The organism is uncultured Gilvimarinus sp., assembly GCF_963975215.1.
Taxonomy (GTDB): Bacteria; Pseudomonadota; Gammaproteobacteria; order Pseudomonadales; family Cellvibrionaceae; genus Gilvimarinus.
The window spans coordinates 1-115,343 of sequence record NZ_CAXBFW010000003.1 but is presented as its reverse complement, the minus strand read 5'-3'; the positions used below and the strand labels follow the sequence as shown (position 1 = coordinate 115,343).

General features: G+C 54.2%; 105 protein-coding genes (1 of these 105 running past the window's edge). 34 read left to right on the top strand and 71 right to left on the bottom strand.

The genetic code is table 11. From position 1 onward, the window contains the following. The 10 genes from AAC019_RS03705 to AAC019_RS03660 all read right to left on the bottom strand — a co-directional run. Nucleotides 1-1,019, bottom strand: the 5' portion of a protein-coding gene (locus tag AAC019_RS03705) for an alginate export family protein (protein ID WP_339897218.1). The gene continues 343 nt to the left of window position 1, outside the view; the window shows 1,019 of its 1,362 coding nt (coding positions 1-1,019); the start codon lies at nt 1,017-1,019; the stop codon falls past the left edge of the window. Continuing rightward, nucleotides 1,016-2,350 (bottom strand): hypothetical protein, encoded by a 1,335-nt coding sequence (locus tag AAC019_RS03700; protein ID WP_339897217.1) that lies wholly within the window; start codon nt 2,348-2,350, stop codon nt 1,016-1,018. The genes AAC019_RS03705 and AAC019_RS03700 overlap by 4 nt, the downstream gene beginning before the upstream one ends. Nucleotides 2,351-2,369: 19 nt before the next feature. Continuing rightward, on the bottom strand, nt 2,370-3,524 hold the full coding sequence (locus tag AAC019_RS03695; protein ID WP_339897216.1) for a PilZ domain-containing protein: 1,155 nt from the start codon (nt 3,522-3,524) through the stop codon (nt 2,370-2,372). A 10-nt stretch (nt 3,525-3,534) separates the two neighbouring features. Continuing rightward, complete coding sequence (locus AAC019_RS03690; RefSeq protein WP_339897325.1) at nt 3,535-5,058, bottom strand: glycosyltransferase; 1,524 nt, start codon at nt 5,056-5,058, stop codon at nt 3,535-3,537. 5 nt (nt 5,059-5,063) lie between these two features. After that, complete coding sequence (locus AAC019_RS03685; RefSeq protein ID WP_339897215.1) at nt 5,064-6,551, bottom strand: mannose-1-phosphate guanylyltransferase/mannose-6-phosphate isomerase; 1,488 nt, start codon at nt 6,549-6,551, stop codon at nt 5,064-5,066. A gap of 99 nt (nt 6,552-6,650) precedes the next feature. After that, nucleotides 6,651-7,961 carry a UDP-glucose/GDP-mannose dehydrogenase family protein gene (locus AAC019_RS03680; protein WP_339897214.1) on the bottom strand — a complete coding sequence of 437 codons (1,311 nt, stop codon included), beginning with the start codon at nt 7,959-7,961 and terminating at the stop codon, nt 6,651-6,653. A gap of 610 nt (nt 7,962-8,571) precedes the next feature. Further along, complete coding sequence (gene trpC, locus AAC019_RS03675) at nt 8,572-9,384, bottom strand: indole-3-glycerol phosphate synthase TrpC (protein ID WP_339897213.1); 813 nt, start codon at nt 9,382-9,384, stop codon at nt 8,572-8,574. Between the two features lie 23 nt (nt 9,385-9,407). Further along, nucleotides 9,408-10,439 carry an anthranilate phosphoribosyltransferase gene (gene trpD / locus AAC019_RS03670; protein ID WP_339897212.1) on the bottom strand — a complete coding sequence of 344 codons (1,032 nt, stop codon included), beginning with the start codon at nt 10,437-10,439 and terminating at the stop codon, nt 9,408-9,410. Nucleotides 10,440-10,452: 13 nt separating this feature from the next. Further along, a complete protein-coding gene (locus tag AAC019_RS03665; protein WP_339897211.1) occupies nt 10,453-11,064 on the bottom strand; it encodes an aminodeoxychorismate/anthranilate synthase component II in 612 nt (203 codons plus the stop codon). A gap of 115 nt (nt 11,065-11,179) precedes the next feature. Continuing rightward, on the bottom strand, nt 11,180-12,193 hold the full coding sequence (locus AAC019_RS03660) for a hypothetical protein (RefSeq protein WP_339897210.1): 1,014 nt from the start codon (nt 12,191-12,193) through the stop codon (nt 11,180-11,182). 202 nt (nt 12,194-12,395) lie between these two features. Between AAC019_RS03660 and rfbB the strand changes: the two genes are divergently transcribed. From rfbB to AAC019_RS03635, 5 genes are read left to right on the top strand one after another with little or no spacing between them, the layout of a single operon-like run. Further along, nucleotides 12,396-13,463: a dTDP-glucose 4,6-dehydratase gene (gene rfbB, locus AAC019_RS03655; RefSeq protein ID WP_339897209.1), complete on the top strand. Its 1,068-nt coding sequence runs from the start codon at nt 12,396-12,398 to the stop codon at nt 13,461-13,463. Further along, a complete protein-coding gene (rfbA, locus tag AAC019_RS03650; protein ID WP_339897208.1) occupies nt 13,460-14,341 on the top strand; it encodes a glucose-1-phosphate thymidylyltransferase RfbA in 882 nt (293 codons plus the stop codon). The genes rfbB and rfbA overlap by 4 nt, the downstream gene beginning before the upstream one ends. Next, the gene (gene rfbC / locus AAC019_RS03645; protein ID WP_339897207.1) at nt 14,341-14,937 is read left to right on the top strand and encodes a dTDP-4-dehydrorhamnose 3,5-epimerase; all 597 of its coding nucleotides are present in this window, start codon (nt 14,341-14,343) and stop codon (nt 14,935-14,937) included. The genes rfbA and rfbC overlap by 1 nt, the downstream gene beginning before the upstream one ends. Beyond that, nucleotides 14,924-15,805 carry a dTDP-4-dehydrorhamnose reductase gene (gene rfbD, locus AAC019_RS03640; protein ID WP_339897206.1) on the top strand — a complete coding sequence of 294 codons (882 nt, stop codon included), beginning with the start codon at nt 14,924-14,926 and terminating at the stop codon, nt 15,803-15,805. The genes rfbC and rfbD overlap by 14 nt, the downstream gene beginning before the upstream one ends. A gap of 4 nt (nt 15,806-15,809) precedes the next feature. Further along, entirely contained in the window at nt 15,810-16,553 is a 744-nt protein-coding gene (locus tag AAC019_RS03635) for a glycosyltransferase (RefSeq protein ID WP_339897205.1), read from the top strand. On the opposite strand, the gene AAC019_RS03630 is transcribed toward AAC019_RS03635, so the two are convergent. The 20 genes from AAC019_RS03630 to rpe form a co-directional block, all read right to left on the bottom strand. After that, nucleotides 16,534-17,313, bottom strand: a complete 780-nt coding sequence (locus AAC019_RS03630; RefSeq protein ID WP_339897204.1) for a glycosyltransferase family 2 protein — start codon at nt 17,311-17,313, stop codon at nt 16,534-16,536. The genes AAC019_RS03635 and AAC019_RS03630 overlap by 20 nt on opposite strands. Nucleotides 17,314-17,331: 18 nt before the next feature. Further along, the gene (locus tag AAC019_RS03625) at nt 17,332-22,002 is read right to left on the bottom strand and encodes a glycosyltransferase (protein WP_339897203.1); all 4,671 of its coding nucleotides are present in this window, start codon (nt 22,000-22,002) and stop codon (nt 17,332-17,334) included. Between the two features lie 22 nt (nt 22,003-22,024). Beyond that, the gene (locus AAC019_RS03620; RefSeq protein ID WP_339897202.1) at nt 22,025-22,825 is read right to left on the bottom strand and encodes an ABC transporter permease; all 801 of its coding nucleotides are present in this window, start codon (nt 22,823-22,825) and stop codon (nt 22,025-22,027) included. Continuing rightward, nucleotides 22,822-24,153 (bottom strand): ABC transporter ATP-binding protein, encoded by a 1,332-nt coding sequence (locus tag AAC019_RS03615; protein WP_339897201.1) that lies wholly within the window; start codon nt 24,151-24,153, stop codon nt 22,822-22,824. Before AAC019_RS03615 ends, AAC019_RS03620 begins: the two co-directional genes overlap by 4 nt. A gap of 27 nt (nt 24,154-24,180) precedes the next feature. Beyond that, the gene (locus tag AAC019_RS03610) at nt 24,181-24,582 is read right to left on the bottom strand and encodes a hypothetical protein (protein ID WP_339897200.1); all 402 of its coding nucleotides are present in this window, start codon (nt 24,580-24,582) and stop codon (nt 24,181-24,183) included. Nucleotides 24,583-24,657: 75 nt separating this feature from the next. Then, a complete protein-coding gene (gspD, locus tag AAC019_RS03605; protein ID WP_339897199.1) occupies nt 24,658-26,832 on the bottom strand; it encodes a type II secretion system secretin GspD in 2,175 nt (724 codons plus the stop codon). Nucleotides 26,833-26,852: 20 nt separating this feature from the next. Then, entirely contained in the window at nt 26,853-27,437 is a 585-nt protein-coding gene (locus tag AAC019_RS03600) for a hypothetical protein (RefSeq protein WP_339897198.1), read from the bottom strand. Next, entirely contained in the window at nt 27,415-27,999 is a 585-nt protein-coding gene (gene gspM / locus AAC019_RS03595; protein ID WP_339897197.1) for a type II secretion system protein GspM, read from the bottom strand. Before gspM ends, AAC019_RS03600 begins: the two co-directional genes overlap by 23 nt. Then, nucleotides 27,999-29,006, bottom strand: a complete 1,008-nt coding sequence (locus AAC019_RS03590; RefSeq protein ID WP_339897196.1) for a PilN domain-containing protein — start codon at nt 29,004-29,006, stop codon at nt 27,999-28,001. Before AAC019_RS03590 ends, gspM begins: the two co-directional genes overlap by 1 nt. Before the next feature lie 3 nt (nt 29,007-29,009). Beyond that, nucleotides 29,010-29,900 (bottom strand): hypothetical protein, encoded by an 891-nt coding sequence (locus AAC019_RS03585; protein ID WP_339897195.1) that lies wholly within the window; start codon nt 29,898-29,900, stop codon nt 29,010-29,012. A gap of 12 nt (nt 29,901-29,912) precedes the next feature. Further along, nucleotides 29,913-30,506, bottom strand: coding sequence for a prepilin-type N-terminal cleavage/methylation domain-containing protein (locus AAC019_RS03580; RefSeq protein WP_339897194.1), 594 nt, complete (start codon nt 30,504-30,506; stop codon nt 29,913-29,915). After that, nucleotides 30,503-30,895 (bottom strand): prepilin-type N-terminal cleavage/methylation domain-containing protein, encoded by a 393-nt coding sequence (locus tag AAC019_RS03575; protein WP_339897193.1) that lies wholly within the window; start codon nt 30,893-30,895, stop codon nt 30,503-30,505. The genes AAC019_RS03580 and AAC019_RS03575 overlap by 4 nt, the downstream gene beginning before the upstream one ends. Further along, nucleotides 30,892-31,368 carry a GspH/FimT family pseudopilin gene (locus AAC019_RS03570; RefSeq protein WP_339897192.1) on the bottom strand — a complete coding sequence of 159 codons (477 nt, stop codon included), beginning with the start codon at nt 31,366-31,368 and terminating at the stop codon, nt 30,892-30,894. The genes AAC019_RS03575 and AAC019_RS03570 overlap by 4 nt, the downstream gene beginning before the upstream one ends. A gap of 11 nt (nt 31,369-31,379) precedes the next feature. Beyond that, nucleotides 31,380-31,802 (bottom strand): type II secretion system major pseudopilin GspG, encoded by a 423-nt coding sequence (gene gspG / locus AAC019_RS03565; RefSeq protein ID WP_339897191.1) that lies wholly within the window; start codon nt 31,800-31,802, stop codon nt 31,380-31,382. A gap of 35 nt (nt 31,803-31,837) precedes the next feature. Then, nucleotides 31,838-33,040, bottom strand: a complete 1,203-nt coding sequence (locus tag AAC019_RS03560) for a type II secretion system F family protein (protein WP_339897190.1) — start codon at nt 33,038-33,040, stop codon at nt 31,838-31,840. A 115-nt stretch (nt 33,041-33,155) separates the two neighbouring features. Beyond that, nucleotides 33,156-34,862, bottom strand: coding sequence for an ATPase, T2SS/T4P/T4SS family (locus AAC019_RS03555; protein ID WP_339897189.1), 1,707 nt, complete (start codon nt 34,860-34,862; stop codon nt 33,156-33,158). 70 nt (nt 34,863-34,932) lie between these two features. Further along, nucleotides 34,933-35,853 carry a peptidylprolyl isomerase gene (locus tag AAC019_RS03550; RefSeq protein WP_339897188.1) on the bottom strand — a complete coding sequence of 307 codons (921 nt, stop codon included), beginning with the start codon at nt 35,851-35,853 and terminating at the stop codon, nt 34,933-34,935. A 335-nt stretch (nt 35,854-36,188) separates the two neighbouring features. Next, a complete protein-coding gene (locus AAC019_RS03545) occupies nt 36,189-36,866 on the bottom strand; it encodes a hypothetical protein (RefSeq protein WP_339897187.1) in 678 nt (225 codons plus the stop codon). 285 nt (nt 36,867-37,151) lie between these two features. Next, nucleotides 37,152-38,756, bottom strand: coding sequence for a hypothetical protein (locus tag AAC019_RS03540; RefSeq protein WP_339897186.1), 1,605 nt, complete (start codon nt 38,754-38,756; stop codon nt 37,152-37,154). Between the two features lie 424 nt (nt 38,757-39,180). Beyond that, the gene (rpe, locus tag AAC019_RS03535) at nt 39,181-39,864 is read right to left on the bottom strand and encodes a ribulose-phosphate 3-epimerase (RefSeq protein ID WP_339897324.1); all 684 of its coding nucleotides are present in this window, start codon (nt 39,862-39,864) and stop codon (nt 39,181-39,183) included. Nucleotides 39,865-40,025: 161 nt separating this feature from the next. On the opposite strand from rpe, the gene AAC019_RS03530 reads away from it, so the two are divergent. Then, nucleotides 40,026-41,132: an acyltransferase gene (locus AAC019_RS03530; protein WP_339897185.1), complete on the top strand. Its 1,107-nt coding sequence runs from the start codon at nt 40,026-40,028 to the stop codon at nt 41,130-41,132. A 14-nt stretch (nt 41,133-41,146) separates the two neighbouring features. Here AAC019_RS03530 and AAC019_RS03525 read toward each other — a convergent pair whose 3' ends face one another. Next, a complete protein-coding gene (locus AAC019_RS03525) occupies nt 41,147-41,806 on the bottom strand; it encodes a nucleotidyltransferase family protein (RefSeq protein WP_339897323.1) in 660 nt (219 codons plus the stop codon). Nucleotides 41,807-41,811: 5 nt separating this feature from the next. Next, complete coding sequence (locus tag AAC019_RS03520; protein WP_339897184.1) at nt 41,812-42,858, bottom strand: phosphotransferase; 1,047 nt, start codon at nt 42,856-42,858, stop codon at nt 41,812-41,814. Between the two features lie 308 nt (nt 42,859-43,166). On the opposite strand from AAC019_RS03520, the gene AAC019_RS03515 reads away from it, so the two are divergent. The 6 genes from AAC019_RS03515 to AAC019_RS03490 are packed head-to-tail and all read left to right on the top strand — an operon-like array spanning nt 43,167 to nt 50,196. Continuing rightward, a complete protein-coding gene (locus AAC019_RS03515) occupies nt 43,167-45,761 on the top strand; it encodes an LPS-assembly protein LptD (protein ID WP_339897183.1) in 2,595 nt (864 codons plus the stop codon). A gap of 16 nt (nt 45,762-45,777) precedes the next feature. Then, nucleotides 45,778-47,124, top strand: coding sequence for a peptidylprolyl isomerase (locus AAC019_RS03510; RefSeq protein WP_339897182.1), 1,347 nt, complete (start codon nt 45,778-45,780; stop codon nt 47,122-47,124). Then, entirely contained in the window at nt 47,124-48,128 is a 1,005-nt protein-coding gene (gene pdxA / locus AAC019_RS03505) for a 4-hydroxythreonine-4-phosphate dehydrogenase PdxA (protein WP_339897181.1), read from the top strand. The genes AAC019_RS03510 and pdxA overlap by 1 nt, the downstream gene beginning before the upstream one ends. Beyond that, nucleotides 48,125-48,964 (top strand): 16S rRNA (adenine(1518)-N(6)/adenine(1519)-N(6))-dimethyltransferase RsmA, encoded by an 840-nt coding sequence (gene rsmA, locus AAC019_RS03500; protein ID WP_339897180.1) that lies wholly within the window; start codon nt 48,125-48,127, stop codon nt 48,962-48,964. The genes pdxA and rsmA overlap by 4 nt, the downstream gene beginning before the upstream one ends. Nucleotides 48,965-48,974: 10 nt before the next feature. Then, complete coding sequence (gene apaG, locus AAC019_RS03495) at nt 48,975-49,346, top strand: Co2+/Mg2+ efflux protein ApaG (RefSeq protein ID WP_339897322.1); 372 nt, start codon at nt 48,975-48,977, stop codon at nt 49,344-49,346. Between the two features lie 40 nt (nt 49,347-49,386). Continuing rightward, nucleotides 49,387-50,196, top strand: a complete 810-nt coding sequence (locus AAC019_RS03490; RefSeq protein WP_339897179.1) for a symmetrical bis(5'-nucleosyl)-tetraphosphatase — start codon at nt 49,387-49,389, stop codon at nt 50,194-50,196. Nucleotides 50,197-50,289: 93 nt separating this feature from the next. Here the strand turns inward: AAC019_RS03490 and AAC019_RS03485 are convergent, their stop codons facing one another. Beyond that, nucleotides 50,290-51,594 carry a GGDEF domain-containing protein gene (locus tag AAC019_RS03485; protein ID WP_339897178.1) on the bottom strand — a complete coding sequence of 435 codons (1,305 nt, stop codon included), beginning with the start codon at nt 51,592-51,594 and terminating at the stop codon, nt 50,290-50,292. 369 nt (nt 51,595-51,963) lie between these two features. Beyond that, on the bottom strand, nt 51,964-52,155 hold the full coding sequence (locus tag AAC019_RS03480) for a hypothetical protein (RefSeq protein WP_339897177.1): 192 nt from the start codon (nt 52,153-52,155) through the stop codon (nt 51,964-51,966). Between the two features lie 254 nt (nt 52,156-52,409). On the opposite strand from AAC019_RS03480, the gene AAC019_RS03475 reads away from it, so the two are divergent. From AAC019_RS03475 to AAC019_RS03465, 3 genes are read left to right on the top strand one after another with little or no spacing between them, the layout of a single operon-like run. After that, on the top strand, nt 52,410-52,862 hold the full coding sequence (locus AAC019_RS03475; protein WP_339897176.1) for an ATP-dependent zinc protease: 453 nt from the start codon (nt 52,410-52,412) through the stop codon (nt 52,860-52,862). Nucleotides 52,863-52,921: 59 nt separating this feature from the next. Beyond that, complete coding sequence (gene rimK / locus AAC019_RS03470) at nt 52,922-53,827, top strand: 30S ribosomal protein S6--L-glutamate ligase (RefSeq protein WP_339897175.1); 906 nt, start codon at nt 52,922-52,924, stop codon at nt 53,825-53,827. Nucleotides 53,828-53,833: 6 nt separating this feature from the next. Beyond that, nucleotides 53,834-54,904: a succinylglutamate desuccinylase/aspartoacylase family protein gene (locus AAC019_RS03465; protein ID WP_339897174.1), complete on the top strand. Its 1,071-nt coding sequence runs from the start codon at nt 53,834-53,836 to the stop codon at nt 54,902-54,904. Nucleotides 54,905-54,912: 8 nt separating this feature from the next. On the opposite strand, the gene AAC019_RS03460 is transcribed toward AAC019_RS03465, so the two are convergent. The 4 genes from AAC019_RS03460 to rluD form a co-directional block, all read right to left on the bottom strand. Then, nucleotides 54,913-57,168, bottom strand: coding sequence for an EAL domain-containing protein (locus AAC019_RS03460; RefSeq protein WP_339897173.1), 2,256 nt, complete (start codon nt 57,166-57,168; stop codon nt 54,913-54,915). A 279-nt stretch (nt 57,169-57,447) separates the two neighbouring features. Then, nucleotides 57,448-58,506, bottom strand: a complete 1,059-nt coding sequence (gene hisC / locus AAC019_RS03455) for a histidinol-phosphate transaminase (RefSeq protein WP_339897172.1) — start codon at nt 58,504-58,506, stop codon at nt 57,448-57,450. Between the two features lie 89 nt (nt 58,507-58,595). Further along, nucleotides 58,596-59,357: a peptidoglycan editing factor PgeF gene (pgeF, locus tag AAC019_RS03450; RefSeq protein WP_339897171.1), complete on the bottom strand. Its 762-nt coding sequence runs from the start codon at nt 59,355-59,357 to the stop codon at nt 58,596-58,598. A 1-nt stretch (nt 59,358) separates the two neighbouring features. Beyond that, nucleotides 59,359-60,312, bottom strand: a complete 954-nt coding sequence (rluD, locus tag AAC019_RS03445; protein WP_339897170.1) for a 23S rRNA pseudouridine(1911/1915/1917) synthase RluD — start codon at nt 60,310-60,312, stop codon at nt 59,359-59,361. A gap of 273 nt (nt 60,313-60,585) precedes the next feature. On the opposite strand from rluD, the gene AAC019_RS03440 reads away from it, so the two are divergent. Next, the gene (locus AAC019_RS03440) at nt 60,586-61,488 is read left to right on the top strand and encodes an outer membrane protein assembly factor BamD (protein WP_339897169.1); all 903 of its coding nucleotides are present in this window, start codon (nt 60,586-60,588) and stop codon (nt 61,486-61,488) included. Nucleotides 61,489-61,575: 87 nt separating this feature from the next. On the opposite strand, the gene AAC019_RS03435 is transcribed toward AAC019_RS03440, so the two are convergent. After that, the gene (locus AAC019_RS03435) at nt 61,576-63,204 is read right to left on the bottom strand and encodes an NAD+ synthase (protein WP_339897168.1); all 1,629 of its coding nucleotides are present in this window, start codon (nt 63,202-63,204) and stop codon (nt 61,576-61,578) included. Nucleotides 63,205-63,352: 148 nt separating this feature from the next. Here AAC019_RS03435 and AAC019_RS03430 point away from each other — a divergent pair, with 148 nt between their 5' ends. Then, nucleotides 63,353-64,957 carry an ATP-binding protein gene (locus tag AAC019_RS03430; RefSeq protein WP_339897167.1) on the top strand — a complete coding sequence of 535 codons (1,605 nt, stop codon included), beginning with the start codon at nt 63,353-63,355 and terminating at the stop codon, nt 64,955-64,957. Then, nucleotides 64,954-66,339: a sigma-54 dependent transcriptional regulator gene (locus tag AAC019_RS03425; RefSeq protein ID WP_339897166.1), complete on the top strand. Its 1,386-nt coding sequence runs from the start codon at nt 64,954-64,956 to the stop codon at nt 66,337-66,339. The genes AAC019_RS03430 and AAC019_RS03425 overlap by 4 nt, the downstream gene beginning before the upstream one ends. A 21-nt stretch (nt 66,340-66,360) precedes the next feature. Here the strand turns inward: AAC019_RS03425 and AAC019_RS03420 are convergent, their stop codons facing one another. From AAC019_RS03420 to AAC019_RS03395, 6 genes are read right to left on the bottom strand one after another with little or no spacing between them, the layout of a single operon-like run. Continuing rightward, the gene (locus tag AAC019_RS03420) at nt 66,361-66,756 is read right to left on the bottom strand and encodes a type IV pilin protein (protein WP_339897165.1); all 396 of its coding nucleotides are present in this window, start codon (nt 66,754-66,756) and stop codon (nt 66,361-66,363) included. Between the two features lie 18 nt (nt 66,757-66,774). Continuing rightward, nucleotides 66,775-70,995 carry a PilC/PilY family type IV pilus protein gene (locus AAC019_RS03415; protein WP_339897164.1) on the bottom strand — a complete coding sequence of 1,407 codons (4,221 nt, stop codon included), beginning with the start codon at nt 70,993-70,995 and terminating at the stop codon, nt 66,775-66,777. A gap of 37 nt (nt 70,996-71,032) precedes the next feature. Further along, on the bottom strand, nt 71,033-71,554 hold the full coding sequence (locus AAC019_RS03410) for a PilX N-terminal domain-containing pilus assembly protein (protein WP_339897163.1): 522 nt from the start codon (nt 71,552-71,554) through the stop codon (nt 71,033-71,035). 24 nt (nt 71,555-71,578) lie between these two features. Next, complete coding sequence (locus tag AAC019_RS03405) at nt 71,579-72,640, bottom strand: PilW family protein (RefSeq protein ID WP_339897162.1); 1,062 nt, start codon at nt 72,638-72,640, stop codon at nt 71,579-71,581. Beyond that, nucleotides 72,618-73,007 (bottom strand): type IV pilus modification protein PilV, encoded by a 390-nt coding sequence (gene pilV, locus AAC019_RS03400; RefSeq protein ID WP_339897161.1) that lies wholly within the window; start codon nt 73,005-73,007, stop codon nt 72,618-72,620. The genes AAC019_RS03405 and pilV overlap by 23 nt, the downstream gene beginning before the upstream one ends. Nucleotides 73,008-73,011: 4 nt before the next feature. Further along, nucleotides 73,012-73,575, bottom strand: a complete 564-nt coding sequence (locus tag AAC019_RS03395) for a GspH/FimT family pseudopilin (protein WP_339897160.1) — start codon at nt 73,573-73,575, stop codon at nt 73,012-73,014. A 213-nt stretch (nt 73,576-73,788) separates the two neighbouring features. Here AAC019_RS03395 and AAC019_RS03390 point away from each other — a divergent pair, with 213 nt between their 5' ends. Then, the gene (locus AAC019_RS03390) at nt 73,789-74,310 is read left to right on the top strand and encodes a GspH/FimT family protein (RefSeq protein WP_339897159.1); all 522 of its coding nucleotides are present in this window, start codon (nt 73,789-73,791) and stop codon (nt 74,308-74,310) included. On the opposite strand, the gene ispH is transcribed toward AAC019_RS03390, so the two are convergent. From ispH to murJ, 6 genes are all read right to left on the bottom strand, one after another. Next, nucleotides 74,302-75,234 carry a 4-hydroxy-3-methylbut-2-enyl diphosphate reductase gene (gene ispH / locus AAC019_RS03385; protein WP_339897158.1) on the bottom strand — a complete coding sequence of 311 codons (933 nt, stop codon included), beginning with the start codon at nt 75,232-75,234 and terminating at the stop codon, nt 74,302-74,304. The two genes, AAC019_RS03390 and ispH, sit on opposite strands and share 9 nt — an antisense overlap. 61 nt (nt 75,235-75,295) lie before the next feature. Beyond that, complete coding sequence (locus tag AAC019_RS03380; RefSeq protein ID WP_339897157.1) at nt 75,296-75,745, bottom strand: peptidylprolyl isomerase; 450 nt, start codon at nt 75,743-75,745, stop codon at nt 75,296-75,298. Next, nucleotides 75,738-76,259, bottom strand: a complete 522-nt coding sequence (lspA, locus tag AAC019_RS03375) for a signal peptidase II (RefSeq protein ID WP_339897156.1) — start codon at nt 76,257-76,259, stop codon at nt 75,738-75,740. The genes AAC019_RS03380 and lspA overlap by 8 nt, the downstream gene beginning before the upstream one ends. A 9-nt stretch (nt 76,260-76,268) precedes the next feature. Beyond that, complete coding sequence (gene ileS / locus AAC019_RS03370; protein ID WP_339897155.1) at nt 76,269-79,070, bottom strand: isoleucine--tRNA ligase; 2,802 nt, start codon at nt 79,068-79,070, stop codon at nt 76,269-76,271. 15 nt (nt 79,071-79,085) lie between these two features. Continuing rightward, entirely contained in the window at nt 79,086-80,060 is a 975-nt protein-coding gene (gene ribF, locus AAC019_RS03365; protein ID WP_339897154.1) for a bifunctional riboflavin kinase/FAD synthetase, read from the bottom strand. Between the two features lie 52 nt (nt 80,061-80,112). After that, nucleotides 80,113-81,720 (bottom strand): murein biosynthesis integral membrane protein MurJ, encoded by a 1,608-nt coding sequence (gene murJ, locus AAC019_RS03360; protein WP_339897153.1) that lies wholly within the window; start codon nt 81,718-81,720, stop codon nt 80,113-80,115. A 129-nt stretch (nt 81,721-81,849) separates the two neighbouring features. Here murJ and AAC019_RS03355 point away from each other — a divergent pair, with 129 nt between their 5' ends. The 4 genes from AAC019_RS03355 to AAC019_RS03340 all read left to right on the top strand — a co-directional run bounded on the left by AAC019_RS03355 (nt 81,850) and on the right by AAC019_RS03340 (nt 86,930). Further along, entirely contained in the window at nt 81,850-83,964 is a 2,115-nt protein-coding gene (locus AAC019_RS03355; protein ID WP_339897152.1) for a TonB-dependent siderophore receptor, read from the top strand. 5 nt (nt 83,965-83,969) lie between these two features. Continuing rightward, entirely contained in the window at nt 83,970-85,154 is a 1,185-nt protein-coding gene (locus tag AAC019_RS03350) for a PepSY-associated TM helix domain-containing protein (protein ID WP_339897151.1), read from the top strand. Between the two features lie 57 nt (nt 85,155-85,211). Continuing rightward, complete coding sequence (locus tag AAC019_RS03345; protein WP_339897150.1) at nt 85,212-85,490, top strand: YebG family protein; 279 nt, start codon at nt 85,212-85,214, stop codon at nt 85,488-85,490. Between the two features lie 246 nt (nt 85,491-85,736). Beyond that, a complete protein-coding gene (locus AAC019_RS03340; RefSeq protein WP_339897149.1) occupies nt 85,737-86,930 on the top strand; it encodes an amino acid aminotransferase in 1,194 nt (397 codons plus the stop codon). A gap of 10 nt (nt 86,931-86,940) precedes the next feature. On the opposite strand, the gene AAC019_RS03335 is transcribed toward AAC019_RS03340, so the two are convergent. Further along, a complete protein-coding gene (locus AAC019_RS03335) occupies nt 86,941-87,453 on the bottom strand; it encodes a mechanosensitive ion channel domain-containing protein (protein ID WP_339897148.1) in 513 nt (170 codons plus the stop codon). A gap of 35 nt (nt 87,454-87,488) precedes the next feature. Between AAC019_RS03335 and AAC019_RS03330 the strand changes: the two genes are divergently transcribed. Then, the gene (locus tag AAC019_RS03330; RefSeq protein WP_339897147.1) at nt 87,489-88,247 is read left to right on the top strand and encodes a glycerophosphodiester phosphodiesterase; all 759 of its coding nucleotides are present in this window, start codon (nt 87,489-87,491) and stop codon (nt 88,245-88,247) included. Here the strand turns inward: AAC019_RS03330 and AAC019_RS03325 are convergent. The 13 genes from AAC019_RS03325 to AAC019_RS03265 all read right to left on the bottom strand — a co-directional run bounded on the left by AAC019_RS03325 (nt 88,244) and on the right by AAC019_RS03265 (nt 99,843). Continuing rightward, nucleotides 88,244-88,753: a GNAT family N-acetyltransferase gene (locus tag AAC019_RS03325; RefSeq protein WP_339897146.1), complete on the bottom strand. Its 510-nt coding sequence runs from the start codon at nt 88,751-88,753 to the stop codon at nt 88,244-88,246. The genes AAC019_RS03330 and AAC019_RS03325 overlap by 4 nt on opposite strands. 12 nt (nt 88,754-88,765) lie before the next feature. Then, nucleotides 88,766-89,779 carry a lipoyl synthase gene (lipA, locus tag AAC019_RS03320; RefSeq protein ID WP_339897145.1) on the bottom strand — a complete coding sequence of 338 codons (1,014 nt, stop codon included), beginning with the start codon at nt 89,777-89,779 and terminating at the stop codon, nt 88,766-88,768. Nucleotides 89,780-89,842: 63 nt separating this feature from the next. Next, nucleotides 89,843-90,505 carry a lipoyl(octanoyl) transferase LipB gene (lipB, locus tag AAC019_RS03315; RefSeq protein WP_339897144.1) on the bottom strand — a complete coding sequence of 221 codons (663 nt, stop codon included), beginning with the start codon at nt 90,503-90,505 and terminating at the stop codon, nt 89,843-89,845. Continuing rightward, a complete protein-coding gene (locus AAC019_RS03310; RefSeq protein ID WP_339897143.1) occupies nt 90,505-90,777 on the bottom strand; it encodes a DUF493 domain-containing protein in 273 nt (90 codons plus the stop codon). Before AAC019_RS03310 ends, lipB begins: the two co-directional genes overlap by 1 nt. Nucleotides 90,778-90,854: 77 nt before the next feature. Then, entirely contained in the window at nt 90,855-92,003 is a 1,149-nt protein-coding gene (locus AAC019_RS03305; RefSeq protein ID WP_339897142.1) for a D-alanyl-D-alanine carboxypeptidase family protein, read from the bottom strand. 84 nt (nt 92,004-92,087) lie between these two features. Next, complete coding sequence (locus AAC019_RS03300) at nt 92,088-92,906, bottom strand: septal ring lytic transglycosylase RlpA family protein (RefSeq protein ID WP_339897141.1); 819 nt, start codon at nt 92,904-92,906, stop codon at nt 92,088-92,090. After that, complete coding sequence (gene mltB / locus AAC019_RS03295) at nt 92,899-93,846, bottom strand: lytic murein transglycosylase B (protein ID WP_339897321.1); 948 nt, start codon at nt 93,844-93,846, stop codon at nt 92,899-92,901. The genes AAC019_RS03300 and mltB overlap by 8 nt, the downstream gene beginning before the upstream one ends. A gap of 128 nt (nt 93,847-93,974) precedes the next feature. Beyond that, entirely contained in the window at nt 93,975-95,120 is a 1,146-nt protein-coding gene (rodA, locus tag AAC019_RS03290; RefSeq protein ID WP_339897140.1) for a rod shape-determining protein RodA, read from the bottom strand. Nucleotides 95,121-95,128: 8 nt separating this feature from the next. Next, entirely contained in the window at nt 95,129-96,985 is a 1,857-nt protein-coding gene (gene mrdA / locus AAC019_RS03285; RefSeq protein WP_339897139.1) for a penicillin-binding protein 2, read from the bottom strand. 41 nt (nt 96,986-97,026) lie between these two features. Then, nucleotides 97,027-97,497, bottom strand: coding sequence for a 23S rRNA (pseudouridine(1915)-N(3))-methyltransferase RlmH (gene rlmH / locus AAC019_RS03280; protein ID WP_339897138.1), 471 nt, complete (start codon nt 97,495-97,497; stop codon nt 97,027-97,029). A gap of 3 nt (nt 97,498-97,500) precedes the next feature. After that, nucleotides 97,501-97,842 (bottom strand): ribosome silencing factor, encoded by a 342-nt coding sequence (gene rsfS / locus AAC019_RS03275; protein ID WP_339897137.1) that lies wholly within the window; start codon nt 97,840-97,842, stop codon nt 97,501-97,503. Between the two features lie 27 nt (nt 97,843-97,869). After that, the gene (nadD, locus tag AAC019_RS03270) at nt 97,870-98,535 is read right to left on the bottom strand and encodes a nicotinate-nucleotide adenylyltransferase (RefSeq protein ID WP_339897136.1); all 666 of its coding nucleotides are present in this window, start codon (nt 98,533-98,535) and stop codon (nt 97,870-97,872) included. Between the two features lie 42 nt (nt 98,536-98,577). Further along, nucleotides 98,578-99,843, bottom strand: a complete 1,266-nt coding sequence (locus AAC019_RS03265; protein WP_339897135.1) for a glutamate-5-semialdehyde dehydrogenase — start codon at nt 99,841-99,843, stop codon at nt 98,578-98,580. 287 nt (nt 99,844-100,130) lie between these two features. On the opposite strand from AAC019_RS03265, the gene AAC019_RS03260 reads away from it, so the two are divergent. From AAC019_RS03260 to AAC019_RS03250, 3 genes are read left to right on the top strand one after another with little or no spacing between them, the layout of a single operon-like run. Beyond that, nucleotides 100,131-100,427 (top strand): PepSY domain-containing protein, encoded by a 297-nt coding sequence (locus AAC019_RS03260; RefSeq protein ID WP_339897134.1) that lies wholly within the window; start codon nt 100,131-100,133, stop codon nt 100,425-100,427. 13 nt (nt 100,428-100,440) lie between these two features. Next, nucleotides 100,441-101,121: a response regulator transcription factor gene (locus tag AAC019_RS03255; RefSeq protein ID WP_339897133.1), complete on the top strand. Its 681-nt coding sequence runs from the start codon at nt 100,441-100,443 to the stop codon at nt 101,119-101,121. A 1-nt stretch (nt 101,122) separates the two neighbouring features. Next, the gene (locus AAC019_RS03250; protein WP_339897132.1) at nt 101,123-102,496 is read left to right on the top strand and encodes an ATP-binding protein; all 1,374 of its coding nucleotides are present in this window, start codon (nt 101,123-101,125) and stop codon (nt 102,494-102,496) included. A 27-nt stretch (nt 102,497-102,523) separates the two neighbouring features. Here AAC019_RS03250 and galE read toward each other — a convergent pair whose 3' ends face one another. The 3 genes from galE to AAC019_RS03235 form a co-directional block, all read right to left on the bottom strand. Continuing rightward, nucleotides 102,524-103,555 carry a UDP-glucose 4-epimerase GalE gene (gene galE, locus AAC019_RS03245; protein ID WP_339897131.1) on the bottom strand — a complete coding sequence of 344 codons (1,032 nt, stop codon included), beginning with the start codon at nt 103,553-103,555 and terminating at the stop codon, nt 102,524-102,526. A gap of 177 nt (nt 103,556-103,732) precedes the next feature. Continuing rightward, a complete protein-coding gene (locus AAC019_RS03240; protein WP_339897130.1) occupies nt 103,733-104,392 on the bottom strand; it encodes a TorF family putative porin in 660 nt (219 codons plus the stop codon). Between the two features lie 265 nt (nt 104,393-104,657). Then, on the bottom strand, nt 104,658-105,539 hold the full coding sequence (locus AAC019_RS03235; RefSeq protein WP_339897129.1) for a DMT family transporter: 882 nt from the start codon (nt 105,537-105,539) through the stop codon (nt 104,658-104,660). Nucleotides 105,540-105,900: 361 nt separating this feature from the next. On the opposite strand from AAC019_RS03235, the gene AAC019_RS03230 reads away from it, so the two are divergent. The 3 genes from AAC019_RS03230 to AAC019_RS03220 are packed head-to-tail and all read left to right on the top strand — an operon-like array spanning nt 105,901 to nt 108,880. Further along, nucleotides 105,901-107,148 (top strand): multifunctional CCA addition/repair protein, encoded by a 1,248-nt coding sequence (locus AAC019_RS03230; protein WP_339897128.1) that lies wholly within the window; start codon nt 105,901-105,903, stop codon nt 107,146-107,148. After that, nucleotides 107,145-107,885, top strand: a complete 741-nt coding sequence (locus AAC019_RS03225) for a pteridine reductase (protein ID WP_339897127.1) — start codon at nt 107,145-107,147, stop codon at nt 107,883-107,885. Before AAC019_RS03230 ends, AAC019_RS03225 begins: the two co-directional genes overlap by 4 nt. Before the next feature lie 29 nt (nt 107,886-107,914). Further along, entirely contained in the window at nt 107,915-108,880 is a 966-nt protein-coding gene (locus AAC019_RS03220; RefSeq protein WP_339897126.1) for a magnesium transporter CorA family protein, read from the top strand. 2 nt (nt 108,881-108,882) lie between these two features. Here the strand turns inward: AAC019_RS03220 and folK are convergent, their stop codons facing one another. Genes folK through tsaD form a run of 3 tightly spaced genes read right to left on the bottom strand, consistent with a single transcriptional unit; the run spans nt 108,883 to nt 110,844 of the window. After that, nucleotides 108,883-109,398 carry a 2-amino-4-hydroxy-6-hydroxymethyldihydropteridine diphosphokinase gene (gene folK, locus AAC019_RS03215; RefSeq protein ID WP_339897125.1) on the bottom strand — a complete coding sequence of 172 codons (516 nt, stop codon included), beginning with the start codon at nt 109,396-109,398 and terminating at the stop codon, nt 108,883-108,885. Further along, nucleotides 109,395-109,754 carry a dihydroneopterin aldolase gene (gene folB / locus AAC019_RS03210; RefSeq protein ID WP_339897124.1) on the bottom strand — a complete coding sequence of 120 codons (360 nt, stop codon included), beginning with the start codon at nt 109,752-109,754 and terminating at the stop codon, nt 109,395-109,397. The genes folK and folB overlap by 4 nt, the downstream gene beginning before the upstream one ends. Before the next feature lie 49 nt (nt 109,755-109,803). Beyond that, nucleotides 109,804-110,844, bottom strand: a complete 1,041-nt coding sequence (gene tsaD / locus AAC019_RS03205; protein WP_339897320.1) for a tRNA (adenosine(37)-N6)-threonylcarbamoyltransferase complex transferase subunit TsaD — start codon at nt 110,842-110,844, stop codon at nt 109,804-109,806. Nucleotides 110,845-111,064: 220 nt separating this feature from the next. On the opposite strand from tsaD, the gene rpsU reads away from it, so the two are divergent. The 4 genes from rpsU to AAC019_RS03185 all read left to right on the top strand — a co-directional run. Further along, a complete protein-coding gene (gene rpsU, locus AAC019_RS03200) occupies nt 111,065-111,280 on the top strand; it encodes a 30S ribosomal protein S21 (protein ID WP_041524939.1) in 216 nt (71 codons plus the stop codon). A gap of 65 nt (nt 111,281-111,345) precedes the next feature. After that, complete coding sequence (locus AAC019_RS03195) at nt 111,346-111,798, top strand: GatB/YqeY domain-containing protein (RefSeq protein WP_339897123.1); 453 nt, start codon at nt 111,346-111,348, stop codon at nt 111,796-111,798. 47 nt (nt 111,799-111,845) lie between these two features. After that, a complete protein-coding gene (gene dnaG, locus AAC019_RS03190; protein ID WP_339897122.1) occupies nt 111,846-113,915 on the top strand; it encodes a DNA primase in 2,070 nt (689 codons plus the stop codon). 158 nt (nt 113,916-114,073) lie between these two features. Then, the coding region (locus AAC019_RS03185) for a sigma-70 family RNA polymerase sigma factor (protein WP_339897121.1) at nt 114,074-115,343 on the top strand (1,270 nt) is incomplete at its 3' end.

The following is a 115,343-nucleotide window of genomic DNA, read 5'->3' as shown; positions in this document are numbered from 1 at the left end:
AACGAGCCCGTCATTGCGGAGCTGTAGGTTCCCTCAATATTAATACGATCAGTTTGAATAGGATTAAGGTAGAAGCCATCACCTTCGCCCGATGACTTGTCGGTTACACCTACACGCAAAGCAATACGGGGGCTCCACGCGGCAGAGCGAAAATCTCTACCTACCTCCCCCGCGAATGCCCAGCCATCAATATCGTAACCTTCCTGGCTTCCGTCACGACCCAGCTCACTAACATCGCCGGCAAGCCCAACAAACTCTAAGTGATAGTCGCTAATCACTTTATTTAGCAAATCTCGCCCACTCAGAAAAAGCCCTGCGCGGTAGGCATCGATATCAAAACGGTCCTCCACTTCCCACGGATCTGACTCGTCATTTTCGACCATAAATCTAACGCCAACCTTCTGCAAAGCCGCAAACTCGTAAGCGTACTCACTAAGTAGATAAACTATCGACTCCTCACGAGGATCGAGCTCTTTTAGTTCTGTGTTGTAGGTATCAAACCGCGAGCCTATTGCGACAAACCCCTGGTTCTTTTCGCCTTTCCAGCTCAGGTTTATCGACTCAATACTGGTGTCCCACCAAAGTCCCAGCTCGTTCGAGAAGCGCTGGCGACCAAGCGTTAGCGCGAGCCCTTGCTGACCAAATAAACGGTTGCGGCGTACGTAAAAATCGCGCCACTCAGCACTTTCACCCTCAGGGGTTGACTGCTCTCCCTCAAACACCGGATTGGATGCACCGTTACTGCTATAACTAAGCCAGATACGAGTGTAAATCTCCCATTCAGGCCAGGTTTGATCAGAGCCAAACCAACTTACTGCAGGCGCGTAGCGCAACACACTAAAATCAGTCTCGTCACCACCAATAGGGTTAATGCCTGGGCCGTAACCCACTTGCGCCGTTAGCTTGTGATGCAACCCCAAGCCGCTACCTTGCTCGCTTTGCCAAAGTTCGTCCTCTTGCGCGCTTGCGAACAAAGGCGTAACCAACGTAAGTGCCATTAGCACACGCCCACAAATCATAGGGTTAACTCCATGTCAGCCATCAGTTTATTACGCAACTGCATCGCTTTTGCTCGTTCGCTGTCAGTAAGTTCTTGATCTAAACGCTGCACCATATAACTCGCCTGTTTATCGCCCAACTCACTGGCTACACTTGCGTAACCAAATGCGTGAGCCTTATCGGGGACAACCGCAGGCGCGCCATTGTATAAAGTCGCAAGACGGTAAAATGCCTGAATATTTCGCTGTGTAATTAACTGCTGGTAGATCGCGATAGCACGATCGGGGTTTGGCTCATCTAACCCCCCCATGGCATAAAGCTGAGCTTTAGCGAACTGCGCTTGCACAGGTTTGGTGGCGGCCAGAAAATCCAGCTTTTGCTCGGCAAGGGCCGGGTTTAATATTCGCCATTGGTAGATCAATCGGGCTTGGGAATCCAGGTAGAGCGCATCGCTTTCATTCTCGAACTGGATCTTCTCTATAATCGCAAGGGCGGGCTGATAATCATACGCTTGCGGGCGGTCCATCATGTATTCAGCTTTTGCCAGTAAGCTATAGTAGGAGCCTTTGTCAATTGCCGCATCAATCCAGCGTAAAATAACAACATCCTGGTCGGTGCTGGAACTGCTAATCTCGAGTGCTAGCGCCTCCACTGAATCCGCAGAGTAATCGTCAATTCGCTCTACGTTTTTGACAGCTAGCTCTACTAATTGATCACGCCCGGATTCGCCCCACAGCGACGCAAGTATAGCCACGACGCGAGGATCCGATTCCATCGCTCTTTCGAACAATAAAATTGCATCGTCGCGCTCTCCGGCGACCAATAATTGCTGCGCCCTGTAGGTTTCAAAAAAGCAATTTTCGAGGCAACCGCGTCGGTGTAACGACAGCAAACGATCAACGTCTGAAGGTGAAAAAAGTTCGGGATACATTAAATATACATCCAGCGTCGCCCTAACTGTTTTCGGTGATAGATCAACAGCGTATTGAGTCTGTGCATCACGCAGGATGCTCGCCACACGACCGCGAAAGTAAGGGATCTGATTGCCCACCTGAGCGAGCCCCGCCAAGGCCGCGACATCACCTCTTCCGGCGCCAAATGCCTTTACATACCAATCTACCGAATCGGCCACCTGAGAAAAATTTGACGACCGTGACCAGCGCTGCGCTAACAAAAAAGCAGCCGAACGACTTCCGCCCTGCGCCAATACCTGTAGCTCGTCATCCACCTCGGCATCGGGATCGAGGTACAGCTGGTAAAGCACATTCTCCACACCCTGCTCATAGGCTACGTTCGCAATGCTGCTCATGGATAGCAACAACAATATTGCCCAGCTAATCCCTTTGTACATCCCTATTGTCCCCAAGCAATTACCGCCTAAAAGGCAAGTCGCGATAGATATCTACAGTAGCCGGCTTCATGTAATCCGTCATGGCTATAGCGCGCTCAGTTTTTAAAACCAAATCAAGTGACTTATCTTCCGTATTGTAGCGAGTAGAGACAATCTCACCCTGATAAGGGTCAGGCTCACCGTATACGCGAATCGAAACATGCGATGACTTCTCAACACTTTGTGCGGACTGGTACGGAACGCTAGCGCGAACAAAGAGGGGTTCTGAACGTGGAATTAGGTGTACCAGCTCCTCCCCCTCATAGGCATAGCGGTCATCTACACCACCTTGATAGACAACATCGCAATCGCAAGGGCTGCTAACCACGGTTTCGATTAAACTGCGCCCCAGCAAGGTAGAGACCTCTGCTTCGCTCAGGTTAGAAAGAGCCTGAATATCGGCCGGAGTTGTAAAGCTCGCCGCTAACTGAGATGAAACCGTCGCGATTGGATCACCCTTGGCAACGCTCGTCGTTCCCGCTGGCAACATGTAAGTCACATAACCATTTTCGGGCATACTGATGCGATAGGAATTTGAGTCAACAAACGCCTGCGAGGTCTGAACCTGAAAGAAGTACAAATATAACTTGTATACTAAAAACGCCATAATCGCTAAGCCAACCAAAAAATAGACAGAGGTTCCTATGATGGCTTTCGTACGCGCTTTCCAATTTCGAGTGTTATCCACTTTAGCTTTACGCTTTTTAATATAGTTTTCACGCTGCATTACCGTCAGAAGACCGTCTACTTCGACGATATCACCCGCCAAATATGACACCATCACGTGACGGATAATGTCGCGCTTGGTCGGCGACAAATCGAGAAAAGACAAACCGATGATTTCTCCACGCTTTTTCACAACCTTTATGTCAGCGTCCAGGTTGAGCGTGGCGTTTGCCATACCAATAATTAGCTGCGCCTTAAACAGCTGCCCCTCAAATACCGGCTCATCACTGAGAACACCTATTCCACCAAGGGATAGGTCATGTACCTGGCACTCGATAACGCTTCCACTACCGATCAGAATGACCTTCGCCGGAAAACGTGCACGTACGTTCTGACGTTCATCAATTGCCTCATGAACGATTTTAGGCGAGACCTGAGGCTTCTGACTTGGATGAGCTATGGTGTTCATAAGGGTTTCCTCAATACGCTCCCTGTGAAAGATATAACAACACCGATACGGCGCCGAAGAATATGGATGCCGAAGAGAAGAGCATGATTTTGGATGAAATCATGTTGATCTTCGCATCGATGTTACTGCCCGACTTTTCTAATGTCGTTTTTTGACGTGTCCAGCTCTGTTGATTCATATGAAACAGAGCATATGTCTTCATGACTGAACCAGCCACTTGGTTGTAATACAAGACCATGGGGTACATAGGGTTAATCGCGTGGCCCGAGAAGCCATACGCTAACGTTGCGATCGTACGAGAAATAAGAACCCATAAAACATACAACAACAGATATTGCACACCAAACAAAATCGACGCGACCACTGATGCAACCAAGCCAAGAAGGCATGTCCACATCGAGACGCGTTGATCGTATAGCACGTAGGAGGTAAATAACCCAAGTCGACGAACCCCTAATAACTTAGTAGTGCGTAGGTTTTGCCGCAGTGAATTTCCGTACCAGCGGAACATTAGCTGACGGGTCGCCTTAAAAAAGTTCTTTTCAGGAGGGTGCTCTACTGTCAACGTATTACTGTCGGGAACATAAAAAGTATCCCAACCCGAGCGCATAAGGCTAAACCAGGAGGACTTATCATCCCCGGTCAAAAACTGAAACCGTCCCAAACGCCAGTGATCAAGGTAATCGGACTCAACGTCCCGAATAAACTCAGGATCAATCAATACCTTACAGCGAAAAAACGATAACCGACCGGTCATAGTAAGCACGCGCTTTGACAGCGCCATTGAGCACATATTGACATGGCGCTGGGCGAATCTCAGCGCGTGCCACTGACGCATGGTCTCACTACCTTCAACGACGCAGTACTCGTTGGTTGTGATACCACCGACCGAAGGAAGGTACGGGAAGAACTTAATAGCATTGGCGACGCAGCCAGGCAATAACTGTGTATCGCCATCTACAACGCCAACCACAGCATCGTCATTTGGCATCTGCCGCGACAATGCGCGAAACGCGTGAGCCAAACCATCTCGTTTACCCGTACCTCGGGCACGAACAATAATCAGCTTTACTCGCTCGGGATTACGCGTTTCCCGGCGAAGAATTTTTTTAATAAAAGTCTCATCTGACTTTTCGACGATTGATACAATTATCGTAACCGGAACACCAACCCGCTCCGCCTCTTGAAACACTGAACGGTACACTTGGTAGGTCGTATGCGTCGGAATACGAAAGCTGGTAACAACCATAAACAGCTCACTGGGCAAGGAGGATTCTGCGGTTTTATCGGCCGCCGCACGCATGCGAGGAAACCGCCAGTACAAAAAGTACATTCCCCGGCCAAAGTGCATCAAAGCGTTGCTGTAACGCCACACGCCAATTACCCCTAACAGAAAGATAAACTGCTTGTGATGAGGGTCAATGTACTTAGGGTCAACGGTGCTGCTTACCAGGGCAATAGCACCAAGCAGCAACATCCAACCCATAAACTCAGAAGCAGTTATTGGGTTTTTATGCTGATATTCGCGAATCATGTCACTCACGAGGCAACCCGATCTGCTTTATCTGCAACCATCCGTCTTACCTGACGGCGCTCCTGCTCAACACCTACCGCTATATCAAAGACGGCTTCCTCAAGACGGTGGATATCATCGTCACCCAAATAACTACCCGAACGAATCTCAATGACTACCAAAGGAATCAAGCCAGGGTTGGCCAGTTGGTGGACAGCACCGATCGGGATATAGGTTGATTCGTTTTCAGTAAGCACGAAGACCCTATCATTACAAGTAACCTCGGCGGTGCCTGACACGACCACCCAATGCTCCGCTCTGTGGTTGTGCCGCTGCCTGGATATCTTCTCACCCGGTTTAACCACCACATTTTTAACCTGATAACGCTCACCTGAGTCGATCGAATCAAAACTCCCCCACGGACGAAACACCTCCCGGTGGTTGAGTGTTTCTGGACGCAACTGTTGCTTTAACTGAGTGACGATTTTTTTAACGTCTTGCGCCTGATCTCGTTTCATAACCAAGACCGCATCGAGAGTGTCAACGACGATTAAGTCTTCTAAGCCAACCGTGGCCACCAATCGAGAGTGACTATAAACGAGGCTGTTTTTGGTGTTATGCAAAACTGCATCGCCACTGACAACATTGCAGTTACTATCCTGCTCACCAGCCTCCCACAGCGCGGACCAAGAGCCTATGTCATTCCAGTCGCTGGCAAGCGTCACAACCTTAGCCAAGCGGGTTTTTTCCATAACCGCGTGATCGATCGATATGGATGGTGACTTAATAAAACTTTCTGGCGCTATGCGGACAAATTCAAAATCGTACTCGGCGTTTTCGAGCGATTTTGCACAAGCCTCATACACCTCGGGTACAAAATGACGAATCTGTTCAAGATAAACACTTGCGCGAAACACAAACACACCGGCATTCCACAGGTATTCACCCGAAGCCAGCCAACGCTCGGCGGTTTCAGCATCGGGCTTTTCTTTAAAGGATTTAACCGAGTAGGCGGCAGGCGACTGCAGCGCTCGATCTCCGCGTTCAGCCTGAATATAACCAAAACCTGTTTCGGGGTGAGTAGGCTCCACCCCCAGTAAAACAATATTCCCTTGCTCTGCCTGTGTTTTAGCAACCGCAATAGTGCGATCAAACGCATCACGATCACGCACCAAGTGGTCTGCTGGGGAGACAAGCATTACGTCATCACGGCCGCGCGCAATCACCTGCATAGCCGCCAAGGTAATCGCCGGTGCAGTGTTGCGGGCACAAGGTTCAAGCAAAATAGCGTCGGCCGCCATGGCCATACCGGCAAGTTGCTCGCGAATAATAAAACGATGACTTTCATTGCAGACAACAATCGGCCGACTGTACTGCTCTGCACTAAGGCGCAGTAAGGTATCTTGAAACATCGAATTTTCAGACGCCAAGCGATGAAATTGCTTGGGAAACCCTTCGCGAGATAATGGCCACAAACGCTGGCCGCTGCCACCAGAGATAATTACGGGGATCATCCTTAAACTCCTACTGATTCACGACATCTGTCGCAATTTCATCCACTGTTTTGCGCACTACTAACCCGCCCGTGCGCACCACTTACGTAACGCCGTGAGCTACCAGCAAACGCCCTCTTGTGACTCACGCGTGCCGTGCTTCATAAAGCCCACCAGGTCAAACACCTGCTTGCCCGCTACAGGATTGTCAATCAAATCGCTAAAACTTGGCTCGCCGTTACCCAGGATGACGACGTCACCGTGCGCAATTACACTGTCGCGGCAGTCTTCTAACAGAGACGATAAGTGTGGAATACGCGCCTCGATATACTCACGGTTTGAGCCATGAATACTTGCGTACTTTACGTTTTCATCAAAAATTTTAAGCTCGTAGCCCTTACCAATAAGTCGCTCGGCAAGCTCTACCAGTGGGCTCTCGCGCAAATCATCGGTACCAGATTTGAAGCTGAGGCCCAGGATAGAAATTTTGCGTTTACCGTATCCGGCGATGCGCTCGTAGGCATAGTGAATCTGTTGAGCATTACTGCTCATGAGGGAGCTCAACAAAGGCTGATCTAAGTCCAACTGACGAGCACGATAATTCAGTGCGCGAACATCCTTAGGCAGACACGAGCCACCAAACGCAAAACCCGGGCGCATGTAATAGCGCGAGATATTCAGAGTCGTGTCCTGGCAAATGACGTCCATCACCTCACGGCCATCGATACCAACGGCTTTCGAGATGTTTCCAATCTCGTTAGCAAAGGCCACTTTGGTAGCGTGCCAGACGTTACAGGTGTACTTGATCATCTCAGCAACAGCGATAGGTTTACGAATAATGGGGGCGCTTAGCTCAGCGTAGATTTCCGCCAGCGGATCACCAGACGCTTCGTCCAGCTCACCAATTACGGTCATAGGAGGGTGGTCATAATCAGCAATGGCGGTGGATTCACGTAAAAACTCCGGGTTCATTGCAACGCCAAAGTCTTTACCTGCTTTTAGGCCAGAGGCTTCTTCCAGCGCCGGAATAACCACCGTGGTTAGGGTGCCCGGCAGTACGGTACTGCGCACAACAACGGTATGGCGAGTCGTTTTACCTTTAATCGCCTCGCCTACATCGCGACATACCGCTTGTACGTAGGTGAGGTCCAGGTCACCGTTTCTTTTGCTCGGAGTACCCACACAAATCATGGTCAGATCCGTAGATTGAACTGCCATCTCGGTGTCGGTGGTTGCACTGATAAGGCCTCTCGCGACACCCTCAGCAATAAGCTCATCCAGCCCCGGCTCGACAATAGGAGACTTACCACGGTTAATTAAATCAACCTTCAGCTGTGACACGTCACCACCGACGACTTGGTGACCGCGCTTTGACAAACACGCCGCGCAAACTGCCCCAACATAGCCCAAACCCAAAATACTGATTTTCATAACATGTCCTTTCGTTGCGTATAGCGGTACAGCGCGAATCAGCAGGCAATCCTCGCCTCCCCCGTTTACCGGGCGATTTAAACAATCCAGTGGAGCCACAGCAGAGCGAGCAACGTCATCAGCCCAAAGGAGCCTTATCCGTCACAGCACTGTAGGAGCTGCAAATGTAGAAATTATTGGGAGGGTGATAGTCTTTTCCAGACTATTCCATCCTAATTTTGCACATAATCCGCACAACATCAACATTTTTTTGTCAGTGTCGCACTTAACACCTTGGATTTAACTTAAAGCGTCATTATTACGTCATTATTACAATAATTTATGTATAGATAAACAAATAATTATACTTTTATGGAATAACGAAACAAAACAAGAAGATTTTGGCGACATAAGGCCCGAATTTGCCAGCCTCTAAGATCATTGCAACAAACAATAACCTGTCAAAAAAACATCACTGTACATGTGCGCGAAGCACTACAACGTTAAAAGCTTGGATGCGGCGTCACTCATTTTCTGCAATCGAGGCAATAAGACATACATACGAGAACCGCCAGCGGAGCGCTGGCAGCTTAGTAAAAAAATACAAGAGGGGGGGGGGAATTGGCTGGTGCTAGCCTGCCTCGACTGGGGCAAAGAATTCAGCGAGCGCCGCACCTGGGTCTGGTTGCCGCATAAAAGCTTCACCCACCAAAAATGCATTGACGTTACGCTTACGCATCGCAGCAACATCGGCAGGTGCCAAAATACCGCTTTCGGTCACCACCAAACGGTCATCACTGATACGCGACAAAAGCTCGTACGTTGTCTGCAAACTTACGTCAAATGTATGCAAATTACGGTTATTAATACCAATCAAGCGATTGGGCAGCGCCATGGCCTGCTCCAGCTCGGCCGCGTCGTGCACCTCAACCAAAACATCTAAACCAAGCCCTAAAGCAAACTCGTTTAGCTGCTGTAACCGATCAAAACTCAGTGCGGAGACAATTAACAGCACGCAATCGGCACCCATGGCACGCGCCTCGAGTACCTGATACTCATCGACGATAAAGTCTTTGCGAATCACCGGCAGCGATACCGCCGCGCGGGCCTGACGCAAATACTCATCACAGCCCTGAAAAAAATCCACGTCGGTCAACACCGACAAGCAGGCCGCGCCGCCTTGCTCATAGCTACGCGCCAATTCAGCGGGCACAAAATGTTCGCGAATCACCCCTTTACTGGGTGAGGCTTTTTTAATTTCGGCAATCACGCCAGACTCGCCCGCGGCGACTTTACGCTCGAGCGCCTGAACAAACCCCCGGGGGGATTCGGCCTGTTGTGCTTGCTGCTCAAGCTGCGCAACGCTTACCTGTGCCTTGCGCTCGGCAATCTCCTCCCACTTGCGGGAGATAATCTTTTTTAATACGGTGGGCGTATCACTCATCGCCAAAATTCCTGTCGTTTCTCTTACTTAAAGCACTCGGTAAAGGCCGCCAATTCACGCACTTTCTCGCCCGCAAGGCCTGAGCCCAGTGCGTCTTGCGCGCGCGCCACACCTTCTTTTAAGGTGTCGGCAATACCGCTCACATAAATAGCCGCACCGGCGTTTAAGGCAATAATATCGGATGCTTTATGGGCAAGCTCGCTGTGTTCATTGCCAAGCGCCGCTTTAATCAGCGCCAATGATTGGGCCGCATCGTCAACGGTTAGGCCAATCAAGCTTTGGCTCGCAATACCAAAATCTTCCGGCTTAATGCGGTACTCGGTAATAGCGCCATCTTTTAGCTCGGCCACATGGGTTTCGCGAGCCAGGCTAATCTCATCCAAGCCGTCAGCGGCGTGTACCACCATAACGTGCTCGCTACCCAGGCGCTGCAACACCTCGGCCATGGGGCGGCACAGCTTATCACTAAAAACCCCAATCACCTGACGCTTCACCCCGGCGGGGTTGGTCATGGGCCCGAGCATGTTAAAGATGGTTCTCAGGCCCAGCTCTTTACGCGGGCCAATGGCGTGTTTCATGGCGCTGTGATGCGCCGGGGCAAACATAAAGCCCACCCCCAGCTCAGTCACACACAACGCGACCTGCTCGGGGGTTATGTTCAGGTTAATACCTGCCGCCTCAAGCACATCGGCACTGCCCGTGGAGCTGGAAACAGAACGATTGCCGTGTTTGGCCACCTGCCCACCGGCCGCAGCTACCACAAAAGCACTGGCCGTCGAAACGTTAAACAGATTCGCGCCGTCACCACCGGTACCACAGGTATCCACCAAATACTCGGCGTCAATCTCAACGCCCGATGCCAACTCGCGCATCACCGACGCGGCGCCGGTAATTTCATCGATGGTTTCACCCTTCATCCGCAAGCCAAGCAGCAACGCACCTATTTGAGCGTCGGTCGCCGCCCCCGTCATCACCTCGCGCATAACGACGATCATCTCATCGGTGTTCAGATCAATTTGATCCACCACTCGCGCCAACGCGGTTTTAATATTCACTTGTATCTCCTCATTATTGATGCGCAGCGCCCGTCTTGATCGAGCTGTTAATAAACGCCTGCAGCAACTGGTGTCCCTGCTGAGTCTTTACCGACTCGGGATGAAACTGCACCCCTTGCAAAGTACCACTGCGGTCTTGCAACCCCATAATTTCGAGGGTTTTATCGGGTGCATCGGTGCCCTCCGTCCAGGCGGTCACTTGCAGCTCGGCGGGCAGATCTTGTGGGTCTACCACCAACGAGTGGTAGCGGGTTACCTCCAGGGGATTGGCCAGACTCGCAAACACTCCCGCTCCGGCATGAGCCACCATGGCGGTTTTACCGTGCATAACACGCTCGGCGTGTAACACACGTGCACCCAGCGTACGGGCGATGCATTGATGCCCCAAACACACACCAAGAATCGGGATTTTACCAGAAAACGCCGCGATAACGGACATAGAGATGCCGGCTTCCTCCGGGCGGCCCGGCCCCGGCGATATAACAATATGCGAAGGCATCAGGGCTTCTATCTCGGCCAGCGAAATCGCGTCATTGCGCACCACCTGCACATCACAGCCTAGATCCTCAAAATAATGCACAAGGTTGTAGGTAAATGAGTCGTAATTATCGATCATCAACAACATAACGCAGTTATACCGCCGGCAAATAACTCTAAAAGTGCGCTGAATGCTAGGCTGATGGCCTGAGAATATCAATAGGCTCGGGCGGCGGGTTCTCGCACGCCCGAACCTTGCGCCATTACGAAGGGCTGTTAGGCGGGGTGGTTACATCAGGTGTGGCACTCGGTGTGGTACCGGCGGTGCTAAAGCTGTCGCTCACATAGCTGGTCGCTTTTTGTGACAGTTCGCGAAACTTATCCGAGGCACTACTGAGCTTCTCGTCCCATTCCGGGTTGGGCGTCTGCCCCTCGATGGTCTTAAAGTAAACATCCATCATGGCGGTAACGGCGAGCGGTTCCAGCAGTGCCGCTTTTAAGCTCCAGGCCAGCAAGGCCGCACTCACAAACGTCCAAACGCCCACAGAGCCTGGCAATAACGCCGCGATAGCCGCCACCGGCAACAAAATCAGCAAAAAAATCACAAACGCCGCGGCGTACATAAACACCATTAAAAACACGGCGTTCTTCAATAGAGCCTGATAGTTTTGTGCGTACAAAATCAGTGCATCTTTGCTCGATTGCCAGGGGTTATCGCTGCTGGTTTTGATGTTATAGGCCAACATGACTTCATCGACGTAGGTTAAAGAGGTGTTAATCACCGCGTTCACGGCGCCGGCCACCTTGTCGAGCCCGGGAATGGGGATAATGCGTGAAATTGACATCACCAGACGATTAAGCATACGCAAAATGCCCTTAATCAGCTGATCGACTCCAAATAGGATAGATGCTTCTTTAAAGCGCGCTTTCACCACCTGTTGACCGTGCTCGATTTGGCTGCGCCCAGCCGGCAACTCTTGCCCCTGTAACAGCTCCACCAATACCGCGATATGGCCGGCTTTAATCAAATACAGCAAGTACTCGCGGGCCCAGTACAGCACCCCACTGACTAGCCCAAAACCCAATAAGCCACCGATAGCGGCGCCCCCACCATCTCCGTCACCTATTGAGGTAACGCCGTAACCGATTCCGGCGCCAATACCCGTCACCAGAATGTAACCCAGTGCGATACCCACATACACCAGCAAGCGCAGCAGGATAAAAGGTGACGTGCGACCCATTAGCTTTATCGCACGGGTTAAATCAAAATCCCACATAAGACTCTCCCTTTGATTCCCTGTCTATAAAACACCAACGAGCACCATAGCCAGCCCGGCACAAACACGCAACCTCGATAGCGTTTTTTGCGCCATAGCGCAAGCTTTTTAACTACTACCGCCCAAGAGCATGCGTTATCATAGCGCTCGGCCAGCAGGAACTGACCGTAAATCCACCCGCAGCGAGCGACCTACTACACGCATGAAGATTATAGTTACCGGAGGGGCCGGCTTTATTGGCTCCGCAGTGATTCGCCACCTCATTAACGATACCTCTCACGAGGTGATCAACCTAGACAAACTGACCTACGCCGGCAACCTCGCCTCGCTGGCTGAGGTAGAGAGCAACAGCCGCTACCAGTTTGTCCAGCAAGATATTTGCGATGCCAGCGCTATTGCCGACGTGCTTCGCAAATACCAGCCCGACGCCATTATGCATTTGGCGGCCGAGAGCCATGTGGATCGCTCTATCGATCACGCCGGCGAATTCATGCAAACCAATATTATGGGCACCTTTAACCTGCTGGAGCAGGCGCGCCGCTATTGGAGTGATTTAGCTGAAGATAAAAAGGCGAACTTTCGCTTTCATCACGTCTCTACCGATGAAGTGTACGGTGACCTTGAGGGCACCACTGACCTTTTTACCGAGACGACCTCCTATGCGCCCAGCTCGCCCTACTCGGCCAGTAAAGCCAGCTCGGACCACTTAGCCCGCGCCTGGCAGCGCACCTACGGCCTACCGGTACTGGTCACTAACTGTTCAAACAACTATGGCCCCTGCCACTTCCCCGAAAAGCTGATCCCCCACATGATTCTCAATGCCTTAGCGGGCAAGCCTTTACCGGTATACGGCGACGGCAACCAAATTCGCGACTGGCTGTATGTAGAAGACCACGCCCGGGCGTTGGTGCGGGTTATTACTCAAGGTTCCGTGGGCGAAACTTACAATATCGGCGGCCACAACGAGGTGCGCAATATTGAGGTGGTTAAGCTTTTGTGTGAGCTATTAGAAGAGCTGGCCGCGGACAAAAAACCGAGCGACGTGAAGCGCTTTGAAGATTTAATTACCTTTGTTAAAGACCGCCCGGGCCACGATGTGCGCTACGCCATCGACGCCAGCAAAATCGCCCGCGAGCTCGACTGGACCCCGGAAGAAACCTTTAGCACGGGCCTGCGCAAAACCGTACTCTGGTACCTGAATAACGAAGCCTGGTGGCAAAACGTGTTAAGTGGCGCCTACCAACTAGAACGCATAGGAGTAGAACAATGAAAGGGATAGTCTTAGCAGGCGGTAGCGGCACGCGTTTATACCCCATCACCCAAGGGGTATCGAAACAGCTGATCCCGGTGTACGACAAGCCGATGATCTATTACCCGCTGTCGATCTTAATGCTGGCGGGCATCCGCGAGATTTTGATCATTACCACCCCGGAAGATCAATCCAGCTTTCAGCGCTTACTGGGTGATGGCTCCAACCTTGGCCTGACCTTTGAGTATGTGGCGCAGCCCTCTCCCGACGGTTTAGCCCAGGCGTTTATTTTGGGTGAAGAGTTTATCGGCGACGACTCGGTGTGTCTGGTATTGGGCGATAACATTTATTACGGCCACCACCTGAGCGAAACCTTAACCCACGCCGTGGCCAACGCCGATAACGACCGCGCCACCGTGTTTGGCTACCACGTGCACGACCCGGAGCGTTACGGGGTGGTGGATTTTGATGCAAATGGCAATGCCGTAAGCATCGAAGAGAAGCCCGCCAAACCTAAATCCAACTTTGCGGTTACCGGCCTGTATTTTTACCCCAACGACGTTATCGCCAAAGCCAAAGCGGTAGAGCCCTCCGAGCGCGGTGAGCTGGAAATCACCAGCATCAACCAAATGTATCTGGACGAGAGCCGCCTGAAAGTCGAGCTGATGGGCCGTGGTTACGCCTGGCTGGACACCGGCACTCACGAGAGCCTGTTGGAGGCAGCGCAGTTTATCGAGACTATCGAAAAGCGCCAGGGCTTGAAAGTAGCGTGTATCGAAGAGATCGCCTACGAACTGGGCTACATTAGCCAGCAAGATTTGCGCGATTTAGCCGCACCGTTAGCCAAAAACCAATACGGACAATACTTACTGACCCGTATCGCCGAGGAGACCCCTTAATGAAGCTCACACGCCAAGCGATTGCAGATGTGGTTTTAATCGAGCCATCGGTACACGGGGATGAGCGCGGCTATTTTTTTGAATCCTTCCGCCAAGACCGTTTAGAAGAAACCCTCGGGCACGCCATCAATTTCACTCAGGATAACGAGTCGCTGTCTTCGCGCGGCGTACTTCGTGGTTTGCACTACCAATTGCCACCCTACGCGCAAAGCAAATTAGTGCGGGTGATCAGCGGTGAAGTCATCGACGTCGCGGTCGACATTCGCCTGGGTAGCCCCACCTTTGGCCAGCATGTAAAAGCCCATTTAAGTGGCGACAACAAACACCAGCTGTTTGTACCCCGTGGCTTTGCCCACGGCTTTATCGTGTTGAGTGAACAGGCTATTTTTGCCTACAAGGTAGACAATGGTTACGCCCCCGAGCACGACTGCGGCATCCACTATAACGATGCCGCCCTCGGTATAGATTGGCAACTCGATGCCTCGGCCATCAGCACCTCGGGTAAAGATGCCGAGTTGCCAACGCTGCTTACACGCCAACAAACCGCCCCCGATACACTGTTCGAGTACGGTAAAAACTATTATGCCCAGCAGTAACGCCTTAACCGTTTTAGTAACCGGCGCCAACGGCCAGCTCGGGCGCGAGCTGGCGTTTCTGGCGGCGCAAACCGACGCCATTCACTGGCAGTTTGCCGATCGCACCGCGCTGGACTTAACCAATCTGGAGGCCATCGAGCCCTTCGTAGCCAAGCAGCGCCCCGACATTATCATTAACTGCGCCGCCTACACGGCCGTTGATAAAGCCGAGTCTGAGGCAACGCTTGCGGACGTTATCAACCACCAAGCCGTTGCCCGGCTCGCGCAAAGCGCCAAACAGTGTGGCGCCCGCCTCATTCACGTCTCCACCGACTATGTGTTTAACGGCGAGCAGTGCCGCCCCTACAACGAAACCGACGCTACCGACCCGCAAAGCGTTTACGGCAGCAGCAAACTCGCCGGCGAGCAGGCGTTTATAGCCAGTGGCGCTGCGGGTATTATTGTGCGCACCAGCTGGGTGTACTCGGTGTTTGGTAATAATTTTGTCAGCACCATGAGCCGCTTAGGGCGCGAACGCGACAGTTTAAATGTGGTCAGCGATCAGATCGGTAGCCCCACCTGGGCGCGGGATCTGGCGCAAGCGCTAATTAACATCTGCCTTAGCAACAAACTCGCCGACAAGCACGGTGAGGTGTATCACTACAGCAATGATGGCGTATGCAGTTGGTACGACTTTGCTTACAGCATTATGCAGCTGCGCTCACTTGAATGTGCGCTCAGCCCCATACTAACCGAGCAGTACCCAACCCCCGCGCGCCGCCCTCACATGAGCCTGCTGTGGAAAGACAAAATCAAAAACGATTTTGGCCTCGCCATACCGCACTGGTTTACCTCGCTACAACAAGCACTGCCGGAGTTTGCCGAGTAGCGCCATGACTGTCAGTGTTTGTATGGCCAGCCACAATGGCGCGCCGTTTATTGCCGCGCAACTTGCCAGCATACTGGCAGAGCTGGCATTGGAAGACGAGTTGATTGTGGTTGACGATCACTCGAGTGACGCAACCGTAAGTATCATTCGTGCACAACAAGACAGCCGTATTAAGCTGCACCAAAACATTAATCAGGTCGGCCACGTTGCCAGTTTTGCCAAAGCGGTGTCGCTTGCCAACGGCGATATTATCGCGCTGGCCGACCAAGATGATGTGTGGCCAGAAAACCGTCTCGCAATATTAAAAGCGGCACTCAAACCACCCGGTTGCCTGGTGGCCGCCGGCAACTTCACTGATATTGATGCGCAGGGAAAAACCCTTAGCCTTGCCAATAAGCGCCAGCTAAAAAGCGCCGACAGCCAACACTGGCTGACTAACCTCTGGGGAATACTGCAAGGCCAAAGACCCTATTACGGCTGCGCTATGGCTTTTAAACGCACACTATGCGATCAGGTTTTGCCAATACCTGGCTATGTTGAATCGCACGATCTATGGATCGCCATGGCGGGAAATATTAATAAAGGTATGGTTCACCTAGACGCTAGTGTACTGGCCAAACGACAACACGGCACCAATGTATCCAGCCAAAAGCGTCGCCCATGGCAAAAGATCGTTATCAGCCGGTTGGGGATGCTCGCCGCGTTAATCACCCTCAGTATACGCAAACTTAGGCGCGGGCATGCTTAATGGCTCGCCGGCGCGCCAACCAGGCGTAACGCGCGGTTAAATAAGCGGCGCGCCACCGAGAGAACCCCTCACGCTCGCGATAGATACGCCAAAAATACGGTAGCACTTTAACTTTATTGGCCGAGAGTGAATTAGCCCGCACGTAGTAGCGCGCTAGGTTCTCGGCAATGCCCAATACGCTGTGGCCGCCTCGGGCAAGCGCTAACCACAAGGCGTAATCCTCATGCCCCATGGCTGGAAACACGCACCTCCCTAACTTAGCGGTATCGAGCATAACGCTTGAACACACCAGTGTGTTTTGTGCCAATAAGCTTTGATAGGTAGCCTCGACCGGTGGGCAACGAACATCGATTAATTCGCCGCTCTCGCGCACAAGCTCGGCACCGGTACAGCTAATGGCAACGTCTGCTTGGCGCATAGCAGCTAACTGTGTATCTAGCTTGCCAGGCAACCAGGCGTCATCGGCATCGAGAAAGGCTATATATCGCCCCTTCGCACAGGCCATTGCCTCATTGCGTGGCCCCGCCGGGGAGCCACTATTGTGCGATAGGCGCAGCAGGTTAATACGCTCATCACTCTGCGCCCGCATCGCGACATAGTCGGCGGTTGCATCACGCGAGGCGTCATCGACAACCCACAGCTCCCAGCAGGTGTGGGTTTGCGCCAACACAGAATCAATGGCCCGCGCAATGGTATCGCCGGCATTAAACGCCGGCATAATCACACTTACCAGCGGTGCTTTGGTCAACGAGTCTGTCACACCGGGCGCGCTCATCGGTTAGTTTAAAATACGTCGCACCGCAGGAACGGCCGCCTGAGGCGAGAAGTGTGCGTCAAGATTATCGATACCACCTTGAGATAAGCGCTGCCAAAGTGATGCATCCTGATACACTTTAGCAATTGCCTCGGCAAACTCGCGGGGATCTTCGGCGACCATCACGTCATCACCGGGTACAGTATGCATGCCCTCTACCGCGCAATGGGTAGCCACGACGGGAATACCGTAATTCATCGCCTCGTTCACTTTGCCTTTTACCCCCGCGCCGTAGCGCAGCGGAGCAATAGATATGCGCGCCCCTTGCAGGTGCGGTTCTATATCCTCGACAAAGCCGTGCATTATTAAATGCTCTGAACCCAGCGCTTTAATGTCATCGGGCATATGGCTGCCAATCACCGATGTGGTTACGCCAGGTAATAACTCGGCCACAAAGGGCAATACCTCTTTGGCGTACCACCGCACCGCGTCAATATTAGGGGGGTGACGAAAGCCGCCGACAAACAAAATACCCTCGCGCTGCTCGTAACCCGGGCGCTCGGGGCAGTGCGAGTGAATATTTGAGACGATATCCACAGTCGCCTCGGGGGCGATCTCGGCCAGCAGTGTTTTTTCAAACTCCGAGACCACTAAGGTCACATCACACTTATTAATCAGATCAAGCTCTTTGCGCTTGGTAATAGCCGCCTGTGTTTTTAGGGCGGTATCACCCGAGACTTCAAACTCGCGCTCTTCTCGCACAAAGTGCAAATCGACCGTATCAAAAATAAGCCGCGCCTCAGCCGCACACGCACGGGCCAAAGTAACGTACTGCGATGCAATATAGTGCCGACTAATTAGTATGGCCGTTAAATCAGCGCCGCGCTTGCGCAGTACTTTACGCACCGAGCCCGCCCACTGATTATGCAACACCTCAATGCCCGCGGCCTGCATATCGTCCACCGGCTTTTTGCGGTACTCAAGATTATCGGCCACAAAAGTCACGTGGTAGCCTTCGGCTTTCATCAGCTTGAGCAGGTTAAGCATGCGAATAGAACCGGAATCCTGATCCGGGGTTATCATGCAGGCCTCAATCACCAGCACGTTACCACGGGTATTGCGATGGGCCTGGTTATCCGGGTCAATACCATTGTCGGCGTGGTTTTGCAGTACGCCATGCCAACGCTCAAAAAACTTTTTGCCGTTGGTGACCTGATACGCCTTTACGCCGCTGGATTCATCGCGCCCGTGGCTGATGCCCTCGAGGTGATAAATGGCCGCCGCCGGTTGATACAACACCCGCAAGCCTTTATCCCGTACCCGAAAGGCTAAATCGGTATCTTCGTAATAGGCCGGTGCATAATAGGTATCAAAACCACCCAGACTTAAAAACAGCTCGCGCTTAATCGCCAGCGCCGCGCCCGAGCAATAGTCCACATCGCGCACGTAATTAAAACGCGGGTCGTCCGCATCTTGATCCCGGCCGTAATTCCAGCCGCTACCATCGCGCCAAATAATGCCGCCGGCTTCCTGTAAAGTGCCGTCCCGGTTGAGCAGCTTTGCTCCCACCAGGCCAACGTTATCCTGCTGCGAAAAAGTTGCGATTAATGCATCTAATGCGCCGGGGGATACGACGGTATCATTGTTCAGAAGTACTAAATACTTACCCGCTGCAAACTCGGCACCCGAGTTCATATTACCGACAAAACCCTGATTCTGCTCTGCCGTCCAAATACGCAAGCCCTGCACCATGGCCAGTGCCTCAGCGGCCGGCTCCGGTGAGCAGTCATCGGCAATAACCACTTCAAATGGCACGGAGGGCGGGTTATCGGCAATACTTTTTAAGCAGCCATAAGTTGTTTCGTGCTGACCGTAAACCGGAATCACGATCGATAACACCGGCTGCGCACTGCATGTTAGCGTCAAAGGCGCGCGGGCGATGGGCTGCTCACTCAAAAGCTCTGGGTTTACGTTAATCAACGGTGTACGGTTATGAGCTTCAGCTTGTGCCACGGCGGTATTGGCCTCGTAGCTGACACGCCCAAATAACTCTTGCCACTGGCCCCGACGCACCATACTAAATAAACGAGCATACGACGCCGGCCGGACAATATGGCGGGAGAGTTTGCCCAGCACGTAGGGCGCTTTAGCCACACCGCGTTTTAATACACGTAATGGACGGGTAACACGCCACGAGAAACTCGCAAGCAGCGCATCGCGCTCACCTATTAATTCATTAACGTGGTTGTTTAAATTCGCAATCACTTCATCACTGTGATCAATGTGCCGCTGGGCATCGCGGGCCTGCTCTTGCAGCTCAGCGATATTATCTTTGGCGAGCGAGAGGTTATCTTCACTCAAAGCCAGACTTTGTTCGGCGGCGCCAAGCTCGACCTGGGTGCGTCGCTCGTAGGCCAGATACTCTTCATTCACTTCCCGTAAATCTTCGCTCAGCTGCCGTAGCTCACGCATGCTCGCCACTTCGGTTTCATCATCGGGCAAATGCGACAAGCGCCTTTCCACCTCTCGCAATACAGGGCGATGATGGGTGCGACTCGCAAAATACAACAACGATTTGATGGGTCTATCAATCGGTAGCGGGGCCTCTGGCAGCACACGTACAGCGTCAAGTAACGCGAGCGTATCGACTTCTCGACCAGTCGCGATTTTACTCACGCCGGTCATATACCAGCGGCAGTATTCCTGCAGGTTATCAGAAACCAACGTCGGCGTGGCTGCCGTAGCCGCCGTGGCCTTTTCTAACGCCTGCAACCACTCCTGCACACTAGCGTCAGCACTCATAAGACTGGCATTGGCCACGGTTGCCAGGCGCTCAGATAAAGCACCGATATCGGAGGCAACAATCGGCGCCCCGTAGGCCATCGCATGAGACAAGGTAAAACAGAAAGTTTCCGGGACCTGAGCCGGCAACCAAATGGCATCGGGCTTTTGCTCGGCAATTAAACGCGGCAGATCTTCTGCGTTATAGTCACCGGTCATGGACAAGGGCGCCACCACCGGATCGGTAGTGAAACCCACCAAATGAAAACTCAGGGCGGGCATTGCTGTGGCGGCCAGAGTTGCGACCTGCTCGACAACCCGAAGCCCTTTTTCAGGTGAGAGTGAACCCAGCAATAATACTTTCTTAACAGCGGGTGAGGTTTCTACACGTTGCGGGTGAGCTTGATAACAATAAACTCCGTCGGGGAACACCGCGGCAACGGCGTTTTTAACACTCAATGATGGCGCAATAATACGCTCTGCGGTGTTAACCAGCGGCGCCATTAATACCTGCCACGGCTCATCCTCCGCGGGCCAGCCAGGGCCGTCGCATACGGCGCCCCCGTCAATTTGATGGTAGCGCGGCGAGATTAAAAAATAATCATGTAGCGTAATATCGAGAGGAAGCGCTAAAGACTTTATTAGCGTAAGGACATCCACACTCCAGCCATGGACATGGTGCAGGTGTATCCGGTCAAACTGAAACTGCGACAACAACTCAAGCCATAAGCCACTGCGATCAGAATCGAACCCTCCGGCCTTAATCGTGACCTCATCGTCCGGCTCAGCCCCGGACAAGCTCATCTCTACACCGCCGTCACCACAGCCACGTAAAATCATAATGCGAGCGGGCACGATATCCCGCAGCTGAGATATGTGCTGCTCCACGCCGCCGCCCCAGGCGTGAGTAATAAAAAGGAGTTTTTCGCTAGTGTCTCTGGCAAAGTCGTCCAGCACCTGCGCCTCTTTAGGGCTCAGCACCACCGAGCTGTTAAGTGCCAATTCTTCGTTCATTACATTCTCTATCGTCGATGACGGATGTTCCGTAGTTCTAATGTCTTGCAGCGCTTGCGATGCAGGTCCACCGCTCGCGATGATGACCCGGTCAATCCGCTCGCGCAGTGCTTTAACGGGGTCACACGCTACAAATTCGCGTACTTGGTTAAAAAACTCTGGGTAGCGCTCATTGATAACGGCTTCGGCGACTTGAGTAAGCTGTGCTTTATCGCCGGCAAAACTAACGCTGCCCTGATGGTAGACAAAACAGTCAGCCGCCAGTAAATGTACCCAGCCGGCTTGAGCTGCCTTAATACAGAAATCATTTTCTTCGCCGTAACCTCGGCCAAAGGCTTGCTCGTCAAACAAACCAATATCGTCTAAACAGGCACGACGAATATACATACAAAACCCCACCGCGGTGGGGAGCTCAACCGTCAGTCCGGCATTTGCTCTATGACAATAACGCTGCATCTGAGCCACATCACAGTCGGGCAACAATGGGTTATCGTGGCAAAACTGCGGGTATGAGCAAATAGTGGCGTTATTAGAAAAAGGGGTGACCGTAGCCGCTTTTGGATTCGCCTCTGCCGCCGCCACCATAGTGGCGAGCCAACCGGGCGCAACTAAGGTGTCGCTGTTTAACAAAACAACGTCTCGGGTCGCCGAGAGCGCCATAGCTTTATTAACGCTGGCGACAAAACCGGCATTAACCGCGTTGTGCAGAACCTGTACGCGATCATCTCGAGCCCACTGCTCAAAGCAATCGGCTAACGCTTGCTCCGGCGATGCGTCATTGACGATAACAACGCGGGCATAATCGGGCAGCGAGCTCAGCGCAGCGACCACACAGGCCTTCGTTTGCACAACGCCTCGATATACCGGGATTATAATATCCAACTGATAGGCAGTACTCATTTAGCACCACCTACCGTGCAAATTACACCACATCGGCGAAGCTACTCTTAGTTTTGCGAAAGAACCAAAAGCCAAACACGAAGGTCGCCAAAGCCACGACCGACGCACAAGTAAAAACCGCTAACGTCGGCAGCGTGTGATAAACCACGATGCCGCGAATGGCCTCGACATAATAGGTAAGCGGATTAACACTTAAAATAATCTGGTACTGCTCGGGCACATAACTTGTAGGGAAAAATATCGGACAGGTAAACAGAAATACGGTCGAGATAAACCCAATAATGTGCGTCAGATCTTTGAAAAACACCCCTAACACACTCACAAACCACGCGACCCCGGTGCATAGCAACAAAAACTGCAGCAACAGCAGAGGCAAAAATATAACGTGCCAACTCACATAGCCACCCATAACCCACGACACCAGCAGCAGCACCACAAACGACACCAAAAAATGAAATAGCGCCGAGAAAGACACCACGCCACCAAATATCGTTAACGGAAACACCACTTTTTTCACGTAGTTAGCATTGTCGCGAATAACAGAGGCAGAGCGACCTAAAACATCAGAGAACATTAAGTGTGCAATCAAGCCGCAAAACAATAGCACCACAAAACTGACAGGCTCATCGCCTTGTGCCGGCCAGCGCGCCTGAAAAATAACGCCAAACACAAAGCCGTACACAACCATTAATAAAAACGGATTAATTGCCGCCCAAAAAAAGCCCAGTAGTGAGCCTTTGTAGCGCGCAGTAATATCTCTCCCAACCATCATAGAAAACAAACTGGAGTAACGACGTAATGCCGATAAAATCCCGGTATTCATACTGTTTTATCCACCGCCTCTAACGTAAAGCCCACAACCGGCGTACCAAATAGGCCGTGAATAATATGGCTTGATTGACAGCTAAACACCAAAGCATCATGAATCCAGCAGTGCTGCACATGGTCGGCCTGTGTGCCCGATGCGATACCCAAGGACACGACGTACTCACCCTGCGCCAGATAGGGCATCAAAAACTTTAACCGAGCAACATAGCGCCCATTGGCGGAAACCCGGTAACCCTCGGGCTTAAATAATAAACTGTTGTCACCGAACAATACCTGACCACGCTTATCTTTGAGCAAAAAGCCCACAATAAAATTGTTCAGCTCGGACTGAGTGTCCATCACCACTTCAAGCTCGACCATGCTGCCGCCAAAGACAACCGACATTTTACGGCCCCGCTCGTCACGCAAGCAGCAATCAGTCACGTGCACCAAACCCGTTCCGAATGAGCTTACTTCTGTGTCGAAAGGCAAAATCTCAATATCGTTGCGGTACTTGGAGCTTAACAACAACTCTTCGCGCGGATCATGCCAAGAGTCGGCGGCTTTTTCGTAATCGACAGCATCAGCCGAACCAACATGTATATCGCCCTGAAGCTCGCTGTACAGAAATTCCAGATAAGCCTCAGTCACCCGCTTAGCGTCGCCCTCGAGCATGACCTTACCCCGGTGCAGCCACAACGCTTTATCGCACAGCTGCGATACGGCACCAGAATCGTGACTAACAAAGATAATCGAGCCAGTCTTTTTAAACTCATCTAAAAAGCGCATGCACTTTTGCGAAAACAGAGCATCACCCACCGCCAACGCCTCATCAATTACCAGAACGTCAGCGTCAACGTGGGCAATAATAGAAAACGCCAGGCGTACAAACATACCGCTCGAGTAAACACGAACCGGGCGATCAATAAATTCACCAATTTCGGCGAACTCGATAATCTCGTTTATTCGGGCATCTACCTCACGGCGCTTTAAACCATAAATGGCGGCATTGAGATAGATATTCTCGCGTCCGGTAAAATCCTCGTTAAAACCGGCACCTAACTCCAAAAGCGCAGCAACCCGCCCCTGAATTGAGATACTCCCGGACGAAGGCTTTAACGTGCCGCAAATAAGCTGCAGCAAAGTGGATTTACCCGCACCATTACGCCCAACAATACCCAGAGTTTGACCAGCCTCAAGGCTTACCGACACATCATCAAGCGCCCGAAACTCTTCGGTTTTTTGTTTATATCCGGGCACCAACAACGAAAAGAGCCGCTTAAGCGGCTCGTCGTTAACAGCAAAATTTTTGCTGACAGAGTTTACAAACAGTGTTTCAACCAATTTGAATATCTCGTTTTCTTAGCACCATCATTTTGTGTGGTACAGCCACCACTGGCCGTCGACCTTCAACCAATTTTCTTTCATAGGCAGACTCGCAATAATGCCTGAGCTTTTCATCTTGTAGTGAATCTTTACCGTGACATTGCATGAGTCTACTTCACAAACAACTTTCTCTACCGCGCCTTTCGTCCACATCCCGGAACCGGCGTAACGCTTCGAGTACTTACGAGCACTCTCACGAGTCTTAAAGCCTGGTGAGGTAAACTCATAAGCCGCCGTGTAATCTTGCTCTAACAGAGCGTCCACCCAGCCCTGCGCCCGTTGCGCAACAGCCTCTTCATCCGACTTGGGCTCAAACAGAGCACAACCGGACAATCCGGCAAACAATGTAGCCAGCAAAACAGACAGACTGATAGATCTGCGTAGCATTCTTAAATCCCCTTACATTACTTAAAAAACTGCCATATGGCAGAGCCTTACACTATAAGCACTATCCGGCAGGCATTAATCATCAGCGTCTACGCCCGATCCATACATACCGTTAAAAATGTCCAGCCCTTTCATACGCTTACGCATCTCGCTGGTAACGTCGCGCAACTGCTGATCGCTTTTAATAACATGCGGCGTAATAATCACTAACAACTCGGTTCTATTTTCAACAATCGACGTTGTGCCAAATAAACTGCCAATGATGGGCAGGTCTTGAAAAAACGGTACGCCGGACTTCCCGGTGGTTTTGTTATCTTTGATCAAACCACCCAACACTACCGACTCACCCGAACGCACGGCTACTTGGCTGTTGATATTGCGCTCGTAAAAACTTGTCTGACTAGTGGCGTCATCTACCGGACCAATATCAGTCACTGATTGCATCAAGGACATAGAAACCAGGCCGCCCGAATTGACCGAGGGCACCACCTCAAGTTTTACACCGGTATCGCGGTAGTTAATCGAGTTAGACACTGTGCCACCATCCGTCACCGTCGAAGAAGATCGCACCGGTTGCTGATTACCAACATGTATTGATGCCGAGTGATTATCCAGCACCATAATCGACGGAGTAGAGATCACATTGACTAACTCTTTGTCGGCCAAGCTGTTAATAACGGCACGTAAGTCGCCAATAGGGTTATTAAACGTGTACGAAAAGCCTGACTGGCGGCCGATACCGCCCTCCCCCAAGTCCAGTTGGCCACTACCGCTCCAGCCGTCACCCAGGCTGTTATCAAAATACCATTCAAGGCCATAGCGCAGCTCGTCCCGCAGAGTGACCTCAAGAATACTGGCCTCAATTAGCACCTGCAATGGCACGATATCCAAACGTTTTAAGGCAGGCTCGATTTTTCGGTAATCAGAGGTGGTTGCATAAATCAGCAAAGAATTGTTGATGTCGTCTGCGACGATTTTAGCGGAATCACCAAACGAGAAACTCGCACTGGAGCTATTTGAATTACGCCGCGAATTCTGATTGGAGTTTTGGTTGTTCGAGTTACTGCCGCCACTGCCAATTCCGCCACCGTTAGAGGTCGAAGTTGCCGTTAACCCGGGCGCCACGCCATCGTTATAATTCCCACTACCGCCAGCACTGCCGCCACCAAATACACTACTCAACAGTTGAGCCAAATGTACCGCATCACCGTTTTCCACCTCATACACATACAGTTGCGGCTCCGTGGAAGCATCCGGCGCCTTATCGAGGCGCGAAACCCACGTTTTGACCTTCTCTAAATAACTGTTTTTAGGTGTCACCACTAAAATACTGCCCAAACTATCGAGCGGGACAATACGTATCAAGCCTTCAAGTTCGCTGCCCTCGCCACCCGGCCCCGACGACAGTACTGTGGTCAGGGCATTGGCAACCTCTTCGGCCGTTGAAAACTCAATAGGGAATATACCAACGGCCATACCCGCTAAAAAGTCGACGTCAAAAGTGCGTACAATTTCTAACCAGCCATCAATCTGCGTTCTGGTGCCGCCTAAAATCAGCAAGTTGCGCAAAGTGTCTACGCGAACAAATGCGCTTTCAGGGGCAACTGGCTGGAGTATCTCAACCATTTGCGAGGCGCCGATATACTCCAGCGGTACGATAACATTGCTAAACCCGGCACCAGTGGATTTGGGGTTGGAGTAACCTGGGGCGAGCTTCTGCAAATTTGGATTTGAACTAACAATATAGCGGCCGCTGTTGGTTTTAATGATCGAAGCACCATTGATCTCAAGCATGGATTCAAGAATGACCAACAACTGCTCAACCGGAATCGCCGAGCGGGTACGTAAAGACACCTGACCGGCGAGCTTGCCTTCGACAATATAATCGAGCCCCAAAATATCGCCCATAATGCCGTTTACAACATCGATCAAGGGAGTATTTTGAAAGTTAAGCGTCGCGTCCTCGCCTTGCAGCGCAACCGGGTTACTGGCCGAAGGCATGTTAACCACGCTCCCGGTGGCGGGATACAACTGCGCAGCCAGTTGCTCCGGCTCGTCTTGTTTATCCTGCTCGGCCGTCCAGGCATCGCTCTCATCGGTCGCCTCACCGACTTTTAGTGGCGGCTCCTCTACTACCGGCTCGGCTTCCGGGATGTTGTTTTGCTGAAAGAAATCCGTCGTAGTACACCCAGAGAGTAAAAAAGTTGCCAATACAAAACAGAGTGGCTTTGTTATGTGTCGTGTCGTCATGAAATTCCCGTTGCGAAAAATCAATTTCGTTCCCCTTCAAAAGGGTGCCCACCCCGCCACTGCGTTGGCAAAGAGGGCCCGTGATCTAGTTCAATTTGGGTGCTTACAAGCTCACCGTCCAGCGTGTCCGTTCGCCCAAAAATGGCGCCCTGTCCTGCCACAGTTAACAGCGTCCAGCCCGCCAGCTCATCGTCTATGCGCAAGTGATGGGTCTCTTTTTTGTAGCGCAGAGTAACGCTAGACTCAGAGCCTGCGGCAAAAACACCTATAAGCTGCATCTCATCGATACTGGCATTTTCTTTGGGCGCCACCGCAACCTCTGCGTTTTCTTCCGGCGGCGCATAGGGAGTACGCTCCTGCCAAAATACTGGCCGCTCTAAAAGCGCGGTGTAATTAGCGCCCCCCTCGCGAGCCTCGTAACTGGAGACCGACAACACTCCTGCAGCCGGAACAATAGGCGAAGGCAAACTCTTTGCGCCATAGGTAATAACCGCAATCACCACCAATCCAGCAAACAGACAGGCCAGTACTATCACTAGCATCATTAAACGGTTTAAAAAGGGCGTTTCAGCGGCGATTAGACTAATAGGATTGTTCTTCAGCACCTTGCCCCCCCGCTTGCAAACTTCTCAGCTGCGCTCGCACCTCGACAAACTGTGGCTCGTTGGTATTGCGCCGACGCTTTGGTTGCACGATGATTTTGCTTACAAAAATTTTAGGCCTGGCCCGCTCCATCTCTGAAAAAGCCTGAGTCAGTGCATCTAGTGAGCCATCGGCATTCAGCGCAATGTTAATTTGCACAAATCCGTCCCGCTGCTTCGAGCGAGATATCTGGCTCGCACTAACATCAAGACCGGCTGTCGAGAAAATATTTCGCGCCTGCTGCTGCAACTTAGTTGCAACCGCATTGGTATTTTCAGAGGCGCCATATACTAGCGACTCTAATGACTCACGGCCCTCTCGCTCTAATGCCCGTAACTGAGACTCTGACTGAACGAGCCCAGCCAGTCTGGCATACTTCGGCTCAATATCATCGATTTGAGCATCGTACTGTTGCCACTTAAGCAGCAAAACTATCATGAGATACAGTACAGCGATAACGATTATACCGAGAGTCGCCCCGACAACCATATACTCTGGCTTACGCCAAGTTGCTTTGTTCAGCATTAGGGGGTTCCTTCCGCAACCGTAAACGCAAAGCTGTATCGCTCTTTTTCATCGTTTTTACCGACTTTGCGAATACCACTTACGGCACGTACATTTTGCACACCTTGGTACTGTGATATCTCCTGCATTAGCGCTGCACCATTGTCAGCCACACCATCAATCGTAACTGAGTCACCCTCTTGCTCAAAGCTTGTCAGCCAAGCATCATCGGGCAACTTGTCACTCAACAAGTTCAATACAAACATCGGGTTTGAGACGTTCTTCTCTGCGCTATTTAGCTCATCGATATATTGGTTAGCGCTGGCCAGCCCGGTGCGCAGTTGTACGATATCTTTAGCTTGTTCTTGAATATCGCTATAGGCCGCTTGAGTTGCAGTAAGGTCGTAATATTTATACGCCACAGGCACCGCTACCGACATAACCAGTAATAGCGCCGCGCACGATACCAACAAAGCCGCCTTTTGTAACCGACGACGATAACGGGTATTGCGCTCATATTCGCCAAAGCCCGACAAAACAATATACTGCGAGTCGACCATCGCCCAAATTTCGATGGCTTTTGCGGCAGCGGTCGGGCGCGACTGATGCACGTAGCTCATAACACTCGACTTACTGGCAATGGCAACACCCACCACCAGCTTTGCGGCATCACTGTCCAACACTCGCCACCCATAAGCGGTATCATCGGCACCAAAAGGGCTCGCGGCGACCACCTCATTAGCGACAACCTCTGAGGGAGCCACTCCGGCCATCCTGGGCACGTTTAAACTTTTACTCAGGACCATATCGTCAGGAAGCAATATAGCGGTAGCAGCAATCTCAGCACGACCATGCCCCAAAAGCTCGGCAGCACCATCTGGTGACTGCAGTGCTACAGGCTCGTCAATAAGCTCTCGCACCGGCGCGCCCTGGGCCCAGAACACCTCTCGCCAGGCGCCGCGGAATGATTGCCAAATACCGCGTAAATCATAGCCAAACAGAACCCACTGACTCGTTTGTACACTCATAGATTACCCATTAAACTCTACGCTGCCCACACCGTGCACAGAAAACCTGCGGTAGATATACCAGCCGCCGCCCTCGATCACACCTGGCTTGACCCAAACCGAGCGCTGGTAGGCTCTGGAGCCGCTAATGGCGCGCGCATCTACCCGCATAATGCCACCGCCGGCAGCGCCTTTTTGTTGTCGCTGCGAGGCTAAAAAATCTTGATACAACGAAGCGTTGCCTCCGGCCAATACCCTTAGTACTTCCGAGGGGGCAACTGCTATATTAACGTCACCACTACCCGCCATCGAGGCGTAACTCAGGTAGCGAATACGCTCAAATACATCCCGCGTTATCCCTTCTGCCGACATAACGTCTTCTAATACTTGCACCCGTGTAAAGCTATCAGAGGCGTGCATCATCTGACGCTTTTCCAGCTTACGCTGGCGCCACTCTACCACAGATGCCGTCAATCGTTGAGCGCGCCCATCAGGTACGCCGGCGCCATAGCGAAACAGCTGTAGCAAGACATCCTCTGGCGCTTTAAGCAGATTTATCAAACCGCCAACTGGTACAGCTCGCACGTGCACCTGTAACTCACCTACCTGAAACACATCCTGCAGGGGGTTGGCGTCCTCATCTTCAATACTGGCTTGTCGCACAGCTCTGGTTTCCATGTAGAGCAATACTGCGCCATCGCCTGCCGCAGCCACTTTAGCCATCGCCATCTGTGCTTTAGCAGTACGGCTTTCAACTTTTGCGACAACCACAACGCCACTGACTAAGATAGTTAGTGCCGCAATAAACCACAGCAATATAGCCAGCGCCATGCCCTGCTGCGCCCGCCCCGAATTACGGCAACAACGCCCCCCAAGAGACGACCGATTACCGAGGCACTCTCTAGCTAAATTCATGAAGCCACCATGTTAAAGCTTCGCCACGGCGACAATTATAGTGGGCCAAAAGCGCTCCCCTTGGCGTATTTTAATACGCACATGATCCGGCGGGCTGTGAGTTTGCCCACCAAGCCCCCAAAACTCCAGCCAAGGCGCCGCTCTGTTTTCACGGTAACTAATTTCAAACGCCGTTATATTCGAGGCAAGCACGTAGGCTTTGCCCTCACTGGCCGACCGCACATCGGTTATAGGCCGCTCCTGCAATTGCACAACCAGCTGGCCGTTATCGTCAACATGCAGCCGCAATGATGTTATTCCGCCGCTGTGCCCCGGAATCGGTAAGGGAGCAGCAAACAGCAGCTGGCTGTTATTGCCATAAAAATATTGCCCCAAAGGGCGGCCCGTTTCGTACACATAAACTGGTTTTGCCTGCTCCAGAGTGCGCCGAATAAACCGGGTAACAGCTCGCATCTCGGCAACGCCTTGCGCGTGTTCTTGCACACGCTGACGGCTAACACTCAGGGTTTGCATGGCTGTTACGGTTGCCAGCACAATTAACGACAGTACTGTAATGGCAACCACCACCTCGACGAGCGTGAAGCCTTTAGACTTTGAGCGCCTCATTCAAGCACATCCACCGGAACAACCGAGTCCAATCTATATTGCCTGGGGGTGCGCCCCAACCCCCAAGCCACAGATACGCTGACATTATATAAACGTGGCTCGTTTGCCTGATCGATTACCACAGGGTTACTGCTAATCTGCCAACGAAATCCGTCTTCGGTAACGCCGCTCTCACTGCCCCCCTCCGGAGCCACAGAGCTATGATCCGCCAGCACAGTTTGCGCGACCATCACAGCGTAGGCATATTCTTCACTCACGTTAACCGTGCGGGCGGCGCTACCGGTTGCCTGGTAGAGCATACCCAAAGAAATGCCCAATATAGAGACCGCCACCATCATTTCAAGTAGCGAAAAACCTGACTGACAAGGCCTCATTAGGCGACGACTCATATGCCGTCCTCATCCGCGGACAGCTGCTTGACCTCGCCAAGTAACCACCCAACATTTAGGGTTACCGTCTGGCCGGTGTCGCGCGTTAGCGTTATTGCACCACCCGAGGAGCTGCCATCGGGGTAAAACTGAATTGCCGCCGTGTCAGCATCAGGACGAAGCTCGGCGGCTGACCTCACATCAATGGCAATATGTTCCGGCAACACCTCAACGCGATCTCCCACACTCACCTGCCGCGCTTTTGGCTTAATCAGTACCACCATTGTGGCACCTGTAGTGCTGGCTTGGTAACGCCCGGTTTCTAGCAGAGACTTAACATCGGCCACAGCGCCACGGTACTGCATGCTGGCATACATTTTACTGGCCGCGGGAACCGCTGCCGCCATCAAAACGGCGGCAATAGCCAAAGCCACCATCATCTCCAGCAAAGTAAAGCCGTAAACGGTGCGTGGATTGACGAGCCGAGTGTTCATTGCGGGCTTAATTACAGCTGCCAGTTGCCAATGTCTTCGTTATCACCTTCACCACCGGCTTTGCCGTCGGCCCCAAATGAGTAGATATCAAATTCAGCCTGCTCACCGGGAAAGCGGTAATGATAGTTGTTGTTCCAGGGATCTTGCGGTAGCTCGTTACGCTTTAAATAAGGGCCATTCCAGCCGGTGACATTACCGGGGTTAGCCACAAGTGCCTCCAACCCCTGCTCGGACGTAGGAAAACGTCCCGTGTCCAGACTGTAAATCTCCAGGGCCGATTCAAAGTCACGAATCTGCACTTTCGCGGTTTTCGCCTTTGCCCCACCTAACTGGTTTAAAACCCGGGGGCCAACCAAGCCCGCCAACAAACCGATAATGGCCAACACCACTAACAGCTCAACCAAAGTAAAACCGCGCTGATTTCTGTTGCTCATACCTAATACCTATTTCACTTAAACGTATTTGTTTGTTACGCCGCCAAATCGTTAACGGATAATATCCCCATTAAAATCGCCACAATAATAAACCCAATCATGCCGCCCATGCCCAAAATTAAAATGGGCTCTAATAAGGTAAGGCTGCGCTTAACACCGCTTGAGACTTCATCGTCATAAACTCGCGCAAGCTCCAGCAGCATTTCATCTAAGCGTCCGGACTCTTCACCTACACGAACCATTTGAATCATCATCGGTGAGAACATCTTCGCATCTGCCAGTGCCTGCGACATACGCCCGCCACGCTTTACCTCGGGCGAGAGAGACTCCAGCGCACCCCTGACAACGCCATTCCCCACAGTGGATACGGCAATATTTAACGATTTTAAAACCGACACACCACTGGCCTGTAATGTGCCCATGGTGCGGGAAAAGCGCGCTATTTCATATTTAAAGGCGACAGCGCCTAAAATCGGTAACTTCAGTACCGTTTTATCCAGCCAGTGTTTACCCTGAGGCTTGCGCAGCCAACGACGGGCTACCCAAACAAAGCCCGCCACAAACAAAATAATCAACCAACCGTAATGCTTAATCGCCTCACCACCGGCAATAACCCACTGTGTGAGAAGCGGCAACGCATCGCCCATATCCTCAAACAGCGCTTCAAACTGGGGTACCACAAACCCCAGCATCACCAACACCGAAATTACCGCAATCACCGCCAAAATCGCCGGGTAAATAAGCGCTGAAACAACGCTGGAGCGCACTTGTTTAGAGCTTTCAAGTTGCGCGGCTAAACGCGCCAAAACACCCGCCAGGTTACCACTCGCCTCACCCGAGCGAACCATGCTGATATAAAACTCATCAAAGTAATCCGGCTGATCCTGCAACGCCTGACTCAGCCCCTTACCACCTTTAACCGTTTTTAACAGGCTCTCGATAACGCCCCGCAACGCGGGAGTCGCGCTCATATCTATAAGGACTTTAAGGGCGCGATCGATAGGCAACCCAGCTCGCAGCAAAACGGCCAGCTCACTGGTAAATGACAATACCTGATTGGGGCCAAACTTTGCCCGCCCACCCACACTGGGGCGCTCGCCCAGATCGGCGCTTAGGGTTAATACGACAAGCCCCTGGCTACGTAAGTCGCGATTGGCAACATCGTTCGACGCAGCCTCTAGCGTTCCGCTAACGACGCTGCCATCAGCTCTCGCTGCCTTATAATGAAAACTAGGCATAATCTATGGGGCACCAGATATTATTTAATGAACCGACTCAAAAGAATACTCGCTTGTCGCACTAAGAGCCACGCCGCTTGTTAGTGGGCCTATAATCACGCATGACGAATCTTAACTAGGATGCGATATCAACGCTTTCGTTCTGATCTTGGGTAACTCGCAAAACCTCTTCCAGCGATGTTTCACCGGCAGCCACTTTGCGCAATCCATCTTCAAACAGCGTTAGCATGCCGCTTTTACGCGCAGTTTCATGCAACTGGGTGGCATCATAGCCCGCCTGAATAGCTCTGTGCATCGCACCATCCATAACAAACAATTCATGAATAGCGGTGCGCCCCCGATAACCGGACTGCTTACACTCAGAGCAACCTTGCGGCACATAAATTTGTGAGTTGCCCTCGGCCAAAAAGCGATCCAGACCAAGCCGTTTAGCCTCTGCCATATCAACCGTTTGCCCAGTTCGACAGCTTTTACACAAAGTGCGAACCAAACGTTGCGCCAAAACGCCATTGACCGACGATGTAATGAGGTAGCGCTCGATCCCCATATCCTCTAAGCGGGTAATAGCACCGGCGGCGGTATTGGTATGCAACGTTGAAAGCACCAAGTGCCCTGTTAACGCCGACTGCACCGCGATCTGAGCGGTTTCGCCATCGCGCATCTCACCGATCATGATGATGTCCGGGTCTTGTCGCAAAATGGCCCGCAAAGAGCGCGCAAACGTAAGCTCAATTTGCGACTGAACCTGAATCTGGTTTACACCATCAAGCTGATACTCAACCGGATCTTCTACCGTAATGATTTTGAGCTCGCTGGCATCAAGGGTTGCCAAAGAGGCGTACAGAGTGGTTGTCTTACCCGAGCCGGTGGGCCCGGTAACCAGCAAAACCCCGTGGGGCTTGGCCAGTAAATGACGGTAGCTCTTTAGTGTGTTGCTAGAAAAGCCCATACTCTCAAGGCTTAACTGGATACTCTCGCGGTCAAGCACCCGCATAACAATACTTTCACCGTGTACCGTTGGGATGGTAGACACCCGCAAATCAAGCTCGTGCCCCTTAACCCGGGTCATGATTCGGCCATCCTGAGGCAGGCGACGTTCGGCGATGTTCATGTGAGCGAGCAACTTAATACGCGATGCAATAGCGGGCGCAAGCTCAAGCGCCGGGGCGTCAGGCGTATCCTGAATCACACCATCTACGCGATAGCGCAAGTGCAAAGCTCCGTCAAACGGCTCCACATGAATATCTGAGGCACCTAAATCCAGCGCCCGATGGATAATTTGATTCACCAGGCGAATGACCGGCGCCTCGCTGGCCAGGTCTTTTAAGTGCTCGACAAACTCGTCATCATCCACCCCACCAAGAGTGGCCTCATCTGCGTCGTCTTCATCTTCACCGGTCACCTGACGGGCATTCAGGGCACTGGCCACATCAGCCTCTAGCCCCAGATGCACCGCTACTTGACCGCCCAGAGCCATCTTAAGCGCTTTTTGAATATAGTCGTCTTGCGGTACAACCGATACAAACTGCCAGAGATTAGCGGCCTCAGAGGGAGCCGATACGGGCGCCACGCCATTGCTCAGTAAAAAACTCTCGGACAACTGGGCAACCTCGATAGGCTCCGCCGGGTAATCCGACTCAGTGAGTAGCCGCACACCTAACAGATCAACCAAGGCGTGCGCCACATCCTGCTCGGCGACGAGGCCAAGTTTAACCAACACCTGCCCCAAATAGCCGCCCATCTCCGACTGAGCTAAAAGTGCACGCTCGACATCCCGCGCCGACAGCTTGTTACGTTCAACTAACCACTCGCCTAACATCATAGCTCGTATGCACACCTGTTATTCACCGCACAACTCTCACGCATTACTTACCCTACCGTTGGCCGCAAACTTACAGTAAGTCTGGATCCACATATTCCAGTTCAAGCGCCTTGAGATTCTCTTCATTCAATTCAAACTCTTTGGGCGAGCGGGCCTCCAGAGTCAATTGTGTTCTCAAGTCAGAATCCATACCTTTTTGCAACTTAGCGATAATACGCTCTTTTACTTCTTCAAAGGGCAATGTTCCGGCCGGACGTTCGCCATCAAGGCGAATAATATGATAACCATAGCGGGTTTTAACCGGATCGCTTAAATCGCCTACCTCTTCCATAGCAAACGCTGCATCAGAAAAAGGCTTAACCATGCGCTCTGGCGCAAAATAGCCGAGCGAGCCTTGCTGCTCTAAAGAGCCATTATCGTCAGAGTACTGCTGAACCAACTTCTCAAAAGATTCTCCATCTTTAAGCAGCGCTTGTACTTCATTAATACGCGCCAGCGCTTGCTCGTCGTTACGCTCCTTAGAGACCGCCACAAGAATGTGCGAGACGCTTACCTGGGCCGGGCGTTGATAGCTAGCTTTATTGGCCAAATATTCCTCTTTGGCCAACGCATCCCAATTGGTTTTAGCCATTTGCTCAGCAACCGTATCATGCACATAACGGTTATAAAGCTGACGGTCACGCTCAACATCCAGCGCCCACTGCATCTGCTCATCAACGCTTACACCTTGCTCTTTTGCCATGTTGGCCAGCACGCGAATGGTCATTAAGTTTTCCATTAACCGCGGCACGACGCCGGGCTCGGTAAAACGCTCGGCAGGCAAACCGTGATCAATCCGCTCCTTCACATAGTGGCGCATATCCCCGACGGTAATGGTTACATCACCAGTGGTTAGCAACACATCATCGGCCGTAATATCTTTAGCCGCAACCGTATTACTGACTAAAAAACCGACCAACGCAAAACTGGCAATTGCTGACTTCATTTGCATATTTAGAACCTTTATCCAAACAATGTTACGAGACTCAACTAATAAAGAAAAACGACTTACCAAAAAGCTACACCCGCAACCCCCTTTGCGAATCCAACCCTCTAGAAAGGCGGGCATAGTAACACGCCCCTCTATCCGTCACGACTTTAGCGGCACCTACAGTCAACCAAAACATCAGCTATAGGCGAAACCATGACATATCGCTTCAAAGACAACATATCATTAGCAACGTTCTACCTGGATTGGAACAAAGAAAGAGAACTCAGAAAACTCTTGCCACAAACAATAAAGGCGGACGCCCAGAGGACGCCCGCCTTTGTCACAACCAAAGTGTTTTAATCAAAAGCTTTGGTGATAGAGCGGTATATCGGACAGCCACTGGAACTACTGCATCCTGAGCTCTGTATATTTAGGTAATATTGTTTGTTAGTTTCAAGCTTACAGTAACCACGACGAGACCCTTGCGACATATTAAGCCCTGTCACCTCAGAACCTACACCATGGCAGAATGATACTTTTTGCGAAACCGGCTGACCCGGACACTCAGTAACCCAAGCCTCCATGTTGATGTTGGTGACACCAATTGTCGCAGCAAAATCAACCTTATTCGCCTCAGTCACACTTCCCGATGTTTGAAAGGGCATTGAAGTTATACCATCTTTAATCAGAATACGCTGCTGGCCCAGTGATGTCCCATAAGCATAAGTATTATCCCGACCAACACCGCCAGGCCAAGCACCACACGCACTATCAGGTACAGTACTAGAACTAGACGAGCTGCTTGAGCTGGACGACGAAGAGCTAGGCACACTGCTAGAAGAGGACGAAGACTCAGAACTGTTAGAGCCGCCACCACCAGTAGTAGTAACCACAACACTGAGATCCTGGCCGGTCGAGTTAATCGTTAAGGTATCAACATTAACAGTCTCACCATCAATAGTGAGGGATGCTGCCGTTGCAAACCCAGCGGTACATACAGCGCTTACACACGCCGCAACCAATAATTTTTTCATATTCACCCTCGTATGAAACGTATGTGCCTTCTTAGAGGCATAGTTTTGCCGTTTTTTTGGCGTCAACTCAAGACTTGCAGGTTTTAGGCCAAAGGTTTAAAGCTAACGCTTAAAAACAATCAATTTTATTATATTCGCACATCTGCAAATACCCAATCCCTATTAGGCAAAACTTAGAGCTAGTTGTCAATTTTTTGTACAATTTACAACAACTTTTTGCAATTTTAGGGCAAAAAAAACGCGGCCCGAGGGCCGCGTTTTAGCTACACAATATCTAAGCTGCTATTAAGGAGCAACAGGAGCGATATCGCGAGTGTACTTGTGCACAACTGTGCCAGCGTAGTTCGCCAACACACCGCCTTCCAAAGTACCGTTTTCGAACTTCTGTACTGCAAAACCAACTACTGGTAAACCAGTAAAGGTGTTTGCATCACCAGAAATCTCACGTGGCTCTCGATCACCAGCACTTTCACCTGGGTAGAGCGGATTGGTAAGATCAATAGTGGCCCAACCGTGCTCATAACCATCTTCCAGGTTCAAGCCGTAGGTCAGGTTCTCAGATGAATCCAGAACGCTGCCGCCATTGATTGTCATGATGCTAACTTCAGTACAGAACTGGAAGCCATCAGGAGTTTCAGTAACCTGCGGAGGCAGTGGCGAGAAGTCGATTTCGCCCGGAACTACTGGAGCAGTCGGGAAAGCTTCTTCACGATCGTAGTACTCAATGTCAATATGCTCACACGCTGTGGCGCCATCCCAAGGAGCGTTGAACGGAGCCAGAGCGATTGGCTCTTCAAAGTCATCAGAAGTATCACCCGGGGTGCCGTTATCATTGGTAACAGTCTGGCCATTCACGTAGAAACGCTTGGTGGGCATAGTGATAACCCAGTCAGTTTCTGCGTTCAGAACTTCATCCAGCACGTAGTCGTTAGACAGAGTGTCACGCATAAACAGCGAGCTCACAGTGTCTGCAGTACCAGCAGTAAAATTGTTGGTCGCAACAGAACCCGCACCAGCCACTTCGTCGTAATAGAACACGTCAGAGATCGGCAGAGCCTGAACCAAAGATGGCAGAACGCTACCAGTCGCCTGATTCAACTGAGTATCAATGAAATCATCAACCGCAACAGCATCATAAGTGGCGTTGGTGCCTTCAGCTACGTCGATGATAGACGCGTAACCGTACAGACCGCCGGTAGGAGCAATAACACCTACAGAAGGATCCTCATCCCAAACACCGCCGTCGTTCCAAGCGTTGCGAACCAGATCACAGCTGCGCGGCACACCATCAACGTGGGTCACGGCAGCAGCCGCGTTGAAAGAATCATCAACGTCGTCGGCCGGATCAGAATCTGCCACGTTGCCGATTTCACCCATTTCGATCACTTCTACGTAACCTTCGCGGGTACGAGACAAGCTTTTGTTGGTATCGCTTGACTCGACTGGCTCAGCACCAGAGTTGTCCACTGCATAAGCAAAGTTACGGAAGTCTTCACCTTCTGCATCAATTGCAGGAGCGGTACAAGAGGTATCGTTGGTAACGATTTTAGCAGGCAACTCACCATCGCCAGTGCTCCAAGGCAAAGAGCCATCGTCAGCATTTTCTGACATAGCAACCGCACCAGACCAGTGATCGTAAGGAGACAGGTACAGGTTAAAGTCGAGAACCTCTTGGCTGTTCTCGCCTTCCAGGAAACGAACCTTAACGGCTTTAGCTTCGCCGGTGGTGTTTACCAGGTTGATGTTAGTGAAGTTACCACCGTTAACGGTGTAGTAAGGGAAAATCAGCACCTGGCCCAGGCCGTCTGAATTCAGGTAAGCCGCTTGAGCAGCACCTGATGCACCAGCCAGTCCCGCCAGCATTGCCAAAGGTAGAAGTTTTTTCTTCATTGTCTAGCTCCTAGATTTACAAAGTATCGTATTGTTTTCTGTAAGCGGGCGCGCTACCGCGACCCTATAAACTCGATTTACCACCAGCACATGACCGGCCAGATGCTCGACGAACACCCAATCGCGTTCTAAATTAACACACCCTTTAAACCATAACAATAGCAAAACAAGGTGATTTTGGGCACATAGCTGCCGCCAGAAACGCGCCAAAATCAAAGTTAGACCAAGATCACACTCGGCCAATCAATTTGACTCTATACGCGCCCGTCAACCCACAAGTGGCCTGACCTTATTCCGACGACCGCAGTTTACCCGCACAAAGCGCCTCAGGGAAGCCCCATCAGAAAAAATATCCCCGGCACCGCGGGCAAGCATGTGTCACCGCTCCGGCAAACTATAAGCGAATTTCGTTCCAGCTGCGCTGCTATACTTGTTGCGCCGATTCGCGCAGGCGCCCGATAACCTCTTGGTAGTCTGGCGCGTTAAATATGGCCGAACCCACCACAAAGGTATCCGCCCCCGCTCGCGCAACATCGGATATATTGTGCACTTTAACGCCACCGTCGACCTCCAGGCGAATAGCCAGCCCCGAGTCATCGATCAGGGCACGCGCCTCGCGCAACTTATCCAACGAGTACGGAATAAACGCCTGCCCACCAAACCCCGGGTTAACCGACATAATAAGCAGCAAGTCGAGCCGCGATAACACCTGCCGCGCCACGCTGACTGGCGTACCCGGGTTTAACACCAGGCCCGCTTTGCACCCCAAATCGCGAATTAACTGTAACGAGCGATCCAAATGGCGGGTAGCCTCGGGGTGAATGCTTATAAAAGAAGCGCCTGCCGCCGCAAACGCCTCGATAGTCGCATCCACCGGCTCCACCATAAGGTGCACATCGATAGGCGCCGTAACACCGTGATCACGCAACGCCTGACACACCATTGGCCCGACCGTCAGGTTAGGCACATAGTGATTATCCATCACATCCAAATGAATCATATCCGCCCCGGCGAGCAGCACATCATCACACTCAGCACCCAAGCGGGCAAAGTTAGCACTCAGCACCGAGGGTGCTATTAATATCTCCTGAGCCACTGGCCCTCCCATCATTTATTAGCTGCCGGCAGCACAAGTACCGCCTATGCATATTTTGTCACTCTGTTACGGTTTGCGTCACCCAGCAGCCTACAGCTGCGCATAGCAATCGACTGGGGTATCCAGCATAATCCGAGCCAGCTACCTCTTATCAATTTGAGTTTGTTACACCCATGCACACCTTTATACCCACACTGCACGGACTAAGAGGCATTGCCGCCATGGCGGTGGTGCTTTTTCACTGGGATGCACTATTCCCCTCCTTTAGTGAAAAATTTGGCACTCTCACACTTGCCGGCAGCCAGTGGAACCTATTTATGCAGATTGAGTTCGGCTGGCTGGGCGTGCCGCTGTTTTTTGTGTTATCGGGCTACCTATTGGGCGGCCAACTAAAACAACAGGAACTGACGGGGGCAAATTTACGCCACTTTTGGCGACGCCGTATTTTACGTATTTACCCGGCAGTCTGGTTGCAACTGGCCATACTAGCTCTAGCCTCCTGCTGGCTACCGAGCCTCTTCCCCGCAACCTCAGCGCCCGAGTTGATCCGCAATGCACTGCTGTGGGTCAACATGCCCCCCTGGATGACCAGGCCAATCAACGGCATGTGGTGGACCCTCCCCATCGAGCTATCCTTCTACATCGCACTACCACTGTTAATTCTACTACAGCGGAAAATAGGCTGGGTCGCCACAACTATCACCTGCGTTGCACTGGCCATCATTTGGCGCTACGGCGCCATAGAAGCGCTCCAAGCTGACCATTATGCACAGCACTTACCGGTTCTCGATATGCTGCCAGGCAGTATATCGTCATTTGGTGCCGGGTTTGCCATCAGCTTTTTAAACCTCCGCTGGAGCAAGCAACAGTGGTGCGCCACCTGCATTGGTGCAATGGGTGTGTATTTAGCACTTGAGTACTGGCTGCTGAGCTATAAAGAAGTGTACTGGAGCGGTCACTGGCTACTGATTATCTGGCCCCCTTTGATTGGACTCACGACTGCCGCACTGGTGTATTGTGCTATTCACCCACAATGCCGCGGCATAATATTGGGGAGCCGACCTTTAGTATGGCTAGGGGAGATTAGCTTTGGAATTTACCTGTGGCACTTTCCGGCACAACAAGCGCTTCTATCAATTGCACCCGACTACTGGAGCACTCCCGCCACCAGCGCTTTAGCACTTACCCTTTGCCTACTCATAACACTACCACTGGCAGCAATAAGCTATTACTGGGTCGAAAAACCTATTATGGGCTGGCGCAAAACCCGATCAACCTAATCGCCGCCGAGGCGCTACCCCTGCAGCGCCGCCAACCGCTCGGGCGTACCCACGTCGCTCCAGACTCCTGTGTAGACCTCGGCCGAAAGTCGATCGTTAACCGCCACTTCGCGGAACACTTCTGCCAGGCCAAAGCAGGCTCTGCGCTTGGGGTACTCCAGCACCAGCTTTGGCGCCAGCAGGCTAACACCGGCAAAGGTATACCCCTCTCGCCCCCCCAATAGCTGCAAACGGCCGCGCCCATTGACATCAAAGTCGCCTGTTGGCTTAAAGTCAGGGTTGGGCACCAACACCAACCGACCAAGGTCACCCGCCCCCAGCGGCGCCTTAAGCAAACCACTAAAGTCGAAGTCGGTAAACACGTCGGCATTGAGCAAAATAAACGGCGCATCCCCCAATAGCTCTTGCGCATGTAAGATAGCACCGCCCGTTTCCAGGGGCTCTGGCTCGCTGGAGTAAGCCACCTGTAACCCCCACGCAGCACCATCGCCAACGTATTCCTGAATTTGCGACCCGCGGTAGGCGAGATTAATGATCACCTCGGTTACACCGGCGCGAGCCAAGGCCTCTAGGTGATAAGCAATAAGCGGCTTACCGCGAACCGGAATCAGGGGCTTAGGCAGGGTGTCCGTTAAAGGCCGCATGCGTTTACCCAGACCCGCCGCCAATATCATAGCCTTCACAGCAAGCTCCTTACGTCTACATCAAAAGGCGGCTGCGGGCAGTACCAGCTTTGCGCCTCGCACGCCGGCACAATCCGCGCTCGAAACCAGGCGGCAAAATCCTGCAGCTCTGGGTACAGATCGGCCACCTCTTGTACATAGCCAATCACCCGGGGTAAATCCGGCAAATAATTCGATTTGCCATCACGCAGGTGCAACCGGGCAAAAATACCCAGTACCTTTATATGGCGCTGCAGTCCCATCCAGTCGAAGTCGCATAAGAAGTCATCGGCGGAAGTACGCGTCATAATGCCGGCATCCAAGGCCATGTCACCGTAGGCCAGCGCCCAACGGCGCACCTCGGCCGGGGGCAAACGCACATAACAATCGCGTAGCAAAGAGGCCAGATCGTAAGTCACAGGCCCCACTACGGCATCCTGAAAATCGATCACCCCCAAGCTACCGTCGGCCTTAACGAGTAAATTGCGCGAGTGGAAGTCTCGGTGCATCACCACTTGCGGCTGCGCAAGCGCCCGAGCGACCAATCGCCCGAACACAGAGTCCAGCATGGCGACCTCATCGGCACTCAACGTTAAACCCAGTAGCGGCCCAACAAACCACTCAGAAAACAGGCCCAGCTCGCGGCGAATAAAAGCCTCATCAAAAACCGGCAACACAGCGGCATCTGCAGGCGCCTGAGCAATGGCCAGCAAAGTAAACAGCGCCTCACCGTAGAGCATAAGGGCATTATCACCGTCTAACTCAGCACCAAACTCGCGCCGCCCAAAGCTTTCGACCAGTACAAACCCTTGTTCAAGGTCCACCGCGGCCACTTGAGGCACAGCCACGCCGCAGGTGCGCAACAACTCAGCCACATTTAAAAACTGCCGGGTATTTTCGGTAGCCGGGGGGGCGTCAACGGCCAGTAGCGCAAAAGCGTCAGCAATGTTGTAGTAGCGCCTAAAACCGGCATCACCGGAGCGGCGCGTTAAGGTTACTGGCTGCTGTAAAACCTCTCCAACCCACTGTTTTAGGGCAATTTCTCGCTCTCGCTCACTATTCAAACAACCGCACTCCAAGGTAAACCTTTACACTTTCGGCTTAAAATCCTACAGACTAGCAAACTATCTGTCAGCTCACCCTCAATTTACCATTACCAAACTGCAATTACTGCAGCTTTTGCCCCGTGCTTACTCTTTGCCATGCACCCAACGGCACCACCGCCTTAGCGTGTGAATTCGGTTTCCCTAGATGCGCGTTAATGCAGTAGAATGACCGCCTTATATGCGCCGCGGCGAGCGCCTGCTCGCTCGCGATCAAGCGCATTGTCGTATCAGGGCGCCCGTTATTTAAGGATAGTAGAGACCTCTCAATGGCCGATCGAGACCATCACCTCCGTCACCGTTTGCAACGCACCGCCGAATCACCTGGCCTAAAGTTGTCTACTTTTAAAGAAGCGACACTGACCTTTTTAGCGCTCTCGGCGCTAAGCCAGCCCGCTCTCGCCGCCGAGCATGAACATGAGGCCAGTTACGGCCGCATCGACTGGGTGCCGCGCGACCAACTGCTGGAGGAGGAGCTTGAAGAGCTTCCCGCCGGCTGCTGTGGCGCTTACGTTAGCCCTTACCAGTCTGACCCGGATGCCTCTACCATTGAAGAGACTGCCATTGAGGCCAATGCCGACCACACCTCCTCTAGCGGCGGACAAACCATTGTCCTTGAAGGCAATGTGGAGCTGCGCCAAGGGGTGCGAATGCTGCGCACTCAGCGTGCCGAGCTAAACACCGAAACCGGAGACTTAACCCTCGACCAAGAGGTGACCATACGCGAAGACGGCCTGTTGATTTTGGCCGATCAGGCAAAAATGCAACGTGATAGCGGTGATGCGCTGATCGACAACGCCGAGTTCGTCCTGCACGAGTCGCGCCTGCATGGGCGCGCCGGCAAGCTCGAAAAGTTTGGCGACCGACTGATACGCTTAAGCGACGGCAGTTTTACCACGTGCGAGCCAGACCACGAGTTTTGGCGTATGGAGGCCTCCGAGGTGGAAATTCACCCGGACGATAGCTACGGCACCGCCAAGCATGCGCGCTTGCTGATTAAAGACGTCCCAGTGTTTTATATGCCGTATTTGGCCTTCCCCATCGGGGATGAGCGTAAAAGCGGCCTGCTGTTTCCGTCGTTTAGCACCAGCTCGCGCAACGGTATCGAGTACGCGCAGCCCATCTACTGGAACATTGCGCCGCAGATGGACGCCACCATTACGCCACGCTATATGGAAGAGCGCGGCACATTATGGGACGGCACCGTCAGGCACATGTCATCGTACTTTTATACCCAGCTCTCTGGCGGTTTTTTGGCCGGCGACAAAGGTGGCTATGATCGCCGCGCTGAAAACGACATTGCCTCGGGCGAGAAAACCCCCGAAGAGGCCTACCCGCACAGGGGTAAAGACCGCTGGATGATCAACCTTGATCAAACCGGCGGCAAGCGCAGTCGCCTGAAAACCCGTATTGACTATACCGATATCAGCGACGCCGATTACCTGCGCGACATTACCAGTAGCGATATCGATGTATCGCGCCAATCGCGCATTGGCAAGTTTGGCGAGGTCAGCTACAGCGGTGACGCCTGGGAGATAGGCGCCAGCGCCGAGGAAATCCGCTATCTAAACGAGAGGAAACAAAAGCCATACAAACAGCTGCCTCACTTGTTTGCCAGTGGCGACTTTCGTTTTGGCGACTGGCAGCTGGACCTCGACAATCAGTTCACCAGTTTTGATGTTACCGAGTATTACGACCGCGCCACTAACCGCCTGGTGGTCGGCGACCGGTTTAACACCGATTACGGGCTAACTTGGGACAAACGCTGGCAGTGGGGCTTTTTTCGCCCGCGTGTGGGCGTAAAAACCCTGAGCTATCAGCTCGAACAAGCCGATTACGACCCGGAAGGGCGAGAGCCAGATGAGGCCATCTACAACGACTCACCATCTCTGGTGGTGCCGCAGGGCAGCATCGATATGGGGATGTTCTTTGAGCGCTTTGGCAACCTCGGTGGCACCGAGTTTATCCAAACCCTTGAGCCCCGCCTGTTTTACTTTTACAGCGACTACGAAGATCACTCCGAAATCTACTCGCCGCTTAACGACAGCAACAAGTACATTGAGTTTGACACCAAGTACGTCACCTTTGATTACAACCAGTTGTTTCGCACCACGCGATTTTCCGGCTACGACCGTATCGACGACGCCAACCAGCTCAGTGCGGGCTTAACCAGCCGGTTTATCTCTCCGGTAACCGGGCTCGAGCACCTGGAGCTGAGCGTGGGCCAGATTTACCGCTTTAAGGCGCCTCGCGTCGCCCTTAACCCCAATCGCCAACCCGAGGAAGAAACCTACGCCGAGTCTGAGTTTGCCGGTCGTATCGCCGCCCGGGCGGGGGATTACCTGCAAGCGAGCGGCGATGTGCTGTACGATCAGCATAAAAGCGAAGTGTCTAATGCCAGCGCCACCATTGAATACGCCGATGACTCAGATCGCCTGGTAAGCGTTACTTACACCTACAAACGCAATGTGCGCGAGCTGGATATTGACGACGAGGTAGATCCAGCGCTGCGGCTTGACCGCAGCCGTAACCAGCTGGATGTGGGCGCCTTTATCCCGGTAAGCAATAGCTGGAGCCTTATCGCCCGGGCCAACTACGATTTAACCTACGAGCAGGAACTCGACACCTTTGCCGGGTTCGAATACAGCGACTGCTGCTACCGGGTACGCCTGGTGTGGCGCAAATGGCTAAATTTTGACTACAACGACAGCACGGTGCTAGAAACAGTAGAGCCAGACGATTATGACGATGGTATTTTTATCGACATACAGCTCAAAGGACTGGCCAGCATCAGCGAGCGCGTTGGTAGCCTGTTGGGTAAAACCATTTTGGGCTACGACGAACGCGAACAAAACTTACGATAAACAAACAGTGATCACTATGAAAAAAGCAAGCTTGGCAGCCCCTCTCATCCAATGGGTTGGCACCCTCACAATCAGCGTTGCCGCGTCTCTCGCACAGGCAGAAACCCAGATTCTCGACCGCGTGATTGCCGTAGTCGATCAGGGCGTGGTTTTGCAAAGCGAGTTTGATGAACGTAAAAACTCTGTTTTACAGCGGCTTCAGGGGCAGTACGAACAACTTCCGCCCATGGACGTACTGGAGCAACAAATTCTCGACCAGCTGATTCTAGAGCAGCTGCAGCTGGAGGAGGCCAGCCGCTATGGCATGGAGATATCCGACCAGCAACTGAACCAAACACTGCAGCAAATCATGGCCAACAACGGCTTTTCGTCGCTCGACGAGCTAGCGGCCGACCTCGCCAGCGAGGGCATGTCGCTTGAGCAGTTACGCGAAAAAATACGCCGTGACCTATTGATCAATCAGGTTCAGCAAGGCGTGGTCAATAACCGGATTCGGGTTACCGAGCAAGAGATCAACAACTTTCTCGCCTCTAGCGACGGTAAATTTGCCACCTCGCCCGACTATCACCTGGGCCATATCCTGATCAGCGTTGCCTCTTCTGCCAGCCCGGACGATGTGGCTGAGGCCGAAACCAAAGTCAATAACATTTACCAGCAGCTGCAAAACGGCGAGAGCTTTAGTCAAATGGCCATCGCTCACTCAAACGACCAAACGGCTCTGGAGGGGGGCGATCTTGGCTGGCGCAAACTGGCGCAATTGCCCGAGCTGTTTAGCGACGTGGTAAGCGATCTCGACGTAGGCGAAGTGTCCGAGCCGATTCGCTCGGGGGCCGGTTTTCACCTGATTAAAAACATCGAGCAGCGCGGCGGCGGCGAGCAATTGGTGCAACAAACCAAAGCCCGTCACATCCTGATCAAGACCTCCGAGATCATGGACGATGAAACCGCCAAAGAAAAGCTCACCGAGCTTAAAGCCCAAATTGAAAACGGTGCCGACTTTGCCGAGCTCGCCCGGGAAAACTCTGAGGATATCGGCTCGATGCTCGAAGGCGGCGATTTAGGCTGGGCCAGCCCCGGCATGTTTGTGCCGGCGTTTGAAAATGCCATGGCCACCACCGAAATCGATGAAATTACCGGCCCTTTTAAAAGCCAGTTTGGCTGGCACATACTGCAGGTTACCGACCGCCGCCAAGAAGACATGAGCGATGTGGTGATTCGCAACAAGGCCGCCCAAATGATGCGCGAGCGCCGCTTTGACGAAGAGCTGCAGGTGTGGCTACTAGAGCTGCGTGAAAATGCGTATCTCGACATCAAGGGCGTCGACGAAGACAGCGACGATACCGAAGAGGACAGCGGCGCTTAATGAGCCGACCTATCGCACGCATCGCCATCACCCCCGGGGAGCCCGCAGGCATTGGCCCCGATTTAGTGCTGGCGCTAAGCAAAGCCGCGGGCCCCGACGAGCTGATCGTTATCGCCGACCCGGCACTGCTCAAGGCGCGCGCCGAGCTGTTAGGGGTTAGAGTTGATATCGTCACGGTTAACGCTGACGACCCAGCCCGTACCCCGAGCGCCGGAACGCTGCATGTATTGCCGGTCGCGCTGGCCGCTCCGGTCATACCCGGTACGCTCAATAGCGATAACGCAAACTATGTACTTAGCACTCTCGATGCCGCCATTGACGGCTGCCAAGCCGGGCATTTTGATGCACTGGTAACGGGCCCTGTACACAAGGGCGTTATCAACGACGCCGGCGTCGCCTTTAGCGGACACACCGAATACCTCGCTGAGCGCACCGCTACGGCCCGCGTCGTTATGATGCTCGCCACCGAAGGGTTGCGAGTGGCTCTGGCCACAACGCATATTCCTCTCCGGGAAGTGGCCGATGCGATCACCGGCGCATTGCTGCGAGAAATTATTAGCATTACCGCGCACGACTTGCAGCGTAAATTTGGCATTGCCCAGCCGCGAATTTTGGTGTGCGGATTAAACCCCCACGCCGGCGAAGGCGGGCACCTGGGCCACGAAGAAATCGACACCATCGAGCCGCTGCTGACAAGCATGCGCGCGGAGGGCTACGATTTAACCGGGCCATTGCCGGCCGACACCCTTTTTACGCCTAAATACCTGCAAAATGCCGATGCTGTGCTGGCCATGTACCACGACCAGGGTTTGCCGGTGCTTAAGTATCAAGGCTTTGGCCGGGCGGTTAATATTACCCTGGGCCTGCCCATCATTCGCACGTCGGTCGACCACGGCACAGCGCTCGATCTGGCCGGTACAGGCAGTGCCGATCACGGCAGCTTGCTAACCGCCATCGATTACGCCCAAACCATGATTCACGCCCGGCGCGAGACCAACCAATGAAATCATCTTTTACCCCCGGCTCGCCCCATCGCGCGCGCAAACGATTTGGCCAAAACTTTTTAGTTGATCACGGCGTGATTCAGCGTATAGCCAGTACCATACGCCCGCGCCCGGGCGAGACTATCGTTGAGATTGGCCCCGGCCAAGGCGCCCTAACCGAGCCTCTGGTGGCCAGCGCCGACACCCTACATGTCATCGAGCTTGACCGGGATCTAGTCCCTTGGTTGCGGGTGCGCTTTGAAAAATACCCTGGGTTTACGCTACATCAGGCCGACGCGCTAAAGTTTGACTTTGCCAGTCTTGAGGGCACCGACAAGCCATTGCGGATTGTCGGCAACCTACCCTACAACATCTCAACCCCGCTGATATTTCATCTGATCAGCTTTGCCGATAAAGTGCAGGACATGCACTTTATGCTGCAAAAAGAGGTGGTCAAACGGCTCGCCGCCAGCCCCGGCGAAAAAGCCTTTGGCCGGCTGTCGGTGATGGTGCAATACTACTGTCGGGTAGAGCCATTGTTTGACGTACCACCTGGCTCGTTTGACCCGGCGCCCAAAGTCGATTCGGCCATTGTGCGTATTACGCCTTATCGCGAACTGCCGCACACGGTAGGCAATATTAAAACACTGGAGAAGCTCGTTACGGCAGCCTTTGGGCAGCGCCGTAAAACTCTGCGCAACGCCCTTAAAAGCATTCTCGATGTAGCTGATATGGACGAACTACCCGTGGACATCACAAAGCGAGCCGAGCAACTCACCATGGCCGAGTTTATCGCCCTGAGTGATGCCATCGACGAGCGCCTAAAGGACTCTAAGTACAGCGAACATGACTCATAACACCAACGCAATGACTAACGATATCGCCATTGAGGTCGACACCGGTTTTTTAGCCGAGCAGTCGCAGCCCGAGCAACAGCGCTATGCATTTCGCTACACGATTACCATCCGCAATCGCGGTCAACAGCCGGCGCAACTGTTAAGTCGTCACTGGGTAATTACCGACGCGAATGATCAGGTACAAGAAGTACAAGGGCTGGGCGTGATCGGAGAACAACCTAACATCGATGCCGGCGACAGCTATACTTACAGCAGCGGAGCGATACTCGCAACGCCTGCAGGCATTATGGAAGGCTCCTATGAGTTTTGCCTGCCGGACGGTCGGCGCTTTAATGCCCCGATCCCGGCGTTTGCCCTGGTGCCACCCGGTGCCCTGCACTGATTCCCTTACATTAACGCGGCTCTAACGTTACCAATAGACCATGAGTACTTACGCCATTGGCGACATACAGGGTTGTCTGGACCCACTGCTAAGACTGTTGGATAAAATTAAATTTGATCCAACGTATGATCGGTTATGGATTGCCGGCGACTTGGTAAACCGTGGCCCCAGTTCGCTTGCCACACTGCGCTATCTTTATTCGCTGGGCAATGCGGTCACCGCCGTGCTGGGCAATCACGACTTGCACTTTATTGCCGTGGCCTACGGCCATAAGCGCAAAAGCTCATTCGACACTCTCGACCAGCTGTTACGGGCCAACGATTGCGACGAGCTCATCGACTGGTTACGCCATTGCAAGCTATTACACACCGACCCGGCACTCGGTTATACCATGGTGCACGCGGGTATCCCGCCTATCTGGAATCTGGAACAAGCCACCGCGCACGCCCGCGAAGTCGAGACCATGCTGCAAAGCGATTACATCAACGACTTTCTGGCCGACATGTATGGCAACAAACCCTGCCAGTGGAAGAACAAGCTGATTGGCAACCCACGGCTGCGTTTAATCACTAACTATTTTACCCGCATGCGCTTTTGCAGTGCAGAGGGTGAGCTAGACCTTAACAATAAAACCGCGGTAAGCAGCAATGATTTTTTGCCCTGGTTTGCGCACCCGCATCACGCCTGCAGCCAAGAGAAGATTATTTTTGGGCACTGGGCGGCGCTTGAGGGGCGGGCTGCAGCAGCCAATGTTATCGCGCTGGATACCGGCTGCGTGTGGGGCGGCTGCTTAACCGCCCTGCGTCTGGAAGACGGCGAGATGTTCCGCACTCGCTGTGCAAAAACATAAGATCAGCTTACAGCTTTGTTCGGTCATTCGAGCACGACTTAAATACCGGTGCCGTTACTGCGATACGATGGTCCCGCTCGTTATCTGTGCTGTTTACTTGTCAGCTTCAGCCACAACACAGTTTCGGCCCGCTTCTTTAGCGCGATACAACGCATCATCGGCGGCTTTAAACAACTGCTCGATAGTGCGCCCACCGGCTAAGGTAGCCACACCAAAACTCGCCGTCACCTGTAAGCTCTGATCAAATTTATGCCCGGCAATCATCACCCGAACTTTCTCGGCAATATGTTGTGCGTAATGAATGCGGGTATTGCGGCATACCAGCACAAACTCCTCGCCGCCCCAGCGGGCAAATAAATCGGTCTCGCGAATATGCTCTTTAACCAAGGCCGATATCCCCGCAAGGATATCATCGCCAACCGCATGCCCATACTGGTCATTGATACGCTTAAAGTGGTCGATATCCATCATCACAATCGACAGCGGCTGAGCACTGTGGCGCCATGCCCAAAGGCCGACTTTGATCGCCTCCTCGATACCGTCGCGATTAAACGCCCCGGTAAGTGAGTCCATTTTTACTTTTGCCTCTAACTCGCGTGAGCGGCTATCCAGCAGCTGATTGACCTCAATCAGCTCTTGCTCGCGCCTCTTGCGTTCCCGAACTTCACCGGTAAGCTCCAGTATCCGATACCCCAGAAACAGCAAAATCAATACAGCCCAGACAACAATAATAGTCAGATACCAGTCCTCGGTATCAAGGCGCTGGCCAATAAACTCAAGTCGGCGCATTACAAAATGATGTTCGCCCGGCAAATGCCCTGACCCGGTCTGCAGCTCAAGAGCCACGGTATTATCAAATTCGGGATGACTTAAATTGGGTGGGATAGCTTTCTCACGCAGCCACCAATTGGCCACAAAAAAGTCGTCAAAGCTAAACTCGTAATAGTTTTGTCCGGGAGTGGGCGAAAATTCTAGCTGATTGTATTTTGTGGTGGTGTCATCGTCCTCACGGCTGTAACGGGGATCATAGTTGCGCAGAAAAATACGGACACTGTCGTTTGGCCCTGTGTAATCGAGCCAAATCTTAACGCGTCGATAACGGCTAAAATCTACCCCCTGCGTATGGCTTGGTGTCAGCTGCACCACAAATCCACAGTGCGGATACGCAAAGCCATTGCGCAAATGACAACGCCATTCGTAGTAATCGCCTGAGTTGGCCAGCAGTTCTACCTCGCTGCGCCCTCCCGACGGGGAGTCGTCGTGCAGCCGGCTGTCAAACCCTTTATCGGGAGTAACCACAAAGGTTTCCAGCAAGACCCACCGCTGCCCCACAATCGCCAACGCCGTCAGTACAACCAGCACGAGCAGCGCTTTTTCAAATCGCATTTTTGTTGGCATAATCGGCCTCGAACCACAGCTAAAAGCGAATGCTCGCTTTAGGTACCAGATTATTTTTATTATAGGGCAGTAAATGCGGCTGTTATCGCCGACCCTGATCCCGGGTGTTAGCGCATTAACCAGACAAGCTTACGGGTCAGCGGGGCACCGTAAGCCATATTCAAGGTCGCTTTCTACGCTTAGCAACGCACTTCTCAGCCTGTATTAGCGTTACTTTACCCTACCCTAATCAATAGGGCGAGCCACCAGCGCGGCCTTATATGGGCTCTGGACGGTAACACGTTAATAGACGGAGGCATTAAAGACAAAACCCAGAGGCGGCTGGACGCCTCTGGGCAAGGGGTTTGAAACTTACACTGAAGCCCGGCTTTAGTAGCCAAGCTCCCACAGATCGTCACAACCGAGCTGATTCTTAAGCCTGCGGCGTTCCAGGCGATCTTCCAGCTGACGCCGTATGGTTAGTTGCCGCAGGTTACTTTCTTTGGCAGTTGCGACTGGAGTATCAGAGTCCAACTCTCTGTCATCATCCAGCAGGGTATCGTCATCGTGATCCACGGACATAAGCTTTACCTCGTAACAATAGCGGAGTCGCGAACAAACATCGATGAGCTGACTAGAGGGCACCCCTAAGCTCACAATCGCTATTTACCACAGTTTTTTGACATTACCTAGCTTTTTTCCTAGGGTCTAAACAGCGATTTGTTTGAGCACTAACGGTTTCCACAATCACCGACGATTAGACACAAGCATCCCCGGTGACTTAACTGCTATAGTGACCTGAAGTGAGGTTCCGACTCTTGAGGTAGTAACAACGCATGACCGAGAAGCTAAATCACTCTGTTGGCTGGCGCGAGTGGGTACATTTACCTGATTTGGGTGATGTGAACATCAAAGCCAAGGTAGACACAGGCGCAAAGACATCCGCTCTACACGCTTTTTTTGTCGAGCCATTTGAGCGCCACGGCGAGCCCTGGGTTCGCTTTGGCCTGCACCCCGTACAAAAGTGTGCAGAGCCAGAGGTGATTTGTGAAGCTCGGGTACACGATCAGCGTGAAGTTACCGACTCGGGCGGGCACAAAGAGGTGCGGTACGTTATTGAGGCGGCGCTGGCGATCGGAGGGCAGACCATCCTGACTGAGATGACTCTGACCAACCGCGACACCATGACATTTCGCATGCTGCTCGGGCGCAACACCTTAAACGGGCACTTTACCGTCGACCCGCAACAGTCATTTCTGTGTGGTGGTGACAAGTTTCAGGCGCCGTGATTCGCTCAATTGCCTCACCAGCGCCGCGCCGCCACCGTTAAATTTAATTAGGACTCTAAATGAAAATTGCCATTTTATCTCGCAATGCAAAACTCTATTCAACCCGCCGATTGATCGAGGCTTGCGAAGCGCGAGGGCACGAGCCTCACGTGATCGACATCCTTAAATGCTATATGGATATCACCCCCTCAAAACCAGCCATTTGGTATCGCGGCCAGGAGCTTGAAGGGTTTGACGCCGTGATTCCGCGTATCGGCGCTTCGGTTACCCACTATGGCCTGGCGGTGATCCGGCAGTTTGAAATGATGGGGGTCTACTGTCTTACCGAGTCTGTAGCGCTAGGGCGCTCGCGGGACAAACTACGCGCGTTGCAACTACTGTCGCGCAAGGGGCTTGGCATGCCTCGTACCAGTTTTGCCCACAATGTTCACAACACCAAAGAGCTGATTCAATTGGTGGGTGGCGCACCTTTGGTCGTTAAGCTCTGTGAAGGCACTCAGGGCCGCGGCGTGGTGCTGGCAGAAACCGCCAAAGCCGCCGAGAGTGTGATCGAGGCGTTTCGCGAATTACGCGCCGAGTTTTTGGTGCAAGAGTTCATCAAAGAGGCTGGCGGCAGTGATATTCGCTGTTTAGTGATCGGCAATAAAATTATCGCCTCTATGCAGCGCACAGCGCCCGATGGCGAGTTTCGCTCTAACCTGCACCGCGGTGGCAGCGCACAGCTGGTCAAACTGCGCCCCAATGAGCGCACCACCGCCATTAAAGCGGCACAAACCATGGGGCTAAAGGTCGCCGGGGTCGACATACTGCGCTCCTCGCGAGGCCCGCTGATTATGGAGGTTAACTCGTCACCGGGCCTGGAAGGTATCGAGGGCGCCACGGGCAAAGACGTCGCCAACGAAATCATTAAATACATCGAGGAGAACGCTCGTCCGCACGCCAACCGAACCAAAGGTAAGGGCTGATCATAGATGGCGCTGAATCATACGGTCACCATCGGCGGTGAGCAGGTCCTGCCGGGGCAGACCAAAAGCATCGATATCCCGCTCGCGGCTATGTACACCCACACCGATGTAGGTTTAACGGTTCATGTGATCAACGGCAAGCGGCCGGGCCCCTGTTTACTGCTTACCGCCGCCGTACACGGCGATGAGATCAACGGGGTTGAGATTATTCGCCAGGTCATCGGCAGCAAACAGCTCAGCAAGCTACGCGGCACGTTGCTGGCGATTCCGGTGGTGAATGTCCACGGGTTTCTTAATCAGTCTCGCTACCTACCCGACGGCCGCGACCTAAACCGCTGCTTTCCGGGCAGCCTAAAAGGCTCTTTAGCGGGCCGTGTGGCTTACACATTAATCGATGAGATTCTGTGCCATGCCAGTCACTGCATCGACTTACACACTGGCGCCCGGCACCGCTCTAACCTGCCGCAAATACGTACGGACTTATCGCAGGCCGATACTCAGGCGCTAGCGCTAGCGTTTGGCTCGCCGGTGATTCTGGATGCGCAGTTGCGCGAGGGCTCACTGCGCCAAGCTGCCGCCGAAAGAGACATTCCATTTTTATTGTACGAGGCGGGTGAGGCGTTACGCTTTGACGAATTTAGTATTCGTGCCGGTACTCGAGGAGTGATTAATATCATGCGCGAGCTGAATATGCTGCCGCGCAAAAGCCGGCCCGCTAAACCCGCCGCCGTCACAATTGCCGACGACAGCCGCTGGGTGCGAGCGCCGCACAGTGGCGTGATGCGATCGATGGTTCGGCTAGGGGCCCGGGTAACCAAAGGCACCGTGCTCGCCTATATTGCCGATCCGGTAGGTTTAGGGCAAAAGGCCGTGCTCGCACCCGCGGACTCGATTGTTATCGGTTTAACTAACTTACCCCTGGTGCACGAGGGCGAAGCGCTGTTTCATTTGGCAAATTACAGCAAAAAGATACATCAGGTCGCCGACCAGGTGGCCAGTTTTCACGACACCTTCGGCACGGCCGGGGATGACGACGAGCCGTTTTTTATTGGTCAGGACGACTCACTGGAAGACTAACACAGGGGCTATGCCAAGCCTCGCAGCGTTACGACATTGGCGTTAAACGAGAACTCGCCACTGGCGTTAAAGTGCTCGGCAAAGCTTTCACAGGCCATTGGTTTTGCGTAAAAGTAGCCTTGCGCCTGATCACAGCCCTGCTCTCTTAACCAATCAGCCTGCTCCACCTGCTCCACGCCTTCCGCCACAACGGTTAGCTGCATATTGTGGGCCAGCGCGATAATCGATTTGGCGATGGCAGCATCGTTACTGTCCAGCGGTAAATCGTGGATAAAACTGCTGTCGATTTTGAGCTTATTAATTGGGAAGCGTTTTAAATAAGCCAGCGATGAGTAGCCTGTGCCAAAATCATCAATCGAGAGTGACAGCCCCATTTGGTGCAATTGATTGAGTTGATTGATGGTTTCGCCCGCGTGCTCCATGGCGCAACTTTCGGTGATCTCCAGCTCCAGGTATTCGGCCGGAAGCCCGGTTTCACGCAAGATGGTGGCAACCTTCCCGGGAAAATCACGTTGGCGAAATTGCCGTGTAGACAAGTTAACGGCCATTTTTGGCACATGCTGCCCGGCATCGAGCCATGCTTTTTGTTGTAAACAGGCGGCTCGCAGCACCCACTCGCCCAGCGGTACAATCAACCCCGTCTCTTCGGCCAGCGGAATAAAATGGGCCGGTGACACCAGGCCACGGTCCGGGTGCTGCCATCTCACTAACGCCTCTACCCCGGTTAACCGGTCGGTATTAAAGTCAATTTGTGGTTGATAATGCAAGGTTAACTGCCCCTGCTCAATTCCACGGCGCAAGTCATTTTCTAGCAGTAAATAATTAACGGCCGTGGCGCTCATTCCAGCAGCGTAAAACTGGCAATTATTTTTACCTGCCTCTTTGGCTTTGTACATGGCGATATCGGCATTTTTTAGCAGCTCGTCGGTTGCCTCGCCGTCATCCGGGTAAACACTGATACCAATACTGGCCGTTATAGAAATTTCGTGGCCCGATACCTCTATCGGACGGGCGATCTGCACCAACAGTTTGTTGGCGACAAATCGAACATCTTCGATGTCATGCACGCCTTCGAGCACCACCACAAACTCATCGCCACCCAAGCGTGCCACGGTATCCATATCGCGCACGCCTTCATTAAGTCGGCTTGCGACGGTTTTCAGCAAGATATCGCCAGCGTCATGCCCCAAGCTATCATTAACGATTTTAAAGCGATCGACATCCAGCAGCATTAACGCCAGCTTACTGCCGGCTCGCGCCGAGCGCGCCACCCCGTGAGAAATACGATCATAAAACAACGAACGGTTTGGCAGTGACGTCAAGGCGTCGTGAAACGCCATGTAATTCAGTCGGGACTGCTGCTCACGAAGCGCACTCTCAGCCAATTTTCTGTCAGACACGTCCGTACAAATGGTGCAAACACCAAACACTTCGCCGCTGCGATCACTGAGCGGAAACTTCACCACCAGATAGGTGTGGATACTGCCGTCTTTGTGCGGCAGGTCGACCTCGGTTTCATAGGGACGGCCACGGTCAAGCGCAGCAGCCTCTACTGATTTTAGCGACTCGACCAGTTGCGCGGGATAAATATCGTGGGCTTTTTTACCGACGAGGGACTCATCACCGATGTTGGCCAGCTGTTTGTAATGCTCGCTGGCCATGACGACGTTGCCATTTAAATCTTTTACCGCGATCAGTGCCGGCGAATAGCGCAAAATCGCGTTTAGGTAGGTTTCGCTGGCCCACAGTGCCCGCTCGGTATCGTTGTTGCGTTCCGATTGTAACGCCAGGGTTCTCATATCGGCGATTTGCCGCACCATCAGTGAGCTAATCAACCAAATCGGCTCTAAGGCCTCAACACTTTGGCGCAACAGGGATTCCGCCCCGGTACACTCAAGGTAAAAAGCGGCGGCCGGTGCATCGATTGCCTCTACCGGAATACAAACACAACTCACCTCACCAATGGTGATGTACTGGCTTTGCGATTGGCTAAAGCCATGAGCGATAAAGTCTGAGGGGAAATTATTAAGTTGCGCGAGAGGAGTGTTAATAGAGTGAGTGGTGGGAGTATTGTCGCCAGCGGCCAAAGCCACAGAGTCGACGTGCAATTCGCCGTCGGCATCAAGCAACAGAGCCGCCCTCACAATGCCGGGGCGCGCGGCAATAAGCCCCACCAAACGCTGAGCGATTTGCTTATGATTAAGTCGCTTAAAGAGCGTTTGATACTTTCTGATCAGCTCAACAGCACTAAGTTTGTGTTGCATAACACTCCACAAGAGATATAACGATTCACATAGCCGTAGCGCACGGCGGAAACCGCACACGCCCTAAAAAGGCCATCGCACCCTGTGGAAAAACCGGTTAAGCCGTTAACCTAGCCTCTCCCCGAACTTGCCCCTTTTATACTCATAAGTTGTGATAATTGGGGGCTTCTAATAACTCCAATTTATTAGAATACGGTCAGCGGCGCAAGTAAAACGATGCTACGGTGCCTTGCAGCACCTTGCACGCCAGGTTACGTGCGCCACATTTTGGTAAACGATCTATAGCAAAGATTCCACTACCTGCAGCAAGGCGTCCGTTTGTTCGTCGGTCCCCACACTAATACGCAAATAATCGCTGATACGGTCACGCTTAAAATAGCGCACTAATATTTTGTGCTCACGCAGTTGCGCAGCCAGTGCCTCCGCATCGATACCGGCAGGCGGCTTCGCAAAGATAAAATTAGCTTGCGAGGGCAGGACGCTAAAGCCCCACCGGCCCAGAGCCGCGGCCATACGTTCACGCGTTGCCACCACCTTGGCGCAACACTCTTTAAAGTAAGCATCGTCTTTTAATGCCGCTGTCGCCGCCCGCTGTGCCAAGCGATCCAACGGGTAAGAGTTAAACGAGTTCTTAACGCGCTCGAGCCCCTCGATAAGATCACGCTGGCCCAAGGCAAAACCAACCCGCATACCCGCCAACGCCCGGGATTTAGAAAAAGTCTGTACTACCAGTAAATTGTCGTAGTGCGGCACCAAACTGGCGGCACTTTGACCACCAAAATCGATATAAGCCTCATCCACTACCACAAGAGTGTCGGGCCGGGCACGCAGCAGCGCCTCAATTTGATCGAGCGCCACGCCCATACCCGTGGGGGCGTTGGGGTTAGGAAAAATAATACCCGCGGCATCGGCCTGATAATCATCCAGGGCCAAACTAAAGTCATCGCGCAATGGGATAGTCGTCGCCGGCACCCCAAACAGCTCGCAGTAAACAGGGTAAAAGCTGTAACTAATGTCCGGGTAAAGCAGCTCTCCCCGCCCCTGAAAAAATGCCATAAACGATTGCGCCAACACTTCATCAGAGCCGTTACCCACAAACACCTGTCCGGCGTCGAGCTGGTAGTAATCGGCCAGCGCCTGTGTCAGCTCAGTGGCGTTTGGGTCCGGGTACAAGCGCAGTAAATCAATCTCGTCCGAGTCAATCGCCCTGGCAACCTCTGGCGAGGGAGGGTAAGGACTCTCGTTGGTATTAAGTTTGATAAGCCCCGTAATTTTCGGCTGTTCGCCGGGAACATAGGGTTCTATCTGACGAACGACATTGCTCCAGAATTTAGACATTGTGGCTCCGCACGCAAAAATCGCGATTATATCAGAGCCAACCCACGGCGACTCTTGAAGTATTATTAACCCAGCGGCTCACTCTGACGCTAAGCCAACCAGATTAAGCTGGCCATACGGCCGCTCACGGCACCATCGCGGCGATAAGAGTAAAACCGCTCCGCATCCGTGTAAGTGCACTCGCCGCCGCCATAAACCGCAGCAACCCCACACTCAACTAAAGCCGCACGCGCCAACTGATAGAGATCGGCGTAAAAATGCATGGGCCGCCCACCGGGGCGAATAGCCGCAGCAATGGCATCGCTATGAGAGACACTGGTGGCCGAGTCAAAAAACGCCTCAATGACATCCACCCCGACCTCAAAGTGATTGACCGATATAGCCGGCCCAAGCCACGCCATAAGTTGCCCGGACGGGGCCTTAAAACGGGCCAGAGCACGAGGCACAATCCCCCCCGCAAGCGAGCGCCAACCGGCGTGCACCGCCGCCACCTGGGTACCGCTGCGATCACACAATAAGATCGGCAGGCAGTCGGCCGTAAGCACCGCACAAGGCAAACCCTGAGCGGTCGTAAAAGCTCCGTCGGCCGTGCGTACACGGTTATCGCCCTGAGCCTCGACAACTTTAACGCCGTGAACCTGCTCAAGCCACTGGGGCTCTACGCTCAAACCGAGTTCAATGCACAATTGCCGGCGATTGGCGAGTACCGCCTCTGACGAATCCCCCACATGAGTGGCCAGATTAAAAAGGCTATAACCGCCTGTACTTTGTCCACCGGCGCGGGTGGTAATGGCCGCCTTAACCGTTGCCGGTGCGGGCCAGTCGGGCGTTATGTAGTGATCCGGCAGCAAATCAGTCTCCTCGATGGTGCAACCCATGCAGCAGTTGGGCCATATCCTCAGGCAGCGGTGCCTGCCACTGCATGTACTCACCGCTCACTGGGTGCTCGAGCCCCAATTGCGCCGCATGCAGCGCCTGCCGGGGAAAGTCCCGCAGCATTGCCGCCAGCTCAGGGGCTAGGGTATGGAGCTTACCAGGGCGCTTACCGTACACCGGGTCCCCTAATAAGGGGTGACGAATATGCGCCATATGTACCCGAATTTGATGGGTGCGACCGGTTTCGAGCTTCAAGCGCAAATGGGTGTAGCCCCCCAACCGGGCCAATAGCCGGTAGTGAGTCACAGCCTCTTTACCGCCATGGGTAACCACCGCCATTTGTTTGCGCAGCCGCGGATGACGGTTAATCGGCGCATCTACTTTACCGCCACCTGTCATATCGCCACAGGCCACCGCTTCGTACTCGCGGCTAACGGTGCGCGCCTGCAGCTGCGCGACTAGATTAGCGTGGGCGCCAAGTGTCTTAGCCACCACCATCAGGCCGCTGGTGTCTTTATCGAGCCGGTGCACAATGCCGGCCCGTGGCAGGTTCTCCTGTGCCGGGCGATAGTGCAGCAGTGCATTGACCAAAGTACCTGTGTAGTTTCCGGCGGCCGGGTGCACCACCATGCCGGCCGGCTTGTTAATCACCATTAAGCTCTCGTCTTCGTAGACGACATCAATATCAATGGCCTCCGGGCGCCACTCCCCCTCGGGGGTCAGCTCGGCCAGCAAGGTGATTCGCTCACCGCCCAGTAGTTTGTGGCGCGGCCTAACCTCGGCGCCATCGACCGTCAGCTGCCCGCCTTTAACCCAGCTTTGCAGGCGTGCCCGGGAATAATCCGGGAACAAGGTAGTGGCGGCTTGGTCTAAGCGCAGCCCGTGCATGCCAGCCGGTACGGTGGCGCTGTGTTCTATGGTTTCGGTCATTCGCAACCTAGCTCTCAGTGATACGGATTTGATCGAAGTCCAGCCTGCTTTGGCTTGGGCCTCGACTGTGTTTAAATAGCGGGCTCGGAGACTGTATAAAAGTGACTGGCTCGGCGCCTGATACGGCTAAAACCCGCTCAAAGACGTAACTTATATTATAAACTACGTCTTTTTGCCGATTTTCTCCTGTACGGCCGTTGCTCGAAACGTTTTAACACACCCTCTTAGTGCCCATTGGCGCTGCGATGATAACGAATTATGAGTTGTAACCCTATGCGAGCCCTAGTTTTTTTAATTGCCGGTCTTTCTTTTGCCCTGCTTAGTGCGTGTTCATCCAACAATCAGCAAGACTTCACCTCGGAGTCTGACCTGTATGAGTCGGCCCAGGAGCAACTCGAGCGCTCGCGCTGGGAGAGTGCAATCCGCTCTTTACAGCTACTGGAAGAGCACTTCCCCTTTGGTAAATACGCCGAGCAAGCTCAACTGGAGCTGATTTACGCCTATTACAGCTCCGGGGAGCCAGATCTGGCCACCGCGGCCGCCGACCGGTTTATCCGCCTGCACCCGCAACATCGCAACGTCGATTACGCCTACTACATGAAAGGGCTGGCCGCTTACAGTAAAGATGAGAGCTTTCTGTCGCAAATCATCCCGCTTGACCAAACCCAGCGCGACCCCGGTGCCGCACGTGAATCCCTGAGCTACTTTACTCAGCTGCTTAACCGCTACCCGGATAGCCCCTACGCGGCCGACGCCAAAAAGCGCATGCTGTACCTGCGCAACCGACTCGCCCGGTACGAGATCCACGTCGCCAATTACTACTTTAAACGCGGCGCCTATCTCGCCTCGGTAAACCGCGGTAAATATGTACTGGAAAACTACCAGGAAACACCTGCCGTGCCCGACGCTCTGGCGGTAATGGTGCAAGGCTACCACCTGCTGGAGATGGACGAGTTGTCCGACCGGACACTGGCTGTACTGCGCTTAAACTACCCCGATCACCCCGCCTTTAACAAAAGCGGCGAGTTTGATTTTCAGCACGGCGACGTCAGTGGCGAGCGCTCCTGGATCAGCACCATCACGTTTGGCCTGTTTGATAAGCGCGACCCACGCGGATTTGACTCGCGCCGGGTGTACGATCCGCAATATCAGGATGCGCCCCGCGCGCTCCAGTAACACGACATTAGCAATAGCCCCAACAAACCCAAAAGGGCGGTGTCTGACGGCACCGCCCTTTTGGGCTTTTAAATACCGCCTCTGGCGCTATTCGCCCGCCTGCCAACCCGAGGTAATGGGATAACGCCGGTCGCGACCAAAACCGCGCTGGGTAATACGCGGCCCAATGGGTGCCTGGCGCCGTTTGTATTCATTGATATCCACCAAACGCACCACCCGCGTGACGTCCTCGCGTGCAAACCCCTCGGCAACAATTTGATCGGCGCTGTAATCGCGCTCAACATATAACGCCAGTATGGCATCCAGAATATCGTAGGGCGGCAACGAGTCTTCATCTTTTTGATCCGGCGCCAACTCAGCCGAGGGCGGCCGGGTGATAACCGAATTGGGAATTACCTCGCCTGTCGTGTTGCGAAACTTCGCCAAGTTAAACACCAGGGTTTTAGGCACATCTTTAAGCGCATCAAAGCCACCGGCCATATCACCATAAAGGGTCGAGTACCCCACGGCCAACTCACTTTTATTGCCAGTGGTTAGCACCAAGCATCCCTTTTTGTTGGAGATCGCCATCAATACCACACCGCGGCAACGCGCCTGTAAATTCTGCTCGGTGGTGTCGACGCCAGTGCCGGCAAACTCGTCGGCGAGGGCCGCCATAAAGGCGTCGTACATTGGCTCGATGCTGATTGATTGGTAGCGTACCCCCATGCGCTCGGCCTGGTCGGCGGCATCGGTTTTGCTCAAATCTGAGGTGTAGCGAAATGGCATCATGACCGCTTCAACATTGTCTGCACCCAGCGCATCGACCGCAATTGCCAGAGTTAACGCCGAATCTATACCGCCCGACAAACCGAGCACTACGCCTTTAAAGCGGTTTTTTTGCACATAATCGCGCAATCCGACCACCAGTGCCTGATACACAGCAGCCAAATTAGAGGGTTCGGGAGCCAGCGATTGCTGCGACAGCTCTAAGCCACTGGCGCCCTGAACGATGCTCACAGGCAGTAATGCCGGCTCAAACGCCGGCGCGCGGGCGCACACCTTACCGGTTTGGTTCACGACCAAGGAGCCACCATCAAACACCAATTCATCTTGCCCGCCCACCATATTGGTGTAAATAATGGGCATATTACCCTCGCGACTGCGCTGCTCCAGCAGCTGCTCGCGCTCGCGCGCCTTGCCCTGATGAAACGGCGAGGCATTGAGGTTTAACATTAATTTAGCGCCCGCCTCCCGCGCTTGCAGCATGGGCTCACTTTGCCAGATGTCTTCACACACAGTCAGTGCCGTAGGGATACCTTTTAAATCAAAAACACAGACCTTATCACCCGGGACAAAATACCGAACCTCATCAAACACCTGATAGTTAGGCAAATGCTGCTTAGCGTACTCGGCCACTAACTGACCGTCGGCAATCACACCCGCCATATTAAAAATGCGCCCGGCCACCACGCGCGGGTAGCCCACAATTAAGGTCACCGGTAGCGCGGCCGCCATCAGGGTATTGAGTGCCCGATCGACCCGCAGCTGCAGTGACGGCCGCAGGAGTAAATCCTCTGGCGGGTAGCCCGTTAAGGTTAGCTCGGGAAATAACACAGCATCGGCGCCATGCTCATCCAGCGCGCGCAGCGCCCGCTGCAACACCAACTCAGTATTGCCGGGAATATCTCCCACCAGCGTATTGATTTGCGCCATACAGACGACGACTTTACTCATGCATTACCCTCTTTGCGGCCTACCCTAGTTTGCGGCGCTATATTGTCCGACAAAGCCCCCTATTAAGCAAAGCCCGGCCAATACTGTACAATACCCACAACCGGCTGCTGCCCAAACAGAGCCACTCATACGGTCAACAATAATACCCATGAAACCCATAGATACCGCCATCGACCCCAGTTACGATCCCTACCAGTTGTTGCGGGTATACACCTACTACCGCGTATTACTGGGCAGCCTGCTACTGCTGATCTACAAAAGTGATCTGGTTACTAACGTGCTGGGCAGCGAGAGCGCATCACTGTTTGTTTATACCACCTGGACTTACACGATTGTCAGCGTCATTACGCTGCTTGCATTATGGCGTGATAGGCGCACCCCGACGCTGCAGCAGCGGTTCTTTGCCATTGCCAGCGATATTATCGGTATCACGCTTATTATGTACGCCAGTGGCGGGGCCACCAGCGGCCTGGGGTATTTGTTAATTGTCGCGGTAGCGGCCGCCGGCATGCTGATGCCAGCACAAATGGCGGTGTTTATGGCGGCGCTAGCCACCATTGCCCTGATCGGTGAGAGCATCGTGCATCATCTGGTCGCGGGGGTAGATTCCAAAGCACTGTTCGTTGCAGGCTCGCTGGGGGCGATGATTTTTATCACCGCTTTGGTGTTTCAGTATGTGACACGAAAAATACGCGCCAGTACCGACAAGCTCGCGGCGCACTCACAACATATCGCTCATCTGCAACGACTCGCCCGACTCATCGTCGAGCGCATGCGTACGGGCATTGTCGTACTCAATAAAGATGATGAGATCGAGCTCATTAACCAAGCCGCCCAAACCCTGCTGGGCCTCGGCGAGGTCAACTCAAATAATTTAACCCTCGAGCAAATCCCCACGCTCAACCACCAACTGCAACAGTGGCGCACCGGCCAGGTAGCGGGGTCAGAGGTCATCGACAATCGCCACGGCCCCACCAACGAGCTACGTATAAGCCTTGCCAACCTTGAGCTTGGCAAGGCCGAAGATACCCTCGCATTTATCGAGGATAACCGGGCGATAGTGCAACAAGCACAACAACTCAAACTGGCCTCGCTCGGTAGGCTTACCGCCAGTATTGCCCACGAGATTCGCAACCCGCTCGGCGCCATTAGCCACGCCAACCAACTGCTGAGCGAGTCGCCGAACATCCCGGAGGCCGATCAGCGGTTGCTCGAAATCATCAGCAATCACACCAAACGCGTAAACCAAATTATTGAAAACATTTTGCAGGTGTCACGCCGCAAAACCGCCACGCCCACCACCCTTGAGCTAACCCACTGGGCCCGGCAATTTATCGACGAGTACGACCACGAACAACGCATCGATATCGGCCTTACGTTTGATACTATACCGGTGTACGCAAAGTTCGACCCGAGCCATTTACAACAAATTCTTAGCAATTTGATCGATAACGCGTTGCGCTACACGCCGACACAGTGCAGCGAACCGGTTACCCTTATTGTAGGCATAGAGGCGGGGCGCCAGTCGCCCTACATAAAGGTTGTGGACAAAGGACCTGGAATCGCTCAGGCCAATCAAAAACATATTTTTGAGCCCTTTTTTACCACCGAGAGCACCGGCTCAGGGCTAGGGTTATTTATTTGTCAGGAGCTGTGTGAGGCCAACCAAGCCTTTCTTAGCTACCAGTGCGACGAGCAAAACCCCAGTTGTTTTAGTTTACAAATGGCTCACCCAGATAAGGCACAACAATGACCGACAAAACCGCACTCGTTATCGACGACGAACCCGATATTCGCGAACTGTTAGAAATCACCCTGGGGCGTATGCAAATTGATACCCAGAGCGTCGCCACTATCTCCGAGGCCAAAAGCTTACTGGCCAAACGGGAGTTTTCGTTTTGTTTAACGGATATGAAGCTGCCCGACGGCAATGGCTTAGATATTGTTGAGTATATACAACAACACAGGCCGCGCATGCCCGTCGCGGTAATTACCGCCCATGGTAATGTCGATATCGCCATTGAATCCATGAAGGCCGGTGCGTTCGACTTTATCTCCAAACCCGTCGAGCTGGGCACCCTGCGCAAGCTGGTCAACACCGCCATACAATCGGGCGAGCTGCCCAGCGAGCCGGACAACAAAGGCGCGCTCTTAACCGGTGAATCTGCAACCATTGCGCGGCTCAGCGCCAGCATTCAAAAGCTCGCCCGCTCGCAGGCACCCGTGTATATCAGCGGGGAGTCCGGCTCGGGTAAAGAGCTGGTCGCGCGCTCTATTCACAATTTAGGGCCGCGCTCCGGGGCGCCTTTTATCGCCGTAAACTGCGGTGCCATACCGCGCGAGCTACTTGAGAGTGAATTGTTTGGTCATGTGAAAGGCAGCTTTACCGGCGCCCATCAGGACAAACCCGGGCTGTTTAAAGCCGCTGAGGGAGGCACTTTGTTTTTTGACGAAGTGGCTGACCTACCGCTGGACATGCAGGTGAAATTACTGCGGGCCATTCAAGAAAAAACCGTGCGGCCCGTAGGGGCCGCCGCCGAGGTTGCCACCGATGTGCGCATACTGTGCGCAACTCACAAAAGCCTTGAGCAAGAAGTGGTGCTGGGCAAGTTTCGCCAGGATTTATTTTACCGCTTAAACGTTATTCAGCTGGCGGTACCGGCGCTGCGCGAACGCAAAGAAGACATCCCGCTGCTCGCCAAGCGACTGCTAAAAAAAATCGCTCACTCGGTCAGCCACGACGCCCCAACCTTATCCGAAGAGGCCCTAACAGCGCTGATGGACTACCCTTTTCCGGGCAATGTTCGGGAGCTGGAAAACATTTTAGAGCGGGCGTTTACCCTGTGCGAGCGCGACACCATCGATGCACTGGACTTGCAACTGCCAGCCGCCTCGGCCCCGCTCAGCCCACGGCAAGACAGCAATACTTCAGGCCCGGAGGCCAAGCCCGACCACCTGCAGCGATGCCTGGAGCACGACTCACTGGATGAGTATTTAGAAGAAATTGAAAAGGAGGTGTTGTGCGGTGCACTGGAAGCCTGCCGCTGGAATAAAACCCAAACCGCTAAAAAGCTCGGGGTCAGCTTCAGGTCATTGCGCTATCGCTTGCAAAAGCTGGGGCTGGATCGGGAGTAAACCGAACGCAGCCCCGCGTTTTTACCAACACTCACCATCGGTCGTCGAGGTGCGACGCCCCAGATTATCCAGCGTAAAGCTTAAACAGTCGTCATCGCCCGTCTGCGGCGCCTGATCGGCAGTCGCCGTGGCAGTAAAACCCGTGCCACCGCCCGTTACCGCCACCTCAATCTCGTAAAACTGCTCGGCAGACACCGAGGTGCCCACCGAAGGACAGTCCGTAAAGGTATTGTTTAAAGTATAGCAACGTTGCATCTGCTGAGCGACGTTATTTAATGAGGCCATCGCATCGGCACGGTTACTTCTTCTCACACTATCCAAATAAGATGGGTATGCAATTGATGCGATGATCGCGATAATTGCCACCACAATCATTACCTCAATTAACGTAAAACCCGCGTTTTTTGCTGTTTTCATTTTAAAGTTCCACATTATTTATTGTAGCTGTCGCCAGCTTTGACGGCCTTCCACCATGCTGGGCTCACCGGTACACACGTACTCCGTTGTACCATCACTGTTTTGCTGGATGATAAAGGGTTCACCACCACAAGGCGCACCATCTTTGGTTGGGTCGGTTAACTTAACGATTTTGTCTTCTTCAATACCTCCAGGAGGTTCTCCTGGGGGATCATTCGGATCTGTTGGCTCAATCGGCTCCAGCGGGTTATATCCAGGGTACAAGCCCCCAACACCGATTAACGCCATAATCCAGCTATTACCACCATAATCACAGGGGTTACTGGTAGGAATAACTGTAGGGAATATCACCCGGTCGTACGACAATATGGGCTTATCTACCACCCTTTCACCGGCGACCTCATCCCAGTCTAAAACCCAACCGGCTTTAGACACCCAGTCGATTTCATCGCCGTAGGGGCCATCACCCTCATATAAAGTACGTGCTCCACCGCTCTGCGAGCTAATATCTTTAACAAACAACTCAGCACGGGTCACCGTTTGACCGCTATCGGCAATACCGTAAAAGCTTTGTAAATCAGTATTACCCAGGTCATTAAAGGTTAAGTAACTCCCGGTACCAAAATACACCATGGTGGAAGGCTGGCCCGACGCATTTTTACGATACGGGTTAATACCCAACACTGGGGAAGCAGTAATAGGCTGTGCGTTTTCGCCATCGACAGCCGTAAACAACTCGTACTCTACCGCCTTAGTTTCTAAATTAAACTTGTACATTTTGCCCTGCAAGTCGCCGGCATAGGCGTAGCGAGCCAGGAAGCCACCCCCTACCGAAATAGCCGGCTCACTTAAACCGTTATTGCCCGCATTTCCCGTAGCGATATATTGCGGCGTGTAGGTGCCATCCAGCGGGATAATCACCAACTGCGACTCACCACCTTCACTGTTATAGCCATTACCCGTAACAATCGCCCAGCTGCCATCGGGCATTGGGGCAATAATAGGGGTACCGGTAATATTACCAATTTGCGGCGCGTTACCTTGGTGATAATCAAATAACACTCGGGTATCACTTAAGTCAGTGGCATTGGTTACATCTAACGCGAATATACCTTTGCCGCCAGCGCCAAGGGTACCGACCAGAATCGTTTTCCAGCTGCCATTGACATACGCGTCCCCGACAAAGATTTGCCCATCGACAGAATACTTATGCGGGTTAAAAGAGGAGCCATAATTGTTGTCGGTGCGCAGCTTCAGCTGTTCGTAAACAGAATAGGGAATATAAGCAAAACGCTCCCGCCCGGTCTCGGCATTAAACGCATGGAGCATACCGTCGTTAGCTCCCACAAAGACCGTGTGCAACGTTTTACCGTCCACGAAGTCGGTGTATGGCTGACCGGAACCACTCGCGGCGGAGCGAGCAAACCCGTAATTCTCAGTGCCGGAAACTTTGGGGTTCGAGTTAACAATATCACCTAATACCTCATTGTCTCCGCGCTCGTTAAACCCAGGGATCTCTTCGCCTCGCGTCCAGCGGACACGCTCTTCACCCAAATCATCATCAGCATCTAACACTGCCTGTTGAGTTACCGGATTTAAATTTCCCCACTCAAACTCGACCGCTTCGGTGCCATTATGTGTCCACAGGTTACGTGCGTTAGGCGCTGGAAGGTTGCTTGCAGCACTCCAGGTATCAACCCCAAGATTTTGCTCGCCGATAGGCGACGCCGTTAAATCACCTGTCCAGGTAAGGGTATTAAAATTGGCTTGATAGGCAACAGCATCGGTACCCAAACTGGTAGAAGTAGTAGCAACCGCCGTTGCCGAGCCCGAGCCGGCAACAATTTGATCGACCGCCGCGATCAAAGATGCCTCCAGCTCACGCGGGTTCGTCGCAAAGAAGTAATTCTCAGGCTCCCCGGCAGGAGGCACGGTAACAGGCTCACCATTTTCGTCTTCGGTTTTAAAGCCGCCCCACTTGGCCGCGTAATAAAGTGGCTGCTCTAGGGCCTTCGCGCTAGATTCACCCAGTTCAAAGACTTGGGTAGAAGCGTCCGCATAATCACTGGTACAGCGACCTTTATAACTATCTCGGCAGTCACATTGATTGTTACCCCAAGAGGTACACGTTAGCGCCCCTTCAATGGGGTTGTTATACACAAAATTGTTAATCCCCGAATGAGCATGGAATCCATCTTTCGTGGTGCCACTAATCACATAACCAAAACCCATGCTGTTTGGGGTCGACTGGGCGACCACTCGAGTTCTAATTTTTGCTGTCTCGTCAGTCACCGCGTAGTTGATCACCCCCCACATATCTTGGTCAAAGTCACCGCCCTGCTCACTATCCTCCCAGTTTACATACAACTTCCCTCGGTAGGTTGAGCCTGTATGATCTTGCTCGATCACTTTAAAATCAACAATAGCGCAGTTAGCATCGGGGCTCGTGGTTGTATTACGACACGCGGGTTGTAAGCTCACGCTACCATTGCCACCAGGCACCGGTATCACTATTCTGGGGACAGCAGGCGCCAACGCTACCCCAAAGGTTTGCACAGTCTCGCGATCATTCGCTATACCATTCACACGGGCGTGATACGCCAGCCCAGCGATCTGGTAACTTCCCCCTAAGCGCGGCGCATCAGGGCAGGTGCCTTTCACATCTGACAAGTTAGAAATGCTTTTTGCGGTACAAAGCTGATCTGCATTCGAGCCCGTTTCACCGACAAAGTAGGTACTATCCGCGGCCAACTCTGCCGCCCCAACATCATTAGTGAGAGCGCTTAGAGTCTTTCCATTCGCAATATCGCTGAATCCTCCTAACTGATCAGAATCGTACGAGCTGGTCGATGCGTTAAACTGAATAATGCTTAAGGGTGCACAGTAATTGTCATTGTCGATCGGATCGTTCCAATTAACGACGCCTAAACCGGGTATTTTACCGCGGTCATCCGCAGCAAAATTAGCACTCTTGCCGGCTAAGTAGCGTAGTGACTCCAGGTAAATTTCTGATTGTGGATTACCCCAGTTGGTACAAACACCATCGTTAAAACTCGCCATTTCCCAAGGGCAACTGTCCGACGAGTTATACTGACCAGAGCTAAAGCTGTAGCGGGAAATCCGCAAGGCGTTCAAGGTTCCGACAATACCTAAACCATCGGCCGGGGTTAGAAAGGTACCATTAGTCGCGTTCACTTCATCGCTCATGCTGCCTACGTTTTTACGCAGTACACCGCCTGATTTATTTAACGTATATGACCCGGTAATCAAACCAAAGTGGATCGTGTCATCTGCCCCATAGTCTTGCAGCAACCCAGTGGGCTTAAAACCACCAGAAGGGTAGCCGGTGCATTTTTCATTATTCGTTTCATTTAGGTGATTAGGGTTACATACCTCGACTCGCACCGCATAATCTTTATTGCCAAGCCCTGCTCCGTTTTTGGTAGGGCTTTCACTGTAGGCATAAAGCCCAGAATCAGCAAAGGTATTATCGTTACTGCCCTCTCCCCAGCGACACTGATAGCCTTCATTACTGGCCCAAAGAGAATAGTTGCCTCGAGCTACCTGCATTAGTGGTGGGGCATTAACATTCTGAGACTGCTGCGAACGTTGGCCGGGTTCAGTGGTGTTACAGATAGTAATACCCGTCGCCGCTGTGCCAGGGGAACCAGAAGTTACATTAAAAGGTGTTAGTCGATTTAAATCCGAGCCGTTATAATACTTGGCAAAGGAATGCGCATCCTGAGGCAACATAGCGCGCTCTAAAACGGTGTAATTAGCCGAATCACCCGAGCTCCAACGCTTACCGCCATACAAAATTTTCCGTACGGTGTCGATACGGGTCATTGTGGCCCAGTTCAAAAAGTTACCGCTCCACTTAGAGCCATCGCAATAATAGTTTGACGCCGTTCCCGCGGGACTAAATACGCCATTGCTATAACTGTAGCACTTTAAACTATCAAAATAGCCATAATAGTCATAGTCATTCATATATGTGGTATCAACGCTTCCGTCACCATCTAAGTCCGAGTAGTCATCGTAGGCTTTAAAAAATAACTGGTGGTCGTTGGACATATTCAACATAACAATGGGCGTAACCGGCTGCGCCAAAAACAATGGCGACTGTGCCAAGTTAATAGCATGCACCGAATGCGCACTAGCCAGACCCAGCAACACGGCCATGGCCGATACGGCCCACTTGGGCCGGGATAAATATTTAGAAAAAAAGCTCTTATTCATAATCGTGTTACTCCGCACTAGCCGCGCAAGAAAGTGTTTAGCGATAATTTGATTGCAAGATCACAACAGCATCGGTCGAGCCGCCTACGGCCCTGGACGTCACCCGATACCGGCGCTCCATCCCGCGACTAAGCAAGCTGGCCAAGTCAACCGAGCTGCCATCAACGCCCGATGAGTAAAAATCAACCGACTCGACTAAAAATTGCGGGCGGGCATTAACGTAATCGATATCTTCAGAATAGTTAGCGGCATCCGCCTGCCAATTATCAAAGTCACGCCAAAAAGCACTGCCAGACTCATCCAACGATTCGATATGGCCCGGGGTGCCTACAGGGTATGCATCAGGAGGAATATTCAAGCCATCTTCGGCTTCACGCAGGGCCGCCTCGGCCGCTTGAAACGCCAATTGCCGATCGCGCATATTGCCCGCCATTTGCTCTTGTAAGCCGCTACCGCGAATAGCCGACAGCCCTATTACCGTCATCACCAACACCATAATTAACCCGACAATCAGGGTGGCGCCGCGTTGAGAGTGATTAAATGCTTGCAGTTTGTTCATAATAAAATGCCTTTTACACTGCGTTTACGGCAAGCGGCTGCGAACGCCAACCGTGGTAGAAAAAACTTGACGAATACGGCGGTCCTCTGCTTCAACCTCCTCTCCGGCAAACTCGTAGGTTTGATTCTCGGCGCTGACGTTGTCGTCGGGGGACTGCACAAGAACATCTAAACGAGCAGCCACCACTTGATTCCAGCTGATCCCTGCGGCGGGTGCTACGTAGTTATCCGCGACGCGATCAGCATCCGTATCCAGACCAATCTCAAGGTTGATGTTCTCCACGCCTTGCAACAGCTGGTAGGCGGGATCATTAGCAACCTTTTGATATAAACCCGGGACACCTCTGGGGCCATCGGCAATATAATAAACAACGGTATTAAGCTTAAGCACCTCGGCGCCTTCGTCAAAAATCTCAATTAAGTTTTCGGCATCGCCGCCCCATACCGTGCGCTGATTACCAGGGTTAGCACCGGCGCCATGGGCTAATACCACCTGACCCGCCTGCTCGTTCACAGCGGTCGCCTGAAATATCATGGCTTTATCACAATCGGCAACGGCCACAATATCGCCATCGCAAATGCCGCTGGGGCACTCTGCACCGGCTGGCGTGGTCAGCTCCACAAAAACGTTATTGGCATTATTTTGCTGAGTGAGTGCAACCGACTCATCGTTCGCTGCATACACGGCAAGTACCTGTGTGTCAGCACGTGGGGCCGGGTTAAGCACCATACCTGCGGGTAAGGCGTTACTGGCGTAAGCCCTAAGGCTGGTTTCAAAACTAAAATCGCTACCAAATTGATTGGTGTTGTTTAAGGTGGAGTTTAAGCTCCAATCGGTGTAGTAGGAGCACCCCATAAAGCCCGCCTGGCGAATATCGCGAGCCATAAAATCAATCGCTAAACGGCCTGTCTCTTGCACACGGGATAACCCCTGCTGAGTGGTAAACACAGTTTTGCTGGACACAAACATTTGCACCACGCCGGTCATCAACACCACACCAATGGTGATGGCGATCATCAGCTCCACCAGCGACAAACCCGATTGCCGCTTGATGCTGCTTAGATTAAATTCTGGATGTATACGCAAAAGTCGTCTCCTCGTTTGCATCGCCATCTTGGTTGGCGGTTGGCTCATCCCAGCTAATTGAGACCGTGCACACCCGTGCCGCGCAGTCTATTTCACCAGTACCACCGGGCAGTAGGGCGGCTAGCGCATCAATATCCGGCTCAACAACAGCGCCACCACCCGAGGGGGCAGGCGATGCGGTACGCATTTGTTCAATGGCGTCATACGCGATAACGTTCGCTTGCGAGCGTAAATACGCACTGCTGTTGTATTGCAGCGAACGGGTTTGTAGGGCCGCCAGCGCCATCAATGCCGTTGACAGAATCAGCACCGTTACCAGCACCTCGACTAAACCGACACCCGTTTGTTGTTTGAATGAATTGTTCATTTACTTAAGCTCCCGGGCACGCCGTACGGTCGACATCCATCATGCCAGCCACTCCGACTGTGATGCTGCGGCGGCGATCGCCGACACAACCGTCGATATAACTATCAAACACCACTGGCGTCACTGTTGCGCGCCCGCCGATACGGGCCATTTGCCCGGCACTGGTATAACGCACAAAACTCACAGCGCCGTTGTTGGTGGCGGTAATCACACTTCGGTCATCAGGGGCGTCAAAGACACGGATAATGTCATCCCCTGAATTCAGCACTGGGGCGGCTGCACCATCATCGGCGGCGCTATCAACAATCACCAGCCAACCGTTGGTCCAGTCGGCAGCGCAGTCGTCACCGGCAGGGTTGGCGGCGCACAAGCTAACACGCCCACCGCGCTTAACCGCTTCGGTTTTAGCCAGCTGCAACGCACTGACCAGCTCTTCACTTACGCCATCGGAGCGCTGATTAAGAATCATCGTGGTAAAGCTTGGCGCTGCAATCGCAACGACGATGGCTGTTATCACAATGGTTATTAGAAGCTCGATCAAGGTAAACCCTTTTTGGGTTCGACTCATTATCATTGTCTGCCCTTCTCACTAGTGATGCGCAGCAGCGTCTTAGGTTATCCCGGGCCGCGACTGGCGATTATTTGACCGCTGGAGAGACGCTGTCTATATTTACCCCATTACGCTAAACCTAACATAAGCGCGTAAGCATCACTCGCTTGACCAGACATGCGGTCAAGAGCAAAGAACGAACGGAAGCAAATGTACGCCAAGGAGGCATATATGCGCCATGCACGAGGCTTTACTCTCCCGGAACTACTCACCACTCTGGCTGTAGCCGCCATATTAGCAGCGCTTGCGGCGCCCAGTTTTAGTGAACTTATTCGCAATAATCGTCTGGAAACAATCACTCACCAGCTGATCGAAAGCACGCAGACGGCGCGCAGCTACGCGGTTAAAAGCAACGAGCGGGTCACCATGAGTACGACTCAAGGCTGGGATAATGGCTGGCAGATTCACTACGACCCAAACCACAACGGTCAGCTCGACAATGACGAGCAGGTTCTGGTGGAATTTGGCCCGCTACACGAGGCTGTTGAGGTAAGCGGTAATCGGCCGGTGGCAGACTATATCTCATACCTCGGCAGCGGCGAGAGCCATTGGGCCAGCGGCCAGGCCGAAGGGGCTTTTCAGGCGGGCACGCTGGATGTATGCCCCGCCGAAGAGGGTGAAGGGTATCAATTGGTGCTATCGCGCGGCGGCCGTTTGCGCAAAGAGGATTACGACTGCCCGGACTCAGCGTAGCTCACGGGGCAGCGAGAAACTGATGTTCTCGGGGATACCGGCCACCTCTTGGGGCAAACTTGCGCCTTGGGCAATCAAGTGATCCACCACCTGCTGTACCAATGTTTCGGGGGCCGAGGCGCCAGCGGTGATACCCACCTGACATTTGCCGTTCAGCCAGCGGTTATCAATGTCAGCCGGTGAGTCGACAAGGTAAGCCTCGGTACCACAGCGCTCGGCCAACTCGCGCAAGCGGTTTGAGTTGGAGCTGTTGGGCGAACCCACCACCAACAACAAATCGCACTCTAGCGCTAGCTGGCGGACAGCGTCCTGACGATTGGTGGTGGCGTAGCAAATATCGTCTTTGCGCGGCCCCTGAATCTGGGAAAATTTTGCGCGCAGTGCGGCAATGATTTCGGCGGTATCGTCCATTGAGAGCGTGGTTTGGGTGACATAGGCCAAACGAGACGGGTCTTCCACTTCAAGCGTAGCTACATCCGCCACACTTTCAACGAGGTACATCTTGCCGCCATTGCGGGCATCGTACTGCCCCATGGTGCCCTCGACCTCGGGGTGACCGGCATGACCTATCAAAATGCACTCGCTGCCATCGCGGCTGTAGCGGGTCACCTCCATATGCACTTTGGTCACCAGCGGGCAGGTGGCATCAAACACCTGCAAACTGCGCTCGGCGGCTTCGTTGCGCACCGCCTGAGATACCCCATGGGCGCTAAAGATGACAATGACATCATCGGGCACCTCTTCCAGCTCATCGACAAACACCGCGCCGCGCTCGCGCAGGGTATCCACCACAAATTTATTGTGCACCACTTCGTGCCGCACATAGATAGGTGCGCCGAACACATCCAGTGCCCGGTTGACGATATCGATGGCCCGATCGACCCCGGCACAAAAACCCCGGGGGTTGGCGAGTTTGATTTGCATAAGTAAACCCTTCGGGTTTGCTGTACCGCGTCGGACGTCGGACGTCGGACGTCGGACGTTATTAATGTACTTGCGCCGGCTCGATTTGCAAAATAGCCACTTTAAAAGTGATATCGCGCCCGGCCAGCGGGTGATTAAAGTCCACCGTAACCTCTTCATCATTGAAGTCAACCACCACGCCGGGCAGTTCGGTATTTTGGGCATCGGCAAACGACAGCATCAAACCCTGACTTAACTCCAGCTCTGGCTCAAAGTCAGAGCGTGGAATGGTTTGGATATTGTTGGGGTTGTGCGCGCCAAAGCCCGCCTCGGGCTTAACGATTAACTCTTCGCGAGCACCTTCGCGCAAACCAAACAGCGCCTGCTCAAAACCTTTAAGCAGTTTGCCGTCGCCCACGGTAAAAGTCGCCGGAGCAGTTTCAAAGTTAGAATCCACCAGCTGGCCATCGGGTAGCGCCAGAGAAAAATGCAAGGTTACCCGGGTACCGGGCCCAACGGTTAAATCACGCATGGCCATCCTCTTTACCAGCTTTATCGGCCGCCGTTTCTTTAGCGTTAAACAACATATCGACAATAAGCCAAAAGGCGCCAAAGCAAATGGCAGAGTCGGCCAGGTTAAAGGCGGGGAAATAACTATTCTGATAATGCACCACGATAAAGTCGATGACATGCCCCAGCATCACGCGATCATACAAATTGCCCACCGCACCGCCAAGGATAAACCCAAGGGCCATCGACTCCAGCCAGCGGCTTTTGGGTAAGCGTGCCAACCAGATAATAATAGCCACACTAAACACCGCCGCAATGGCGGTAAAAAACCACCGCTGCCAACCGTCGGCATCGCTTAAAAAGCTAAACGCGGCGCCGGGGTTATGCAGCAACGTAAAATTAAAAAACGACGTAAACACCAACGGCGAGTTGTAATCCAAATTCGCCACCACCGCCGCTTTACTCCACTGATCCAAAATAAACACGACAACAGCTAGCAGGTACCAGCCCCAGGGCTGGGCAATTTTTTTCAACATATCGGCTACCTACGCGTAGTGACGGACTTCGCCGGCACCGTCGATATTATCAACACAGCGCTGGCAAATTTCCGGGTGAGCCGCAACAGCGCCTACATCCGCCCTAAAGTGCCAGCAGCGCGCACACTTTGGCTGCTCCGACTTTTCCACCAACACACTTAAGCCTTCAAGCTCGGTGCTAACAGCATCGGCACCGGCACTGCTAAGCGGGGCCAGCGTCGCCGCTGAACTGATTAAAATAAAACGCAGCTCGTCACCCAACAACGCCAGTTGCGACAGCAAATTTTCATCGCAATAAAGCGTCAGCTCGGCCGACAAAGAGCCGCCAATTGCCCCTTCGCCGCGCTTGGCCTCGAGCACTTTATTGGTGGCGGTTTTAATCTCGGCGATTTGCGCCCAAAACTCGCCATCCAGACGGGTGTCCGAGCATTCGGGCAAGGCAAACCACTCGGCGGTAAAGACACTGCCCTCGGGCTTGCCTGGTAGCTGCTGCCACATCTCGTGGGCCGTAAAGCTAAGTACCGGCGCAATCCAGCGAGTAAACGCCTCGGCCAAATAGTAGAGCGCCGTTTGCGCCGAGCGGCGCGGGCGCGAGTCAGCTTTGGTGGTGTACTGACGGTCTTTAATGATATCCAGGTAAAAACCACCCAACTCGACCACGCAAAAGTTATGCAGTTTTTGGTACACCTGATGCAACTGGAAGTTGTCGTAGCACTGAATCAGCTCTTGCTGCAGCTGTGCCGCGCGGTCTACCACCCAGCGATCCAGCGCTAACAGGTCAGGCTCTGCCACTAAATCTGTAGCGGGATCAAAGCCGTTTAAATTAGACAAAATAAAGCGCGCCGTGTTGCGGATACGACGATAGGAATCGGCGGTGCGCTTTAAGATCTCATCAGATACGCTCATCTCAGAGCTAAAGTCCGTGGCCGAAACCCACAAGCGCAACACGTCGGCACCCAGCTCGCCAATCACCTTTTGCGGCGCAACCGTATTGCCAATCGACTTGGACATCTTGCGGCCGTCGGCGTCCACGGTAAAACCGTGGGTTAACACGGTTTTATAAGGCGCGGTGCCATTCATTGCCATCGCGGTTTTCAGCGACGATTGAAACCAACCGCGGTGCTGATCGGACCCTTCCAGGTACAAATCCGCCGGGTAACTCAACCCCTCGCGCTGCTGCAATACCGCGTAGTGGGTGACGCCCGAGTCAAACCACACGTCTAGTGTGTCGGTCACTTTTTCATACTCGGCAGCCTCGGCGCCCAGCAAACTGCTGGCGTCTAAGTCGTACCAGGCGTCCATCCCGGTCTGCTCTACCTGCTGCGCCACTTGCTCGATCAACTCGGCGGTACGCGGGTGTAAGGCGCCGGTCTCCTGGTGCACAAACAACGCGATAGGCACGCCCCAGGTACGCTGGCGCGAGATACACCAGTCGGGGCTGGACTCCAGCATAGAGTCAATGCGCGCACGGCCCCAGTTCGGCACCCACTGCACACCCTCTACGGATTTAGCCACCTGGCCGCGCAAATCATTTTGCGTCATGCTGACAAACCACTGTGGCGTAGCGCGGAAGATAAGCGGCGTTTTAGTGCGCCAGCAGTGCGGAAAGCTGTGAGTAATTCTGCTCTCGCAAAACAGTGCGCTTTTCTCTTTTAATAAGTCGATAACTTTTTCGTCGACTTTATACACATGATCACCGGCAAACACCGGCACGTGATCGCGATACACGCCGTTATCATTGATGTAGTTGAGGGTGCCAATATCGTATTTGCGGCCCACCACAAAGTCATCCATACCGTGATCCGGCGCCGTGTGCACGCAGCCGGTACCGGCATCCAGGGTGACGTGGTCGCCCAAAATAACCGGCACCTGACGCTCGTAAAACGGGTGTAACAAATTTTGCCCTTCCAGCGCGGCCCCCGGCGTGCGCCCAACCACGGCATACTCTTCAATACCGGCGCGGGCCATCACCGACTCGTACAGCCCTTCGGCCATTACCAGGCGCTCGCCGGCGGCTTCCACCACCACGTAATCCAGCTCGGGGTTAACACTCACCGCCTGATTGGCAGGTAAGGTCCAGGGCGTTGTGGTCCAAATCACCACCGATAACGGCCCGGTGCCGGTTAAGCCTTCAAAGGCGCTGGCCGCCGCGTCTTGGTCGGCAAAAGCAAACTTAACATCGATGCTAAACGAGGTTTTATCCTGATACTCAACTTCGGCCTCTGCCAGTGCCGAGCCGCCCACGACTGACCAGTACACGGGTTTAAAACCGCGCTGCAGGTGACCGTTTTCAACGATTTTGCCCAAGGCGCGAATAATATCGGCCTCAAACTTATAATCCATCGTCAGGTAAGGGTTTTGCCAATCACCCAAAACACCCAAACGGATAAAATCTTTGCGCTGCCCGTCGACCTGGCGCGCAGCGTACTCGCGACACTTTTGCCGAAACGCCTTAACGTCTAGCTTAGCCCCGGCTTTGCCGTGCTTTTTTTCGACGTTGTGCTCAATGGGCAGGCCATGACAGTCCCAGCCAGGTATGTAGGGGGCGTCAAAACCGCTTAGTGTTTTGCTTTTAACAATAATGTCTTTAAGGATTTTGTTAACCGCATGACCGATATGAATATCGCCGTTGGCGTAAGGAGGGCCATCGTGCAATATGTAGGATTTACGCCCTTTACGCGCCGCGCGAATCTGCTGGTACAAACCATCTTTGGTCCACGCTTTGAGCATCTCGGGCTCGCGCTGGGCCAAATTGGCCTTCATGGCAAACGACGTGTGGGGCAAATTCAAAGTTGCTTTGTAATCGGTCATTGTCAGTAGTCAAAGTCAGTTAAAAGTATGTGATTCTTTCGGTGCCAGCGCGGCAAAGTAGGCCCGCCCGCCGGCGATATCATTCTGCAATTGTGCAGTTAGCGCCTCGATCGATGCAAACTTCTGCTCGGCGCGCAACCGCTGGTGAAACATTACCTTCACCGGTTCACCGTATATATCCCGGTCAAAATTCAGCAAATGCACCTCCAGTAGCGGTGCAATATCGCCTGCCACAGTAGGTTTAGCACCCACATTGGCAACCCCCGGATAAAGCTTGCCATCGGGCAATAGCGCGCTGATCACAAACACGCCCGATAACGGCGAGCGGTAGCGCTGCAATCGCACGTTGGCCGTGGGCACCCCTAGCTGGCGCCCAAGTTTCTTGCCGTGCCCTACCCGCCCGCCAATTGCATAAGCGCGGCCCAGGCAGGCCTCGGCTTTGGCAAACTCACCCGCCTGCAGATGCTCGCGGATCCGGGTGCTGCTCACCCGCTCGCCGGCGATGGTCAGGGTGCAGGTGTCAGTCACGCCAAAACCCAGCTCGCTCCCGGCACGTTGCAGTAGCTCGTAGTTGCCGGCGCGGTCGCAACCAAAGCGAAAGTCATCCCCCACCACTAAGTGGCGAATACCCAAGCCATCGTGCAAAACCCGGCCGATAAACTGACGCGCCGTCAGGCTGCGAAACGCCTCGTTAAACTGCAGGCACAACACCCGGTCAACACCGGCGGCAAACAACGCCTCGAGCTTCTCGCGCAGGCGCATCAACCGCGCCGGCGCCCGCTCACGCGAGAAGTACTCGTGCGGCTGAGGCTCAAACAAAATCACCACAGAGGGCAGGTTAAGGCGTTCGGACACGTCGTTAAGCTGACGCAATATGGCCTGATGCCCCAAATGGACGCCATCAAAGGTCCCAATGGTGGCCACAGAGCCACGATGGCGCTCGCGCAGGTTGTATAAACCGCGAATAAATTCTGGAGCCTGACTGTTCACACTGAACCTGTTAACGGCAAAAAATCTGACGCGTGAGTATACAGCAGCCGCACTAGTGGCGCGAGACGTGACGCAAATTCGAAGGTTTAAATCCACACACCAGCAAGCCGCCCACATAGACGACCACGCCAACGGTGCAAACCAGCGCCAAATGCCAAACCCGGACCCCGGCGGACCAGTTCACCCAATCGTGCCACACCCAAATAAAGCCGATAAGCGCCGCCGCCATGGCAATATTGGCACACAGCAGCTGCAATCCCAGGGCACTCCAGCCTCGCTGGCGCCAATAAACTCCCAAACGGCGCAGCCCTCGGTACAACAAAAAGCTGTTTACATAGGCCGCTAAGGAGGTGGCCAGCGCCAGCCCCACATGGCCAATTTGCCAGTAATAGTGCAGCGGCAGCACAAACACCAGATTAAGTACCATGTTAATGGCCATGGCGATAATGCCAATGCGCACCGGCGTTTTCATATCCTGCCTTGCGTAAAACCCCGGCGCCAACACTTTAATTAGCATAAACGCCAGTAAACCCAGCGCGTAGGCGCGCAGGCTAAGGGCCGCCATGGCCGTATCGGCAGCGCTGGTCGCCCCGTACTGAAACAGCGTAATTAAGATCGGCTCGGCGAGAATAATCAGGGCAATAATCGCCGGCAAAGCAATTAAGCAAATCAGCCGCAGCGCCCAATCCAGAGTGCGGGCAAAGCTTTCTGGGTCCCGCGCGGCGTGCTGGCGCGACAAGTTAGGCAAAATAACCGTGGCAATGGCAATGGCGAACACCCCCAAAGGCAAATCCGCTAAGCGCTCGGAATAGTACAACCACGAGATACTGCCACTGGGTAACAGCGAGGCGATAATGGTATCGAGCATCAGGTTAATCTGGCTCACGGACACGCCAAACAGCGCCGGCACCATCAGTGCCAAAATACGCTTAACCCCGGGGTCGGCCCAATCCACCTTGGGCGAGGGCAGCAGCTGCAGGCGCATTAAAAACGGCAATTGAAACACCAGCTGCACCACACCGGCCGCCAACACACCCCACGCCAACGCCAGCGCGGGCGGATCAAAATGCGGCGCCGCCAGCAGGGCCGCGCCAATCAAGCACACATTTAGCAGCACCGGCGTAAAGGCCGGCACGGCAAAATGATCGTAGCTGTTAAGAATAGCGCCCGTCAGCCCGGTAAGGGAGATCAGCATTAAATAGGGAAAGGTAATCCGAATCATATCGGTCGCCAGAGCAAACTGTGCGGCATCGGCATGAAACCCCGGCGCAAACACCGTGGCCACCAGTGGCGCCCCCAATACCGCCACGGCGGTGACCAGCAACAACACCAGCCCCAACCCACCGGCTACCCGGTCAATTAGCGCCTTTACCGCCGCCAGCGAGCCCTGCGAGCGGTACTCCGATAATACCGGCACAAACGCCTGGGCAAAAGCGCCCTCGGCAAACAGCCGGCGCATAAAATTAGGGATTTTAAAAGCGACAAAAAACGCATCGGCACCGCCGCCGGCACCAATGGTGTGGGCAAAAACCACATCGCGCAGCAGGCCCAGCACCCGCGAGGCCATGGTCATCACCCCAACCTTGCTGCTAGAGCGCAGCAGGCCAGGCTTGGCGGGCGGGCGGCTGTCAGGCGTTTTGTCGGTTTTTGCTTGACTCACATTGGTGTCCGGGGCGATGTATCAGAGCGCCATTATCCACACCCCCCACGCCTTTGAACAGCGTCGCCATTGCAAACAAAGATGATAATCTTTATCATCCGCATAAATTTCGCAAAACGGATGCCCGCTATGTTCAACAAGTCCCCGCTAGTGCTCGCCATCGCCTCTGGGCTCACTCAGGCAGCCTCCGAGCCAGGCAAAGACGCAGAAACACTCGAGACCATGGTTGTTACCGGCCGAGCCCAATCTCTGTATCGGGCCAATGACTCATCGGTATCCACCCGCATTGACGCCGATTTGTCGCGGGTACCGGCATCTGTGCAAGTGACTAACGCCGAGCTGATTGAAGATCAGGGGGCCCGCGATGCCCGCGACTTATACCGGGATATCAGTGGCGTGAGCGTGTTTAGCTACTCGGGCATTACCTTTCGCGGCTTTCGTCAGGACGAGGTGTTATACGACAGCCTGCGCGGCGACCCCTACGCCGGCTTTACCGTGCCCCGCACCTTTGGGGTAGACCGACTCGAAGTACTCAAGGGCCCCAGCGGCGCCATTTACGGTGCCGGCGCACCGGGCGGTTTAATTAACTACGCCACCAGTCAGGCGAGCCTTGAGCAGTACGGCCGCGCGCAAATTGTGGTGGGCGACTATGACTTAACCGGCGTCAATGTGCAGGCCACCGGCGGCTTTGGCGACAGCGACTTTGGCTACCGGGTAGCCATGCTGAAAGAAACCGAAGAGCCCTTTCGCGAGCACACCACCAACGATAACGATCAAGGCGACTTAGGCTTTATTTGGCAGCCGAAGACAGACACCAGCGTGCAAGTAAAATATTCGTTTGTGGACCAAACCCTGGACGCTAACCGCTTGCGCGGCGTGCCGGTGGATGAAGACGGCGAGTTTTTGGTGGACCCCACCTGGAACCATAACGAGCCCACCGACTTTCTGAGCCTGACAGCCGACGTGTTTTACTCGCGCCTACAGCACGCTTTTAACGACAGCGTAAAACTGGATGTCGCGCTGCGCTACTATGAAAACCAAGAGCTACAAAATTACCACGAGCCGCGCGGGCTGTTCGACTCAAACGGTGACGGCATAGATGACATGATGGCGCGCCAGTTTCGCGATCAGGTGCGCAACAATGAGGGCACCAGCGCCTACGCCAACTTAATTTATGAATTTAATACCGGCGGCATCAGCCATCAGCTACTGACGGGTTTTGATATTTTCGATCAAGACAGTGACTTTAAAGCCAAGCGCGGCAGCCCGGTAACCGATGGCGGCGTGGTACCGCCGCTGAGCCTGTACGATCCGGTTTACGGGCAGACCTCCCGCGCCCAGTATGGGCTAGATGACCGCGACTGGGAGAGCGACTCGGAAACCGGCCTGACGCAATCGGGCCTGTATGTGCAGGACTTAATCGGGTTATCTGACGCCTGGGATGTATTGCTTAGCCTGCGCTTTAACGATTTTGAAAGCAGCAGCGGTACCGCACAAGACAGCGACAGCGCCCTCACCTACCGCCTGGGCACGGTTTACCACTTAACCGAAGACCTTAACTTTTACGCCAGCTACAGCGAAGGGTTTGAGCCACAAGGCGTGGCCAACCAAGATGCCGAAAAAGGCGGCCCCTTTAAGCCCGAAGAAAGCGAAAGCCTTGAGCTGGGTGCAAAGTTAATGTTGTGGTCTGGGCGGGCACAACTAAACGTCGCCGCCTACGAGATTGAAAAGCGCAATGTCGTGCAGGCCGACCCGGCCGGCGATGTGGGCGGCGACGGCGTGGACGATTTAATTGCTGTGGGCAAAGTGCGCAGCCGCGGGGTAGAAATGGACTTAAGCGCCGACCTACTGCGCCACTGGACCATGACCTTAAACTACGCCTACAACGACACCAAAGTACTCGAGGCCACCAGCGGCATCACCAACGCCACCGGCGACCGCTTTGCCAATACCCCGCGCAACTTGCTGGGCTTGTGGACGCGCTACGACTTTCCGGCCATCAACTCAGCCGTGGCGTTTGGCGTAGATTACAAGGACGAGCAAATTGGCATCAGTGGCGATTACGTTAAGCCTTACACCGTGTTCGACGCCAGCTGGCAGAGCACCTTTGATCAGTGGAAGCTACAACTGAACGTCAGCAACCTGTTCGACGAAGAGTACGCCGAAAGTGGCTTTATCACCCGCACCGGCCACTTTCCCGGCGAACCGCGCCGCGTGGTGGCCACCATTAGCCGCGAGTTTTAAGGCCGATGGCGAAATCATCCAAGCTTAATCGCCAGTGGTGGTTTCGCCTGCACAGCTGGGCGGGCATTAAGTTTAGCCTGCTGCTGTTTTTTGTCTCGCTCACCGGCACCCTGGCGGTATTCGCCTATGAAATCGACTGGCTGCTCACCCCCGAGCTAAGGGTAGAGCAACCGCCGGGCACGCTCGCTCGCCCCGCCGGAGAGCTACTGGCCGCCGCTCACGCGGCCAACCCCCGCTGGACAGTAAGCTCGCTTAATCTTGGCCTGCCGCGTTTTATAGCGGCCGAGGCCATTGCCCGAGACGAGGCGGGTGAACTACAGCGAATTTATCTCAACCCTTACACCGCCGAGGTGATCGGGGTGTCCCGCTGGTTTAACGTCCACCGGTTTTTACGCCAAACCCACCGGCATTTAATGCTGCCGTTAAAATGGGGGCTCACCATTGTCGGGCTGCTCAGCATACCTTTACTGCTGTCGTTCATCTCGGCTTTTTTTATTTATAAAAAGTGGTGGCGCGGCTTTGCCAAAGCGCCCAAAAGCGGTGATACCCCCAGACGCTGGTGGGGCGATTTGCACCGATGGTTAGGTATCTGGAGCCTGCCATTTATTGCGTTAATCGCCGTTACCGGCCTGTGGTATTTGATCGAGCGCTGGGGCGGCGCCGCGCCTTCGGCAACGAGCTTACTGCCCGAGATAAGCTCAATGCCCCAACCGCAGGACGCGGCATCCTTAACCCCGGCCATCGACAAAGCACTGGCACAAAACCCCGGGTTTACGTTAAAGCGCATCCTCGTGAGCGAGGGCAAACCACTCCTGCTGCAGGGACAAGACAGCGCTCTGTTAGTGCGCAACCGCGCCAACACCATCGCCTTAGACGCCCATACCCACACCATTGCCGGGCAGGTTAAAGGCGAGCAGCTAAGCGCCCATCAGCGCATTGCCGAGGCCGCCGACCCGCTGCACTTTGGCACCTTTGCCGGTTACCTCAGCAAAATCATCTGGTTTATCTGGGGGCTGGCCATGACCATTCTCTCGGGTAGCGGCGTCTGGCTGTGCGCCCTGCGCCTGGGCAGCCGGCGCAAAGGCCCCAACCCCCGCGCCGCCTGGCGGCTTATCGGCCACAGCCGCTGGCTACAGTTGGCGCTGGTACTGGCGAGCCTCGGCCTTACCCTGCCCTTCATCTTTGCTTGACAGCCTAGCCAGCACCCGATACTGTACATCCAAACAGTATCACAATGGAGATTAATCATGGCTGTAGTCGCCGTTTGGAAATGTGACCGGGATGGAAAGATGTTTGACGATAAGAAGGCCGCCGAAGCGCACGACAAAATGCTGGAGCTGGCCGCCAATATTACTGAGCTGATTGAAACATCGGTTAAAGGTATTAGTGAAGAGCACAGCGAGGCTATCGGTTTGCTACTGGCAAGCAAAAGCGAGCAGCTGGCAAAGGCCTGCAAAGGTAAGCCCGAGGTTTTACTCGAAGAGGCCCAAGAGAGCAGCGTAACGCCGTTGGTGGCCCAGCAATAGCCTAAGTCACCCACCGCAAAATCACCACAGTGCTGGGCAGCGCGCCCTTGTGTTGCCACTCCACACAGCACTCGCGGCAGTACACCGCTTCCACACCGTGCTGCCGTTTGCTTGTCCGCCGCATTGCCTCAACGGTGCGGCGGTTTTTTACCTTCCGGAACCCCACTCTGCGCAGAGCGTTAAATTGCGCTATTATCCCGCCACGTTTTTTATCATCATCGCGTAACATTTGCCCCTGGAGCCCCTATGTTCACCGAGCTGCCATTATTGCCCGCCGACCCCATTTTAGGCTTGAGCGCCGCCTATCACGCCGATACCAACCCGGACAAAGTCGATTTAGGCGTTGGGGTCTACAAAACCGAACAGGGTAATACGCCCATTTTAGGTTGTGTTAAACAGGCAGAAGCCGAGCTATTTAAAACCGAGGCGAGCAAAGTGTACACCCCGCCGGCGGGCATTCCGGGCGCCAATAGAGCGGCAGCGGCACTGGCCTTTGGTGAAGAACATACGGTGATTCACGACCAGCGCCTGGCCACCATCCAAACCCCCGGCGGCAGCGGAGCCCTGCGTGCGGCGGCCGAGCTAATCGCTAAAGCCCGGCCCGACGCCACTGTTTGGGTCAGCACTCCCACCTGGGGTAATCATATTCCGCTACTCAGCAGTGCCGGGCTTACCTTAAAAGAGTACCCCTACTACAATTTCAGCCAACAGCGCATCGACTTTGACGGGATGCTGAACACCTTAAGCCAAGCCGGCAAAAACGATGTGGTCTTACTGCACGCCTGCTGCCACAACCCCAGCGGCGCAGACCTGACGCAAGCGCAATGGCAACAGCTAACGTCGCTGGCGAGCGAGCAGGGCTTTACCCCCTTTATCGATATGGCTTACCAGGGTTTTGGTGATGGCATCGCTGAGGACGCCTACGGAGTGAGGTTGATGGCCGATACCTTGCCGGAACTTATTCTGGCTATGTCGTTTTCCAAAAATTTGGGGCTTTATCGCGAGCGTACCGGCAGCCTCAATATTGTCGCGCCATCGGCCACCGCCGCCTCGGCCAATTTAAGCCAGATGTTAAGCATTACGCGTGGTTTGTACTCGATGCCGCCGGCCCACGGCAGCTCGCTGGTGGATATTATTTATCACGATCGAACCCTGCACGCGCAATGGCTGCAAGAGTTAGCCGATATGCGCGAGCGTATCAGTGGCCTGCGCCAGCAACTGGTCACGGCGCTCAACCACCAACAGCAACACACGGACTTTAGTTTTATCGCCGAGCAGCGCGGTATGTTTAGCTTTTTGGGGTTGAGTGAGCCACAGGTAACCCGCTTAAAAAGCGAGTTTAGCGTCTACATGACCGACAACAGCCGCATTAACATTGCCGGTGTTAACAGCGGCAACCTGGAGTACTTGGCGCAGTCGGTGTGTCAGGTATTGCGTTAAGCCCGCCCGCCTAACTCTCGTCCGGCGGCGGCAAAGGTGTGTCGCCGTTGGCTTTTAATACCGCGCGCTGCAACATCATCGAATTGGGGTAAGTAACCGTATTGCCGTCATCCAAACGTATGATCACATGGAACATGGTGATCTCGCTGACCACACCGGTCCACTTAAAATCCGGATCGAGCACCTGAATCCGGTCGCCCACCCGATACGGAAACCCAAAAAAGATAATCACACTGGCGGTAATATTGCTCAGTATTGACCACTGAGCAAACAGGGCAATACCCACTACCGCAAACATGGACGATAAAAATAACGCCACGTCACCGTAACCTAACCCCAAAATCAGGCAGACGACCACCACACCGCAAAACAGCAAAGCAAAGTGAGTGACTTTGTTGATGTACTCCACCCGGTAAAGGCTCACAGAGCGCTTGATCGCCAGGTCCCGCACGACTTTATCCACCACCCGCGCCAGCAACAAAAAGGCCACGATACAGCTACTAAGCAAAGCTACTTTTAACACGCCTGCACTCCTTCCCAACACCGTAAAAATTGAATATGGTAACGCTCTATCCGGCCGCACAAAAACACGGCCACCTGACACAGGATGAACGCCCTATGCAGTGCATCGCTCACCGTGGCGGCCCCGCCAATGATTTGCCGGAAAACTCGCTTGCCGCCATCACCCGGGCACTCAGCAGTGGTTGCAACGCTATAGAAATAGACGTATGGCTACTGCACGGCACGCTTTATATCACTCACGACCATCGTTTAAAACAATCCATGGGTGACAGCTGCGCTTTATGGCTGTGCAGCCAGACGCAGCTGCAAAGTGCCCGCCTGAGCAATGGCGAAACAATCCCCACCTTACAACAAGTGCTCGAACTGGTCGGCGAGCAGCGCCTGCTGAATATCGAAATTAAAAACAGCGGCTGCGCCGATGCTGTGGTACAGGCTCTGCAACACTGGCAAAATACCACTGGCGGCAACTTAGAGCATATTGTGGTCTCCAGCTTTAATCATCACGAGCTGTACCGTTTAAAGCAACAACTGCCCACCGTAAAACTGGGCTTACTGCTTGCCAGTAACCCGCTCGATTACGCTGCGGCCGCTACCGCGCTGGGGGTGTTTTCCTGCAACACCTCGCTGGTCACCACCAGTGCCGAGCTACACGCAGATATTAAACGTCGCGGTTTGCAGCACTGGGTTTATACTGCCAATCATCCCGATGAGTGGCAGTATTTGGCGGCCATAGGTGTCGATGCTGTTTTTACCGACTTCGTCGATGAGTTTTTAGCCGCAACAACTGGTGTTTAATGGGTGTCTAGCTCGCAACTCATCACATTAACCCAGCGCCCGCCCAATTTGGCGCGGCGCACAAGCTGCCAACCTTGACGGCGGTAAAATTCAGATTGATCGGTTGCCGTAAGCCATAAGCTGGTCATTCCCAGCTCGCGGGCAAAGTGCCTAACACCTTCTATAAGATCACTCGCGACACCCCGGCAACGCCACTGCGGAGTCACAAACAAACTGCTAAGCCACAGGGGTGTGTCTGTTTGCGGGGTGCCCGGACGGCCCCCCAGATGATAGCTAACGACGCTAACACAGCCGATTAACTCAGCGTTGGTGCGCTCGAGTGCAATCCAGGTTTGCGGCACAGAGCCCGGCCCCATTAAATGTTGCAGCAACCGGTCGCGGCGCGTCTGCTGGCTGCTTTGCAATCCCTGACGCAGACATTCGCGGTGGTGCCAGGTCGCCACCTGATCGAGATAGTCGGGGCATTCGATCAGACTTACCCGGCACCATTCGGGTGCGCTCTGCAACAACGTCACCCGTTAGACGCTGGCGCCAGACCACTGTTGTACATCCTCACCCTGAACCTGCTTATCGGCGTGATAGCTTGAGCGCACCAACGGCCCACAAGCGGCGCGGGTAAAGCCAAGCTCTTTGGCAAGTGCAGTGTACTCGGCAAACTCATCCGGGTGCACGTACCGCTCCACCGGCAGGTGATCTTTGGATGGCTGCAAATACTGGCCGATAGTAAGCATATCTATATTGTGCTCGCGCATATCGCGCATCACCTGAAAGATCTCTTCTTTGGCTTCGCCCAGCCCCACCATCAGGCCAGATTTGGTCAACACATCCGGGCGGCGCTTTTTAAACTCCGACAGCAGCTGCAAGCTCCACTCGTAGTTAGCGCCCGGGCGCGACTGACGGTACAGGCGCGGCACGGTTTCTAAGTTGTGGTTAAACACATCGGGGGCTTCGCGCTCCAGAATGTCCAGTGCTGGCTCCATGCGCCCACGAAAATCCGGGGTCAGAATCTCTACCTGTAAATGGGGCGAACGCTCGCGGGACTCCCGGATACAATCGGCAAAGTGCCCGGCACCACCATCGCGCAGATCGTCGCGGTCTACCGAGGTGATCACCACATATTTAAGGCCCAGCTCGGCAATCGCCTCGGCCAGCTGCACCGGCTCTTTGGCGTCCAGCGGATTGGGTTTACCGTGGCCCACGTCGCAAAAGGGGCAACGACGGGTGCAGATATCGCCCATAATCATAAAGGTCGCCGTACCGCCGCTAAAACACTCCCCCAGATTAGGGCAGTTAGCTTCTTCGCATACAGACGACAAGCCGTTTTTGCGCAGCAGCTTTTTAATGCGATCCACCTCGGGCGAGGCCGGTACACGTACACGAATCCAGTCGGGCTTGCGCGGCACTTCGACGGCATCGGTCGCAATGACTTTTACCGGAATCCGCTCGACTTTATCCGCATCGCGCAACTTCTCGCCCTGTTTGTGGCGACGGGTGCGTTTTACGGGCTGGATATCGGGTATTTCAATCGTCATAGTCAAACTCATTCAGGCCTGCGGCCTTTGATACAAGGATTCTGGGACTCAAGCGCCACAAGATTACTGACACCAGCCACTAGAGGCGGGCATTATAGCGGTTTTGTAGCCCAATTTCTGTACAAACTCTTTTACCAGTGCCGCTTTAACCTGCTCCATAGAGCAATCGGCCTGGCTTAAACGGGCCATATCCACCATTTGCATGCCAGGATAACCGCACGGATTTATCTGCTCAAAGGGGGTTAAATCCATCGCCACATTCAATGCCAAGCCGTGAAAACTACAGCCACGCCGTACGCGAAGGCCCAGCGAGGCAATTTTAGCGCCATCGACATACACCCCCGGGGCATCTGGCCGGGCATAGGCATCAATAGCAAAACGTGCCAGCAACGCGACAATCACCTGTTCAATCAGCGTAACCAGCTCGCGCACCCCCAGTTTACGGCGGCGCAAATCGAGCAGCGGGTACGCCACCAGTTGGCCGGGGCCATGGTAGGTTACCTGCCCGCCCCGGTCACTCTGCACCAGCTCGATACCGTCCAGAGCCAACAAGTGCTCGGGCTTACCGGCTTGGCCCTGAGTAAACACCGGCGGGTGCTCGACCAACCACAATTGGTCCGCAACCTCGGGGCCACGGTTACTGGTAAAAGCCGACATCTCGTGCCAAGTGCTAAGGTAATCCCGCTGCCCAAGGTCAAACACCTCAAGCTGTTCGGCGACGCTCATCACAGCACGATTTTTACAATCGGATTCGCTCGCAGCGCTTTGTGAATTGTATCGAGCTGCTCGATACCGGTAGCCGTTACATACACTGTTACCGACTGGAACCGGCCTTTGCCACTATCTTTAACTTTCACCCGCGAGCGATTAAAGCCCGGCGCATGCTCGTCCATAACGTCCATCACCAGAGCATAAAGAGCGTCGCCCGCCTCACCCAACACTTTAATGGGGTAATCGGGACAGGGAAATTCTATTTTGGGGGGTTCTTGCTCAGACATAGGACCTCGCTATAGCAACAGCGGGCGATTGTAGCAAAATTTGCGCGTGACGGCTGCACCGTCACGCGCACCAACCGCTAGCTCAGCAAGCCGGTGATAAACAGTTTAATGGCATCAATAATGCGGGCAAAGAATCCGGCCTCGGGCACCGCTTTTTGCGCCACAGCGGGCACTTCAGCCAGCGTCTCGCCGTTTAAGGTCAGCGTTAAGGTGCCCACTTGCTCACCTTTTGCAATCGGTGCTTTTAGGGTGTCGGGCAGCTGCAGGGCCACCTCAATATTACCGCGACTGCCACGGGGGATCGTCTCAATAACATCCTCGCCTACCGTCAACTCCAGCTGGTCGCTGGTGCCATACCAGACCCGGGCGCTCTCCAGTGCTTCACCGGCGCGATAAAGCGTTTGGTTTTCAAAGTAGCGAAACCCGTACGCCAGCAGCTTTTGCGTTTCGGCGGCGCGTGAGTCCTCACTAGAGGTGCCCATCACCACCGAGATCAAACGCATATCACCGCGCTTAGCCGAGGCCACCAAACAGTAACCCGCCGCCTCGGTGTGACCAGTTTTTAGGCCGTCTACAGAGTCGTCGCGAAACAGCAGGCGGTTGCGGTTGGGCTGATTGATGCCGTTGTAAGAAAAGTACTTTTCTTTATATAAATCGTAATATTCCGGGTGATCATTAATAATCGCCCGCGCCAGCAGCGATAAATCCCGCGCGGTGGTCAGGTGCCCCTCGGCGGGCCAGCCGGTGGAGTTTACAAAGTGGCTGTTGGTCATACCCAGCAAGCTGGCGGTTTGGTTCATAACATCGGCAAAGGCATCTTCGCCGCCGGCGATATGCTCGGCCAACGCGACGCTGGAATCGTTGCCCGATTGCACAATCACACCGCGCAACAAGTCGATAACCGGCACCTCGGTGCCTTCACGGACAAACATTTTTGAGCCGCCCATCTTCCAGGCGGCAACGCTAATATTAACGGGGTCCGTCTCGGCGAGCCGACCATTGTCCAGCTCTTCGGTAACAATGTAGCTGGTCATCATCTTGGTTAAGCTGGCCGGAGGCAGTTGCTCATCGGCGTTTTCCTCAACGATCACCTTGCCGGTATCGGCATCCAACAACAGGTACGCCGTCGAGGCCAGCTGTGGTGCGGCGGGAATCAGCACCTGCTGTGCGTTAGCAACAAGAGCGAGGGTAAATAGGCCGCAAGCGGCTAAAGTTTTGGCAAACATGAATTTCCAGTCTTTAAGTCAGTGGGTCGGGCAAAAATAATATTAAAGTGTAACGCAAAGACACCGCAGGCGCGGCACCTTTGCTCAATCTTTCACAATATGGCTGTTGTAAATACCCGCCGAGGGCAACGCCTGGCGCACGCGGTTAATTTCAACCTCGTCGGTCAAGGGGCCAATGCGCACTCTATAGAGTGGCTTTGCCGCCATAAATTCACTAATAAACACCCGTTCTTGGGTAATCGAAGCCACTTTATCGCGCATACGCCGGGCGCCGTCGGCACTGGAGAACGCCCCCACCTGTAAGTAAAATCCATCGGAGTGACTCGCGGGGCGGTCGTCGGGCTTTAACGGCGGTGGCGGTGTATCGCCGGGCACAATGATTTCCACCTCGACCGGCCCGGTACCGGTTTTAGAGATGCCCAGACGCTGCGCCGCGGCATAGCTCAAGTCGATAATACGCCCCTCATGAAAGGGCCCGCGATCGTTGACCCGCACCACCACACTGCGCTTGTTCTCAAGGTGCGTCACCCGAACATAAGACGGTATCGGCAGCGTTTTATGGGCGGCGGTCATGGTGTACATATCGTAGGTTTCGCCATTTGAGGTTTTATGGCCGTGAAACTTTTTACCGTACCACGAGGCGTAGCCGCGCTCTTTATAGTCGGACTCATCCTCAATCAAATAATAGGTTTTACCCAGCACCGTATAGGGGTTTTTATTGCCGGCCCGGGTGCGCGGCTCAACCCGGGGCACGGCATCGGGTACGTGAGACAGGTCAACTTCTTTATCGGGCCCGACATCCTGATCTATATGATAACGGCTGGAAGGCTTGGGCTTAGAGTCATTACTAGAGCAGCCGGCCAACAGCACCGCGGCCAGCACTAACAACCACAGCTTATTCACGCTCACCTCCTGCCTCGCTGTGAGCACGTGCGATGGCTTCAGCCAACTGGTGCACGGCCATGGCGTACATATGGCTGCGGTTATAACGGGTAATCACGTAAAAGTTATTCAACCCCAGCCAATATTCATCACCCAGAGAGCCGTCGAGCTTAAGTGGCAACGCTTTTACGTCATCGCCGAGCGGCACAATTGGCGTAAGGCCGGCGGCGCGCCAATGCGCTACGGTGCGCTCGGGGGCAACGATTTGGTTGTAAACAATGTCGTTATCCAGCGTCGCCCCGGGGCGGGCGCGCACGGTCACCAATGCGTCGCGCTGCCACCCGTGAGTGGTGAAATAGTTAGCCACGCTACCGATGGCATCGGTTAGGTTATTCCAAATATCCGGCAGGCCATCGCCGTCAAAATCTACCGCGTAGTGGCGATAACTAGAGGGCATAAACTGCCCGTAACCCATGGCGCCGGCGTAGGAGCCTTTGTGGGCCAGCGGATCTTGCGCGTGCTCGCGGGTAAGCAATAAATACTGCTCGAGCTCACGGGTGAAAAACGGGCTGCGCGGTGGGTAGTCAAACGCCAGCGTACTTAAAGCATCGATTACCCGATAGCTGCCGGTTATTTTACCGTACAAGGTCTCAACGCCAATAATGGCGACGATGTACTCGGCGGGCACGCCATACTCTTGTTCGGCACGGGCTAAGGCGTCGGCATTGGCCTGCCAAAACTTCACACCGCCTGCAATACGTGCCTCTTTAATAAAAATTTTGCGGTAATCTGCCCAGCTTTTGGTTTTTTCGGCCGGGCGGGAAATGGCATCGAGTATCGTCTGGCTCTTTTCAGCCTGGGCAAACAATTGCTGTAACGCCTCACGTTCAAAACCGTGCTCTTGCGCCATACGCTCGATAAACGCTTGTGCCTCGGGGCTCTCGTTGTAATCTGCCTGCACCGCGCCGGAGACACTGACCAGTACCACTAACCAACTAACTTTAAAACAAACCTTTAACTTACGGCGAATATTCAACAATGCGTCTCCAGAGAAGTTCTTATTAACAATAACAGCGAGCGCGTATCAGGTTATCGGATAACCTTTCGCGGCTCGGTGGCAATAGCCATTAATATCCCAAAGGCTGCCATCAAAGTCACAATCGATGTTCCACCCTGACTGACCAGCGGCAAAGGAACGCCCACAACCGGCAACAACCCCGAAACCATACCAATATTAACGAATACATAAACAAAAAAGGTCAGGGTGATACTGGCTGCCAGCAGCCGGCCAAAACTGTCCTGGGCCCGCACGGCAATCATCATGCCGCGCAATACGATTAAAATATAAAGCGCCAACAGCACCAGCACGCCAATTAAGCCAAACTCTTCGGCCAGCACCGCAATAATAAAATCCGTATGCCCCTCGGGCAAAAAATCCAGGTGCGACTGAGTCCCCTGCAGCCACCCTTTACCCGGTACACCACCCGAGCCAATCGCGGTTTTAGACTGAATAATATTCCACCCCGCCCCAAGCCGATCGGCCTCGGGGTTTAACAGCGTTAGCACGCGCTTTTTCTGATAATCGTGCAGCACAAAATGCCACAGCGGCCACAGGCTTGCCAACAACGAAACCACGGCGGCCACAATATAACGCCAGGACAAACCGGCAAAAAACAACACCATTAAGCCCGACGCAGCCACCAGAATTGACGTCCCCAAATCGGGCTGCTTAATAATCAGTACCGTAGGCACCGCCACCAAAGCGAGGGTCCAAAATACATGTTTAAACACCGGGGGCAAGTGCCGCTGCCCGAGATAGGCGGCAATCGTCATGGGCATTGCCAACTTCATCACCTCTGAGGGCTGAAAACGAAACCCGCCCAGGCTTAACCAGCGCTGCGCGCCTTTGGCACCTACCCCATGCAAAATAACTAACACCAATAACACCACCCCCAAAGCATAAGCCCAGGGGGCTAAGCGCCGCATAAAATGCACCGGCACTTGCGCGACGATAAACATCGTCAGGTACGCCAGACCAAAATAAATACCTTGACGCTTTATGGCCCCCAGCGATTGATCGCTGGCACTGTAAAGTACCACCAGGCCACCGGCGGTAACCGTTAACAGTAAAAGCAGTAACCAAAAATCGAGATGCAGACGCTGCTGCAGTCGATCGCGCTTGCGCAGCGTGCGGTCAGACTCGGGTAAACGACGTAAAAAATCCTGATTAGGCACGACCCGGGTTACTCCTTTAGCTCGCCATTGGCATTTAACAACCAGGCATCGAATACCCGCCGCGCGACCGGCGCCGCTGCCCCCGAGCCAGACTCGGCATTTTCCAGCAATACGGCTACGGCGATTTTGGGATTCTCCAGCGGTGCAAACCCGACAAACAAAGCATGATCGCGATTGCGCTCACTCAGCGCCTCCGAGTCGTACTCGGCGTTTTGTGCAATCGCCACCACCTGAGCGGTACCGGTTTTTCCCGCCATTTTATACTTAGCGCCGCGCGCGATACGCTGCGCGGTGCCGTGCTGACCGTGCACTACCTCGGCCATCGCCTCGATACCGAGCTCCGATATGTAGTCTTCCACATCAACCACATGGTCGGTAATGGGCGGGCGCGGCTCTCCCCCCACCGAGGCCACCAATTGCGGCCTTAAGCGCGTGCCGCGATTGGCAATGGCTGTCACCATGGAGGCCAATTGGAGGGGGGTTGCCAGAACATCACCCTGCCCAATCGACACGTTTAAGCTATCACCCGGATACCAGGGCTCGCCCCGGGCACCGCGCTTCCAATCGCGCGAGGGCCAGATGCCACGTCGCTCGTTAGGCAAGTCAATTTGAGTTTTTTGTCCCAGACCGTACTGGTAACCAAAGCTGTGCATTTTATCGATGCCCATGTTAAAGCCCAGGTCGTAAAAATACACATCGCAGGACTCGGCAATAGCCTGTTTGAAGTCAACCTTGGGGCCGTGCCCCCAGCGCTTCCAGTCGCGATACAAACGGCTGCTGCCTTTGAGCTTGTAGTAGCCCGGATCGTACACCGTGTCTTCGGGGGTGACGATGCCATAGTGCAAACCGCCCATGGCCACGACCGGCTTAATGGTTGAGCCGGGCGGGTACTGCCCCTGCAGAAACCGGTTAAACAGTGGCAAATCGCGGGATTGATTCAGCTCGCGATAATCTTTAAAGCTAATGCCGGTAACAAATAAGTTGGCGTCAAAGCTCGGCGCACTCACCGCCGCCAATACCCCGCCGGTGGCCACATCCATGGCCACCACGGCGCCGCGATGCCCCTCGAGGGCGGCCAGCGCCTCTTGCTGCAAGCGCGAGTCCAAATGCAAGGTTAAGTCGCTGCCGGGCTTAGGGTCGCCACTTTCCAGAATACGAAGTACCCGCCCCCGGGCATTGGTCTCGACGTTTTGGTAGCCAACCTCACCCAATAGCTCCGACTCGTAAGAGCGCTCTAAGCCAATTTTACCGATCGAGTGAGTGCCGCTGTAGCGCTGGTACTCGTCGGGATCAAAGCCCGAGAGTTCGCTCTCGTTAATGCGGCCCACGTAGCCAATGGTATGGGCAAATAAGTCTCCCTCGGGGTAATAGCGTACCAACTGCGCGTGCACCTCAACGCCATCGAGGCGAAACTCGTTAACCGCCAGCCGCGCCAGCTCTTGTTCGGTTAAGCCAAAGCGCAGGGGAACCGCATCAAACGGCCGGCGCCGCTGGCGGAGCTGATCGTTAAACTTTTCAATATCGTTGGAACTGATATCAACCAGAGTCCCCAAAAATTCAAGGGTCTCGGCCAAATCCGGGACTCGTTCGTGAACAATTGAGAGCGTATAACTGGCGCGGTTTTCGGCGAGTAATTCACCGTTGCGATCGTAAATTAAGCCGCGGGTGGGCGGAATTGGCAGCACGTGCACCCGGTTGCGATCGGACTGGGTAACGTAATCCTCGTGGTGATCCACTTGCAGCGAGAAAAAACGCAAAATCAACATGCCGGTCAGCAGCACAATCACCAATCCGGCAAACAGCGCGCGGGCAAAAAACAAACGCGCCTCGCGGTGGTGATCTTTAAAGTGTCTCGCTTCGGACATAGGGTTGTCAGATCCTACCCGGCGCTCGCCGCGCCTTGATGTTATTTATGATACGGATGGTTATGCAAAATCGTCCAGGCGCGATACAGCTGCTCGGCCACCAAAATTCGCACCAGTGGGTGCGGCAGGGTTAGCGCCGAAAGCGACCAGCGCTGCTCAGCCAGCGCCAGCGCCGCTGGCGCCAAACCATCGGGGCCGCCCACCAACAAACTGACGTGACGACCGTCCATGCGCCATCCGGCTAACTGCTCGGCCAGGTGCTCGGTGCTCCATCTTTTGCCTTTTACATCCAGCGCAACCACCCGGTCACCTTTACCAATAGCACCGCGTATCGCGTCGGACTCGCGCTCCATGGCGCGCTGAATATCGCTGTTTTTGCCGCGCGGCGCCAACGGCAACTCGGTCAGCTCAAGCTCGAGATCCCCCCGGGGCAAGCGCTTAACATACTCGTTATAGCCCTCTTGCACCCAGCCGGGCATTTTGCTGCCCACCGCGATCAGTCGTATGCGCATGGCTTAGTCTTCAGTGCGGTTTGCCGGCGATACAGACCACAGTTTTTCCAGATCGTAAAACTCGCGTGCTTCGGGCAGCATCACGTGCAAGACGGTATCACCGTAATCCACCAACACCCAGTCGCTACCTTCCAGCCCCTCGGCGCCAAGCGGTGCCAGGTTGGCTTTTTTGGACTCTTCGATCACGTGTACCGCCATCGAGCGAATGTGCCGGTTAGAGGTACCGGTCGCGATGATCATGGTGTCCATCACATCGCTTTTATCGCGCACATCCACTTCGGTGACATCGCGTGCTTTTAAGTCGTCTAACGCGTTAAGGATTAACGTATTGATTGAATCTGACATTGGTTACCTATTTATGTTTCACAAAACCTAAGAAGAGCGCGGGCCAGCATCGGCCCGCGCTCCGTATAATTGTTGCTCGCTGATAAAGCGCCGTACCGGCTCGGGCAATAAAAAGCGCGTCGACAAGCCGGCCGCCGTTAGCGCGCGTATTTCGGTGGCGCTAATATCCAACGCCCGGATATTTAGGTGCACCACAGCACCCGCGGAGCGCTCGGCCAGGGCATTTTTTTCGGCGCGATGGACGCGATCAAACTCAGCCAGCTCACCATCGCTCGGCAATATATAGCCGGGGCGATTGACCACCAGCAGATGGGCGAAGTCCAGTAGCTCGCGCCAGCGGTGCCATTTAGGCAATCCCAAATAGGCATCCAGCCCCATCACCAGGGTCAACGAGCAGCTCTCACCGCGCTCGTCGCGCAGCTGCATTAACGTATCCACCGAGTAAGAGGCGCTGCCGCGCACCAACTCGCGATCATCCATCAGTAAGCTGGGGTTACCGGCAATGCCCAACGTCACCATTTGCGCCCGGCGTGCGCTGGCCACCTCGGGGTCGGCCCGGTGCGTGGGTATATGACAGGGCACCAGGCGCATTTCGTCAAAACCCAGCTGCTGCACCAAATCCAGCGCCAGGCGCAGGTGGCCATTGTGCACCGGATTAAAAGTACCGCCAAAAATGGCAACCTTCTGTCTCATGGCCGCGTCATCGGTATCACATAACATGAGTATCCGGCGCGATTAATGGCGAATTTGACCATCGCCAAAGACAATCCATTTTTGCGACGTCAGCCCCTCCAGGCCCACCGGCCCACGGGCGTGAATTTTGTCGGTCGAGATACCGATCTCGGCACCCAGACCATACTCAAAACCATCGGCAAAACGGGTCGAGGCGTTAATCATCACCGAGCTCGAATCCACCTCGGTAATAAACCGGCGGCCACGGCTGTAATCTTCCGTGACGATCGACTCGGTATGCTGCGAACTAAAGCGGGCGATATGATCCATCGCCTCATCCAGCGACTCAACCACTTTTATCGCCAGCACCGGCGCCAAATATTCGGTGGCCCAATCTTCTTCGCTGGCTGGGTTAGCGGCAATAATGGCGCGGGTTTTTTCACAACCGCGCAATTCAACGCCCTCGGCGCTATAGGCATCGGCCAAGCGCGGTAAAATCGCCCCGGCCACAGCGGCATCCACCAGCAGTGTCTCCATAGCGTTACACACACCATAGCGATGCGTCTTAGCGTTTAGGGCAATAGCAAACGCCTTGTCGAGGTCGGCTTTGGCATCGATGTACACATGGCAGATGCCATCTAAGTGTTTAATAACCGGTACCGAAGCTTCACGCGAGATACGCTCAATCAGCCCTTTGCCGCCGCGCGGTACAATTACATCGACAAACTCGGGCATGGTAATCAGCGCGCCCACTGCGGCGCGATCGGTGGTTTGCACAACCTGCACACACGCCTCGGGTAAGCCCGCGGCGTGCAAACCGCGAGTGATGCACTCGGCGATGGCGCGGTTGGAGTGAATGGCCTCACTGCCACCGCGCAAAATGGCGGCATTACCCGACTTAAGACACAGGCTGGCAGCATCGATCGTCACGTTGGGGCGCGACTCGTAAATAATACCCACCACCCCCAGAGGCACACGCATTTTGCCCACCTGAATACCGCTGGGGCGATAGCTCATATCGGTGATTTCACCACAGGGGTCGGGCAGCGCCGCCACCTGGCGCAGCCCCTCGATCATGCCATCGATCGTGGCCGGCTTAAGGGCTAAGCGATCAAGCAGGGCAGCGTCCAGGCCATTGGCCTCGCCCGCCGCGAGGTCTTTGGCGTTTTCGGCCGCTAATGTGTCGCGCGCGGCATCCAGCTCGCGCGCCATGGCCTGCAGCGCTTCGTTTTTAACGCCGGTGCTGGCCGCTGCCAGTGCCCGCGAGGCGGCGCGCGCTTCGCGGCCAACCTGGGTCATATACTCTGCTACTGAAACCGTATCCAACATGCCGTAAACCTATCTCATCAAAATATGCAGGAAAATAGCGGCGATTATACCTGTTTACACCGTGCTTTTGCGGCTTTTGCCATAAAACCGGGCATATTTACCTCAGCGGCGCTGAGCCGCAGTCTATTCCAATGAATTAAAGGCGGTAAACCCGCTATTTTCAGCGCAGGTTCAGGCTCGGGGTACTAACCTAAGCACACTCAAACACGGTCGACAGCAACGCGCTTTCGACATCCGCCCAAGGCGCAGTACAATGGCGGCTCTACCCACGGCACTGATGACGGATTATGACTCGAACACACATCACCATTGCAGCCCTTGTACTGCTGGCATGCGCCAGCGGCGCCTCCGCATCTGCCAGCGCGCCCTACCAACCCCACAACCCGATAACCGCCCACTCACAGTGCGCCATCAGTGCCGCCAAAGCCGGTAAAATTGCCAGCCAGCTCTACGGCGGTAAGGTTATTGATGTTAAGCAGGTTAACGCCAACGGGCGCACCGCGTTTCGGGTCAAGTTGCTACAACCTAACGGCCGCATTCACTCTGTTTTAATTGATGCCAACAGCGGCAAGCCCTTACAGTAATAACGGAGGCGACATGCGCTTACTGATTGTCGAAGATGACACTGCCCTGCGCACCGAGCTTGTACGCCAGCTAAGCGCCGAAGGTTACGCCGTAGACAGCGCCAATGACGGCCGGGACGGCCTGCACATGGCCAGCGAGTACGATTACGACCTCGCCGTTATTGACCTCGGCCTGCCCGAGATTGACGGTATTAGCCTAATCAGCACCTTGCGCGAGCGCGGGCGACGCCTGCCGGTGCTGGTGCTTACCGCACGCGATGGCTGGCAAGACAAGGTGAAGGGGCTGGAGGCCGGCGCCGATGACTACCTCAGCAAGCCCTTTCACCCCGAGGAGCTGCGCGCGCGGGTTCAGGCCCTGTTGCGCCGCGCCCACGGCGCCGCACAAAATCGCCTCAACTTTGCGCCGCTGATTATCGATACCGACGCCAAAACCGTCACCCTGCACGAGCACGCCATCGAGTTAACCAGCTACGAGTACAACACCCTGCTCTATTTAGCGCTAAACGCCGGTAAAACCCTATCCAAAACCGAGCTAACCGAGCACCTATATGCTCAGGATTACGATCGCGACAGCAACGTGATTGAAGTGTTTATTGGCCGGCTGCGTAAAAAGCTCGATCCCGATGGCAGCCTCAACCCCATCAGCACGCTGCGCGGTTTAGGGTATCGCTTTAACCTGCCCCGGAGCGACTAGCGTGGCGCGCGCCACCCTTAAAGCGCGACTGTTAATCGGCTCACTGCTGGTACTGCCCGTGGTGTTGGCTATTGCCGGCGGCGCCCTCGATCGCGCCTATCGCCACAGCCTGGAGGCCGCCGAGCAAGTCCGGCTGGAGCGCTACTTTTATTTGTTGTTTAGCCTGGCCGAGCTGGCACCCGGCGCTAGCGGCGCCCAGCTGCAGCTGCCCGGTACATTAATCGAGCCCGACTTAGAGCAAAGCAACTCGGGCATTGCCGGGTTTGTGTACAACGCTCAGGGCGCCCTGATATGGCGCTCCAACTCCAGCCGGCTACTCAGTAACGCGCCGCGCTTTAGCGATTTTGCCTCTCAGTGGCAGCCCGGGGAGATGCATTTTCGGCGCAGCCAGTTTGACTCGCAACATTACTTTCTGGCGCAATTTGACACCCTTTGGGAGGATGATCGCGGCACCATTCACCCCTTTCGTTTTGCCCTATTGCACGATACCGAGAGCTACCAACTTGCCCTAACCACCTACCGCAACCAGTTGTGGCAGGGCTTGGGGCTGGTAGGGCTGGCGCTGCTGGCGACCCAGGTGTTACTCACCGGCTGGGCGCTTGCGCCGCTAACGCGTTTGGCGCACTCTTTGGGGCTGATGCGCCGCGGCGCCAGCCAAACGCTGGTGGGCGATTACCCCCGCGAGATCCAACAAGTGGTCGACCGCCTAAATCAGGTGCTTGCGCGGGAAACTCAGTTGCGGGCAAGGTACCGCAACCGGGTGAACGATTTGGCCCACAGCTTAAAAACCCCGCTGGCGGTATTAAAAGCCACCAGCGACAGGGAAGACTATCAACAACACGTTAATGAACAGGTGGAGCGCATGGAGAAAGTCGTCCGATACCAACTGCAAAAAGCGGTTAGTGAACACGCCGGCGGGGGCAGCCAAGTCCCCCTGCGCCAAACACTTGAGAGGCTCGCCGAATCGCTAAAGAAAATTTATCGCGACAAAGGCCTTAACATTAACCTCGACGTACCCGCCGATATTGCCTTTGTCGGTGACGAAGAGGACTTAATGGAGCTGGCCGGCAACCTACTAGACAACGCCTGTAAGTACGGCGAAGGCACTGTTACCGTAACCGCCCATTTAAGTGAGCAGTTACTTACCATGCAGGTGGACGACAACGGCCCGGGCATTACCGAGACCCTGCGCAACAGCTCGATGGAGCGCGGCAAGCGGCTCGATACCGCCATGCCCGGTCAGGGTATCGGACTTGCCGTATGTGCCGACATAGCCTGCAACTACGGCGGCAAACTGACCATCGATCGCTCACCGCTGGGCGGCGCGCGCTTTGAGCTGGCGCTACCTGGCGCGCTGTTAGTAACAGAGGGTTAACAGCCCGCCAAAGGCGCTGCTTACCCCCTAAACATAACCGTCGGGGTTGTTACTTTGCCAGCGCCAGCTGTCTTGCATCATTTGCGCTAAATCCCGCTCGGCCTGCCAGTTAAGCGTTTGTCGGGCGTGGGCCGGGTCGGCAAAGCACTGGGCAATATCCCCGGGCCGGCGCGGCATAATCTGATACGGCAAGGATTTACCACAGGCTTGCTCAAACGCGCGCACTACATCCAGCACCGAATAACCTATACCGGTACCTAAATTGTACGCCCGGCAGCCGGGTTTAAGTTGTAGGGATGTTGTCAGCGCCGCCACGTGCCCCGCCGCCAAATCCACCACATGAATATAATCCCGCACCCCGGTTCCGTCCGGCGTCGGGTAATCATCGCCAAACACCTGTAAAAACGGGCGCTTACCTACCGCCACCTGCGCCACGTAGGGCACAAGGTTGTTAGGGGTGCCCGACGGATCCTCCCCCAGGCGCCCGCTGGCATGGGCCCCTACCGGGTTAAAATACCGCAGCAGCGACACATTCCAGCTCGACCCGGGTGCCGCCGCAACATCCTCGAGCATCTGCTCAATCATTAATTTACTGCGCCCGTAGGGGTTCGTCGCGCTGCGGGGGAAGCCCTCATTAATGGGCACGCTCGCCGGATCACCGTACACGGTAGCCGACGAGCTAAAAATCAAATGCCAGACACCGGCATCTGCCATCGCCTCACACAGCGTTAACGCGCCAGCCACATTATCGCGGTAATAGCTCAGCGGGATCTCGGTGGATTCACCCACCGCTTTTAAGCCGGCAAAGTGCATCACCGCCTGAACCTTGTGCTTAGCCAGCACCGCCGACAAGGCCTCGCGATCATTAATATCCAGCTCATACACCGCCGGACGTACACCGGATACCTCGGCAATACGATCCACCACCAAAGGCTTACTGTTGCAAAAGTTATCGACAATAACCGGTGTAAAACCCGCCTCAATCAGCGCCACACACACATGACTGCCGATATACCCGGCGCCGCCGGTGACTAAAATCTCTGCACCCTGCTGGGACATAACCCGCACTCCGTAGCTCAATAATCTAGGCCGCGATTATGTCACAGCAGCCAATCACAACGACAGGGCACCGACCTAAATGTCGGGCATAAAAAAGGGGCAAACCGAAGTTTGCCCCGACAGCTTCATGCTCGCTGTGATATCTGTTAAGCGGAACAGATTTTTTTGTCTGGCTGCTTAGAATTCAATAGGCAGGCTCAGAGAAACTACAAATTTCGCGTCGTCGTCATAGGCGCCGTCAACGTCATCAACCACTTTACCCAGAGTAAAGCTCAGGTTGTCATTAAAGGCGTAACCCAAATCAACGTGCGCCAAATCGTCTTCATGCATACCGTAAGTTACGCTGAACTTGTCAAAGGTTGCGCCGATAGTGGCGTACCAGTACTCATCCAAATCAGCCACACCATGGTAGTAAGTCACAGCTACCGGACCAAAACCCACAGAGCCAACAACTTCCGTTAAATCACCAATATCTGGTGAACCGTCAGTACCGTCTGGGTTGGCAGGCGCGCTGGGGTAGTTGTAGTTCCACACGCTAATGTCGTAGCTAAAGCTGCCCGCTTCACCACCGTAACCTACGTACAGGTCATACTCGGTGCCCATTGACGCATCACCAGAAGAAGCCCATACACCGCCGTACAAGCCGCCAGTGCTTACGGTCAAATCGCCTGAGATGGCCGGATCGCCATTACCCAGATCAAGACCACGCCAGTAGTACATGTTGGCAGCACCCACCGATGCCGATACTTCAGCATTGGCAACCGGTGCAAACGCGCTCAAAGCAAGGGTTGACGCGGCAACGGCACTAGCCAGTACTTTTTTGCTAATCATCTTCATGAAATCTTCCTCTAGTTTCTAATGGCAACTGTTTTTAAGGTAGCTCCCGATTCTGTCGCGGGAGTCCCGTAGCTGTCGATGGCACACCGATTCAGCTTGCCATGCTAATAGCGAAGACCGAGCCAACTTGATTTTTTACATAAATAACAACAAGTTACGCCACTTTAAAAGAAAACCAGCCACCCTCCGCAACACGCCAAAGCACCAACGTTGTGCATTTTTGAATTCCGCGCAGGGCGCCCGGCACCAATATAGCGCACAATAATTAGGCGCGCTTTTGTTGGCGCATAAATGGTAATAAATCGAGATACATCATCAGCGCCAATAACACCAACAGCGTCCCTACACAGGCGTCGGCACTGAGGCGCTCACCGGCCAATAAAGCGCCACTGGTTAGCGCCAGAATGGGCGTCATTAAGGTGATCAAAGACACCACGGAAGGCGACAGGCGCGATAAGACAAAAAAGAAGAGAGTAAACCCCAACAGCGAGCCACACAGCGCCAGATACACAATCGCCGCCATCGCCTGGCTCGAAGGTGTCGGTGCAGGCGCCCCGGCAAAATACCAAAACGCCACCAGCCCCGGCATTGCAAACAGCAATGAGCCGGTAGTCTGATTAAACGCATCGACGCTGGTGCGCTGCGCTTTGAGCATCACGCTACTGGTAGAGAACAACACACAAGAGCCGAGAATACCGGCAATTCCAATGGCCGCGCCGTGATCCAGCGCCAGCTGACTGCGAAAAATTACCCCCAGTCCCAGCAACGCCAACACTAAGGCCCACACCCGCTGACGGTTAAAGGGGTTGTCTTTTAAAATCAGCGCCGACAAAACCCCCGTCACAAACGGCGACAGCGCAAAAATAACGGCAATTAACCCCGACGGAATAAACTGCGCCGAGTAATACACCAAGGGCATATTGGGGAAGATACCGAGCGAGGCAAACAGATACACCCGCGCTGCGCCCGGCCGATTAAACAAACGCCGCCCCAGCACCGCGTTAATAAGCAAAGCCACCAGCAGCGCCAACAGCATTCGCCACAACACAGCCACCATAAAATGGCCGGCGTCGTTACTCCAGACAATAGCGAGCGGCGTGGTACCCCAAATCAAAACCACAAGAATATAGGCAATTAACACTGGCATGGCTTTTCCCTCACAGTCATAGTCGCGGCGTCCATCGCAGCGACGTACCGCAACCCACCATGCAGCCAAACAAAAAAGGCCGCAGTGGAGTGCTGCGGCCTTTAAGAAACTAAGTGTTGTTAATGTAACTCTTTAACGCTCACCTAACTGCCCTACTGCACCGCAATAACACGCCATCGCCACTAGCCAGACTCGGCGCAGCGCAATGCAGACGGGTTTTTCGTTTAGTAGGTGCAACATAAAATTTTGCTCGGTAAATGATGGGGTTAACTTTACCCTTTAAGCCCTAAAGGACACAAGCATTTAACCAAGAAATTGTCTACCATGGAGCCATCGATAAAAGCAGAGGGCAACAAACGCAATGCAAGTGTATTTGGTGGGCGGCGCCGTGCGGGATAAACTTTTGGGCTACCCCTTTCACGAGCGCGACTGGGTAGTGGTAGGCGCCACCCCCGAAGCGATGCTTGAGCAGGGTTTTACCCCCGTAGGCAAAGACTTTCCGGTATTTTTACACCCGCACAGCAAAGAGGAGTACGCCCTCGCCCGCACCGAGCGCAAAACAGCCCCCGGCTACACCGGCTTTAGTTTTTATGCGAGCCCCGAGGTGAGCCTAGAGGACGACCTGATTCGCCGCGACCTCACCATCAACGCCATCGCCGAAGACGAACACGGCACACTGTGCGACCCCTTTAATGGCGCACAGGATATTCGCGATAAAAAATTGCGCCATGTTTCCGATGCGTTTAGCGAAGACCCGGTTCGCATCCTGCGCACGGCGCGCTTTGCAGCGCGTTACCATCACCTGGGCTTTACCGTGGCCGAAAACACCAACGCCCTGATGAGCGATATGGTCACCAATGGCGAGGTAGATCATTTGGTCGCCGAGCGCGTCTGGAAAGAAATGTCCCGCGCGCTGGATGAACGTCACCCCGAGGTGTTTTTTCAGGTGCTGCGTCAGTGCGGCGCTCTGGCAAAAATTTTACCCGAGCTCGAACAACTGTTCGGTGTGCCGCAGCCGGCCAAACACCACCCCGAAATAGACACGGGCGTGCACACGCTACTGGTGCTGCAGCAGGCGGTGCAATTATCGGACGCCACCTGCGTACGCTTTGCCGCTCTGGTACACGATTTAGGCAAGGGCGCCACCAACCCCGAGCAGTGGCCACGGCACATCAATCACGAGCAACAGGGCTTACCGCTGATTAAAGCCCTGTGCAAACGCCTGGCAGTGCCCAACGACTGCCGCGATTTAGCCCTGTTGGCGGCGCAGTTTCACACCCACGTACACCGCGCCTTTGAGCTGCGCCCCAACACCATCTTAAAGCTGATCAAACAAACCGATGCGTTGCGCCGCCCCGAACGTTTTACCCAACTGTTACTAGCCTGCGAGGCAGATTCTCGCGGACGCACCGGCTTTGAGAATTGCCACTACCCACAGCCGCAATATCTCCAGCGCGCGCTTGAACTGTGCCAGGCGGTCGACGTAAAGGCGTTAGTCGAGCGCGGCTTGCAAGGCGCCGAACTGGGCGCCGCGATTGACGCAGCCCGCCTCGCACAACTAGAAACTCTAAAGCGACAAACCGACAACGGCGAGGAGCACCAAGCATGACCGCCCCCGTAGCATTAATTACCGGTGGCGCCCGCCGTATTGGCGCCGCCACCGCGCGCCACTTGCACAACGTAGGCTGGCGCGTCATCGTGCACTACCGCACATCCCACACCGAAGCCGACGACCTGGTCGCCGAGCTCAATCAACAGCGTGCCGAGTCGGCCCTGGCAATCGCCGCCGATTTAACCTCGCTCACCGATATAGAGACACTGGCTCGCACCGCCTCGCGCCACTGGCAACGGCTTGATGCCCTCATCAACAACGCCTCCAGCTTTTATCCCACGCCTGTGGGCTCGGTCACCGAACAACAGTGGGACGATTTAATCGGCAGCAACCTAAAGGCGCCGTTTTTTCTCGCACAGCAGCTCGCCGGTGTACTGGCCGAATTCTCGGGGGCGATTATTAATATTGCCGACATTCACGCCGAGCGGCCGCTCAGTGAACACACCGTTTATTGCATCGCCAAAGCCGGCAATGTGATGCTGACAAAGTCCCTCGCCCGCGAGCTCGCCCCCCGGGTGCGAGTCAATGGCGTCGCCCCGGGCGCCATTATGTGGCCAGAAGACGCCGCCGAGTTAACGCCATCGGCCAAGGCCGCCATTGTCGATAAAATTGCCCTTAAGCGCGCCGGCGTTGCCGACGACATCGCCCGCACCATTGAATTTTTACTGCTGCACGCCCCTTACGTAACCGGCCAGATTCTGGCGGTCGATGGCGGCCGGACACTCAGCAATTAACGCTTACGATTGAGGCTAAGGAATTTCCTATGATCAAAACACTGTTGCTAACAACCGACGGACAAATACACCGCGGCGGCGTCGAACAAATTGAGCTGTGGCGTCAGGACAATAACGGTTACCTCTGGATCGATATCGAAAGCGAAAATGTTGCGGATGAAAAAGAGTTACTGCTGGCGCAAGGCTGTCACCCTCTGGCCGTCGAAGACGCTCAGCGCAAGCGCCACCCGCCCAAAACCGAGGCTTTTGATAACCAGGTATTGATTCTCTACCGCGGCATCACCGACTACGATGAAGAGCTCAACATCAACCAGGTGCCCATCGCCCTGTTCGCCGAACAGCGGTGCTTAATCAGTATTCACCAGGGCCGGTCCATCAGCATCGAAAAAAGCTGGAGCCACCCGGACCCGGAGATGCTGCGCCAACCCGCACTACAAGCCATACGCATCATGCACTACTCCGTGGGCCGCTTTTTAGAGGCCGTACTGGCGTTTGAGGCGCGCATAAACGATCTGGAAGACATGATGCAAGAGCGCCCTAACGATGAGTTAATGCGCACGCTAATTGCGTTTAAATCTAAGCTACGCAAACTCAAGCGCACCTTTAACTACCACGAGCGCGTCGCCCACAATTTACTGCACGAAACCCCCGAGATCGTCGCTCAGCAATCGCCCGATATGGTACACGCACTGCAGGATTTATTTGAGCGCTGCGAGCGGGCAAACAGCCTGGCCGCCATGTACTACGAAATTTGCGGTGATTTAATTGAGGGCTATTTGTCGCTCGCCTCACACACGCTAAACAACACCATGCGGGTACTGACGGTAATCACCGCGATCTTTGTGCCCCTGACATTTGTCGCCGGTATTTACGGGATGAACTTTGACTATATACCCGAGCTGCACTACCGCTACGGCTATTTTATCGCCATGGGGCTGATGGCGACGATGGGCGTGGCACTACTGGTGCTGTTTAGAAAGCTCCGCTGGCTATAAGGCTAATAGCTGGCGGGCAGCGCCATATCACGCCAGATAAAATCGATGGGCCACAGGTGTTGGCGGGACTTGTCGTATTCCTGCCACAACTCGGCAAAGGTTTGCTCCAAACTCGGGTGCGTTAACTGCGGCGCCAGCTCCGCCAGCGGCTGCAACACAAAAGCATTCTTGGTAATTTCATCGCGCGGCAGCTCGGTGCCGGCCTCAGCCCCAACAAAATCACCGTACAATAAAATATCAATATCCAAAGTACGCGGGCTAAATTTGGGGCCTTCGCGATTGCGCTCGTTGTCGTCTTCTATTTGCTTTAGGCGCGCCGACAGCTCGGCGATGTCCAGCTCACTGTGAACCCCCACCACCAGGTTCAAAAAGTGGCTGCCCTCAAAACCTACGGATTCACTCTCGTACACGGTCGAGATATCCAGCTCGCCAAACTCATCGGCCAGCGCATCCAGCGCCGCACTAATATGGCGGTAACGATCAATGTTACTGCCAAGGCTTAAATACACGGGCGTCATGCCGGCTTGTCTCCGCGCTCGATAATTAACCCTACATCCCGCGCACCGCGCAAGGCGCCCGGCTTGCTTAAGCGCAGGCGCAGCCAGGGCACGTTAAACTCATCGCGCACTAGTGCGGCAATCTCTTCGGCCAGCGACTCTACCAGCAGCGCATCGCGCGCCTCAACGTAGGCAATAATGCGCTTGGATACCGCCTTATAATTCAGCGCGTATTGGATATCGTCGGTTTGGGCAGCGCGGCGAATATCACTGGCCATTTCAATATCAAGGCTCACGGTTTGGCGAACTTGTCGCTCCCAATCGTAAATACCAATGATGGTGTTAATCTCAAGGTCGCGAATGTAAACAATATCCATCGGGTTCTCTTTATGACTGTTTATCTTGTTGGCCGCTAAAATCTGCCGTCTAAGGCCGGGCATCAAGCGCGGGCAAGCTATCCAGCGGCCAGCGCGGGCGCACATTCACGGCCAATGATTCGCTTTGCCCAGCGGCCAAACGCTGGGCGCCGGCGTAGGCGATCATGGCGCCATTGTCGGTGCAAAACTCGTGGCGCGCGTAAAACACCCCGGCGCCTATCTTGCCCAAAGCGCTTTCCAGCTCGGCGCGCAAGCGGGTGTTGGCCGACACCCCGCCGGCAATAATCAAGCGCTTGAGCCCGGTGGCCTCCAGTGCGCGGCGGCATTTAATAACCAGCGTGGACACCACCGCCTCCTCAAAGGCACGGGCGATATCCGCCGAGGTTTGCTCGTCGGGCAAGCCATCGGCCTCGGCGTGCTCGGCCACGGTGTTTAAAGTGTAGGTTTTAAGGCCAGAAAAACTAAAATCCAAACCGGGGCGGTCGACCATCGGACGGGGAAAGGTAAACCGGCCCGGCGTACCACGCTCGGCCAGCCGGGCGATGTGGGGCCCACCCGGATAATCCAAATCGAGCATTTTGGCAGCTTTATCAAACGCCTCGCCGGCGGCGTCGTCGAGCGACTCGCCCAGCAGCTGATAGCGGCCAATAGCCTCTACTTTTACCAATTGGGTATGGCCACCGGACACCAACAGAGCCACAAACGGAAACTCCGGCGGGGTATCTTCCAACATCGGCGCCAGCAGATGTCCCTCCATATGATGCACACCCACCGCCGGCACATCCCAGGCAAACGCCAGTGCGCGGCCGACACTGGCGCCCACCATCAAAGCGCCCACCAGGCCTGGCCCGGCGGTATAGGCGATACCGTCGATATCTTCAGCGCGGCAATGGGCCTCGCTAAGCACTTCGCGAATCAAGGGCAGGATTTTGCGCACGTGATCGCGCGAGGCAAGCTCGGGCACCACGCCGCCGTATTCAGCGTGCACGGCAACCTGAGAGTAAAGCGCATGGGCCAGCAGGCCGCGCTCGGTGTGGTAGACGGCCAATCCCGTCTCATCGCAGGAGGTTTCAATCCCCAATACCAACATGGGTTTACTCACGATACTGTCTCAAACTCAGGGGGAAATTTGCCGCTATGATATAGCCCCGAGCCGGTGGGGGCCAGCAGCCGGGCTAAATACTCGATGAATTACCTAAAAAACCCGCTTTGGGTGCTTGCAGGCGTAGGCATAAGTGGTTAGAATCTGCGCCCCTTAGAACTTGAGTCATTTTAAGGCCACGAGCCTTTTATTAACCAAAGGTAAAAGCATGCCTTCAGTAAAGATTAAAGAAAACGAGCCGTTTGACGTCGCTCTGCGTCGCTTCAAGCGTTCTTGCGAAAAAGCAGGTGTTTTGGCAGAAGTTCGCAGCCGCGAGTTCTACGAGAAGCCCACCGCTGTTCGTAAGCGCAACATGGCCGCCGCTGTTAAGCGTCACGCCAAAAAAGTACAGCGCGAATCACGCAAGTTTCAGCGCCTGTATTAATGGCGCCTGTTGCCTAACCACAGGTTGGGTAACAGCTAGCTCTCACTGAAAGATAGGGTCGCTTTATGGCAGCTTCTGCAATGAAAACCCACATCAATGACGAGCTTAAAACCGCCATGCGCGCCAAAAATAAGGCGCGCGTGGCGGTTTTGCGTCTGGTGATGGCCGAATTTAAGCGTATCGAGGTCGATGAACGCATCGAGCTTGACGACGCCCGCGTGCTTGCCGTTTTAGACAAGATGCTCAAGCAGCGTCGTGACTCCATCGAGCAATACGACAACGCCGGCCGCACCGAACTGGCCGACCAAGAGCGCGCCGAAAGCACCATCATCCAGGAATTTTTGCCGCAGCCCCTTAGCAGCGCCGAGCTGGACGAGATTGTCGATAAAGCCATCGCACAATCTGGCGCCAACGAAATGCGCGACATGGGCAAGGTGATGGGCCTGATCAAACCGCAGGTACAGGGTCGCGCCGATATGGCCGACGTTAGCCGCCGCATTAAAGCGAGCCTGGGTTAATTCATTAGCCCTAGCCCGATCGCCGGCCAAGCGGTTAGAATCATTCCATGAGCCGCATCCCCCAGTCTTTTATAGATGAACTGCTAGACCGCGTCGATATCGTCGAGGTGGTGGATCATCGCGTCAAGCTCAAAAAGACCGGCAAAAACTACAGCGCCTGCTGCCCCTTTCACGACGAAAAGACCCCCTCGTTTACCGTTAGCCCCGACAAACAGTTTTTTTACTGCTTTGGCTGTGGCGCCAGCGGCAATGCCGTAGGCTTTTTGATGGACTACGAGCGCACCGGCTTTCCCGAGGCCGTCGAGCAGCTGGCCCACCTGTGCGGCATGGAAGTGCCCCGCGAAGAGCAAAAACCCGAAAGCTCTCGCCAAGAGCGCCTGCGCAAACGCCTGTATCAGCTACTGGAAAAATCCAACGATTTTTACCAAGAGCAATTGCGCCAACACCCCGGCAAAACCAAAGCCATCGAATACCTTAAAGGCCGCGGCCTGGATGGCCACATTGCGCGTGATTACGGCATCGGCTACGCCCCGCCGGGCTGGGACAACCTACTTAAAGCCCTCGGCACCAATGGCGAAGACCGCGACGGCCTACTGAAAGCCGGAATGCTGATTCAGCCCGAAGACTCCGAGCGGCTGTACGATCGGTTTCGCTACCGCATTATGTTCCCCATTCGCGACACGCGCGGGCGGGTAATTGGCTTTGGCGGCCGGGTACTGGACGACAGCAAACCCAAGTACCTCAACTCCCCCGAGACCCCGGTGTTTCACAAGGGGCGCGAGCTGTACGGGCTGCACGAGGCGCGCCAGGCCTACCGCAACCTGCCCCGCCTGCTGGTGGTCGAGGGCTATATGGACGTGGTGGCCCTGGCGCAATTTGGCATCCGCTACGGCGTTGCCACCCTGGGCACCGCCTGTGGCGAGGAGCACTTAGAGCGCGCGTTTCGCTACACCAGCGAAGTGGTGTTTTGCTTTGACGGCGACAGCGCTGGGCGCCGCGCCGCCACCCGGGCACTGGAGTCGTCACTGCCCGCCATGACCGATGGCCGTCAGGTAAAGTTTCTGTTTTTGCCCGAGGGCGAAGATCCGGACACCCTGGTGCGGCAAATTGGCCCCGAGAAATTTGAAAACCTTATCGACATGGCGGTACCGCTTGAGGACTACCTGTTTGATGCCGCCGCAGAGGGCATCAACATTCGCACCATGGAGGGCCGCGCCCATTTAAGCAAACGCGCCGCTCCACTGCTGGCACAACTGCCCAAAGGGGTGTTTCGCGAGCTGATGTTTGAAGCGCTGGCCACCCGCACCGGGCTTAATCGCGCCACACTCGAAGAGCTGGTCGACACCCCGGAGCCACTGCCGTCACAACAAGCCCCGGCGCCACAAACACAACAGCGCGAACGACAAGCCGCCCCGAGTGAGCGGCCACCGCAGCGGCGCGAACCTGCAATCACTGAGGACTACGGCGACTTACCCGCACCTGCGGAAAACAACGAGCCCTGGTCGCCCGACGATTACGCCGACTTTGAGGCCATGCCCCCGGAAGCCTACGAGGCGCCACCACTGGATGATTACGCACCGCCCGCCAGTGGGCAGGAGGGCATTGAAGCGGGCCGCGAACTCGCCATCGGCCGCGTCAGCCAGTACCTGATGCCGCCGCACAAAAAAGCCATCGCCCTGCTGCTGGCCCACCCGGAGCTGGCCGCCGAGGCCCCCGACCACGATCAGTGGCTCAACCAAAACAGCGGCGAACTGCGCCAGCTGGGCCGCCTATTAAAACTGCTGCACGAGCGCAGCCACTATCAGCTGTCACATATTTTAGGCCACTGGCGCGCCAACTACGGGCCGGACGATACCGAAAAACTCGCCGCCATCGCCGGTCACGATATGCTGCGCGCTGCGGCGCACCTTAGCCGACCAAAAGATCCGCGCAGCGAGGTGCTGGCCTACGATTTGAGCGCCGCCTTTGCCCACAGCCTGGATAAAGCCCGCAACCAACTGCAGGCGGCCAGCCGCGCCCGGGCCTTAGCCAAGTTGCGCAGCAGCGATGCCAGCAGCCTAAGCCGCGCCGAAAAAGAAGCCCTGTACGCCGAGGCTTTGGGACAAAAGCCGCACTAACCGAAACCCGCCACTCAGTAACACCACAAAAACAGCCAGACGCCGCAAAATCAACGTATTTAGTGGCACTTATTTGCCGATCTCCTAGTATCTAACAGGCGCTTTACGTTATAATCCCGCGCTTGCTTTTTTAACCGCTACGTTTTACAGGGTCCCTAATGGCTGACGACGCTAAACAGCAACAGTCTCGAATCAAAGAGCTTATCGCCCGAGGCAAGGAGCAAGGTTACCTAACCTACTCCGAGGTGAACGACCACCTGCCAGAGGACATCTCCGATCCGGATCAGGTCGAAGACATCATCCAAATGATCAACGACATGGGTATTCGGGTGTTTGAACAAGCCCCGAACGCCGATGACCTGTTGATGGCGGATGGCGACTCCTCGGCCGATGAAATCGCCGCTGCCGAAGCCGCCGCCGCACTCGCCGCTGTGGAGACCGAAGCCGGTCGCACCACCGACCCTGTGCGCATGTACATGCGCGAAATGGGTACCGTTGAGCTGCTAACCCGCGAAGGCGAAATCGCCATTGCCAAGCGCATCGAAGAAGGTGTGCGCGAGCTAATGCACGCCATCGCTTACTGGCCCGGCTCAGTGCAAACTGTAATCAACGAATACGAGCTGGTCGAAAAAGAAGAGCGCCGCCTGGCCGACGTTATCATCGGCTGGCTCGACCCCTCGGACGAGATCCCTACCGCCGGCGCCCCCGCCGCGGCCAAAGATAGCGACGACGATGACGAGGAAGAGTCCACCTCCGGTGTCGACCCCGAAGAGGCGAAAGAGCGCTTTGGCGCCCTGAAAAAGCAACTGGCCAAAGCCAACAAAGTCATCGACAAAAGCGGCCGCGACAGCAAGCAAGCCGAAAAAGAGCTGGATGCACTGGGCGAGATTTTTAAATTCTTTAAGTTGCCACCGCGCCAGTTTGACCCGGTTTACGTTAGCGTACGTGACATTCTTGATCGCGCCCGCCGCGAAGAGCGCGCCATCATGGAGCTGTGCATCCGCAAAGCTAAAATGCCGCGCAAAACCTTTATTAAAGAGTTTCCCGGCAACGAGTCTAACGACGAGTGGATCGGTGAAATCATTGCCAAAAAGCGCGACTACTCGGAAGTGTTAAAAGTTTACGAGCCAGAAATCGCCCGCGCCCAGCGCAAACTGCAACAAATTGAAGAAGACAGCGGCCTGCCGCTTGCCACCATTAAAGAGATCAACCGTCGCATGTCGATCGGTGAAGCTCGCGCCCGCCGCGCCAAAAAAGAAATGGTCGAAGCGAACCTGCGTTTGGTTATTTCGATTGCGAAAAAGTACACCAACCGCGGCCTACAGTTTTTGGATCTGATCCAAGAGGGCAACATCGGCTTGATGAAAGCCGTAGACAAGTTCGAATACCGTCGCGGCTACAAGTTCTCGACCTACGCCACCTGGTGGA

Excerpts from the sequence above, each read along its gene's own strand:
- folK (WP_339897125.1), bottom strand. The coding sequence starts at position 109,398 with ATGACGCCCGTGTATTTAAGCCTTGGCAGTAACATTGATCGTTACCGC.
- AAC019_RS03395 (WP_339897160.1), bottom strand. The coding sequence starts at position 73,575 with ATGAGTCGAACCCAAAAAGGGTTTACCTTGATCGAGCTTCTAATAACC.
- rfbA (WP_339897208.1), top strand. The coding sequence starts at position 13,460 with ATGAAAGGGATAGTCTTAGCAGGCGGTAGCGGCACGCGTTTATACCCC.
- AAC019_RS03435 (WP_339897168.1), bottom strand. The coding sequence starts at position 63,204 with ATGAGTAAAGTCGTCGTCTGTATGGCGCAAATCAATACGCTGGTGGGA.
- AAC019_RS03625 (WP_339897203.1), bottom strand. The coding sequence starts at position 22,002 with ATGAGTACTGCCTATCAGTTGGATATTATAATCCCGGTATATCGAGGC.
- lspA (WP_339897156.1), bottom strand. The coding sequence starts at position 76,259 with ATGTTGAAAAAAATTGCCCAGCCCTGGGGCTGGTACCTGCTAGCTGTT.
- pdxA (WP_339897181.1), top strand. The coding sequence starts at position 47,124 with ATGAGCCGACCTATCGCACGCATCGCCATCACCCCCGGGGAGCCCGCA.
- lipB (WP_339897144.1), bottom strand. The coding sequence starts at position 90,505 with ATGAGCGTCGCCGAACAGCTTGAGGTGTTTGACCTTGGGCAGCGGGAT.
- AAC019_RS03230 (WP_339897128.1), top strand. The coding sequence starts at position 105,901 with ATGCAAGTGTATTTGGTGGGCGGCGCCGTGCGGGATAAACTTTTGGGC.
- AAC019_RS03660 (WP_339897210.1), bottom strand. The coding sequence starts at position 12,193 with ATGTGGGATTTTGATTTAACCCGTGCGATAAAGCTAATGGGTCGCACG.
- rpe (WP_339897324.1), bottom strand. The coding sequence starts at position 39,864 with ATGGGAGGGCCAGTGGCTCAGGAGATATTAATAGCACCCTCGGTGCTG.
- AAC019_RS03340 (WP_339897149.1), top strand. The coding sequence starts at position 85,737 with ATGTTCACCGAGCTGCCATTATTGCCCGCCGACCCCATTTTAGGCTTG.
- galE (WP_339897131.1), bottom strand. The coding sequence starts at position 103,555 with ATGTCCCAGCAGGGTGCAGAGATTTTAGTCACCGGCGGCGCCGGGTAT.
- AAC019_RS03410 (WP_339897163.1), bottom strand. The coding sequence starts at position 71,554 with ATGAACAAACTGCAAGCATTTAATCACTCTCAACGCGGCGCCACCCTG.
- AAC019_RS03665 (WP_339897211.1), bottom strand. The coding sequence starts at position 11,064 with ATGTTGTTGATGATCGATAATTACGACTCATTTACCTACAACCTTGTG.
- AAC019_RS03225 (WP_339897127.1), top strand. The coding sequence starts at position 107,145 with ATGACCGCCCCCGTAGCATTAATTACCGGTGGCGCCCGCCGTATTGGC.
- AAC019_RS03490 (WP_339897179.1), top strand. The coding sequence starts at position 49,387 with ATGAGTACTTACGCCATTGGCGACATACAGGGTTGTCTGGACCCACTG.
- rluD (WP_339897170.1), bottom strand. The coding sequence starts at position 60,312 with ATGACCGAAACCATAGAACACAGCGCCACCGTACCGGCTGGCATGCAC.
- AAC019_RS03590 (WP_339897196.1), bottom strand. The coding sequence starts at position 29,006 with ATGAGTGTACAAACGAGTCAGTGGGTTCTGTTTGGCTATGATTTACGC.
- AAC019_RS03380 (WP_339897157.1), bottom strand. The coding sequence starts at position 75,745 with ATGCGTGATTTAACCGTTGGGCCCGGTACCCGGGTAACCTTGCATTTT.
- AAC019_RS03305 (WP_339897142.1), bottom strand. The coding sequence starts at position 92,003 with ATGTTTGCCAAAACTTTAGCCGCTTGCGGCCTATTTACCCTCGCTCTT.
- AAC019_RS03545 (WP_339897187.1), bottom strand. The coding sequence starts at position 36,866 with ATGAAAAAATTATTGGTTGCGGCGTGTGTAAGCGCTGTATGTACCGCT.
- AAC019_RS03310 (WP_339897143.1), bottom strand. The coding sequence starts at position 90,777 with ATGTCTGAGCAAGAACCCCCCAAAATAGAATTTCCCTGTCCCGATTAC.
- AAC019_RS03255 (WP_339897133.1), top strand. The coding sequence starts at position 100,441 with ATGCGCTTACTGATTGTCGAAGATGACACTGCCCTGCGCACCGAGCTT.
- lipA (WP_339897145.1), bottom strand. The coding sequence starts at position 89,779 with ATGACGATTGAAATACCCGATATCCAGCCCGTAAAACGCACCCGTCGC.
- rimK (WP_339897175.1), top strand. The coding sequence starts at position 52,922 with ATGAAAATTGCCATTTTATCTCGCAATGCAAAACTCTATTCAACCCGC.
- AAC019_RS03620 (WP_339897202.1), bottom strand. The coding sequence starts at position 22,825 with ATGAATACCGGGATTTTATCGGCATTACGTCGTTACTCCAGTTTGTTT.
- AAC019_RS03355 (WP_339897152.1), top strand. The coding sequence starts at position 81,850 with ATGTTCAACAAGTCCCCGCTAGTGCTCGCCATCGCCTCTGGGCTCACT.
- AAC019_RS03460 (WP_339897173.1), bottom strand. The coding sequence starts at position 57,168 with ATGCAACACAAACTTAGTGCTGTTGAGCTGATCAGAAAGTATCAAACG.
- trpC (WP_339897213.1), bottom strand. The coding sequence starts at position 9,384 with ATGAGTGATACGCCCACCGTATTAAAAAAGATTATCTCCCGCAAGTGG.
- AAC019_RS03480 (WP_339897177.1), bottom strand. The coding sequence starts at position 52,155 with ATGTCCGTGGATCACGATGACGATACCCTGCTGGATGATGACAGAGAG.
- ispH (WP_339897158.1), bottom strand. The coding sequence starts at position 75,234 with ATGCAAATCAAACTCGCCAACCCCCGGGGTTTTTGTGCCGGGGTCGAT.
- AAC019_RS03465 (WP_339897174.1), top strand. The coding sequence starts at position 53,834 with ATGGCGCTGAATCATACGGTCACCATCGGCGGTGAGCAGGTCCTGCCG.
- AAC019_RS03425 (WP_339897166.1), top strand. The coding sequence starts at position 64,954 with ATGACCGACAAAACCGCACTCGTTATCGACGACGAACCCGATATTCGC.
- rlmH (WP_339897138.1), bottom strand. The coding sequence starts at position 97,497 with ATGCGCATACGACTGATCGCGGTGGGCAGCAAAATGCCCGGCTGGGTG.
- AAC019_RS03690 (WP_339897325.1), bottom strand. The coding sequence starts at position 5,058 with ATGATTCGCGAATATCAGCATAAAAACCCAATAACTGCTTCTGAGTTT.
- AAC019_RS03415 (WP_339897164.1), bottom strand. The coding sequence starts at position 70,995 with ATGAATAAGAGCTTTTTTTCTAAATATTTATCCCGGCCCAAGTGGGCC.
- pilV (WP_339897161.1), bottom strand. The coding sequence starts at position 73,007 with ATGAACAATTCATTCAAACAACAAACGGGTGTCGGTTTAGTCGAGGTG.
- AAC019_RS03610 (WP_339897200.1), bottom strand. The coding sequence starts at position 24,582 with ATGCTACGCAGATCTATCAGTCTGTCTGTTTTGCTGGCTACATTGTTT.
- AAC019_RS03440 (WP_339897169.1), top strand. The coding sequence starts at position 60,586 with ATGCGAGCCCTAGTTTTTTTAATTGCCGGTCTTTCTTTTGCCCTGCTT.
- rfbD (WP_339897206.1), top strand. The coding sequence starts at position 14,924 with ATGCCCAGCAGTAACGCCTTAACCGTTTTAGTAACCGGCGCCAACGGC.
- AAC019_RS03195 (WP_339897123.1), top strand. The coding sequence starts at position 111,346 with ATGGCAGCTTCTGCAATGAAAACCCACATCAATGACGAGCTTAAAACC.
- AAC019_RS03420 (WP_339897165.1), bottom strand. The coding sequence starts at position 66,756 with ATGAAAACAGCAAAAAACGCGGGTTTTACGTTAATTGAGGTAATGATT.
- AAC019_RS03555 (WP_339897189.1), bottom strand. The coding sequence starts at position 34,862 with ATGATGTTAGGCGAGTGGTTAGTTGAACGTAACAAGCTGTCGGCGCGG.
- AAC019_RS03220 (WP_339897126.1), top strand. The coding sequence starts at position 107,915 with ATGATCAAAACACTGTTGCTAACAACCGACGGACAAATACACCGCGGC.
- rfbC (WP_339897207.1), top strand. The coding sequence starts at position 14,341 with ATGAAGCTCACACGCCAAGCGATTGCAGATGTGGTTTTAATCGAGCCA.
- AAC019_RS03240 (WP_339897130.1), bottom strand. The coding sequence starts at position 104,392 with ATGAAGATGATTAGCAAAAAAGTACTGGCTAGTGCCGTTGCCGCGTCA.
- AAC019_RS03525 (WP_339897323.1), bottom strand. The coding sequence starts at position 41,806 with ATGATATTGGCGGCGGGTCTGGGTAAACGCATGCGGCCTTTAACGGAC.
- AAC019_RS03585 (WP_339897195.1), bottom strand. The coding sequence starts at position 29,900 with ATGAATTTAGCTAGAGAGTGCCTCGGTAATCGGTCGTCTCTTGGGGGG.
- AAC019_RS03390 (WP_339897159.1), top strand. The coding sequence starts at position 73,789 with ATGCGCCATGCACGAGGCTTTACTCTCCCGGAACTACTCACCACTCTG.
- AAC019_RS03700 (WP_339897217.1), bottom strand. The coding sequence starts at position 2,350 with ATGTACAAAGGGATTAGCTGGGCAATATTGTTGTTGCTATCCATGAGC.
- AAC019_RS03560 (WP_339897190.1), bottom strand. The coding sequence starts at position 33,040 with ATGCCTAGTTTTCATTATAAGGCAGCGAGAGCTGATGGCAGCGTCGTT.
- AAC019_RS03635 (WP_339897205.1), top strand. The coding sequence starts at position 15,810 with ATGACTGTCAGTGTTTGTATGGCCAGCCACAATGGCGCGCCGTTTATT.
- AAC019_RS03510 (WP_339897182.1), top strand. The coding sequence starts at position 45,778 with ATGAAAAAAGCAAGCTTGGCAGCCCCTCTCATCCAATGGGTTGGCACC.
- AAC019_RS03260 (WP_339897134.1), top strand. The coding sequence starts at position 100,131 with ATGACTCGAACACACATCACCATTGCAGCCCTTGTACTGCTGGCATGC.
- tsaD (WP_339897320.1), bottom strand. The coding sequence starts at position 110,844 with ATGTTGGTATTGGGGATTGAAACCTCCTGCGATGAGACGGGATTGGCC.
- AAC019_RS03680 (WP_339897214.1), bottom strand. The coding sequence starts at position 7,961 with ATGAAAATCAGTATTTTGGGTTTGGGCTATGTTGGGGCAGTTTGCGCG.
- gspG (WP_339897191.1), bottom strand. The coding sequence starts at position 31,802 with ATGAGCAACAGAAATCAGCGCGGTTTTACTTTGGTTGAGCTGTTAGTG.
- AAC019_RS03685 (WP_339897215.1), bottom strand. The coding sequence starts at position 6,551 with ATGATCCCCGTAATTATCTCTGGTGGCAGCGGCCAGCGTTTGTGGCCA.
- AAC019_RS03485 (WP_339897178.1), bottom strand. The coding sequence starts at position 51,594 with ATGCCAACAAAAATGCGATTTGAAAAAGCGCTGCTCGTGCTGGTTGTA.
- rsmA (WP_339897180.1), top strand. The coding sequence starts at position 48,125 with ATGAAATCATCTTTTACCCCCGGCTCGCCCCATCGCGCGCGCAAACGA.
- hisC (WP_339897172.1), bottom strand. The coding sequence starts at position 58,506 with ATGTCTAAATTCTGGAGCAATGTCGTTCGTCAGATAGAACCCTATGTT.
- ileS (WP_339897155.1), bottom strand. The coding sequence starts at position 79,070 with ATGACCGATTACAAAGCAACTTTGAATTTGCCCCACACGTCGTTTGCC.
- dnaG (WP_339897122.1), top strand. The coding sequence starts at position 111,846 with ATGAGCCGCATCCCCCAGTCTTTTATAGATGAACTGCTAGACCGCGTC.
- AAC019_RS03540 (WP_339897186.1), bottom strand. The coding sequence starts at position 38,756 with ATGAAGAAAAAACTTCTACCTTTGGCAATGCTGGCGGGACTGGCTGGT.
- AAC019_RS03330 (WP_339897147.1), top strand. The coding sequence starts at position 87,489 with ATGGTAACGCTCTATCCGGCCGCACAAAAACACGGCCACCTGACACAG.
- AAC019_RS03475 (WP_339897176.1), top strand. The coding sequence starts at position 52,410 with ATGACCGAGAAGCTAAATCACTCTGTTGGCTGGCGCGAGTGGGTACAT.
- rpsU (WP_041524939.1), top strand. The coding sequence starts at position 111,065 with ATGCCTTCAGTAAAGATTAAAGAAAACGAGCCGTTTGACGTCGCTCTG.
- AAC019_RS03265 (WP_339897135.1), bottom strand. The coding sequence starts at position 99,843 with ATGTTGGATACGGTTTCAGTAGCAGAGTATATGACCCAGGTTGGCCGC.
- AAC019_RS03530 (WP_339897185.1), top strand. The coding sequence starts at position 40,026 with ATGCACACCTTTATACCCACACTGCACGGACTAAGAGGCATTGCCGCC.
- AAC019_RS03570 (WP_339897192.1), bottom strand. The coding sequence starts at position 31,368 with ATGAACACTCGGCTCGTCAATCCACGCACCGTTTACGGCTTTACTTTG.
- rfbB (WP_339897209.1), top strand. The coding sequence starts at position 12,396 with ATGAAGATTATAGTTACCGGAGGGGCCGGCTTTATTGGCTCCGCAGTG.
- AAC019_RS03575 (WP_339897193.1), bottom strand. The coding sequence starts at position 30,895 with ATGAGTCGTCGCCTAATGAGGCCTTGTCAGTCAGGTTTTTCGCTACTT.
- mrdA (WP_339897139.1), bottom strand. The coding sequence starts at position 96,985 with ATGTCCGAAGCGAGACACTTTAAAGATCACCACCGCGAGGCGCGTTTG.
- folB (WP_339897124.1), bottom strand. The coding sequence starts at position 109,754 with ATGGATATTGTTTACATTCGCGACCTTGAGATTAACACCATCATTGGT.
- AAC019_RS03430 (WP_339897167.1), top strand. The coding sequence starts at position 63,353 with ATGAAACCCATAGATACCGCCATCGACCCCAGTTACGATCCCTACCAG.
- rsfS (WP_339897137.1), bottom strand. The coding sequence starts at position 97,842 with ATGTCAGATTCAATCAATACGTTAATCCTTAACGCGTTAGACGACTTA.
- nadD (WP_339897136.1), bottom strand. The coding sequence starts at position 98,535 with ATGAGACAGAAGGTTGCCATTTTTGGCGGTACTTTTAATCCGGTGCAC.
- AAC019_RS03350 (WP_339897151.1), top strand. The coding sequence starts at position 83,970 with ATGGCGAAATCATCCAAGCTTAATCGCCAGTGGTGGTTTCGCCTGCAC.
- AAC019_RS03235 (WP_339897129.1), bottom strand. The coding sequence starts at position 105,539 with ATGCCAGTGTTAATTGCCTATATTCTTGTGGTTTTGATTTGGGGTACC.
- AAC019_RS03695 (WP_339897216.1), bottom strand. The coding sequence starts at position 3,524 with ATGAACACCATAGCTCATCCAAGTCAGAAGCCTCAGGTCTCGCCTAAA.
- gspM (WP_339897197.1), bottom strand. The coding sequence starts at position 27,999 with ATGCTGAACAAAGCAACTTGGCGTAAGCCAGAGTATATGGTTGTCGGG.
- gspD (WP_339897199.1), bottom strand. The coding sequence starts at position 26,832 with ATGACGACACGACACATAACAAAGCCACTCTGTTTTGTATTGGCAACT.
- apaG (WP_339897322.1), top strand. The coding sequence starts at position 48,975 with ATGACTAACGATATCGCCATTGAGGTCGACACCGGTTTTTTAGCCGAG.
- AAC019_RS03550 (WP_339897188.1), bottom strand. The coding sequence starts at position 35,853 with ATGCAAATGAAGTCAGCAATTGCCAGTTTTGCGTTGGTCGGTTTTTTA.
- AAC019_RS03515 (WP_339897183.1), top strand. The coding sequence starts at position 43,167 with ATGGCCGATCGAGACCATCACCTCCGTCACCGTTTGCAACGCACCGCC.
- AAC019_RS03345 (WP_339897150.1), top strand. The coding sequence starts at position 85,212 with ATGGCTGTAGTCGCCGTTTGGAAATGTGACCGGGATGGAAAGATGTTT.
- AAC019_RS03580 (WP_339897194.1), bottom strand. The coding sequence starts at position 30,506 with ATGAGGCGCTCAAAGTCTAAAGGCTTCACGCTCGTCGAGGTGGTGGTT.